General features: G+C 41.8%; 93 protein-coding genes and 7 pseudogenes (2 of these 100 running past the window's edge). 48 read left to right on the forward strand and 52 right to left on the reverse strand.

Translation table 11 applies throughout. The annotated features are described in order from the left end of the window. Together V7K35_RS12300 and V7K35_RS12305 are read right to left on the reverse strand one after the other, a co-directional pair. A protein-coding gene (locus V7K35_RS12300) for a PAS domain-containing hybrid sensor histidine kinase/response regulator (RefSeq protein WP_335079285.1) crosses the window boundary here: on the reverse strand, positions 1-2,583 show its 5' portion. Its footprint begins 93 nt before the window's first position; only the first 2,583 of its 2,676 coding nucleotides appear in the window; it begins with the start codon at positions 2,581-2,583; its stop codon lies beyond the left edge, outside the window. Between the two features lie 195 nt (positions 2,584-2,778). Next, on the reverse strand, positions 2,779-3,477 hold the full coding sequence (locus V7K35_RS12305) for a rhomboid family intramembrane serine protease (protein WP_335079287.1): 699 nt from the start codon (positions 3,475-3,477) through the stop codon (positions 2,779-2,781). Positions 3,478-3,658: 181 nt separating this feature from the next. Between V7K35_RS12305 and V7K35_RS12310 the strand changes: the two genes are divergently transcribed. From V7K35_RS12310 to V7K35_RS12320, 3 genes are all read left to right on the forward strand, one after another. Beyond that, the gene (locus V7K35_RS12310) at positions 3,659-5,788 is read left to right on the forward strand and encodes a tetratricopeptide repeat protein (RefSeq protein ID WP_335079289.1); all 2,130 of its coding nucleotides are present in this window, start codon (positions 3,659-3,661) and stop codon (positions 5,786-5,788) included. Between the two features lie 598 nt (positions 5,789-6,386). Continuing rightward, on the forward strand, positions 6,387-8,822 hold the full coding sequence (locus V7K35_RS12315; RefSeq protein ID WP_335079291.1) for a hybrid sensor histidine kinase/response regulator: 2,436 nt from the start codon (positions 6,387-6,389) through the stop codon (positions 8,820-8,822). After that, the gene (locus V7K35_RS12320) at positions 8,819-10,108 is read left to right on the forward strand and encodes a hybrid sensor histidine kinase/response regulator (RefSeq protein WP_335079293.1); all 1,290 of its coding nucleotides are present in this window, start codon (positions 8,819-8,821) and stop codon (positions 10,106-10,108) included. Before V7K35_RS12315 ends, V7K35_RS12320 begins: the two co-directional genes overlap by 4 nt. Before the next feature lie 212 nt (positions 10,109-10,320). On the opposite strand, the gene V7K35_RS12325 is transcribed toward V7K35_RS12320, so the two are convergent. Continuing rightward, entirely contained in the window at positions 10,321-12,111 is a 1,791-nt protein-coding gene (locus tag V7K35_RS12325) for a serine/threonine-protein kinase (RefSeq protein WP_335079295.1), read from the reverse strand. A 509-nt stretch (positions 12,112-12,620) separates the two neighbouring features. Further along, entirely contained in the window at positions 12,621-14,171 is a 1,551-nt protein-coding gene (locus tag V7K35_RS12330; RefSeq protein WP_335079297.1) for a YcjF family protein, read from the reverse strand. Between the two features lie 174 nt (positions 14,172-14,345). Here V7K35_RS12330 and V7K35_RS12335 point away from each other — a divergent pair, with 174 nt between their 5' ends. The 3 genes from V7K35_RS12335 (at position 14,346) to V7K35_RS12345 (ending at position 16,341) form a co-directional block, all read left to right on the forward strand. Further along, positions 14,346-14,651: a hypothetical protein gene (locus V7K35_RS12335; protein ID WP_335079299.1), complete on the forward strand. Its 306-nt coding sequence runs from the start codon at positions 14,346-14,348 to the stop codon at positions 14,649-14,651. Between the two features lie 469 nt (positions 14,652-15,120). Next, the gene (locus V7K35_RS12340; RefSeq protein WP_335079301.1) at positions 15,121-15,645 is read left to right on the forward strand and encodes a DUF937 domain-containing protein; all 525 of its coding nucleotides are present in this window, start codon (positions 15,121-15,123) and stop codon (positions 15,643-15,645) included. Between the two features lie 111 nt (positions 15,646-15,756). Further along, positions 15,757-16,341, forward strand: a complete 585-nt coding sequence (locus V7K35_RS12345; RefSeq protein ID WP_335079304.1) for a pyridoxamine 5'-phosphate oxidase family protein — start codon at positions 15,757-15,759, stop codon at positions 16,339-16,341. Positions 16,342-16,401: 60 nt separating this feature from the next. Here V7K35_RS12345 and V7K35_RS12350 read toward each other — a convergent pair whose 3' ends face one another. From V7K35_RS12350 to V7K35_RS12365, 4 genes are all read right to left on the reverse strand, one after another. Next, a complete protein-coding gene (locus V7K35_RS12350; RefSeq protein ID WP_335079306.1) occupies positions 16,402-16,578 on the reverse strand; it encodes a hypothetical protein in 177 nt (58 codons plus the stop codon). A 139-nt stretch (positions 16,579-16,717) separates the two neighbouring features. Next, positions 16,718-17,134 (reverse strand): alternative ribosome rescue aminoacyl-tRNA hydrolase ArfB, encoded by a 417-nt coding sequence (gene arfB / locus V7K35_RS12355; RefSeq protein WP_335079308.1) that lies wholly within the window; start codon positions 17,132-17,134, stop codon positions 16,718-16,720. 47 nt (positions 17,135-17,181) lie between these two features. Beyond that, complete coding sequence (locus tag V7K35_RS12360; protein WP_273767590.1) at positions 17,182-17,436, reverse strand: RNA-binding S4 domain-containing protein; 255 nt, start codon at positions 17,434-17,436, stop codon at positions 17,182-17,184. A 230-nt stretch (positions 17,437-17,666) separates the two neighbouring features. Further along, positions 17,667-17,918 carry a hypothetical protein gene (locus tag V7K35_RS12365; protein ID WP_335079310.1) on the reverse strand — a complete coding sequence of 84 codons (252 nt, stop codon included), beginning with the start codon at positions 17,916-17,918 and terminating at the stop codon, positions 17,667-17,669. Between the two features lie 393 nt (positions 17,919-18,311). Here V7K35_RS12365 and dpdE point away from each other — a divergent pair, with 393 nt between their 5' ends. The 7 genes and pseudogenes from dpdE to ribD all read left to right on the forward strand — a co-directional run bounded on the left by dpdE (position 18,312) and on the right by ribD (position 26,559). Beyond that, positions 18,312-21,620 (forward strand): protein DpdE, encoded by a 3,309-nt coding sequence (gene dpdE / locus V7K35_RS12370; RefSeq protein ID WP_335079312.1) that lies wholly within the window; start codon positions 18,312-18,314, stop codon positions 21,618-21,620. Between the two features lie 492 nt (positions 21,621-22,112). Further along, positions 22,113-22,670 (forward strand): Panacea domain-containing protein, encoded by a 558-nt coding sequence (locus V7K35_RS12375; RefSeq protein WP_335079314.1) that lies wholly within the window; start codon positions 22,113-22,115, stop codon positions 22,668-22,670. Beyond that, entirely contained in the window at positions 22,663-23,055 is a 393-nt protein-coding gene (locus V7K35_RS12380; RefSeq protein ID WP_335079316.1) for a hypothetical protein, read from the forward strand. Before V7K35_RS12375 ends, V7K35_RS12380 begins: the two co-directional genes overlap by 8 nt. Positions 23,056-23,198: 143 nt before the next feature. Next, positions 23,199-23,682, forward strand: a pseudogene (locus V7K35_RS12385) (DUF4350 domain-containing protein); the annotation flags it as partial. A 480-nt stretch (positions 23,683-24,162) separates the two neighbouring features. Further along, a complete protein-coding gene (locus V7K35_RS12395) occupies positions 24,163-24,666 on the forward strand; it encodes a hypothetical protein (RefSeq protein ID WP_335079318.1) in 504 nt (167 codons plus the stop codon). 113 nt (positions 24,667-24,779) lie between these two features. After that, on the forward strand, positions 24,780-25,043 hold the full coding sequence (locus tag V7K35_RS29680; RefSeq protein ID WP_442939717.1) for a hypothetical protein: 264 nt from the start codon (positions 24,780-24,782) through the stop codon (positions 25,041-25,043). Positions 25,044-25,332: 289 nt separating this feature from the next. Further along, positions 25,333-26,559, forward strand: coding sequence for a bifunctional diaminohydroxyphosphoribosylaminopyrimidine deaminase/5-amino-6-(5-phosphoribosylamino)uracil reductase RibD (ribD, locus tag V7K35_RS12405; RefSeq protein WP_335079636.1), 1,227 nt, complete (start codon positions 25,333-25,335; stop codon positions 26,557-26,559). A gap of 29 nt (positions 26,560-26,588) precedes the next feature. Here the strand turns inward: ribD and V7K35_RS12410 are convergent, their stop codons facing one another. From V7K35_RS12410 to V7K35_RS12425, 4 genes are all read right to left on the reverse strand, one after another. Continuing rightward, a complete protein-coding gene (locus V7K35_RS12410; protein WP_334797105.1) occupies positions 26,589-26,807 on the reverse strand; it encodes a hypothetical protein in 219 nt (72 codons plus the stop codon). A 363-nt stretch (positions 26,808-27,170) separates the two neighbouring features. Beyond that, positions 27,171-27,344 (reverse strand): hypothetical protein, encoded by a 174-nt coding sequence (locus tag V7K35_RS12415; RefSeq protein WP_334797106.1) that lies wholly within the window; start codon positions 27,342-27,344, stop codon positions 27,171-27,173. Positions 27,345-27,384: 40 nt separating this feature from the next. Next, positions 27,385-29,238 (reverse strand): protein kinase domain-containing protein, encoded by a 1,854-nt coding sequence (locus V7K35_RS12420; protein ID WP_335079320.1) that lies wholly within the window; start codon positions 29,236-29,238, stop codon positions 27,385-27,387. Between the two features lie 844 nt (positions 29,239-30,082). Then, complete coding sequence (locus tag V7K35_RS12425; protein WP_335079322.1) at positions 30,083-31,129, reverse strand: hypothetical protein; 1,047 nt, start codon at positions 31,127-31,129, stop codon at positions 30,083-30,085. A gap of 669 nt (positions 31,130-31,798) precedes the next feature. Between V7K35_RS12425 and V7K35_RS12430 the strand changes: the two genes are divergently transcribed. From V7K35_RS12430 to V7K35_RS12450, 5 genes are all read left to right on the forward strand, one after another. Continuing rightward, the gene (locus V7K35_RS12430) at positions 31,799-33,727 is read left to right on the forward strand and encodes an alpha-amylase family glycosyl hydrolase (protein ID WP_335079324.1); all 1,929 of its coding nucleotides are present in this window, start codon (positions 31,799-31,801) and stop codon (positions 33,725-33,727) included. 361 nt (positions 33,728-34,088) lie between these two features. Continuing rightward, positions 34,089-34,829: a hypothetical protein gene (locus V7K35_RS12435; RefSeq protein ID WP_335079326.1), complete on the forward strand. Its 741-nt coding sequence runs from the start codon at positions 34,089-34,091 to the stop codon at positions 34,827-34,829. Positions 34,830-34,865: 36 nt separating this feature from the next. Beyond that, complete coding sequence (locus V7K35_RS12440) at positions 34,866-35,210, forward strand: hypothetical protein (protein ID WP_335079328.1); 345 nt, start codon at positions 34,866-34,868, stop codon at positions 35,208-35,210. A 40-nt stretch (positions 35,211-35,250) separates the two neighbouring features. Continuing rightward, positions 35,251-35,394 (forward strand): hypothetical protein, encoded by a 144-nt coding sequence (locus V7K35_RS12445; protein WP_335079330.1) that lies wholly within the window; start codon positions 35,251-35,253, stop codon positions 35,392-35,394. A gap of 83 nt (positions 35,395-35,477) precedes the next feature. Further along, positions 35,478-35,915 (forward strand): DUF29 domain-containing protein, encoded by a 438-nt coding sequence (locus V7K35_RS12450; protein ID WP_335079332.1) that lies wholly within the window; start codon positions 35,478-35,480, stop codon positions 35,913-35,915. A 452-nt stretch (positions 35,916-36,367) separates the two neighbouring features. Here V7K35_RS12450 and V7K35_RS12455 read toward each other — a convergent pair whose 3' ends face one another. Beyond that, positions 36,368-36,772 (reverse strand): hypothetical protein, encoded by a 405-nt coding sequence (locus tag V7K35_RS12455; RefSeq protein ID WP_335079638.1) that lies wholly within the window; start codon positions 36,770-36,772, stop codon positions 36,368-36,370. 190 nt (positions 36,773-36,962) lie between these two features. Here V7K35_RS12455 and ppsA point away from each other — a divergent pair, with 190 nt between their 5' ends. The 3 genes and pseudogenes from ppsA (at position 36,963) to V7K35_RS12470 (ending at position 41,640) form a co-directional block, all read left to right on the forward strand. Then, the gene (gene ppsA / locus V7K35_RS12460) at positions 36,963-39,455 is read left to right on the forward strand and encodes a phosphoenolpyruvate synthase (RefSeq protein WP_335079334.1); all 2,493 of its coding nucleotides are present in this window, start codon (positions 36,963-36,965) and stop codon (positions 39,453-39,455) included. A 12-nt stretch (positions 39,456-39,467) separates the two neighbouring features. Continuing rightward, positions 39,468-39,893, forward strand: a pseudogene (locus V7K35_RS12465) (XisH family protein). A gap of 238 nt (positions 39,894-40,131) precedes the next feature. After that, the gene (locus V7K35_RS12470) at positions 40,132-41,640 is read left to right on the forward strand and encodes a dolichyl-phosphate-mannose--protein mannosyltransferase (protein WP_335079336.1); all 1,509 of its coding nucleotides are present in this window, start codon (positions 40,132-40,134) and stop codon (positions 41,638-41,640) included. A gap of 52 nt (positions 41,641-41,692) precedes the next feature. Here the strand turns inward: V7K35_RS12470 and V7K35_RS12475 are convergent, their stop codons facing one another. Then, positions 41,693-41,893 carry a hypothetical protein gene (locus tag V7K35_RS12475; RefSeq protein WP_335079338.1) on the reverse strand — a complete coding sequence of 67 codons (201 nt, stop codon included), beginning with the start codon at positions 41,891-41,893 and terminating at the stop codon, positions 41,693-41,695. Positions 41,894-42,089: 196 nt separating this feature from the next. On the opposite strand from V7K35_RS12475, the gene V7K35_RS12480 reads away from it, so the two are divergent. Continuing rightward, complete coding sequence (locus V7K35_RS12480; protein WP_335079340.1) at positions 42,090-42,353, forward strand: helix-turn-helix domain-containing protein; 264 nt, start codon at positions 42,090-42,092, stop codon at positions 42,351-42,353. Further along, the gene (locus V7K35_RS12485) at positions 42,350-43,267 is read left to right on the forward strand and encodes a hypothetical protein (RefSeq protein ID WP_335079342.1); all 918 of its coding nucleotides are present in this window, start codon (positions 42,350-42,352) and stop codon (positions 43,265-43,267) included. The genes V7K35_RS12480 and V7K35_RS12485 overlap by 4 nt, the downstream gene beginning before the upstream one ends. Here V7K35_RS12485 and V7K35_RS12490 read toward each other — a convergent pair. After that, positions 43,233-44,321, reverse strand: coding sequence for a DNA methyltransferase (locus V7K35_RS12490; protein ID WP_335079344.1), 1,089 nt, complete (start codon positions 44,319-44,321; stop codon positions 43,233-43,235). The genes V7K35_RS12485 and V7K35_RS12490 overlap by 35 nt on opposite strands. Positions 44,322-44,471: 150 nt before the next feature. After that, positions 44,472-45,641, reverse strand: coding sequence for a cysteine desulfurase family protein (locus V7K35_RS12495; RefSeq protein WP_335079640.1), 1,170 nt, complete (start codon positions 45,639-45,641; stop codon positions 44,472-44,474). A 215-nt stretch (positions 45,642-45,856) separates the two neighbouring features. Here V7K35_RS12495 and V7K35_RS12500 point away from each other — a divergent pair. Continuing rightward, positions 45,857-47,533: pseudogene (locus V7K35_RS12500) on the forward strand (phospholipase D-like domain-containing protein). A 19-nt stretch (positions 47,534-47,552) separates the two neighbouring features. Here the strand turns inward: V7K35_RS12500 and V7K35_RS12505 are convergent. Continuing rightward, entirely contained in the window at positions 47,553-48,638 is a 1,086-nt protein-coding gene (locus tag V7K35_RS12505) for a glycosyltransferase family 4 protein (RefSeq protein WP_335079346.1), read from the reverse strand. A 915-nt stretch (positions 48,639-49,553) separates the two neighbouring features. Here V7K35_RS12505 and V7K35_RS12510 point away from each other — a divergent pair. From V7K35_RS12510 to V7K35_RS12525, 4 genes are all read left to right on the forward strand, one after another. Beyond that, entirely contained in the window at positions 49,554-50,363 is an 810-nt protein-coding gene (locus V7K35_RS12510) for an ABC transporter permease (RefSeq protein WP_335079348.1), read from the forward strand. Positions 50,364-50,687: 324 nt separating this feature from the next. After that, positions 50,688-52,526, forward strand: a complete 1,839-nt coding sequence (locus V7K35_RS12515; RefSeq protein WP_335079350.1) for a bifunctional serine/threonine-protein kinase/formylglycine-generating enzyme family protein — start codon at positions 50,688-50,690, stop codon at positions 52,524-52,526. 27 nt (positions 52,527-52,553) lie between these two features. Beyond that, positions 52,554-52,976 (forward strand): hypothetical protein, encoded by a 423-nt coding sequence (locus V7K35_RS12520; RefSeq protein WP_335079352.1) that lies wholly within the window; start codon positions 52,554-52,556, stop codon positions 52,974-52,976. A gap of 604 nt (positions 52,977-53,580) precedes the next feature. Then, positions 53,581-54,255, forward strand: coding sequence for a hypothetical protein (locus V7K35_RS12525; protein ID WP_335079354.1), 675 nt, complete (start codon positions 53,581-53,583; stop codon positions 54,253-54,255). Here the strand turns inward: V7K35_RS12525 and V7K35_RS12530 are convergent. Continuing rightward, positions 54,242-55,783: a phytoene desaturase family protein gene (locus V7K35_RS12530; RefSeq protein WP_335079356.1), complete on the reverse strand. Its 1,542-nt coding sequence runs from the start codon at positions 55,781-55,783 to the stop codon at positions 54,242-54,244. The two genes, V7K35_RS12525 and V7K35_RS12530, sit on opposite strands and share 14 nt — an antisense overlap. Positions 55,784-56,483: 700 nt before the next feature. On the opposite strand from V7K35_RS12530, the gene V7K35_RS12535 reads away from it, so the two are divergent. The 3 genes from V7K35_RS12535 (at position 56,484) to V7K35_RS12545 (ending at position 60,134) form a co-directional block, all read left to right on the forward strand. Next, the gene (locus V7K35_RS12535) at positions 56,484-57,344 is read left to right on the forward strand and encodes a prohibitin family protein (protein WP_335079358.1); all 861 of its coding nucleotides are present in this window, start codon (positions 56,484-56,486) and stop codon (positions 57,342-57,344) included. Positions 57,345-57,413: 69 nt separating this feature from the next. Continuing rightward, positions 57,414-57,830, forward strand: a complete 417-nt coding sequence (locus V7K35_RS12540) for a DUF1824 family protein (RefSeq protein ID WP_335079360.1) — start codon at positions 57,414-57,416, stop codon at positions 57,828-57,830. A 372-nt stretch (positions 57,831-58,202) separates the two neighbouring features. Further along, positions 58,203-60,134, forward strand: coding sequence for an ABC-F family ATP-binding cassette domain-containing protein (locus V7K35_RS12545; protein ID WP_335079362.1), 1,932 nt, complete (start codon positions 58,203-58,205; stop codon positions 60,132-60,134). 373 nt (positions 60,135-60,507) lie between these two features. On the opposite strand, the pseudogene V7K35_RS12550 reads toward V7K35_RS12545, so the two are convergent. The 4 genes and pseudogenes from V7K35_RS12550 to V7K35_RS12565 all read right to left on the reverse strand — a co-directional run. Further along, positions 60,508-60,615: pseudogene (locus V7K35_RS12550) on the reverse strand (type II toxin-antitoxin system RelE family toxin); the annotation flags it as partial. A gap of 21 nt (positions 60,616-60,636) precedes the next feature. Beyond that, positions 60,637-60,771: a type II toxin-antitoxin system RelE family toxin gene (locus V7K35_RS12555; RefSeq protein WP_335079364.1), complete on the reverse strand. Its 135-nt coding sequence runs from the start codon at positions 60,769-60,771 to the stop codon at positions 60,637-60,639. 8 nt (positions 60,772-60,779) lie between these two features. Further along, complete coding sequence (locus V7K35_RS12560; protein ID WP_335079366.1) at positions 60,780-61,016, reverse strand: hypothetical protein; 237 nt, start codon at positions 61,014-61,016, stop codon at positions 60,780-60,782. Between the two features lie 604 nt (positions 61,017-61,620). Beyond that, complete coding sequence (locus V7K35_RS12565; RefSeq protein WP_335079368.1) at positions 61,621-62,361, reverse strand: S-layer homology domain-containing protein; 741 nt, start codon at positions 62,359-62,361, stop codon at positions 61,621-61,623. Positions 62,362-63,423: 1,062 nt separating this feature from the next. Here V7K35_RS12565 and V7K35_RS12570 point away from each other — a divergent pair. The 4 genes from V7K35_RS12570 to V7K35_RS12585 all read left to right on the forward strand — a co-directional run bounded on the left by V7K35_RS12570 (position 63,424) and on the right by V7K35_RS12585 (position 67,089). Then, positions 63,424-63,819, forward strand: coding sequence for a hypothetical protein (locus V7K35_RS12570; RefSeq protein WP_335079370.1), 396 nt, complete (start codon positions 63,424-63,426; stop codon positions 63,817-63,819). Positions 63,820-64,212: 393 nt separating this feature from the next. Further along, positions 64,213-64,971 carry an ATP-binding cassette domain-containing protein gene (locus V7K35_RS12575; RefSeq protein ID WP_334864412.1) on the forward strand — a complete coding sequence of 253 codons (759 nt, stop codon included), beginning with the start codon at positions 64,213-64,215 and terminating at the stop codon, positions 64,969-64,971. Next, complete coding sequence (locus tag V7K35_RS12580) at positions 64,968-65,600, forward strand: ABC transporter permease (protein ID WP_335079372.1); 633 nt, start codon at positions 64,968-64,970, stop codon at positions 65,598-65,600. Before V7K35_RS12575 ends, V7K35_RS12580 begins: the two co-directional genes overlap by 4 nt. A 586-nt stretch (positions 65,601-66,186) precedes the next feature. Further along, positions 66,187-67,089 (forward strand): glycine betaine ABC transporter substrate-binding protein, encoded by a 903-nt coding sequence (locus V7K35_RS12585; RefSeq protein WP_335079374.1) that lies wholly within the window; start codon positions 66,187-66,189, stop codon positions 67,087-67,089. A 129-nt stretch (positions 67,090-67,218) separates the two neighbouring features. Here the strand turns inward: V7K35_RS12585 and V7K35_RS12590 are convergent, their stop codons facing one another. Beyond that, positions 67,219-67,848, reverse strand: a complete 630-nt coding sequence (locus V7K35_RS12590) for a Uma2 family endonuclease (RefSeq protein ID WP_335079376.1) — start codon at positions 67,846-67,848, stop codon at positions 67,219-67,221. Positions 67,849-68,285: 437 nt separating this feature from the next. On the opposite strand from V7K35_RS12590, the gene ggt reads away from it, so the two are divergent. Then, positions 68,286-70,097 (forward strand): gamma-glutamyltransferase, encoded by a 1,812-nt coding sequence (ggt, locus tag V7K35_RS12595; protein WP_335079378.1) that lies wholly within the window; start codon positions 68,286-68,288, stop codon positions 70,095-70,097. Positions 70,098-70,156: 59 nt separating this feature from the next. Here the strand turns inward: ggt and V7K35_RS12600 are convergent, their stop codons facing one another. Together V7K35_RS12600 and V7K35_RS12605 are read right to left on the reverse strand one after the other, a co-directional pair. After that, a complete protein-coding gene (locus V7K35_RS12600) occupies positions 70,157-70,420 on the reverse strand; it encodes a hypothetical protein (RefSeq protein ID WP_335079380.1) in 264 nt (87 codons plus the stop codon). An 817-nt stretch (positions 70,421-71,237) separates the two neighbouring features. Then, the gene (locus V7K35_RS12605) at positions 71,238-71,834 is read right to left on the reverse strand and encodes a DUF1802 family protein (protein WP_335079382.1); all 597 of its coding nucleotides are present in this window, start codon (positions 71,832-71,834) and stop codon (positions 71,238-71,240) included. Positions 71,835-71,913: 79 nt separating this feature from the next. On the opposite strand from V7K35_RS12605, the gene V7K35_RS12610 reads away from it, so the two are divergent. The 5 genes from V7K35_RS12610 (at position 71,914) to V7K35_RS12630 (ending at position 79,545) form a co-directional block, all read left to right on the forward strand. Next, positions 71,914-72,123: a hypothetical protein gene (locus V7K35_RS12610; RefSeq protein WP_442939724.1), complete on the forward strand. Its 210-nt coding sequence runs from the start codon at positions 71,914-71,916 to the stop codon at positions 72,121-72,123. A 137-nt stretch (positions 72,124-72,260) separates the two neighbouring features. Continuing rightward, the gene (locus tag V7K35_RS12615; RefSeq protein ID WP_335079384.1) at positions 72,261-74,984 is read left to right on the forward strand and encodes a CHAT domain-containing protein; all 2,724 of its coding nucleotides are present in this window, start codon (positions 72,261-72,263) and stop codon (positions 74,982-74,984) included. 191 nt (positions 74,985-75,175) lie between these two features. Then, complete coding sequence (locus V7K35_RS12620; RefSeq protein ID WP_335079386.1) at positions 75,176-76,144, forward strand: DUF1822 family protein; 969 nt, start codon at positions 75,176-75,178, stop codon at positions 76,142-76,144. A 183-nt stretch (positions 76,145-76,327) separates the two neighbouring features. Continuing rightward, the gene (locus V7K35_RS12625) at positions 76,328-78,661 is read left to right on the forward strand and encodes a CHASE2 domain-containing protein (protein WP_335079388.1); all 2,334 of its coding nucleotides are present in this window, start codon (positions 76,328-76,330) and stop codon (positions 78,659-78,661) included. Between the two features lie 77 nt (positions 78,662-78,738). Beyond that, positions 78,739-79,545, forward strand: a complete 807-nt coding sequence (locus V7K35_RS12630; RefSeq protein WP_335079390.1) for a DUF928 domain-containing protein — start codon at positions 78,739-78,741, stop codon at positions 79,543-79,545. 242 nt (positions 79,546-79,787) lie between these two features. Here V7K35_RS12630 and V7K35_RS12635 read toward each other — a convergent pair whose 3' ends face one another. From V7K35_RS12635 to V7K35_RS12675, 9 genes and pseudogenes are all read right to left on the reverse strand, one after another. Then, the gene (locus tag V7K35_RS12635) at positions 79,788-80,939 is read right to left on the reverse strand and encodes an AI-2E family transporter (protein ID WP_335079392.1); all 1,152 of its coding nucleotides are present in this window, start codon (positions 80,937-80,939) and stop codon (positions 79,788-79,790) included. A 90-nt stretch (positions 80,940-81,029) separates the two neighbouring features. Beyond that, the gene (locus tag V7K35_RS12640; RefSeq protein WP_334797153.1) at positions 81,030-81,221 is read right to left on the reverse strand and encodes a hypothetical protein; all 192 of its coding nucleotides are present in this window, start codon (positions 81,219-81,221) and stop codon (positions 81,030-81,032) included. 119 nt (positions 81,222-81,340) lie between these two features. Further along, a pseudogene (locus V7K35_RS12645) lies at positions 81,341-81,821 on the reverse strand (Uma2 family endonuclease). Between the two features lie 192 nt (positions 81,822-82,013). Then, a pseudogene (locus tag V7K35_RS12650) lies at positions 82,014-82,109 on the reverse strand (Uma2 family endonuclease); the annotation flags it as partial. A 234-nt stretch (positions 82,110-82,343) separates the two neighbouring features. Next, positions 82,344-84,263 carry a pentapeptide repeat-containing protein gene (locus V7K35_RS29685; protein ID WP_442939722.1) on the reverse strand — a complete coding sequence of 640 codons (1,920 nt, stop codon included), beginning with the start codon at positions 84,261-84,263 and terminating at the stop codon, positions 82,344-82,346. A gap of 120 nt (positions 84,264-84,383) precedes the next feature. After that, positions 84,384-85,757, reverse strand: a pseudogene (locus tag V7K35_RS29690) (NACHT domain-containing protein); the annotation flags it as partial. 366 nt (positions 85,758-86,123) lie between these two features. Next, positions 86,124-86,423: a hypothetical protein gene (locus tag V7K35_RS12665; protein ID WP_335079398.1), complete on the reverse strand. Its 300-nt coding sequence runs from the start codon at positions 86,421-86,423 to the stop codon at positions 86,124-86,126. 38 nt (positions 86,424-86,461) lie between these two features. Then, complete coding sequence (locus tag V7K35_RS12670) at positions 86,462-88,231, reverse strand: WD40 repeat domain-containing protein (RefSeq protein WP_335079400.1); 1,770 nt, start codon at positions 88,229-88,231, stop codon at positions 86,462-86,464. A 406-nt stretch (positions 88,232-88,637) separates the two neighbouring features. Next, a complete protein-coding gene (locus V7K35_RS12675) occupies positions 88,638-89,033 on the reverse strand; it encodes a hypothetical protein (protein ID WP_335079402.1) in 396 nt (131 codons plus the stop codon). Between the two features lie 182 nt (positions 89,034-89,215). On the opposite strand from V7K35_RS12675, the gene V7K35_RS12680 reads away from it, so the two are divergent. Beyond that, positions 89,216-89,893, forward strand: coding sequence for an SDR family oxidoreductase (locus V7K35_RS12680; protein WP_335079404.1), 678 nt, complete (start codon positions 89,216-89,218; stop codon positions 89,891-89,893). A 35-nt stretch (positions 89,894-89,928) separates the two neighbouring features. On the opposite strand, the gene V7K35_RS12685 is transcribed toward V7K35_RS12680, so the two are convergent. Genes V7K35_RS12685 through V7K35_RS12695 form a run of 3 tightly spaced genes read right to left on the reverse strand, consistent with a single transcriptional unit; the run spans position 89,929 to position 93,730 of the window. Then, on the reverse strand, positions 89,929-92,043 hold the full coding sequence (locus V7K35_RS12685) for a xanthine dehydrogenase family protein molybdopterin-binding subunit (RefSeq protein ID WP_335079406.1): 2,115 nt from the start codon (positions 92,041-92,043) through the stop codon (positions 89,929-89,931). Then, positions 92,040-93,035 carry an FAD binding domain-containing protein gene (locus tag V7K35_RS12690; RefSeq protein ID WP_335079408.1) on the reverse strand — a complete coding sequence of 332 codons (996 nt, stop codon included), beginning with the start codon at positions 93,033-93,035 and terminating at the stop codon, positions 92,040-92,042. Before V7K35_RS12690 ends, V7K35_RS12685 begins: the two co-directional genes overlap by 4 nt. Then, on the reverse strand, positions 93,032-93,730 hold the full coding sequence (locus V7K35_RS12695; protein ID WP_335079411.1) for a 2Fe-2S iron-sulfur cluster-binding protein: 699 nt from the start codon (positions 93,728-93,730) through the stop codon (positions 93,032-93,034). The genes V7K35_RS12690 and V7K35_RS12695 overlap by 4 nt, the downstream gene beginning before the upstream one ends. 282 nt (positions 93,731-94,012) lie before the next feature. Between V7K35_RS12695 and V7K35_RS12700 the strand changes: the two genes are divergently transcribed. Continuing rightward, positions 94,013-94,165: a hypothetical protein gene (locus tag V7K35_RS12700; protein WP_335079413.1), complete on the forward strand. Its 153-nt coding sequence runs from the start codon at positions 94,013-94,015 to the stop codon at positions 94,163-94,165. Positions 94,166-94,174: 9 nt separating this feature from the next. Here V7K35_RS12700 and V7K35_RS12705 read toward each other — a convergent pair whose 3' ends face one another. The 4 genes from V7K35_RS12705 to V7K35_RS12720 form a co-directional block, all read right to left on the reverse strand. Beyond that, positions 94,175-95,227: an aromatic ring-hydroxylating dioxygenase subunit alpha gene (locus V7K35_RS12705; RefSeq protein WP_335079415.1), complete on the reverse strand. Its 1,053-nt coding sequence runs from the start codon at positions 95,225-95,227 to the stop codon at positions 94,175-94,177. 183 nt (positions 95,228-95,410) lie between these two features. Further along, the gene (locus V7K35_RS12710; protein ID WP_335079417.1) at positions 95,411-95,848 is read right to left on the reverse strand and encodes a secondary thiamine-phosphate synthase enzyme YjbQ; all 438 of its coding nucleotides are present in this window, start codon (positions 95,846-95,848) and stop codon (positions 95,411-95,413) included. Between the two features lie 107 nt (positions 95,849-95,955). Further along, entirely contained in the window at positions 95,956-97,125 is a 1,170-nt protein-coding gene (locus tag V7K35_RS12715; protein WP_335079419.1) for a pyridoxal phosphate-dependent aminotransferase, read from the reverse strand. Positions 97,126-97,277: 152 nt separating this feature from the next. Then, positions 97,278-97,496, reverse strand: a complete 219-nt coding sequence (locus V7K35_RS12720) for a hypothetical protein (protein ID WP_334797166.1) — start codon at positions 97,494-97,496, stop codon at positions 97,278-97,280. Between the two features lie 621 nt (positions 97,497-98,117). Here V7K35_RS12720 and V7K35_RS12725 point away from each other — a divergent pair. Further along, entirely contained in the window at positions 98,118-99,287 is a 1,170-nt protein-coding gene (locus V7K35_RS12725; protein ID WP_335079421.1) for a hypothetical protein, read from the forward strand. A 179-nt stretch (positions 99,288-99,466) separates the two neighbouring features. Here V7K35_RS12725 and V7K35_RS12730 read toward each other — a convergent pair whose 3' ends face one another. Genes V7K35_RS12730 through V7K35_RS12745 form a run of 4 tightly spaced genes read right to left on the reverse strand, consistent with a single transcriptional unit; the run spans position 99,467 to position 101,761 of the window. Then, positions 99,467-100,087, reverse strand: coding sequence for a hypothetical protein (locus tag V7K35_RS12730; RefSeq protein ID WP_335079424.1), 621 nt, complete (start codon positions 100,085-100,087; stop codon positions 99,467-99,469). Between the two features lie 3 nt (positions 100,088-100,090). Next, positions 100,091-100,438, reverse strand: a complete 348-nt coding sequence (locus tag V7K35_RS12735; protein WP_335079426.1) for an STAS-like domain-containing protein — start codon at positions 100,436-100,438, stop codon at positions 100,091-100,093. Positions 100,439-100,456: 18 nt separating this feature from the next. Beyond that, positions 100,457-101,098: a hypothetical protein gene (locus V7K35_RS12740; protein WP_335079428.1), complete on the reverse strand. Its 642-nt coding sequence runs from the start codon at positions 101,096-101,098 to the stop codon at positions 100,457-100,459. A gap of 42 nt (positions 101,099-101,140) precedes the next feature. Continuing rightward, positions 101,141-101,761: a tetratricopeptide repeat protein gene (locus V7K35_RS12745; RefSeq protein ID WP_335079430.1), complete on the reverse strand. Its 621-nt coding sequence runs from the start codon at positions 101,759-101,761 to the stop codon at positions 101,141-101,143. Between the two features lie 374 nt (positions 101,762-102,135). On the opposite strand from V7K35_RS12745, the gene V7K35_RS12750 reads away from it, so the two are divergent. Together V7K35_RS12750 and V7K35_RS12755 are read left to right on the forward strand one after the other, a co-directional pair. Next, positions 102,136-102,855, forward strand: a complete 720-nt coding sequence (locus V7K35_RS12750; RefSeq protein ID WP_334970782.1) for a rhomboid family intramembrane serine protease — start codon at positions 102,136-102,138, stop codon at positions 102,853-102,855. Between the two features lie 126 nt (positions 102,856-102,981). Next, positions 102,982-103,653 carry a rhomboid family intramembrane serine protease gene (locus V7K35_RS12755; RefSeq protein WP_335079642.1) on the forward strand — a complete coding sequence of 224 codons (672 nt, stop codon included), beginning with the start codon at positions 102,982-102,984 and terminating at the stop codon, positions 103,651-103,653. An 86-nt stretch (positions 103,654-103,739) separates the two neighbouring features. On the opposite strand, the gene V7K35_RS12760 is transcribed toward V7K35_RS12755, so the two are convergent. The 5 genes from V7K35_RS12760 to V7K35_RS12780 all read right to left on the reverse strand — a co-directional run bounded on the left by V7K35_RS12760 (position 103,740) and on the right by V7K35_RS12780 (position 110,962). Next, a complete protein-coding gene (locus V7K35_RS12760; RefSeq protein ID WP_335079432.1) occupies positions 103,740-105,914 on the reverse strand; it encodes a GumC family protein in 2,175 nt (724 codons plus the stop codon). Positions 105,915-106,016: 102 nt separating this feature from the next. Then, a complete protein-coding gene (locus tag V7K35_RS12765) occupies positions 106,017-107,351 on the reverse strand; it encodes a polysaccharide biosynthesis/export family protein (RefSeq protein WP_335079434.1) in 1,335 nt (444 codons plus the stop codon). A 423-nt stretch (positions 107,352-107,774) separates the two neighbouring features. Beyond that, positions 107,775-108,497 (reverse strand): cyanoexosortase B system-associated protein, encoded by a 723-nt coding sequence (locus tag V7K35_RS12770; protein ID WP_335079436.1) that lies wholly within the window; start codon positions 108,495-108,497, stop codon positions 107,775-107,777. Positions 108,498-108,811: 314 nt separating this feature from the next. Continuing rightward, the gene (gene crtB / locus V7K35_RS12775; RefSeq protein WP_334797176.1) at positions 108,812-109,705 is read right to left on the reverse strand and encodes a cyanoexosortase B; all 894 of its coding nucleotides are present in this window, start codon (positions 109,703-109,705) and stop codon (positions 108,812-108,814) included. Between the two features lie 63 nt (positions 109,706-109,768). Beyond that, positions 109,769-110,962: a DegT/DnrJ/EryC1/StrS family aminotransferase gene (locus V7K35_RS12780; RefSeq protein WP_335079438.1), complete on the reverse strand. Its 1,194-nt coding sequence runs from the start codon at positions 110,960-110,962 to the stop codon at positions 109,769-109,771. A gap of 550 nt (positions 110,963-111,512) precedes the next feature. Between V7K35_RS12780 and V7K35_RS12785 the strand changes: the two genes are divergently transcribed. Beyond that, positions 111,513-113,066 (forward strand): GAF domain-containing sensor histidine kinase, encoded by a 1,554-nt coding sequence (locus V7K35_RS12785; protein WP_335079440.1) that lies wholly within the window; start codon positions 111,513-111,515, stop codon positions 113,064-113,066. A 304-nt stretch (positions 113,067-113,370) separates the two neighbouring features. Further along, positions 113,371-114,789, forward strand: coding sequence for an IctB family putative bicarbonate transporter (locus V7K35_RS12790; RefSeq protein WP_335079442.1), 1,419 nt, complete (start codon positions 113,371-113,373; stop codon positions 114,787-114,789). Positions 114,790-114,859: 70 nt separating this feature from the next. Here V7K35_RS12790 and V7K35_RS12795 read toward each other — a convergent pair whose 3' ends face one another. Together V7K35_RS12795 and smpB are read right to left on the reverse strand one after the other, a co-directional pair. After that, positions 114,860-115,138 carry a WGxxGxxG family protein gene (locus V7K35_RS12795; RefSeq protein ID WP_334797180.1) on the reverse strand — a complete coding sequence of 93 codons (279 nt, stop codon included), beginning with the start codon at positions 115,136-115,138 and terminating at the stop codon, positions 114,860-114,862. Positions 115,139-115,318: 180 nt separating this feature from the next. Further along, on the reverse strand, positions 115,319-115,343 hold the final stretch of the coding sequence (gene smpB, locus V7K35_RS12800; RefSeq protein ID WP_094349892.1) for an SsrA-binding protein SmpB. Its footprint extends 443 nt past the window's final position; the window shows 25 of its 468 coding nt (coding positions 444-468); its start codon lies beyond the right edge, outside the window; the stop codon is at positions 115,319-115,321.

Here is a 115,343-nt window from a genome sequence, read left to right on the forward strand (position 1 = left end):
TTGCTGCTGATTCATTTCGCCTGCATAAGCCGTCAGAGCGATCGCTGGTACGCGTCCTCCAAGTTTGGGCGATCGCGCTCTCACTTCCCGCATTAGCATATAACCGTCTGTCTTTGGCATTCCAATATCGCTAATTAAAACATCTGGTATCGACTCAGACAGCGCTTGTAATGCTTCCTGTGCTGAGGATACGGCGGTTACTTGCATACCGTAGTCTTGCAAAATAAAGGTAATTAAGTCACGGATATCGGGTTCATCGTCCACCACCAAAACTTGAGTGTTTGAGAGTAGCGAGGATTCCGGCTCAGAATCTAAAGACTCATTCTCTTCACACCTGACATCTTCACTTCTGACTAAAAGGGGTAACTCAACAGTGAAAGTGGCACCCGATCCTTCTCCAGGACTTTCGGCTTGAACTTTTCCCCCATGCATTTCTACAACCTTACGCACGATCACTAATCCTAAACCTAATCCACCAAATGTTCGAGTAGTTGTGCCATCAGCTTGGCGAAAATAATCGAACACATAAGATAAAAAGTCTGGCGAAATTCCCTTACCTGTATCGCTAACCTGAATTTGAGCTTGGTTAGCAGCTTCCATGAGTCGAATTTCTACCCGTCCTCCTGTTGGTGTAAATTTTACTGCATTGGAGAGCAAGTTCCACACAACTTGCTGAAGCCGATTTGGGTCGCCCATCACTTGTCTTAAAGTGGGATCAAATATGGTCTGAATTTGAATTGATCTAGCTTGTGCCGCTAGTTGTACTGTCTTTAGTGCTGCTTCAACCACCATTACCAAGCTTACCGGACAGATATTTAAGTTTAATTTTCCTTGGAGGATGCGAGACACATCCAACAAATCTTCAATTAGCTGGGTTTGTAACTTGGCGTTGCGTTCAATGGTTTCCAAGGCGTGGTTAGTGGTTTTTTCATCAAACTTGCGACTCCGCAGCATTTTTGACCACCCCAGAAGGGAGTTGAGTGGGGTTCGCAGTTCATGGGAGAGAACCCCCAGAAATTCATTTTTGATTTTGTTGGCGATTTCTGCTTGTTGGCGTGCTGTTTTTTCGCGTTCGAGGAGGCGATCGCATTCTCTCTCTGCTAATTTGCGTAAGCGAAGCTCGTCGGAGACATCGGTAATATCGAGTACAAAAGCAACATAATTATCCTGGGAGTCATTCAGCAAGGCTATCCTCAAAACAATTGGGACTCGTTTCCCGTTGGGGTGGAGGTACTCTTTCTCATAAATTCTGGAAACTCCAGTAGTTTGCACCTCTAAAAGGGCGCGATCGTCTAAATCCTTATACTCGACAGGAGTAAGTTCTCTCCAATTAATTCTATCTAAGGTGGCGAACTGATCACGAGTGTAGCCAGCTAGTTGAAGAAAGGCATCATTGGCATCAATAATAAAGCCATCCACATTCCAGAAAGCGACCCCGATCAGATTAGATTCAAATAAACGCCGAAATCGCGCTTCACTTTCACGTAATGATTTTTCTGCCCGTTTGTGTTCGGTAATATCGCGATAAACACTAATTACGCCTTCAATAGTTTGATTAGAATTCCGTAATGCTGTGAGGATATATTCATAATAATGTACTCCATTAGCGGTAAGATATTCACACTCATCCTTAATCGGCTGCCCAGTTCTCATCACAGCTTGTCGTTGATTATCTACCTGCTCTACAAGGTCTGTAGGTAAATCCAGTTCTGGCAAAGTTTTTCCGATGATATCCTGGGGCTTTAAGCCTAATATAGTAGCTCCATCACGGCTGACATACTGATAGCAACCTCTGCGATTAAAGATATAAATGTGATCGACTGATGCAGTGAGGATAGCATTTAAAATATTTGCCTGTTCTTGGACTTGGGTTGTTAGTTCACGAGTACTTTCTTCTGCCTGCTTGCATACAGTAATTTCCATACAAACTCCGATCATTCGCACCGCTTGTCCCTGATCGTCATAAATAAATTTTCCCTTGGCAGAAATCCAATGTACACTTTGATCTAATCGAACTATACGAAATTCATTGTTATAGTCAGTCTTTTGTCTTAAAGCCTGGGCAATAACTTGCATTACAGATTGCCTGTCTTCACGATAAACGCATTTCAGAAACGCCTCATAAGTGCCCTCAAAACTCCCTGGAAGCAGACCAAAAAGCACTTCATGATTTTCAGACCAGATAACTTGATTGGTAACAATATTCCAATCCCACAAGCCCATCTGGGAAGCATCTAGAGCTAGCCTAAGCCGTTCTTCACTCTCCATCAGGGAGACTTCTACCTGCTGTCGCTGTGCAATTTCTTGTTGGAGTTGCTGTAAACTCACCGCCACATCTGTTGGTAGATTAAAGGCTGTAGATATTCCCTGTTGAAGATGCGATTGAATGCCATACTCAACAACTTTAATTTGGGGATTCTGTATTGCTGTTGCCAGTTCTGTTTCTAGTTTTGTTAGTTGTTCCTCAAGCGCTGCTTGCCTTTGTTGATAAGATATTTCTGATTGCTCTAACTCAGCCACACGCTGCCGCAGAACTGTTAATTCATCAGTGACTTGAAAGTTAGTTTCATCAACATTTGGCATCTTCTACACCGCTCATAACTCAACAATACCGATTTGAAGAGTAGGCATCCTCTAGCTTTAGCAGTATGGATTTTTTCGCTTAAAAATACAATCCATCAAAAGGTACATAGAAATTTTAGCAAAAGACATTCTCTAATATTTAGAGCGATGTCTAGCAACAAGACGCTTGGAATCCAGCAGTGATTTAGTAATCACTCATCTTTTCAATCGCATGAAAGCTGCACCAATCAATAATCCCCCAACCTGCCCCCAGAAAACAACACCCGATTGATTTACACCAGCAGGGGGAATATTTAAACTGCCTATACCATAAAATAATTGTTGCCCAAACCACCAAAATATATAGAAAAAGGCTGGGAGTTCGATGGGGATATACAAGATTATTAGCGGCAAAATTGTGTCAATTTTAGCTTTAGGAAATTTCATAACATATGCTCCTAAAACAGCTGCGATCGCGCCATTTGCCCCAATCAATGGTACTGTCAAACTCGGTTCAGCCAGAATTTGGACTATCCCTGTGATCACGCCAGCAGCCAGATAAAATCCTAGATAGCGTCCATGTCCCAGAATATTTTCTACAGTTTTCCCAAAAACCCACAAAAATAACAGATTTCCCAATATTTGACTAAAACTGCCATGTATAAATATTCCCAAAAGTAGTGATAATGTTTGCCAAATTACAATTATCCAAGCAGCATTGTTGAAGAAGACTGCATTTGTAATTGCGTTACTAATTTGGGCTGGAATCACACCCCAACTATTTACAAAATACCCCAATTCATCACTAAATTCTAGTTTAAGTTCCCATAAAAATATGGCAACATTAATGCCAATCAGCCAGTAATTAATAGTCGGTTTACTCCGACAACGAATATTATCACTAATAGGAATCATACTAATTCGTAATAATGTTTAAAGACTCGCTAACGTAATTTGTAATTAAGAAACACCAAACAAGTCATGATCCAAGCGGTTCCCTATCTTCTCCCTACTCCCTCGTCCCCACTCCCTCACTTCTGCTTAACCTGTGGCAAGATTGAAATCAGATCGCATCGCACTTAACTAGGCAAACGAGATGCTAGGAAACACACTTGTTGGAAGATACCAAATTATTAGTAACTTGGGAGGAGGGGGTTTTGGTGAAACATTTGTGGCTTATGATACTCAATTACCCGGATCACCTCAATGTGTTGTCAAGAAACTTAAGCTTCAGGCAACTGATCCAGTAACTTTGGAGACAGCTAGGCGTTTATTTGATACAGAAGCACAAGTTCTATATAAATTAGGAACTCACGATCGCATTCCCCAACTTTTAGCTTATTTTGAGGAAAATGCCGAATTCTATCTCGTACAGGAATTAATCGAAGGCCACGATTTGAGTCAAGAATTAATACTAGGTAAAACTTTAACTCAAGACCAAGTAATTTCACTTTTGCAAGAAATTTTGACAATCCTAGAATTTGTCCATCAACAGAATGTAATTCACCGTGATGTTAATCCCGGAAATATCCTCAGACGCCACCAGGATGGCAAATTAATCTTAATTGATTTTGGTGCAGTTAAACAAATTACTACCCAGGTGATTACTCCTGAAGGCTCAACTAGAGGTACCGTTGCTATAGGTACGCCTGGATATATTCCTAGTGAACAAGCTCATGGTACACCAAAATTAAGCAGTGATATCTATGCTGCGGGAATAATTGCTATTCAAGCTTTGACTGGATTATCACCAGAGGAAATAGTAAAAGATGCTGATACTAATGAAATCATCTGGCACAATCAAGCCACGGTAACGCCAGAATTCGCTCGATTCTTAGATAAAATGGTGTGCTACGACTTTCGGCAACGCTATCCTTCGGCAACGGTAGCATTACAAGCGTTGAAAGAGTTAACCCAACCACCTGTTCAGACAATAGCGTTAACTCCTATTTCTCCACCAAAGAATATAACCAAACCCCAACCTAAAAAAGGAATATTAGTTAAAATTTTACTAGCAATATTTTTAATTGGGGTTAGTGGAGTAGCATCAATATTTATTTTTAATTACATTAATTCAAATAATGCCATAGAATTATCTAAGCAAGGAAATACATTTTTGGATTTGCAACGCTATCAAGACGCATTAGAAGTATATGAAAAAGCCATTAATATTAGACCAGATTATGCTCAAGGATGGAATGGTCAAGGCAAAACACTGTATAAATTAAAAAATTATAAAAAAGCATTAGCTGCATATGATAAAGCAATTCAAATTCAGCCAGATTATTTTGAAGCTTGGAGCGGACGAGGCTTTGTATTGGTAAGTTTACAGCGATATCAAGAAGCGATCGCCTCTTTTGACAAAGCTTTACAATTAAATGATAAAAACTCAGAAATATGGAATGCTAAGGGTGAAGCTTTAAGTAATTTAAACCAATATGATCAAGCAATTAAATCTTATGAAAAAGCGATTGAATTCAAACCAGATAATTACGAAGCTTGGTATAAAAAAGGATTAGCCTTACAGAATTCTCAACAATATGAGCAAGCGATCGCAGCCTATGAAAAAGTCGTTGATTTCAAACCAGACTACGAGCAAGCTTGGTATAATTGGGGAAACTCCCTAGTCAAGTTGCGACGCTACAGAGATGCGTTCACAGCTTATGATAAAGCAGTGCAATACCAGCCAAATTATTATCAAGCTTGGTTGGCGAGAAGTAATATCCTCATGAATTTACAACGTTATCCAGAAGCGATTGAATCTTTCAATCAAGTAATTAAATACAATGCTAGTAATTATCAAGCATGGTATAATCTGGGCTGGTCGCTGCATCAAACCCAGCGCTATGAAGAAGCAATAAAATCTTATAATAAAGCAGCAACACTTAAGAGAAACGACTATCAACTATGGTATAATTTGGGAAATTCACAATACAGTTTGCAGAAATACGCAGATGCGATCGCATCTTATAATAAGGCAGTTCGTTATAAACCAGACCATTCCGAAAGCTGGTATAACAGAGGTAATGCCCTATTAAATTTGAAACGGTATCAAGATGCGATCGTATCTTACGATCAAGCAATAAAATATAAGCCTAATTACCAACAAGCAATAGACGCCCGCAATCAAGCCCAGATTCAACTGCAAGGCGAGAAACCAAAGCCTATAATTGTGCCGATTATCCCAGTTCCTAATCCTACTAATCCACCGCAGACGACACCTTAGTATACTGTGGTGTCAGTTTGCCGATTTTTAACAAGGGGATTTTACCCCTTGTTTCGAGAAGTGCTATATAAAAGCGGCAGCGTGCAAATGTTGTAAAGTACGAGCTTGTCGAGACTGTAAAATAGGACTTACGCAAAAATTGCCAAAAAGCTTAATTTATCGAACCGCCAAGACGCCAAGAGCGCCGAGAATTCGTAGAGTGTGCGTAAGTCCTATAAAATTACAAAAACAGACCTTTGACACTTATGATATTTACTTTTTCTGCTGATTTTGTTTCTAATTTAGCCTGATTGTTTAAATATTAGGCGATCGCGATTTTATCTCAAAGGCTTGCCTGATTGCACATATCCCATTGATTGGTTTGTTGGTGTGCGATCGCTTATTATCCAAAACTTATGTATTAACAACACTTCTTAGAAGTAAGAATTAGAATTATAGATTTTCAAGAATATTTGTAAATAAAAAATTATAATCCACAGCATTACTATAAATTTCTTGACTATTTTACCAAAAGCTGTGAGCATCGGTAATTTCTTGGGCAATCTAAAGATAACCTAGAATTTTTTCTTACCGAACTATGTGATTAAGGAGCTAACCCTTGATACAACAAAACTCCAGCCTATCATCATCCGACAAAGGAAATCAGCCCTCGCGAAATTTACTGATTCGATTTATTCTTGGCGGCACTACCCTTGTAGTCAGTATTTCTGCTTATTTCAGTTATCAAGCTGCTAGAAATTTGATGCTGAAAGATTTGAGACAAAGCGCTTTTGTAGAGGTACAGAGAGGGGTTACTAAAATTGATCAGTGGTTATACGTTCGCCAAGTGGAGGTAGAAACCCTAGCTAATACTTCAACTGTCCGCTCCTTAAATTGGTCTGTGGCAGACACCTATTTAAAGGCAGAAGTTAAGCGGATCAATGAATTTTTCCTTTTCCAAATAGCTAATCCAGATGGTTCATATTCCAATACACAAGTTGGTCGATCAAATAAAAATATTCAGGATCGAGACTACTTTCAAAAAGCAATTTCAGGAAAGAGAAACATTTCTGACCCCTTCATTAGCCGTTCTACAGGAATTCCTTTAATTGCGATCTCCACCCCGATCTGGTCAAATTCTGCTAGCAGTAGTTCACCGATTGGCGCTTTCCAGGGCAATGTGAGAGTCGATCACATTGCCGAGGTTGTCAACTCCCTGCACTATGAGACGAACAGTTATGCTTTTGCCCTCAATTCCCAAGGACAAGCAATCATCCACCCTAACTCGGCGTTAATGTCAACCTTAGAAAAACCTGCACCCAGCCTGCTGAAAATGGGCGATCGCAATTTAAATGCGATCGCCCGGCGGATGGTAAACAAACAACAGGGAATTGAGTTGATGGAAATTGACGGTACTAAAAAGTATGTAGCTTATCTGCCGTTGCAAGCCGCTAATTGGTCTGTGGCTTTGGTGATTCCCCGCCAAAATATCGAATCTCGATTGCAATTCCTCGATTTGATTGCCTTAATTGTCGGTGGACTGACACTCACCATGATTACTGTCTTGTGGCAGGTGCAAGCATTTGAACAAGCTCAACTGAAAAAGTCTAAAGCTGCATCTGATACAGCCAACCATGCTAAAAGCGAATTTTTAGCCAACATGAGTCATGAACTGCGAACGCCCTTAAATGGCATTCTTGGTTGTGCCCAAATTTTGCTGCGTTCCCCAGCTTTACCTAATCAAGAGCAATATCACGTCAATATTATTGAACAATGCGGCTCTCATCTGCTGACTTTAATTAATGACATTTTGGATCTCTCCAAAATTGAAGCGAAGAAGCTAGAACTGTATCCCCATGATGTGCATTTCCCATCTTTTCTCCAAGGAATTGTCGAAATATGCCACATTCGGACAAAAGAAAAGGGCATTTTGTTTGTCTATGAACCCGCGATCAACTTGCCTACAGGGGTTCATGTTGATGTCAAAAGATTACGTCAGGTGCTATTGAATTTGCTGGGAAATGCCATCAAATTTACAGATGAAGGTCAGGTTACTTTCAATATTGAAGTAATCGATCAACCTCCTAATGATGGGCAGACAGTGAAACATCGCCTTCGCTATACTGTAGAAGATACGGGAATTGGTATAACTCCTACAGAATTGAGCAAAATTTTCTTGCCATTTGAACAAGTAGGTGAGAAAAAGCGCCAAGCTGAAGGCACAGGGCTGGGTTTAGCTATTACTCGGCAGTTAGTGCAGATGATGGGTAGCGATATCCATGTTAAGAGTCAGATCGGTCAAGGCAGTAGCTTCTGGTTTGAGTTGGAGATTCCCAAAGCGAATGACTGGGTACAATCTGCGATCGCTGCATCAGAGAAACAAATCATTGGCTTTGAGGGTAGCCCCTACACGATTCTGATGGTTGATGATCGCTGGGAGAATCGCACAGTGATTACAAACTTACTGCAACCACTGGGTTTTAATGTAGTTGAAGCCAGCAACGGTAAAGATGGTTTAGAAAAAGCGATCGCCCTCAAACCAGACTTAATCATCACAGATTTGCTGATGCCAGAAATGGATGGGTTTGAATTAATTAAACACCTGCGTCACACTCCAGAAATTCAGGATGTCTTGATTATCGTCTCTTCCGCTAGTGTTTTTGAAGCCGACCAACATCGCAGCCTGCAAGCTGGAGGTAACGCCTTCCTCAGCAAACCTATACAGGTAAATGAATTATTGCATCAACTAAAACAATATTTAAATTTGGTATGGATTTACAAGCAATCTCAGCCTGATGGAGAAAAAGCCAAAGAAGCAACGACAGCAAATAGCCAATCCGCTCAATTAACCTCTCCTTCCCCCAAAGTGTTGCAGGAACTAGTCACCTTAGCTAGTAAAGGTAACTTCAATGCCATTCTCAAGTGGACTGATCAACTTGAGGAAACAGACACAACCTTCGCGCCATTTGCTAAGGAACTACGACAACTAGCAAGGCAATTTGATGAAGATTTAATCCTCAGTTTCTTGAGTCAATATGCGGTGGAAACAGTATGAAAACGACTATTGGAGACCAAAATAATTTTATCAATTACGCTCCTTCTAGAGGAGTTGTTTTAATTGTTGATGATAACCCTACCAATTTACAAGTTTTATCCAGCTTTCTGGATCAGTCTAACTTTGAAGTTTGGGCAGCACGCAGCGGTGAAAAAGCCCTTCAGCGATTAGAAAATGATGATTTACCTGATTTAATCTTGCTGGATGTAATGATGCCGGGTATCGATGGTTTTGAAACCTGTAAACAGCTAAAAAGCAATCCTCGTGTCCAAGATATTCCGGTCATTTTCATGACAGCCCTCTCAGAAACTGCTGATAAAGTTAAAGGTTTGCAATTGGGAGCCGTAGACTACATTACCAAACCTTTTCAGCATGAAGAAGTCTTGGTGCGGATCGAAAATCACCTAAGACTGAGGAATTTAACGAAAACCTTAATTGCTAAAAATGTCGAATTACAACAGACTCAAACTCAACTGATTCAAGCAGAAAAGGTAGCAGCTTTAGGTCAACTGACAGCAGGAATTGCTCATGAAGTTAATAATCCTATCAATTTTATAGCTGGCAACTTAAATTTTGTTGAACAGTATGTACATGAGATAGTTAATTTACTGTATCTCTATCAAAAATATCTGCCAGAACCACCAGATGAAATTCAAAATGCAATTCAAAAAAGCGATCTAAACTTTTTGTTAAATGATTTATCTAAAATTATTCAATCCATGCAAGTTGGTACAGATCGCGTTACAGAAATTGTATCATATTTGAACAACTTCTCACGACACAGAGAAGATGGTAAAAAATTAGCTAACTTGCATGAAGGGTTAGAAAGTACATTACTTATTCTCGGACATCGGTTTAAACAAAATGTTAACCAACCAGCTATTCAACTAATCAAAGAATATGGAGATTTGCCACTTGTTGAGTGTTTTGCTGGCGAAATTAATCAGGTTTTTATGAATTTAATTTGTAATGCGATCGATGCAATTGAAGAAAAAAATAAAGACATTAATACAACTTATCAAAATACTGGAATTATTAAAATTAAAACTGAGGCAATTGGAGAGCAAGTTATTTTAAGAATTGCCGACAATGGATCAGGAATAAATAACGCAGATCAAACAAAAATATTTGACGTTTTTTACACAACAAAACCTGTCGGGAAAGGAACAGGGCTTGGTCTATCTATTGCTTATCAAATTGTGGTTAATAATCATCACGGCAAGCTCACATACGATTCCAAACCAGGTGAAGGTATAGAGTTTATCATTGAACTACCCATCCAATAAATGAGAATTTACAAACTAAATAAAATAAAACATCACTTTTTTATGTACTAGAACACCAATTCAGTAATCCTGAAATAACCTCTCCCCCAACCCTGGTAGGGAATAGGTTGGGGGGTTTCTCTCGAAAAGAAGTCCCTGACTGGGAATGCCTAATGGGAGGCTCTGCCTCAAGACTATATGTAACAAGTCCATTCATCTAAAAATTGCTCTAACTACCGAATATTTACCTCTTGCAGGTAATTTACTCCCTGAAGATATTCAATCTTAGTAGCTGAGTTTTTAGAGACAAATGAATTTGTTCTTTTTGCAAAAGCTACCTTTTGATAGTCAGCCAGCAGACGTTGTTTTTGACTATACTCATTGAGTTTTACTTGAGCTTGAGCATAAACTAGAGTATCGTTGGGAATATTTTGGAGAAATTTCAGAGCCAGATCAAAATCACCAATAGATGCTTTTTTGTAAGCGTTCTGCAAAAAGTACGCTGCTCTAATCTGCCGCTTTTTATTGTACTCAGCCAGCTTTTCTTGAACTAAACCACCTGCACGACTTTCTTGAGGAATTTGACGCAGATATTGTAATGCAGTCGAAAAATCTTTTATTTGGGCACTTTCGTAAGCTTTCGCTAATAAATCCTGCGTCTGTGCTTCAATGTTGATGGATGCTTGCTGAACTAATTTATCTGTTTTAGATTGCCAATATAAAATATTTGGAATTTTAGCAACAGCATGAAGAACATCTGACCATCTGCTCTCATGAAAAGCTGTTTGAGCTATTTGGTATTGCTGTGCAGCTACTTGCCATTGTTGTTGCCATTCTTCAACTGTGGCTTGGGCTTCTGGATAAACATTGCTGTGAGAAGGAATTGATTTAACAAGTGCGATCGCCTCTTGCAAATCTCCTGCTTGATATTCTTTTGTGGCTTGAGATAAAGTTTCTGTTTCTGAGTATGCAGGTGCATTATTAATTAAAGAATATACACCAAATCCCATCACTAAAGAATTAGCCGCCAGTCCGACTTTCATTCCTGTTAATAACGGCGATAATTTCCCAGATGTAAGATTTTGAGAATTATTATCTTCAATCGCCACCTCTAGGGGAAATTGTTCATCTACTTCTAATATTTCTGGTGGCTGATCCCATGTTATTTGTTGGAGTACCCGCAGTACCTCACCCGCAGACTGGAAGCGGTTTTGAGAATCGTAGCGGATCATTTGACTGAGAATAGCGGCTAGATAATCGTTAACTGGCGTGTTTTGAGAACGCCAAAAAATTTCATTAGTATAAGGATCAGCCTTTAATTCTAATGGTTCTAGCCCTGTTAAAGCCTGAATGGCAATCATACCCAAAGCATAAATATCACTGTTGGGCTGTGTTTGACCAATAAATTGCTCTGGCGGTATGTATCCCAATGAGGTGACGGGAATCCGAGAAATGGGCAACTCTGCACCTATGCCAAAATTAACAGACTGGATTGAGCCAAAGTCAATCAAAACTAACTTGCGTAGGGCTTCGCCCTTGCCGTAGGCATCGTTAGTACGTCTAATCAAGTTTTCCGGTTTGATGTCACAATGGATCACGCCTTGAGAGTGAACAAATTCCAGAATACCTAAGACATCTATCAGGAATTCTACAACTTCCCTCTCACTCCACAGACAACCCCACTGTTGCTCGATGGGCAATTCCGCAGTCAGCGCATGTCCTTCAATCCACTCTTGCACTAAATAAAATCCCTGGTTTTCTTCAAAGCAGGCGATGAATTCAGGAATTTGGTGATGGCTTCCCAGAAGCTTAAGGGTTTGGGTTTCAGTTAGAAACAGTAACCTCAGCATCTCCAAATAGCCGGATTCGGAACTGCTAACTTTAATCTGTTTAACAACGCATTTGGGATTCTGTGGATAATCTATGTCTACAGCTATGTATGTTTGTCCAAACACCCCTGCACTTAGGCTTTGGACAATTTGGTAACGCCCTTGTAGTAATTTACCGATTATGTGGTTGGTCATGACCTGGTTACTCAGTAAGTCCCTTTATTTAGTTTTTCTGACATTCCCACCTGTTTCCGGAATACTTTGGAAATAAATAACCAGAGTTTCAATACGTTAAATACAAGTTTAATTATTTAAGTATTTTTGCTTAACAAGATAGTATTTTAATTTACTAAAATTTATTATACTTATTAATTTTTAATATGACGATATATGTTTATATGATTATTGAAGAAGAATTCAGGGGTCAGCAATATTTCAGTGGGGGATTCAGACCCCCACTGAAATATTGACCACTAAATCAGAGATTTAGTGGGGGTTTTAAACCAGTTTATTCATCCGCTCTTATCGTACAGAAAACATTGCTGAATTCTGACTCCTGACTCCTGAATTCTGTTTAATAAAAAATTTCAAGTTTCAAAGCTATTTTTTGTCTCTTTGTAAGGGATTAGACATAATTTGAAACCAAAAAAGAAAGAAGCTATAAAAATTGTGTAAATTTTGTAAAAAATTTATAATTAGTGAGATTATTCTCTATTCTCTTGTTCCTCCATCGCCTCACTTTTATCAGTTAACGGCTTCACTACCCGCGCGATCGCTTCTTGAATAAAAGCCTTGATAAATTCATCTCTGCGATTAATCTGAAACTGTCGTTGCACAACTTCCGTCATCCCACCATCACCCCAATCTTGATCATGACGAAAATATTCAATAAAACTTTTACCAGCAATTCGTGTTAAATAAGCTGCTGTCACGCCTTGAATCGCTCTACCAATAATAAAGGTGGCAACATTAAGCTGCAAAGCTGTAGATAATAATTGAATCGCTCCTTTGACAATGCCCAAACTGGCGATGGTTTTCGCTAAAGAAAGGGCTAACTCTCGTCCCCGTTCCATATTCAATTCACAGCCATAGACTCTGCCAATTTCTACCACCATTTGAGCATTAACAGCAGCTGTCGCCAGCAAATCTACAACTGGTATCGGCGTGACTGATACTACACCAGCACCAATCCACTGAAACCGTTCTACGATTTTGTCAGCTTGACGGCGACGCTGGCCATCAATGAGTTTTCGCGCCTCGTCTCCCAATCGCAGAGATTGCAAAAGAATGTTATCTGCTACCAAATCTTCACCCTCAGCCCGTAAAACAGCAGCCGTGCGCCGCAACAAAGGAATAATATCCGGTTCTGGCTGAAAGGTTTCGCCAGTTTCTAGTTGTGCAGGTTGGGGATTAGCAGCGATCGCCACCACATCATTAGTTGCAATAAATCCCAGTACCCGTTGACGCAACCTAGCGAGGATAGCTTCTTTATCTTCATCTGTATAGAGATCAGTTTTGTTAAGTACCAGAAGCGATCGCTTACCAATCTCTGCCAACCCCCGCAACGGCTCATATTCTGAGCGCCGTAAGTCATTATCTACCACAAACAACAATAAATCTGCTTCTGTTGCCAGTTCTCGCGCCATTTGTTCCCGTTCCGTTCCCGCCACCCCTGCTTCTAAAATCCCTGGTGTATCTGTAATTAAAATCTTGCGTTCTAATCCCTTCAACCGTAGACAATAGGTTTCTCCAACCTGGGTTGTACCCATTGGTGCATCCACTTGACCAACCATGCGTCCCATAATCGCATTAACTAGAGAAGTTTTGCCAGCACTCCCCGTACCAAATACCACTACTTGAATTTCACCCCGTGCTAAGTTCGCTTCAATTTCTCGCGATCGACTTAATAAAGCCTGGCGTGCTACTTCATCTTGAATTTGCCCTACCTGTTGTCGCACAGCTTGGAGAGTTGTAGAAGCAGCATCAGATTTAGCAGCAGGAATTTGTGCCGCAGTCACTCGCTTCGGGTTGCGGCGCGATCGCTTTTCCCCAGACTGAATCACCAATACATAATAAACAAAAGCAGCAACCAACGCTCCTATAAGGACAATCAGCAGCAACAGCAGCAAATTGCCTAGCAACGGCGAATAGGACAATTGCCAATAGAGGCGCGATAGGGAATCAATTAGCCATAGGGCTAGCCCCAAAATGACGATCAGACCAACAATCAGCGTTATTATGCGTGACAGAGGCATGGTTGGGAAAGATTAGTGGGTATTCAGTAGGCAGATGCTTCTAATCTTAATAGTTTCAGTATTTTTTACCAGAGTAGTAAGAAGCAGCTTTTGATTAACCAGCAACGCTGACTCCATTTTTTGCGTTTATAAGAGCCAAGTATACAAGTGAGAGTCAAACTTGAGCCTTTGAGGGTGAAACTTGAAGTTCTGAGGGTGAAGCTTGGGGTTCTGAGGGTGGAACTTGAGCCTTTGAGGGTGAAGCTTGAGGTTCTGAGGGTGGAACTTGAGCCTTTGAGGGTGAAGCTTGAGGTTCTGAGGGTGGAACTTGAGCCTTTGAGGGTGAAGCTTGGGGTTCTGAGGGTGAAGCTTGAGCCTTTGAGGGTGGAACTTGAGGTTCTGAGGGTGGAACTTGAGCCTTTGAGAGTGAAGTTTGAGCCTTTGAGAGTGAAGCTTGAGGTTCTGAGGGTGGAACTTGAGCCTTTAGTCGATCATAATTAGACCTCTTGCATAAGTCGAATAGACCCCCCTTAATCCCCCCTTATAAAGGGGGGAAACTTGAAATCTTGCTCCCTCCCCAATACATACGGGGAGGGTTGGGGAGGGGTGATTCAAGGATTTTTGCAAGAGGTCTAAGTAAGGGTTTTCAAGGCTGCCTACATATCTTCAATCAACGTAGCAATAATGATTTAGCATAGTTGATGATAGTTTAGAGACAATAAATAAAATTTTAAAATTTTGAACTTAAACAAGATTTATTATGGTGTAAAATAGCCAGAAGCTATATCTAGCAAATGTTAGGATTTATAAAGATAAAATTTTATATCTTAATCTTTAGGCAATTTAATTTTTGACAGGTATATTATGTTTTGGCGTGTTCTAATCTTTTAGTAGACTTACGATGCGCCTACACAAAAGACTTCAAGCCAGTTTTGACAAACTTTTTGAGAACAAAAGGAAAAACAAACTTATGGGACTTTTCGACCAAATTCTTGGTGCCGTCGCTAATCCTAATCAACAAGGCAGCTTAGGTCAACTGGGAGGTATTATTAACACTGTACAACAGTTGAGCGATCGCACTGGTACAGACCCGTCTACCATCCAATCGGTTTTGTCTATTGTGGGTGGTCAAGTACGTTCTGCTTTACAAGATAAGCAAGCCACAGATGGTAATGAAGCCACACAAACTCTAGTGAATCAATATGCTGGTACTTCACCTAACCCCGAAGCCGTCGATTCGCTGTTTTCTTCTGATATACAGCAGCAGGTAGCTGAAGTTGCTGCCCAGCGCACTGGACTGGATGCTGGTATAGTTCAACAATTGCTACCTTTAGCAGTACCCTTGGTGCTAAAGTTTTTGCAATCAGGTGCCAATGCCACCAATCCCCAAGCTGGCGGCAATCCTGTACTAAATTCTTTCTTGGATGCTGACGGTGATGGTGATGTGGATATCGCTGATGCCATCCAAATGGCTAGTCGGTACATGAGACAATAACACTTTGTAACTCCCCATTTGTTTAGACATCGGCAATTAGGGCTTGCTAGATATTTAGCTAAGACATAGCCTGAGAATATGGGAAATTTGCAAATATAAATCAGACAGTCTATGTCCAAATTTTTTGACTGTATTACTGACGAACTGCAAGACTTTATTGCTGCTCAACACCTTTTCTTTGTTGGCTCTGCACCTTTGAGTCCTACGGGTCATGTTAACCTGTCTCCTAAAGGTTTAGGCTGCTTTTGCATCCTCTCTCCCAACCGAGTAGGTTACGTAGACCTTACAGGCAGTGGGAACGAAACATCAGCCCATTTGCAAGAAAATGGGCGGATAACCTTCATGTTTTGCGCCTTCGAGGAACCTGCGTGTATCCTGCGTCTTTACGGTCAAGGAAAAACGATTTTACCGAGTTCTCCAAATTGGGACTCCCTGTATTCTCTGTTTTTGCCGATACCTGGAGCGCGTCAAATTATCGTCGCTGACATTGAACAAGTACAGACTTCCTGTGGTTTTGGCGTACCACTTTATGAATATCGAGGTGAGCGCCAGACTTTAGTAAACTGGGCCAGTAAAAAAGGCGAAGAGGGAGTTCGAGAATTTCAACAGAAGAGAAATCTTGTCAGCATTGATGGTTTACCGACACCACTGAGTGAAATTACCCCAAATTTGGCAAAGGCGGACTTTGGGGCATGAGTTATGGATTATTCTATTCGCCACTCACACAGGAAGATGAGCCTTTTCTCTGGCAAATTGTCAAGACCCTTTTGGATTGGTATCACCACCAATTATTGCTTGGAACAAGTTTCCTAGTAAAGATAAAAACGCCGAAACTAGCACTACCAGCATCAAACTAGCAAGGGCAGCAAAGGGAGAGATGATGAATAAGAGTAAGAGCGCAAGCATCAAAATCGTTAGTAATGTCTTATTCATCTTTTTTCACCTTTAATAGTTACTATTCTTAAGCTAATCAACTAAGTCATGAACTTGACCACAGTCAATAGAAGGAATTAATCTTAGTTCTCTGGTTAGATTTTGGAACCAAATCGAGTGCGAAAGTTTAATTTATAAATCAAGAATCTGTCACCTGCCCTCTGTTAGACTTCACCTGTCCGCGCTTAGTTTTGTAGTCAAGGCGCTTTCTTTGAGAACTGCGAGTTGGTTTTGTAGGTTTGCGTTTTATCGTCACTACAACTGCGCTTTGAATAAGTTCTTGAAGTCGTCTCAACGCTGACTCCCGATTGTTCTCTTGGCTTCGGTGTTCCTGCGCTTTGATTACGACAACTCCTTCCTCGGTGATGCGTCGATCATTCAGCTTTAAAAGCTGTTGTTTATAATAATCCGGTAATGATGAAGCTGCAATATCGAAGCGCAAGTGAATCGCAGTAGAAACCTTATTCACATTTTGACCTCCCGCTCCTTGCGAACGAATCGCACTAATTTCAATCTCACTCTGTGGGATAATAACTTTGTTGGAAATTTGTAGCATTACTCACAAGACAAAAGAGGAACTTGTAAATTTGAGATAAAAATCCTTTACTCTGTTTGTTCGGCAAAATCTATTACTACGTCTTGGTCTTCATTGTTGTTCAAATTCACTTCTAAAGTCTGCCCTTGTATTGTCACTTTATCACCCGGTACTAGTCGCCGTCCTCGTCGGGTTTCCAGCATACCGTTTACTTGGACATCACCACCTTGAATCATCAGCTTGGCTTGCCCTCCAGTTGGCACTATACCCATCAACTTTAAAAATTGATTTAACTTAATTGTGTTGTCTCTGATTTTCTTCATCGTAAATAAAACTACATCACCTTAATTGTATCGTGGCGTTATCAAGCCAAAGCGTGAATCTCTTGCAGCACATAATCTAGCTAAGTACAGCATTTCATTAATTCTAAGACTTACGCACTAAGAATATAAGAACAAAGTTTGAGATTGCAACTCTTGGAGACGTTACGCGAACGCAATGACATAATTTCGTCACGGTGCGTAAGTTCTAAATTCGTAGTTAATTAAATTCGTCAATACCCTGCAATGCCAATGCGTCCTGTAACAATGCTAATGCGTCCCCTGACAATGCTAATGCATCCTCTGACAATGCCAATGTGTCCCCTGACAATGCCAATGTGTCCCCTGACAATGGCAATGCGTCCCCTGACAATGGCAATGCGTCCCCTGACAATGGCAATGCGTCCCCTGACAATGGCAATGTGTCCTCTGACAATGGCAATGCGTCCTCTGACAATGCCAATGCGTCCTCTAACAATAAACATAGGAGTGAAAACGAATGTAGAGACGTTACATATAACGTCTCTATGCCGCAAGTCAGAGAGGCGGAGCCTCAATGAGGAGCATTCCCAGTCGAAGACTGGGAACGAGATGAGCGAGGTAATGTCTCAAAGCATTTTTGCTTAGTAACTTTCACGTTAAATTGACACCAATGAATATTGCTGTGCCCATAGCGCGTCTTCTATTTACCTGAAAATTGCTGATTTTACTAATTGGCTGTGGTGGAGCGACGCCGAATAGCCCGTCGTAGACATCGCTATGACAACAAAAACAGTAATACCAGTTTATTATCTATAATGTTGATCGACAAAACTACCAGATATAGGTGAACAAACTAGTCTGGAAGGTTCTTTTAGTGCGTTCAGGGGACTGGATCTATGATTAAGCTCGGTTTATTAGTACAGTCCCAGAATAACTCTTTGGGTATAGGAAAAGTTACGGAAATATCTGATGCCAATGCGAACGTTGAGTATTTCTGCTCCATAGGGCAACGTCTCCAAAAAACTTTACCTTTAAATTCGCTCTCTGAAGTCAAGCTTGAACCCCAGGCTCGATGCTATATCAAGTCCCAAAGCCAGGATAAATGGATAGTTGGCAGAGTTTTCATCTGGGATGAAGACACAGAAATGTATCAAATTGATTTACCAGATAAGAAAACTGCGATCGCATCTGTTGAAGACATTTACGTTCGTTGCAATTTACCCAACACAGACCCCATCGAAACTCTGGCGATCAAGGGTCACGAAACGCCTTACTTCCACGACAAAAGATTGGCTTTCGTGAAATCCTTGATTCAGCAACGCGCTGTCAGTCGCGGGATGACGGGACTGATTTCGGCAAATATTAATCTTTATCCTCACCAAGTTGAAGTAGTCAGGCGGGTACTGGAAGACCCAATTCAACGCTACTTGCTAGCAGACGAGGTGGGACTCGGAAAAACCATCGAAGCGGGTGCAATTCTGCGTCAATTCCTTCTGGATGAGCCGAAAAAAGGTGCGGTGGTATTAGTTCCGCAATATTTGCTCAAACAATGGCGCCTGGAGTTAGAAAACAAGTTTTACATCTCCCATTTTGGCAAACGGGTAGCGGTGCTAGCGGTTGAAGATATCCATAAAATCAACCTGAAAGCGAAGATAGGCTGCTTAATTTTAGATGAAGCCCATCATATCGCAGCAATGGCAACCTCTAAGGATGCAACAGTGCGCCAGCGTTTTGAGACTTGCAAAGAACTTGCTCATAAAAGCGATCGCTTACTTTTATTATCTGCCACTCCTGTTCTTAACCATGAGCAGGATTTTCTGGCCATGTTGCACTTGCTCGACCCGACAACCTATAAACTTGGTGATTTAGCAGGTTTTCGTGCCAAAGTTGAAAGTCGTCAGCAAATTGGTAAACTTCTGCTTTCTTTTAATGAAGGTGCAGAGCCTGTTGTTCTCAAAAGCAACTTGCAGCAACTGCGAAATCTCTTTGCTGAGGACAAGTATTTATTGAAGTTGGCGGATGATTTAGAAAACTTACAAACAAATTCTCCTGAGCAAGACCAAATAGTTCAAGCGATTCGCACTCACGTCAGCGATACCTATCGACTACATCGGCGAATGCTTCGCAACCGTCGCGCTGCGGTGGAAGATGTGATATTTGACCGCAATTTTACGCCGAAAGAAGAGTATGATTTAGACGAGCGATCGCTTGATATCCACGAACTGCTCAATCAATGGCGTAGTGTTGCTCCTGGTGAAAAGCAATATCAGCGAATTTTCCTGTTGTTATTTCTAGCTTCTGGTACTTGGTTAGGCATTTTAGGGCAGGTAATTACCGCGCGTTTAACTGGTAAACCTGATTCTAAACTCATCCAGGAGTTTAAAGAAGATGATATTCGCCTATTAACTACAACCCCCAAATTCTCAGGGGAAGAAGAGATTCTGCAATCCTTACTAAAAATTATTCGTCAACCTCAAGAGGACGGAGAACGGACGGAAAATTTGAAAACAGTGCTGCTGAATCAACTAGGTACGTACTTCAAAATTCCCGCAAATGTTCGGAAAAATCAAAAAGAATTCATCACGAGGATACAACAGAGAATCAAGAGACCAATTACTGGCGATATTCTGCCCAAATTTATTGTATTTACCAGTTTTGTACAAACTTGTGGTGAAATTGTCCGGTATTTGTCTGATACCTTTGGTGCGGAGACAATAGCTAAACATCAATTTGGAGAATCACCAGACAAAGTTGAGGAAGACTTAAGTAAGTTCAAGAATAACCTAAACTGCTTCATTTTAGTATGCGATCGCTCTGGAGAAGAAGGACGTAACCTCCAGTTTGCCGATTGGTTAATTCATTTTGACCTTCCTTGGTCGCCTAATCAATTAGAGCAAAGAATTGGCAGACTTGACCGCATTGGCAGCAAAATTGGAGTCCAATCTTGTGCCTTGATTGGCCCCTATTTGCCAGATAGCCCTCACAATGCTTGGTATCAAGTATTGAAAGATGGGTTTGGTATTTTCCAACAGTCAATTGCTAGTCTCCAGTTTTATGTGGATGAGAAACTTGCAGAATTAGAAGCAACTTTGTTTCAATCAAGTGCTGCTGGACTGTTAGAAATGATTTCGCCAATTCAAAAACAAATTGAAGCTGAAATAGCAAAAATTAGTGAACAGAATGCTCTAAATGAAATTGACGCTAACGATGAAATTGCTACCCAGTATTTTCAAGATTTAGATAATTACGATGCTTGTCATCTAGAAATTAAACGAGCAATTGAAGGCTGGATTTGTGATGCGTTGGGATTCAGGGCACTCAATAACCCAGATTCATCAGAGATTCGACGTTATCAACCAACAACGCGGACATTGGTTCCCATAAATGAGTTAAAAAACCGTTTTGCTGATAGTTATCTAGACCAATTTGGTACTTATAATCGCAGGGTAGCAAATCAGAATTCTGGTATTAAACTCTTTCGGGTTGGGGAAGGATTTGTTGAAGCACTCTGGAACTATATAAACTGGGATGACCGAGGTGAAGCCTTTGCGATGTGGCGCACTGATGCATCTTGGGACTCTAAAGAAGGGAAGGAGTGGTTCGGTTTCCAATGCAATTATGTAGTCGAGGCAAATTTAAAAATTGCCAAACAAGTTTTACTAGATAACAAACTAGATAATTCTCAATTCAAAAACTTGCAGCGACGTGTCGATGCTCTATTTCCACCAATTATAGAAACAATCTATGTTGATGGTCGCAAAAAGCCAATACGCGTTGTTGAGGATAAAGCTCTCTTAAGTATTCTGCAACGTCCATATAAAGATAAAAATAATAATCAAGGACGAGATTACAATCTGGCAAAAGAGCGTTTAGAAATTATTGACGATTTTGTTGACCCTAGTAAATGGCAAAATTTTTGCTATCAAGTGCGTAACACGTCTTCTGAATTACTCTCTAATCGTCCCGATTTTATTGACTTGTGCCAAAGTTGTGCCCAGGTTGCTGAAAAGAAATTAGCCAATAGAGTAGAACAATTGCGGCTGCGTCTGAACCAGCAAAGTTGGGATAATGCATTAGCTGAAGAATTGAAGATAGAAACTGCTTTAAATGCAGCCATTTTAGAGGGAATTCGCCAGCCCCAGATTAGACTTGATTCTGTCGGTTTTATTATTGTATCGGGGCGATCGCTTGTGCAATTTGAGTGATATTATCTGCGGTTAAATAGCCATAATATCCCCGTTAAACCTGCCTGCAAAGAGGTTTTTTATTCTCGTTATCGTTCCCATGTTCAGCATGGAAACGACAACGAGTTTAACCTTTTCTGTTACCGAGAAAATAATTTCCTCTGCCCTTGGTAATGTGTCTTACAATTCAGGTTATGTGGAAAAGGCCACGAAAAACCTAAACCCCTAACCCCTTCCCGATGCTCTAAGGAATAAGAATTAAATAACATACAATTTATGTCCCTGACTTACCTCACCCTCAATCCCTCTCCGATATATTGGAGAGGGAAGCAAGATAGAGGATGAAGTTTTGTATTTTATTTAATCCACGTTCCTAAGGGGGAAAATTCAAAGTCTCTCTCCTTATAGGAGAGAGGTTTTCCAGATACCGTGAAAAGTCAGGGAAATGTATCAGCGATCGCCAGGGTTTACAATAGAATTGTACTAGTGTGAAGCAATCGCTTCAGAATGCTTATGCTAATCCAGTTTCGGTTTCATCCTGAGAAAGCCGTTGAAGCCGCAGCGGTATTCTTAAAGTTGCACGGTAAGCCTATGAAGTATTTAGGCTTACTTAAGATGCTTTATATAGCTGACCGTGTTGCATTGAAACGCATGGAACAACCGATTACTGGTGATCATTACGTGTCGATGGATTACGGCCCTGTTCTGAGCGGTGTTTATGACCTAATTAAGGGGAGGCCCGTTGATGATGCCTTACCTCTCTGGTCTAAGTTCATTTCTCCTCGTAATGAAAATCATGTTTCCTTGTTGGATGATCCAGGAGACGAAGACCTTTGTGAAGAGGAAGAGGAAATCATTCAGCAGGTTTATCAAGCTTTTGGGCATCTTGACCCAATTGAAGTTGCTGAGTGGACTCATGACCTTCCAGAATGGAAAAACCCTCATGGCTCTGCCGTCCCGATTTCGGTAGAGGATATTCTCAAAAATTTAGGCAAGAGTGACGAGGAAATCGGGGAAATTCAGCAAGAAGCCATTCGAGAAGCATATCTAGATGGGGTTTTGAATGGCTAGCATCACCATTAATTTGGGAGATGCATTTTTGCTGGATACGCCTCCTAATAGCGAACACCTCTACATCGCAATTGCACAAACATTTGAAAGCAACTATCTGTTCGTCAATGTCACTACCCGCAGACCTAATTCTGAAACTTCCTGTGTTCTCCTACCAGGTTCAGGTATACCAAGCTTTATAGTCCATGAGTCGGTAATAGCTTATCAGTTTGCTCGTGAGATGGATGCTACTCAACTAGCTCTTTTTATTACCATTGGTAGCCCTATTCCGAAAGGGACTTGTTCGATGGCTGTTATTACACAGATTCAGCAAGGTGGTTTAGTCTCCAAGCGGTTGAAGAAGAGGTATAAAACTGCTCTGAAAGCTTTCTTGGGAATACCGTAAGATGTCAGAAATCGCAGTCACATATAGAGAGCGCGTAGTGCTGGGAAACTAAGATAAAATTAATTATATTTTTGACTTTACCTGCAAAATAAGTAAGTATTAACACTAGTGATCCTGAAACGAAGTGATTATAGTGATCGAAAATGAAACGTTCAAATCGCCTTGCTTGGATAGGAGCGATCGCACTAGCTGCGATCGTTTTACTTAGTTTGTTCGCGGCTCCTAATAATACTAAAATCAATAGTGGCTCTACCTATAACCGCGCCTCTGATGGCTATGGTGCTTGGTATGCTTTTATGCAACAGCAGGGAATTTCTATCAAGCGCTGGCAAAAGCCTTTTAGTGACATTCAGCCAGAGAACAGCCCAGTTACCGTACTACAGTTAAGCGGCTATCCAAGGGAGACGATACTGGATAGTCAAGAGCGGGAATGGGTAGAACAAGGGAATACTTTGGTAATTTTGGGTGCGGGTTACAGAAGCGGAGTTTAGCAGTATGCAAAAATCTTCCCAAGGTGATATTAAAATTGATACACGTAGACGATATAAAAAAGTGAACCTCAAGCAAGTTGATTTAGGCGATCGCTTTGGTGCTGTTGTCTGGGAAGAAAATTACAAAAAGGGAAAGTTTTCGTACCAAAGACCAACGCTGTAGAAAGGGCTGGGTGTCGAGACACAAACAATTTCGTTCACCTCAGTTTCTAACTCATGGCAAAGCCAGTTAAGTTGTCTCCCACTTCGCAATGTTTGTTGTTAAATTTATACTGAGTCTTTTTTTTACGAAACCTCAGAAATTACTTAACCAATGGTAGATGTCAAAATCGATGAAAATACAGTGATAATTAAATTGCTAATTCTCCATTTGCTTCCTTTTGCTTGCATTATCTTTTGCTTATATAATTTTGATACAACCTTTACATTAGCCCTTAGTTGTAGGTATGGGATAATACATGTTATACTCCTTCGTTAGACAATGCGTAGTATTATGCTTGGTATTAAACAAAAACCTCATCCAAATTACGGACGTAGCACTTTTGAGTAAAAATTAATAGGGTAGAATAACTGAATCTAGCTCAGATATTTTTAAAATTAAAAGCAGGATTTTTTAATGATCAGCTTAAGTAATTCGGAAAACAGCACAGTTAGCAGCACAGCAGCCACTAATAGGCTGGCAAGGGCGATCATGGTTTCTGGTGGGGAGTTCTCACTGATATTAGCTTGTTGTAACAGTGTCGAAAGGCAGCAGCAAGTGCTGAATGTGTTAATAGAATTTTCATCAGCAGACATCCAAGAAATCCTGCTTTCACCTGCGGCTGACACATTATATACAGCTATTACAACTACAACTGGTGCTACTCAACCCGAAGCTTTGATGGTACGGGGTTTAGAGTCTGTAGTGGAAATTAACCAACTAATCATCAGTACCAACATTATGCGAGATGAGTTTCGGAAACAGTTTCGGTTCCCGTTGGTGTTGTGGGTCAATGACGAAATTCTCTGCAAGCTAGTGTGGCTAGCACCAGATCTCAAAGACTGGGCAGCCAGTACTATTAGATTTGATATACCTCACAATCAGTTAGTTGAATCTGAACAACAAGCCATCAGGGCTTAATATTGCCTGAGATTGCCTTCAAAATCTTGTATCCGCTAGCTTGAGCCGAGCAAAACCTAAGCTATGGTTCTGTCGCATTCTTTTCTAAAATTACTTTTATTGAAGCCTCGCTTGTGAAGCTGCTGACTTTTCGCGTTAAGTCTGTTTTGCAAGCTGCCAACCTTATCTACGAGACGCTACGCGAACACAGAGGTCGTGTAATTTTAACCTACCTCGCCACAGTACCTGGATACCAATTATGGTATTCTACACCCCAGCGATACGTGTATCGGCGTAAAATCATTGAAGCTGTTTGGATATCGGTAACAACTACTGTGGTTAGCAACATCCATTCTACGGGTGTTTCGCTTTCGGGACAATCAACTTCTATCGCATAAACAGCATATACAGGTACAGGATCGCGGAAAATTAGCGATTATTGGCTGTTATTCAGGTGTGGGAAATAATTGGCGCATTTGCCTTTATAGGATACTTGGCTTGGCTGATGTGGCTAGGAGTTCATTTAATATAAGAATTGTAATCTGAATATTACAGGCTGATGCAAGTTAAGACAGCTAATAGTAGCACCTGAATTTGACTCTGTTTAATTATCAGGGGCAAAGGGCGATTCTCCTGTGAAAAGACTGCGCGATCGCGTGCAGAATATTTACAGTGTTGCCTAAAATTATGGATAATTCCCCAGTGGTCGCTCAAGCAGATGCATCCTTAGCAAATTACACTCAGGAAAATATACATTTAGTGGAGTCAGCAGTTGGATCGAATTCACCACCAAAGGAAAAGATCGGAAGTGATTTTGACTCTCGCATGATGCTGCGGTGTTTGGAACTTGCTCGCCGCGCTTTAGGACGGACTTCGCCAAATCCGTTAGTCGGAGCGGTGATTGTCAAGGATGGCGAGATTGTCGGCGAAGGATTTCATCCTCGTGCAGGTGAGCCTCATGCAGAAGTGTTTGCCTTGCAAGCAGCAGGCGATCGCTCTCGTGGTGCAACAATCTATGTGTCACTTGAACCTTGCAATCACTACGGACGGACTCCCCCTTGTTCGGAAGGCTTGATCCAAGCAGGGGTGGCAAAAGTAGTAGTGGGTATGGTTGATCCCAATCCACTGGTAGCTGGAGGTGGGATTGCCCGTTTACGGGCGGCGGGGATCGAAGTGTTGGTAGGAGTAGAAGAAGAAGCTTGTCATCAGCTAAATGAAGCTTTTGTGCATCGCATTCTCTACAAACGACCTTTGGGAATTTTAAAATATGCCATGACTTTAGATGGCAAAATTGCTACTACCTCTGGTCACAGCGCTTGGGTGACAAGCCAAGAGGCCCGTACTGAAGTACATCAATTGCGGGCGGCAAGTGATGCAATAATTGTCGGCGGGAATACAGTCCGACAGGATAATCCTTATTTAACCAGCCATCAGATGGAGGCACATAATCCCCTGCGAGTGGTGATGAGTCGCCATCTCAACTTACCGGAAAGTGCCCATCTCTGGCAAACTGCGGATGCTCCAACTTTGGTGTTGACAGAGGAGGGTGCTAACCCCGATTTTCAAGAACTGTTGCGAAAGCTTGGGGTGGAGGTGGTGGAATTAACATCACTTACACCAGATAAAGCTATGGCGTACTTATATGAGCGAGGTTTTTGTAGCGTGTTGTGGGAATGTGGCGGGACTTTAGCTGCTAGTGCGATCGCTCAAGGAGCAGTGCAAAAAGTTTTAGCATTTATCGCCCCGAAAATCATTGGTGGTAGTATTGCTCCCACACCTGTGGGCGATTTAGGTTTTACTACTATGACTGAGGCGTTGTCTCTAGAACGTGTTCGTTGGCGTGTAGTAGGCTCTGACTGCTTAGTGGAAGGTTATTTCCCTAAAAACCCAATAGTCAATAATAATAACACTTGACTATCAATTAATTCATCGTGATTTTGCTATCATGAACACTGACGTTCATGGGCAATATCACGGATAAGAGCTAGCCGAGATTGAATGTAGTTGCACAGAAAATCAGTTTCGTTAGAATCTAACAACACTTGCGTTTCGGTTTGTTTCACTAACCACTGCACCAAGCTAGCATCATCCAGTTGCAAGAGAAGCTTGGCTTGGGCAGTTTCAACCACTGACCAAAGCTGACGCATAATCGTAGGAGTCATCAGACCTCAATTGAATAATTAGCTTTGTTGTTTTCAGATTACACAATTTTGATTGCACTTGACGACATAAATGTAGAAGCTGAGACAAGTATTATCAAAAACTTAATAATGGTATTTATAACTTTATGAAGATTAAGAATTTAAAACTCAGTTTTAAAAATGGGGATTGAGGCATAGGAAAGACAGATTTTCCTGGATTTAGTCGCAAATCCGAGAAAACAAATCCACTAAATTCTAAAAACTGGTTTTTTGTGTTTGGGAAGACCGAAATTATGTTGATTGTAGCCCAAGAAAGCCAGTTTTTTCACGATTATATTGAATACTAAATCTGTCTTATAGAATACAAGCTCTGCGATCGCCATTTTACTCTGGCTCATCGCCTTGATATTCTGCTCCTGGTAGTCGAATCTGCCAATTGGGGGTGGGGGTCACGAGGGTGAACGAGTCCCAACGCTGATTGCGCCAAGCATAACTCGCTTGAGGTGATTGCTCAAGAACAATATGTTGACAAGCTTCCTGGGTCAATTCTAGTTGCATAAAGTACTTTAAACTTTTGAGAACAATGTTTCTAAAGTAACTAACACCTTTTGGCTGTTGATGGACTCACAAAATCATGTAAATCTGCATCCCAAATGCTGATGTAAATAAAATCACATTTTTGGCGGATAATCTGACCTTTAACTGAGCCATTCTGAAAACTAAAATTATCAGACTGGCGCTGTTGTACCTGTTTAAGTCCCTGCTGAATTTCTTCAGTGGCTTGCCCATCTAACATTCCATTCAAGGTAGCCTCCATTACCTGCGGATCTACCGATTGGGCAAAAGCTACCTCAGTTTGACGCAACACTTTAGAATTACGATCAAATAAGTAGCCAAGGTCAATTTTGTTTGGCACTAGTTTGTAAACAACAGCACGCGTCTTGCCCCATGCGCCTCTTAAATCTTGATTTGGTTTACCGAGGGTAGCTTCTACGATATTTCTTGCTGTACCTGTAGGGAATGCGGGAACGCTTTGTCTGCTGGTAGTGGCAGCTAATTTACTCCGGGGCTTGTTCTGTGGTGTGGAACGCACTTCTGGTGTGGGAACTGCGTTGGCATTGCCCGCCTTCTCTACGAGACGCTTCGCGAATGGTATCGCCTGATTCTCTGGTTCTGGCTGTGGTGTGAATACTGCTACTGGCGCTGGAGTATCTGAAGTTACAGGCTTCTTTTTTGGCAGTGGTATGGATACAACAGGGGGATTAAAAGTTGGCAAAGGATCGGGAATTACTGGCTGTTGTGGTGGTGAGATCGGTACAACTGCAACTGGAGAATGGGAAGAAACAGGTGGTTCGCGAAATGCAGGAGTGGAAGGCAAAGATTCTGGGGATGGGGTGGGACTTGTGGCAATAGTTATTTCTGGTTGTTGTTGACGAGTGATGTTAGCAATTGCGATCGCACTAAGCAAGCCACCTACCAGCAAACTACCAACAATCACAGCAGGTTTTTGCCAGTTTCCACCAGAGTCTGACTCTGCAATCGCAGAATTTTTTTGCGGAGAATATAATGGCTGGGTTTGTCGAGTCGATGTCGCAGTGGGAGAAAAAATGACTGTGGAAGCATTTGCACCAGACTGCAAGGCGTGTAGCATTTTACTAGCAGTGCTGTAGCGATCGCCAGGATGAGGTTTAATTGCCTGATTGAGTACCGCCGCCAATTCGGAAGAGACGTTAGGGGCGTACTGTTGCCAAAGTATTTCCCCAGTTTTGAGATCAGTTAGTAGTTCTTGCGGGTGTTTGCCAGTCAGCAGATAAATCGCCGTTAAACCTAAGCTGTAAATATCAGTGGCGTAAACTGGGCGGCCAACGGCTTGTTCGCTAGGCATATACCCAGGCGTACCAATGACAAGCGATCGCGTCGGGTGTCCTGGAGAATTCACCACGGAACGGATTGTTTCTTTGACTGCACCAAAATCAATCAAAACTGGCTTGCTATCAACAGAACGGAGAATAATATTATCTGGCTTGATATCCCGATGAATAATACCTTTGCTGTGGACATAATCCAAGACTGAAAGCAGACTCAAAAGAATTTGCCGAACAGCAGTTTCACTCTCAAATCCTTTGGCTTCGACAATTTTTGTCAGGGTTTGTCCGTGAATCCATTCTTGGACGAGGTAAAATTGCCCGTTCTCAGAAAAGTAGGCGTAGAGTTTGGGAATTTGGTCACTACTTTCACCCAAATACTCCAAGGTTGCTGCTTCTCGTTCAAAGCGCTGTTGGATAAGTTGGTAGGTTTGCGGATCATTATTGGTTATCGGTTTGAGTTGTTTGATCAGACAGCGACGGCGAGATGGCATGTGGACATCTTCTGCTAGAAAGGTTTCGCCAAAACCACCAGCGCCGATTACTTGGATAACTCGATAGCGATTGTTTAGCAGGGTTAAAGTCATGAAAAATCACAAGCGTAGACACCGGAGACACTTCGCCTCTGGGCTTGTCGTCAGACATCGCCCTTTCCAAATGTACATCACATGAGTTGATGAGTTATGGACACTGAATTGAAAACGCCATCCGTTCCCAATACCAATTTCCCAAAATCTTGATTATAGATTTCTTTTAGGGGCACGGCAATGCCCATTGATGTCAACTTAACGTAAAAGCCTTGTCAAGATACATGATCTTGAATTTACTCATTTACCATGACTCTTCGCGTTACCCCATCCCGGTTTTGTCTAAAGCCAAAACCGCCGTTACCCTTACCAAGGGGAGGCGTTAGGGGTGGGGTAAAACGTATGTTGTGTAAGTGTTTAAGCTTAAGTTAACACCTATGGGTTATGCCGTGCCCCTACCAAGGTATTTGTATCATTATTTAAGTGAAATGGTATGACTTTAAAGTATCTTGTTCTATTTTCGACCCTTTTTTACGGTGACATGTACTAAGTAGAGCATTTGATTAATTTGTAGCGAAATAGATTTGGCAATACTCAGTATTGCCAATGCGTCAACTTGCATTGTTAATGCGTCAGCTTACATTGTTAATGTGTCGGCTTACATTGTTAATGCGTCAGCTTACATTGTTAATGCGTCAGCTTACATTGTTAATGTGTCAGCTTACATTGTTAATGCATCGGCTTACATTGTTAATGTGTCAGCTTACATTGTTAATGTATCGGCTTACATTGTTAATGTATCAGCTTGCATTGTTAATGCGTCGGCTTGCATTGTTAATGCGTCGGCTTGCATTGTTAATGCGTCGGCTTGCATTAAAACGCTACACTTTTACGCAAAGTTGTACTAATTGAACTCTATAGTCTCAATAAACTCTAAAATACTCTCCTTGATGTCTTCCGCCTCTTCTTCAAGGGAATCAGGAGTTTCGCCGTTAATAAAGCTGTGCTGACTACTAACTATATACAAAAATTCACCACTGATAAAGGTGAGCAGCCCCCGGTAAGCGTCTAATCTGATCGCAGTTCCATTATTTTCTTGCTTAGAAATTGTCGAACCTTTGGGCATATCGATTAACACGTAGTAAGCGCCTCGCAAAGTATCTTTAAGATATTCGCTATACTCCACAGAAGCATCTGGTACATTCACAAAAATCGCTTGCGGTACATACTTGTCTACTAAAATTGTTTGTAAATATTCTTCTTGTCCAACAGACTCCAGTTCCTCTAACTGTTCTAGAGGGAAAGGATAATAATCGATTCTCAACAAAGTACCGATGTCATCAGAAAAGCCAACTACTCCTTCCTGGCTTTGAATTCTACCACCCTGCTGCGGATCAACTGGAATCTGCACAGTAAAGTTACCTAAGGGTGATTGATATCTCTGTTGACTAAAATCTTCTATGACTACTGTTTCATCATCGTCGTCTGCATATTCTTCTTCTGTTTCTTTAAAGGCTGCAATTACCTCCTTGATGATTTCCTCTGCTTCTTCATCCTCCAGTTCTAAGGCTGCTTGTAGCTTTTTGAGGTATGCTTGTTTCGGTTTCGGGATGGCAAGTTCATCGTCTAAAAGCACTATCACCCCAGCTGCAAAACCATCCAGCACTAATTCATCAGACAGAGATACTTTGGCGGTATTAAACAGGGGCCCAATTCCCTCTTCTTCGGCAATCCCTATGAGTCTATCAACTATTTCAGCGATTTCATCTTCTGAATATTCCTCGAAGACCTCGAATTCCCAGAGGATACCCGCTAAACTTTCTGCATCTACATCTTCGATGGATGAATCAGCGATCGCAGTCACAGTTGCGATCGCCGCCACCGCTTCCTCTGGACTTAGTGATTCCTCTGATGTCTTTGGTGAGTTAAAAACCAAGTCATATTTTGTCATAATTGCTACCTAAATTAATTCTTTGATAGTAATAGCAGATTGAAAGTGACAATGGTCAGTTTACCAATGCAGCGAATCTTCTAGAGAAAAAGTTGACTAACTAAGTAGGAGGGCGTAGATAAAAAGGTTTGTAGTGTTCCCATAGCGTCTCGTAGAGAGGACTAAAGTCCCGCTACGCCAGCAAAAAAGGGCTGGAGCCGCTGACTACAAAATCAATTACAATAATTTTACATTGCAAAACACATAGTTTGATTTATTCCCACCGACTTAACTTATGTCCTTTACTCGGTATCGCTCAGGGATAACGAAACCTTGTTGAGAGCTAATCTCCAGTGCTAATTAAGCCTTGCTGTAATCAGACTCTGCAAAACGCTGACTTCCTATATCATCAACTCAGTATTTACCGATGGCTACTTTGACTAAATATTGTAAATTTTTATGATCAAGCAATTATTAATAGTAATTGCTATCTATATTAGTTTATTTTTATTCTCTAGCTGATGAATTATATCTATCGATAGAATTAGGAACTAGCTAGCGATAGATACTTACACCCTGGGCCGGATGTCACAATACCGAAATTTGTAGTTACACACAATACTCGAAACGTTGTATTGTTGGTTTTACAAACGTGAAAACGTGAACTTCAGGAAATTTTGAGTTTTTTATATGGTACTAACCCCTCCATCTCAGTTTTCACCAGATCAATACAAAGTTGATTCTGCACACGAAAAAGTACAAGCTATTATAGAAACACCACCATCTGAGACTGAGATTGACCTAGAGTTTCTTTACACCAGAGATATTGAATTTCGTCAAGAAACCATTTACTTTCTTGTGGTCGATCGCTTTTATGATGGCGATCAAGATAACAGCGAAGGTGCAAACTCAGAACTGTACGATCCAAGTAGACAAGAATGGGGTAAGTACTGGGGTGGTGACTTGCAAGGTGTCATCGATAAATTAGATTATCTCAAAAACATGGGAGTGACTGCCCTTTGGCTAACTCCATTGTTTGAGCAGGTTGAAGAATTATTTGTTGGTAATGCAGCGCTACATGGCTATTGGACAAAAGACTTTAAACGGCTCAATCCTCGCTATATTGCTGACGGAGAGAACCCTTCTTTAAATGCCACACAAGAAGAAAAAAATACAACCTTTGATCGGTTAATTGCGGAACTGCACAAGCGCAATATGAAGCTGGTGCTAGATATTGTCTGTAACCATAGCACACCTGATACCAGCGGTAGCAAAGGTGAATTGTATGATGATGGCGTGAAAATTGCTGACTTCAATGATGATGTTGATAATTGGTATCACCACTATGGCGAAGTGCAAAACTGGGAAGACGATTGGCAAGTTCAGAACTGTGAACTATCTGGTTTAGCAACCTTTAATGAAAACAATACTGAATATCGTGAGTATATCAAGTCAGCCATTAAACAATGGCTAGACCGGGGTGTAGATGCACTGCGGGTGGATACTGTCAAGCATATGCCCATTTGGTTTTGGCAAGAATTCACTGGCGATATGAGCAATCACAAACCAGATGTATTTATTTTTGGTGAATGGATTTACAGTAATCCTACTGACGATCTCTCAGTGGAATTTGTTAACCACTCAGGCATGACACTTCTAGACTTTGGGTTGTGTGTGGCAATTCGAGCCGCACTGGGCCAAGGTTCAGAAATGGGATTCCAAACAATTCAATACATTTTTGACCAGGATTATCGCTATAACGGTGCAGCAGAGTTAGTCACTTTCATCGATAACCATGATATGTGCCGCTTCCAATCGCTGAACCCCGATCCAGCGATGCTGAAGGTTGCGATCGCCTTAATTATGACATCTCGCGGCATTCCCTGCATTTACTACGGTACAGAACAGTATCTCTATAACGATACCGACGGTGGTAACGACCCTTATAACCGCCCGATGATGGAAAATTGGGATACTGAGAGTGAGATTTATCGTTGCATCAGGCTGCTGTCTGGTTTACGGCGACTAAATCCCGCAGTGTCAATGGGTAGCCACTGGCAAAAATATCTCACTCCCGACATTTACTGTTATGTGCGTCGTTATCGTGATTCCCTATGTTTTGTCGCTTTAAACCGGGGAGGAGAAGTTACTCTCCCGGAAGTAGAGACAGAATTGCCCGATGGGGAACATACCTGCGTAGTGACTCGCAATAAGTATGAGGTGAAAGATGGTAAAATTTATGACTTAGTACTAGAAGAACGGGGAGTGATTGTTTTCAGCCACGTTGGGGAACGGATAAAAGCACAGACAATTGTGCGCGTCCAACTCAATGGCGTGGATACCCAACCCGGTGAAATCATTGTAGTAACTGGAGATTGCCCAGAGTTGGGTAACTGGGATATCAGCAAAGCATATCCCCTAGAATACATCAACTCCAATACCTGGTCTGCTGAGATTCCCTTTGATGAGAGTACTGGTAAGCTAATTGCTTATAAATATGCCATGTGGCGGGAGGGGCGATCGCCTCTGCGTGAAAATCTTGTAAATCGTCGCTGGGTAATTGCCAAAGAAGGGACTGTAAAATGGCGTGATACCTGGGCATCGGGAAGAGAATCTTAGAAATTTCAGATAAATAATGAAGTGTAAAGGAGCAAAATTTTCATCCTTCGCACTTCATTGGATGTGAATTGATAGCGCTTCTCCTACCCTGTCTTAAGCCGCTACACTCGATGTATGCAATACTCTAATTTCTAAATACTTGTTGAATATATTTTAGTTTACAGTGATCGGGATCACACCATTTTATTAGTAAAAATAGATACTATCAAGCACATAAACACCAAATAACTGTCAAAAGGAGGAGCTAAAAGGCTTTCCTTTTACAGTATAAAGGGATGCATGATACCTTGATAAGCATTAAACTCATCAGTTTTTAATTCTTACCAAGTCATCTAAAAAAATCATAAAAAGGTAAATAGTAATGCTCGACCTCTTACAAAAAAATCAATTAAGTGTTACAAAAACACTAAAAGTTAAAAATGAAATTTTAGCACGAGTTCAAGATCGAAAGCCAGAAACTTTAAATGCCGAAATTAAATTTTACAAAACTGAATTACTTCCCTATTTTATAAAGTTGAGCCAACATAATCCTGTTTTAAGTGTAACTGAGCAATTACGGCTTTTAGTGGGTGTTTGGACACCAATCTGGTCTACCATATCGTTTCATGAAAGTTTACCAAAAAGAATACAAGAGCAGTCCTTCCAAATTTTCCAGCGTGATGGTTACTGTGCTAGTATAGCTCGCTATATACTTGGAAAAGAGTCGTCTTTATCCCATAGTTTTGAATCAAATTTACCAGCTTATGATTTCATGGTGATCCAAAAATATGGAGTTAAAAATGGTAAATGGTGTCTTCAAAACATTGATAGATTTCAGGCTTTTAAAAATAGAGAAATTCCTCTAACTTTAGAATCAGTCTACAGCTGGTTTACTAATGTAGTTAACACTAAAGTAAAACTGAATGCGTCAAAACTGGCTTTGCCTAAAGCTGTAAAATTAGAAAATCTAGAGATAAATCATGCTAATGAATTTCAAAAAACATCCTTAGCAACTTCTCAAGTGTTTGAAAATTTATATATAGATAATGACTGGCGACTTGTGAAAACTCAAACAGATGCCTCACATCTACCTAATTACACAATTGCTGTGAGGAGACGATAAAGATAATAATTTCTGCAAATCCAAAAGTTTTGGGAGATGTCAAGTATAAATGTGCTAAACCGTAGTCTGCGCCATACTAATGTAGTAGTTAGCTGCTTTAGTAATTTTATACTCATGACATTCTTCTCCTACTGCCTACGTTACGATGATGGCTCGGCTCCTAACCCATTCTGGGAAGTTTGCACTCTCGCAATTTGCAAGCCTGTTATCCGACGAGTAGCAAGCATTGGAGATTGGGTTGTAGGACTTGGTTCTACACAGTCACCAATTGGGAATATCGCTGATTACGTTGTGTATGCGATGCAGGTAACGAACAAGATGACATTGCAAGAATACGACGAGTTTTGCCGAGTTCATAGTCCTCACAAAATTCCAAAGTGAGAGAGCGAAAAATTCGAGTATCGTGTTGGCGATTGCATCTATGATTACAGCCAAGGAGAACAATATAGTATTGCGTCCAAGTGTTCATGGCAAGAGTAATCAACAAACAGATTTAGGCGGTGACGGTTGCTGTGCCCGATGCAACTTGCAAGATGACGATGCTGATGAGAGGAGTAATTGCTAGATTACTTTTGTAAGATATCTACTACAGGACTGCATTGGGCGAAAATATGATAAATGTCGTTGAAAGCAGAGGGGTAACTGTTGATGAGTAAAGCAACACTCTACAATCAGGACTTTCTACTGTGGACACAACAACAGGCTGAGTGCCTGAAGAAAGGACGCTGGGCTGAGTTAGACGTTGAACATTTGGTAGAGGAACTAGAGGCTTTGGGTCGGAGTGAACAAAAGGAACTTGGAAGTTATTTGCAGGTGCTTTTAATGCACTTACTCAAATGCCAATATCAACCACAGCGAAAAACCAAAAGTTGGGTTAACACAATCTCTAACAGCCGAAACCAAATTCAAGATTGCTTGGAAGATACTCCCAGTTTGCAGCGCTTTCTTAAGGATTGGGAGTGGATAGAGAAATATTATCGCCGTGCCCGTCGAGACGCAGCGAAGGAGACTCAAATGCCAATAGAAACTTTTCCCCTTGAGTGTCCTTTCACTATGGAACAAGTTCTTAATCCTGACTTACTCTAAGTTAGACTGCTGATCCTAAGCAATATGAATGATATCATGTCCGTTGCTGAATCAGAGTATGAATTGGCATTTTTCGATATGACTAAACAACGGTTCTTTGCGTCTTTGCGTGAGACTAATTCATACTTTCAATCAGCAACGCCATCTCATGTCCGGCTAATCACAAATCAATTAAAATTTCTCCGCGTAAGAGCGTCTCCGTGTCTTTGCGTCAGCCTAAATAATAAGTCTTTTACCGGACATGATATGAGTGGTACAAAGAAGACCTCGCCTCCACGCAAACCAGCATTATAAATACCTGAATCAAATCCTATATCTAATTTTTTTGCTATAGTGATCCCAAAGGAATTATTAAGTACTTACGACGTGTAAATCAAGTAACTAATTAATTAACTTGTATATTAAACTACAAATAGACACAAATATATTCTCTAGAAAGTGGATCTATTTTGTTACTGATTTGGTTTGGCAATACGTATTTCGATATCTTCCAAGGTTTGTAACAATAAACGAGTTGCCTGCAATTTCCAACCCCATTTCTGAATTCTGTAAGCTAATACAGTCCCAACTACAGATGCTAACAAGCCTATGGGTTGATTTAAAGAAATTCCCAATAACAAACCCAATCCAGCAATTCCCCAAAATGGTAAGGCTACCGCTTGTCTTTGTTCTTCGACAATTTGGGTAATTATATTAGATTTTATAGTAGCAAGTAATTCCTCTTTGACTTGCTGCTGTTCTATTGCTGATACTGTTAAACCTATTTTACGGCGCAGTTTTTCAATTTTACGGGCATCAGTGCTGTACTCGGTTAGCTCATCTTCTGCCATTTTCAGCAGTCGTTCTAGTTGCACCATTGTGGATTGCTTCAGGTATTCAGATATAGCCATTATCTCGAATAATTGTTATTTCTAGGCTATAGTTTGCAATTTAATTGCACAATCCAAAATCACCTGGCTGGCTGCAAAATCTAAAATTGAAGATAGGAAAAATATACTAGTGGTTACGCACTGATCGAATTGAGTATAAACTTAAAAGGTAATATTTATGGCTACTGTATCTAAAAGCACTTTATCTGGATCTGCAAAAGAGCGATCGCTGATTCTGTGGTTTGATGAAGTTGGCATTGCTGATATCCCTGTAGTTGGTGGTAAAAATGCCTCACTGGGGGAAATGATTCAACAGCTAGCGCCCAAAGGTATTAACGTTCCCACTGGATTCGCCACCACCGCTTATGCTTATGATCATTTCATTCAATCGGCAGGGTTAGAAGCAAAGTTACGCAAACTTTTTGCTGACTTAGATGTTGAGGATGTCAAAAATTTACGAGAACGGGGAAAAAAAGCGCGATCGCTATTAATCCATACCCCATTTCCTGTAGAATTGCGAGAGGCGATCGCTAAAGCTTATCAGAGTCTCAGTGAACGATACAACGCAGAGACAGATGTTGCAGTCCGTTCCAGCGCCACCGCCGAAGACCTCCCCGATGCTAGTTTTGCTGGACAGCAGGAAACTTACCTCAACGTTGTCGGTGCTGAAGGAGTTTTAGCAGCTTGTCACAAGTGCTTTGCTTCCCTATTTACCGATCGCGCCATATCTTATCGCCACACCAAGGGATTTGACCACTTTAGCATTGCTCTAGCTGTGGGCGTGCAAAAAATGGTGCGCTCTGACTTAGCAACCTCTGGGGTGATGTTCTCCATTGACACAGAAACCGGTTTTAAGGATGCTGCACTGATTACAGCCGCCTACGGTTTAGGGGAAAATGTTGTTCAAGGGTCTGTAAATCCTGATGAATACTATGTTTTTAAACCAACTTTAAAAGCTGGTTTCCGCCCAATTATCGATAAAAAATTGGGCAGTAAAGAACTGAAAATGATTTATGATGACGGCTCTAAATTTACGAAAAATGTGTCTGTTTCGTATAGCGAAAGAGGCAAATTTGCCCTAAGTAATGAAGAGATTTTACAACTAGCAAATTGGGCGTGTTTAATTGAAGACCATTATTCCCAAGTCCACGGTATTTTCACTCCAATGGATATTGAGTGGGCAAAAGATGGAATTACTAACCAACTTTTTATTGTGCAAGCGCGTCCCGAAACCGTCCAGTCGCAGAAGACGGGAAATGTGTTGCAGAGTTATCGGTTGGTATTGGGAAATAGGGAATGGGGAATAGGGAATGGAGAAAAATCTTCCCTCCCTGATTCCCAATCCCCAATCCCTCTTGTTACAGGACGGGCGATTGGGGAAGCTATTAGTCAAGGGAAAGCACGCCTAATTTTAGATGTTCAGAAACTCGAACAGTTCAAACCTGGGGAAGTTTTGGTAACAGAAAGAACTGATCCTGATTGGGAACCGATTATGAAACGCGCCAGTGCAATTGTCACTAATTCTGGTGGCCGCACATGTCATGCAGCGATCATTGCGCGAGAATTGGGTGTACCTGCGATCGTGGGATGCGGCAATGCTACAGAAATTTTGAAACCTGGTCAAGAGGTAACAATTTCTTGCGCTGAAGGAGAAGAAGGAAAAGTTTATGCAGGATTATTACCTTTTGAAGTGAAAGAAGTCCCTTTAGAGAACTTACCCCGTACCCGCACTCAAATTTTAATGAATGTTGGTAATCCTCAAGAAGCATTGAGTTTATCTACAATTCCCAACGATGGAGTCGGTTTAGCGCGGACAGAATTTATCATTGCTAACCAAATCCAAATTCATCCAATGGCGTTAATTCACTATGACTTATTAAAAGATGAATTTGTCAAAGCTAAAATTGCTGAAATTACTGCACTTTACGACAAAAAACCCCAGTATTTTGTTGATAAATTAGCTCAAGGTATAGGTAGGATTGCGGCGGCATTTTATCCCAAACCAGTGATTGTCCGAACCTCAGATTTCAAAAGTAATGAATATGCCAATTTGTTAGGTGGGCGACAGTTTGAACCCCACGAAGAAAACCCAATGCTGGGTTGGCGGGGGGCGGCACGTTATTATGATCAAGGTTACAGGGAAGCTTTTGCCCTAGAATGTCATGCCATCAAGCGGGTAAGGGAAGAAATGGGTTTAACGAATGTTATCCCGATGATTCCCTTTTGTCGTACTCCCGATGAAGGGCGTTTGGTTTTGGCAGAGATGGCAAAAAATGGTTTAAAGCAGGGTGTTAACGACTTGCAGGTTTATGTGATGTGTGAGTTGCCCAGTAATGTTATTCTGGCTGAGGACTTTGCTGAAGTATTTGATGGCTTCTCGATTGGTTCCAATGATTTAACTCAGCTGACACTGGGGATAGACAGGGATTCAGCGTTAGTAGCGAGGTTGTTTGATGAACGCAGTCCTGCTGTCAAGCAAATGGTGAAAATGGCTATAAAAGCTGCAAAAAAATATAACTGCAAAATCGGCATTTGTGGACAAGCACCCAGCGATTACCCAGAATTTGCTCAGTTTTTGGTTGAACAAGGAATTGACTCAATCAGTCTGAATCCAGATTCGGTTTTAAAGACGATGTTGGAAGTGGCAAAAGTCGAGGGTACTAATTCCTAATTCGAGTAATTTATGGCAGTTAAAGACCGTTACCACGAAAACTTGAAGAATGCCTTAATTAAAGATGGCTGGACTGTTACTAACGATCCCTTTCATCTAAAGTGGGGGAAAAAGGATCTTTACGTGGATTTGGCTGCGGAAAAGTTGCTCATAGCAGAAAAAGGAACATAGAAGATTGCTGTAGAAATCAAAACCTTCAGTGGCGACTCAGAAGTAGCAAGCCTAGAACAGGCGATTGGTCAGTACTTTACGTACCTTGATGTCATCAGCCGCAATTATCGAGATCGGGTTTTGTATATCGCTGTTCATGAGGATGTTTTTACTGATATTTTTGAGGAAGAGCCGCTTGGTAAACTTATATTGGAAGACTACAAAATTCCTTTGATCGTTTTTAATCCAAAGCGGGAGATTAGCGATCGCCATATTTTGTTTGTGTAATTGTCTACATAACTTTTGACTGCTCAACCATAAGTATCTTACTATTTTGCAGAATGGCGATTTAGTTTAGTCAAAGGTAAGATGACAATTCTGTTGGAAACCGAACGCCTGATTATTCGCAGTTGGATACCCCGTCGGCGAGTATCAAAAACTCATTCACGAGTATCAAAGACTCGTCGGCGAGTATCAAAGACTCATTCCCTATTCCCAATGCCCAATGACTAATGACTAATGACTAATGAATAAAAAGTGGTTCCGAATTGGCATGGTGAGTATATTTATTCTCTCAGTTGCCTTACGATTTTGGGGACTAGAGAGATTCAACACTCTGGTGTTTGATGAAGTTTACTTTGCGAAATTCGGTAATAATTATCTCACGCATACGCCATTTTTTAATGCCCATCCGCCGCTGAGTCAATATCTGATCGGCATCGGCATTTGGATTGGCAGTCACATTCCTTTTTGGCACGATACTGTCAATGGGCTGACAGGTTCAATGCGATCGCCTTGGACTTATCGTTGGTTAAATGCCCTTACAGGCTCATTTATCCCTTTAGTTGTGGCTGCGATCGCTTATCAATTGAGTTATCGTCGTAGCTTTGCAATCCTAGCAGGTTTGTTCACAGCTTGTGATGGTATCTTTCTAGTTGAGTCTCGCTACGCTTTAAGTAATATTTATATCGTCATCTTTGGTTTGTTAGGGCAATGGTTTTTATTATTGGCATTAGATAACCAAAATCGGCGACGTTCATTTTGGTTAGTTTTTGCTGGTATTACTTTTGGTGCGTCAGTCGGTACTAAGTGGAACGGTTTATGGTTTCTGTCAGGTGCTTATCTCATTTGGATAACAGCTTGGGTAATTCGGGGAATGCATTCTTTTCCTAACTCCAAACTTATTTTTATATCCCCCTCATTGAAAGAGGTAGAAAACAGGAGTCAGGAAGCAGAACTTAGTACTCATTCTCCCTCATCTCAGACACCATTACAAAACTTGACTCAACTAAATATTTTTCAGATGCTATTTTATCTAGGAATTATCCCAGCTTTTATCTACAGCATCATCTGGATTCCCCATCTTCAACTAGATAAAACATATGGATTCATCGCAGTACATCAGCAAATTTTGAAGTTTCACTTACATTTAGGTGGCAATAGTCCTAACGTGCATCCTTACTGTGCTGCCTGGTACAAATGGCCGTTGATGACTCGACCAATGGCATATTATTATCAAACGGCTGAAAGTATCACTGAACCATTACCTGTAATGGGCCCGCCTTTACCTGTCGGTGCTGGGCAAGTTATTTATGATGTCCATGCAATGGGCAATCCATTTTTATGGTGGTTTGGTGTCGCTGCCATATTGTTTTTAGTAGGGATGCTGGTGTCACGATTAGTGATTTTTTGGGTGAAGGAAAAGCGTTTTTCTGCGCCTGCAACTCTTAGTATTGATACTTGGATTGCCTTGTATTTAGTTATAAATTATGCTGCGAACTTATTACCTTGGGTAAAGGTGACGAGGTGTGTTTTTATCTATCACTATATGTGTGCAGTAGTGTTTGTATTTTTAGCGATCGCTTGGTTTGTTGATCAGTGTCTTCGCAGTTATTATCAACAACTCCGGGCGGTAGGTGTCACTATTACTTTTATCATTCTGGTTGCTTTTATTTTCTGGATGCCCGTTTATTTGGGTTTACCTCTCTCCCATAACGGTTATAAGCTGCGAATGTGGTTCAATTCTTGGATTTAATTAAAGGGGCATTGGCCAACTTAACCCAGATTTCTCACAAGTGAGAAAAAAATCATGTACAGAACCTTATTTCACTCTTTCCAACGTGCGAACAATGTTGGAAACATTCGCGATCGCTCAGGTGGTGGGTTGGAACATCTTGCAAGGATTCAATAATCGCACGGACAAGTTCAAGGCGAGTCTCCTTTAAAGAGGCTTCGCCAACGCTCACTGGCAGTTGACGGGCTTGCTCTTTAAGCTTTTGCAGGGACATAGAAAACACTCCGACAAATGCTGTATCTCAATTTTAGTATGAGCGATCAACGCTTAACTAAAGATAAATCCGGTGTCAGCCTTTGCAAAACTTGGTTTAATACCATTACAGCTAAGATCCTAGTATCCTATTTTGGGATTATCCGAAAATAGGTTTATTGTATTCAACGTATACATAGTGCTAAAGCTAAGGCACAATGAAATTTATTTTCAGCCAGGACTATGAAATATTCCGTCGCTGTATGATTGCGGCTCGTAAGGAGGCAAAACTAACTCAACAGACGCTTGCTAAATCCTTGAAAAAGCCACAATCTTTTGTAGCCAAATACGAAAATGGTGAACGGCGGTTAGATGTAATTGAGTTTCTATTAGTTACTCGCGTAATCGGTGTAGATCCTTGCGATATTCTCAGAAAAGTTGAACAAGGAATATTTGAAGCATCTTGTGAGGAAGAAGTATGAATACACAGGATGTAATCAGGCTGGCATCCCAGTATCTAGACAATTTATCGGGTCATATTTTTGACGTTTTAGATATATCTAAGCCTATAACTGTAAATGCGGCACTAAACTTGGCTAGAGTTATTTCAAAGCTTTCACCCTTACTCGGAAATTTAATCGAATTTAACACAGTTGAATTTTTGAATAAACAAAATGAATTTTCTGGCTTTGGAAACTGGCAGAGGCAAGATCCAGGTTTTCCAGATACTATTTTTGTAGGAAAAGTTCAACCGACACCAGGATTAGAAATTAAAGCATGGTTTCCATTAGCCACAGAAATAACAGCACGCTTTAAAGACAGTCAAAATCACTTTAAATACGATCAAACCTATGTTGTTATGCTGGCATGGTTGCCTGATAAAATTATCTATGGCAAGCCTCGTATTCTTGATGTATGTGTTGTCTCTGGTTTGTCGGTAGCTTTAGCTAGAGATACTCATTATCATAATCCGCCAGATTATCTTGTTTTGGAGCCAGAAGATACTACTCAAAGAACAGCAAATTTACAGCAGACAAACACTAGCGGTTATAAATTTCAAGGATCTATCGAAGAGTTTTTAGAAGCTCAAAAAATAGTTGATTCATGGGGTATTGAAGCAAAAATATATAAACCAACTAGAGAATATCAGCATCTTTTACGTGAACTATTGATCCGGTACAAATACAGATTGGATACTAATTTCGCAAAGATGGACAGAATCGTGCATCCAGGTATTGAAAAATTTAAGCAGCGTGTCTATAATATTGAAGTTTCTAGTATTACAGTTGGTCAATGGAATAGGCTTCTATCAAGCCGTAGAGAAGACAGCATTAAGAAATATTTGCAAGATTATCTAGAGATTAGAGAAGAGAGTATTGATGAACTTCTTGATTAAATCTCTGCACTCCATAATAAAAATAATCTGGATCAATTTCGCAAGAGTAAGCTTTTCGTCTCAGTTTACGCGCTGCTAGAGATGCACTGAACAGTCCACCGAAAGGTTCCCATATAACATCGTTTTTATCACTTGACGCTTCAACAATAACGCTCATCAAGTCGAGAGGCTTCTGATTAAGGTGTAATGCTTTTCCAGAAGGAGTCTTAACTCTCTCATCACCCCGGAGAGCTTGGCGATCCCAAACATTTGTAAAACCATAAGGACACTTAAATTTGGAGCGCATCTTACTCCATTCTTGCCCTGTTAAAGATTGGTTGCCATCCAAAGAAAAATAAGGTCTTCCTTCTGGACTACCATGCTCATTTGCATAGTTCACTAACCTCTCAAACATCTCTGGAGGAGGGAAATACCATAAGTGTCCTTGATCGAAATACTTCCTAGTTGCAGCATCAACTACACCACAAGCATCGTTTGCCTGTCGTAGTCGTAATCCAGAACGTTTCCACTCTTTTAGTAACCATTTTTTTAACGTGAGTTCGTTGATTTTAACTTCTCTTACATATTGAACACACACTTCTGTAACTACAGGGAATCTACGAATTTTTTCTGTATTAACATTCCCTGCTATATGACCTTTTCCTTTATTCCAAATATTACAATTTACATAGCGCCAACCGTGCTTTTCTAAAACTGGATGCACAACAGCCCAGCCAATTTCTGAATTCCAAAACCAGAGTGTTGTGCATGGTATAGCTGCTTTTGACCATGCTTTAATATGAGGTTCATACCAATTAGGTAAATCAATATGATCTGAAGTGTCTCCTTCAAAACCAAGAACACCGTAAGCTCCATCTGAAACGATGACTGTAGGCTGCTCCCAATTGTTGTAATGTTCGAGACTATCACCCAGATATAGAGCAACGCTTTCATCATTCCACGCAGAAAAATTTAAATTTGTGTTGAGGTTGACTAATTTTCCACGACCAACTGTACTGGTAGCCTTACGTTTTGAAATTATAGGGGAACTCGGTTCTGGGTTAGATAGACTCATTTATCGGTTTACGTAGCTCTGAAACTTGAGTACCTCTTAAATTTATCCTATTTTGGGATATTCAGACAGTGATAGACACTAAAATTAACCAAAAACACGCTAATACGCAATATTTTCTATCCCGCAGGTACGTAATTTATGAGATTTAATTTAACGCTTAACTAAAGATAAATCCGGTGTCAGCCTTTGCAAAACTTGCTTCAATACCATCGCTGTCCAATCTATATCAGCTTCAGTCGTATCACGCCCCAACGTGATCCGAATTCCGCCCAAGGCAGCTTTTTCAGAATAACCCATCGCTAACAATATTGGGCTAGGGCTAAGTTTACCACTGTGACAGGCAGCACCAGCACTGATGCCGATGCCAGCAAGGTTTAGTTGTCGTACCAAGGCTTTACCGCTGAATTTTTCGCCATCGGCGTGTTCTAGGCACATACTGACATGGTGAGGTAAACGATCGCAGCTATCCCCTGTAGCAATTAAACCAGGAATCTCAGCTAATTGGGCAAAAGCGCGATCGCGTAACTCAATCAACCGTGGTGTTTCTGTAGCCAATTCTTCAGCTGCTAATTCTGCTGCTACACCAAATCCCGCAATTATCGGTACTGCTTGCGTACCAGAACGCAGTCCCATTTCTTGCCCACCACCACCCAGTAGAGGCATCAAATCCACACCAGGATGCACGTACAGCGCCCCTACACCTTGGGGGCCATATATTTTATGACTGGAAAGACTAACTAAGTCTACTGGGAGTTGTTGCACATCTATGGGTAAGCGTCCCGCAGCTTGCACCGCATCTGTATGGAACAAAGCACCATGCGATCGCACAATCTTACCCAGTTCTGCGATCGGTTGCACAGTCCCTACTTCACTTTGACCGTAAATCACGGAAACCAAAACTGTGTTATGTCGTAAGGCTGCCTTTAAATCTAGGGGATTGACTCTACCTTTAACATCTACAGACAAGCGCGTAACTTCCCAACCCCACATCTCTAACAACCGTACTGTCTCAGAAATTGCGGAATGCTCGACGCTGGAAATAATTATATGTTGAGGAACAGCATACAACCGAGCCACACCCATAATTGCTAGATTATTTGCCTCAGTGCCGCCAGAGGTAAAGATTATGGATGCCGGATCGGCGGCGTTAATTAAACCAGCAACTTGGACTCTGGCTTGTTCCACAACCGTTGCAGCCCGTTGTCCCCACTCGTGTAAGCTGGAAGGATTGCCCCACTGTTGGGTGAGGACTGTTTGCATAACTGCGATCGCTTCTTTTCGAGTCGGAGTAGTGGCGCTGTAATCTAGATAAATTTGCATATAACTGAATAATGGTGAGAACACAGGTTGGTAGTAGGCTGCTGCTCTTGTCAGCATATACAGTTTTAGTGGACAAATCCTGAAAAAATCTCTGTAATGCCTCTAGCTGTGGATTTTTCCCTTTACTTGGAAAGCTATTTCTCTACTTAATTTAAAACACAAAATTTTGGGAATGATAAATATGTCCACTCTCAATCCACTTTTAACAGATTACAGTGCAACTTATCTCTAGACAAAGATATTTTTTATATATCTTTTTACTGATATTTCCCCTCGCTGGTTGTCAACGAGTCCAGTCTTACAATCAGCGTCCAGCACCTTTACCACAAGACCCCTTAGTTCAAGTTTACTTTAACCATTCTGAGTCTTCAGAATACAAGGAAGCTTACCGTCAGCAAACTCGCCTGGGGGATGATTTAGAAAAAAAGATTATCGATGCTATTACAAACGCTAAATCTACAGTAGATGTGGCGGTGCAAGAATTACGTTTACCCAAAGTTGCCCAAGCATTGGTTGATAGACAAAAAGCTGGGGTAAAAGTCAGGATAATTTTAGAAAATACCTATAGCCGACCTTGGAGTAGCTTTACATCTGCTGAAATAGGTAAGTTAGATAAAAGAGAACAGGAACGCTATCACGAATTTCGCCAATTTATTGATATTAACCAAGATAATCAACTCAGTCCCACAGAAATAAATCAAAGAGACGCTCTGGTGATTTTGCAGAATGCTAAAATTCCCTGGATAGATGATCAAGCCGATGGTTCAGCAGGTAGCAGTTTGATGCATCACAAATTTGTGATTGTGGACAATCGTCTTGTAATTATCACTTCGGCGAATTTTACTTTGAGTGATACTTCCGGTGATTTTACAAATTCCAGCAGTTTAGGAAATGCCAATAATTTATTGCAGATTGACAGCCCAGAATTAGCATCTTTATTTACACAAGAGTTTAACATCATGTGGGGTGATGGGCCGGGAGGTCAGCCAGATAGTCGATTTGGTTTGCAAAAGCCGACGCGTTTACCAAAACAAATAACTTTAGGTAACACCCAAATTACTGTGCAATTTTCACCTACTTCTCCAACTCAACCTTGGAGTAACAGTGGTAATGGTTTAATTGCTAAAACTTTAGATTCAGCAACCAAATCTATTGATATGGCGTTATTTGTCTTTTCCGAACAGCGTCTTGCGAATATTTTAGAAAAACGCCATCAACAAAGTGTGCAAATTCGCGCTTTAATTGAACCACAATTCGCCTATAGACCTTATAGCGAAGCGTTGGATATGATGGGGGTTGCTCTCAGTAACAAATGTAAATATGAACTTGATAACCATCCTTGGTCAAATCCAATTACTACTGTAGGTGTACCTGTGTTACCCAAAGGCGATTTATTGCATCACAAATTTGGTGTTATTGATAGTAAAACAGTAATTACAGGTTCTCATAATTGGTCAGATGCTGCCAATAAGGGTAATGATGAGACGCTTGTAGTGATTGAAAGTCCTATAGTTGCTGCTCATTATGTGCGAGAATTTGCTCGTCTTTATACCAAAGTTAAACCCGGCTTACCACCAGGAATTCAAGAAAAAATAAAATTAGAACAAACACGCTGTCCCCAGATAAAAACTTCTTTATCAACTGAGGCACAAGCAATTAAAAAAATAAATATCAATACTGCAAGTCTAGAGTAATTAGCAACTCCCCCTGGCGTTGGTAAGAAGTTAACACAGCGGATAATTATTAGCCGTCAACAGCAAAAGTTTATCTTTTTACAAGACTTGGAACGAGTTCCAGGAGTTAGTGCTAATACGTTAGAAAAATGCAGTAATCGGGCGCACAGATATGCGCCCCTACAATGGTTTGTATTCTACTTAGTTAAAAACATGTAAAATTATACAAATGCGGTATTTAAATGCGATCGCTAGCTAAACCAGTCAAACTGCGGGAATGCCCATTCTGAGAAAATCGTTCTGCTATTACTTGTTGATAAACCGCCTCATAGCCATCAGTCATGTGCTTAACGCTGAAAATATTTTCGACATGCTGGCGACAGGCATAGCGATCTAACTCTGTTACTTGGTCAATAGCACTGATGCACTCTTGAATATTATTGCAGAGGAAACCCGTCTTGCCGTGGGAAATTACCTCTTCAGTAGACCCCAATTTGATCGCAATCACTGGCGTACCCGAAGCCATTGATTCAACCATTACTAATCCAAAGGGTTCTCGCCAAGTGATCGGAAATAGAGTTGCGACTGCACCTCCCATCAAAGCATTTTTTTGAGCATGGTTGGCTTCACCCAAATACTCGATTTGCTTCCCGTCAATCTGCGGTTTGATTTCCTTCTCAAAGTATTCCATATCAACGGCATCTATCTTACCTGCCATTTTCAAATGCCAACCAGCAAGTTTCGCAATTTCTATTGCTAAATGCACTCCCTTCTCTGGAGACATCCGACCTAAAAACGCCAGGTAGGGCGGATCTTCTGGTTGGGCGTGAAAATTATAACTGCTGACATTAATCCCGTTGTAGACCGTTGCTATAGAGTTCAACCCTAACCTTGGTTCTCGTTGTGCATCGGAAATATTCACGTAGGGTTGTTTTTTAGCAAAACTAAATATCTTTTCGTTGTCAGGGGTAAAAATACCGTGCAACGTATGAACCGTAGGGGTTGTGACGAGATTCGCGTAAGTCAGTGCCCCATGCCCCACATGGGAGTGAATAATATCAAACTCTTCTGCGCGTTCATATACCGAAGCTAGATTTAGCAATTCGTAAATGCCGTAATCTTTGATAGTAGGATCGAGTCTGAGGGCACGGGGATGAACTGAGGTTAGTGTTCCCAGACTAATAGAATCTCCCGATGCAAATAAAGTTACTTCGTGTCCGCGTCGGACTAATTCATCGGTCAATAACCCCACTACTAACTCTACACCACCATAAGCTGGAGGTGGAACTCTTTCCCACAGTGGAGCTACTTGAGCAATTCGCATCACAAACCTCCTAAAAAATAAAAATTGAATTAGAAGTTTTTTCTTTCTGCTGCTCTAGTGCTTGTAATTGATTTACTCTGCATCAGAAAGTAACTTCAGATACTAAACTTATTAACAATTCCCTTTAAATTTTATGCTCATCTTTCTATATTTTTCATCTATCCTAGTACGGAAATTACCCACTCCTAAAGAGGTAAGTACATTATAAGTTATTAATTATTGGTGATTTGGTGCAATTGAAAATATAGATTTTTTTTTAAATAGGAATTTTATCTAATCGTCAAAATCTAAGTTAAATGATTATAATAGGCGAAAAAGCTGTATTATTGCCTGTTAATTATCTGATTTTCAAATGTTAATTAAAGAATAAAGTGTCTGGACACTCTTTGGGCGGCTTTCCGTACCTAAAGGATAACCCGTAGCCGCCCAAAGGGTAGATTTTTGTGAAGTAGGTAGTTTCAAATCAGAAGCTGCAAAGTTTTATTAAAAATTCTATCCAAGTTCTTAAAGGTAACAATTAACTAATACACAGTGGCAGAAGTTTGCCTACCTTTAACAAGGGATTTTGCCCGTTGTTAGTCTAAGATGCTAGCTGGACTTACACGCCTTCTGTACTAGTTCTGCGGCTTGAAGTTAAGTCTTGCTAACGTTATCTACTAGTTTGGTGGCGGGATCTGTCTTAAAAAATTGCTCCTCTTGGGAAAACCCCTTGGCGCTAGCCTCTCCCAATGTGAGAAGACCACATTTTTCGCTAAATCCCAGTTACAAAACTTAATTACGAATTACATTAGCGAGTATTCCCTCTCCACTAATTGGATTTACCAGGAGGCAAAAGGAAAGAAGAGAGTTAAAATATTGACTTATTACATAAAATATGATGTTTTTTATTGCTATCCACAAAAATCAAATATAAACATGAATATCTCTCCATCTCTCAAAAAACCGCGTGTTTCATGGCAGGCGGTTTTCTCACTGCTAATATTTGTGTTCATGTACCTGCCCATATTGGTACTTGGCTTTTATAGCTTCAATCAGTCGCCATACAGTGCAACTTGGCAAGGATTCACTCTCGATTGGTATGGCAAGTTGTTCAATGACGATCGCATCTTATCAGCTTTGCAAAACAGTATGATAGTTGCTGTTTGTGCAGTGGGAATTTCAGCAGTGCTGGGAACCTTGATGGCGGTTGGGTTGGCGCGTTACCAATTTCCTGGTAAAAAATTGTATCTTGGTATTGCTTACCTACCATTGATTATTCCTGATATTGCGATCGCAGTGGCTACCTTAGTATGCCTAGCGGCGTTTGCAATTCCTTTGAGTTTGTGGACAATAGTTGCAGCCCATGTGGTGTTTTGTCTCGCCTACGTCGGACTTGTAGTTGCTTCACGACTGACTAATTTAGATCCTCACTTAGAAGAAGCAGCACTAGATTTAGGCGCTACACCCACACAAGCTTTCATCAAAGTATTGTTACCTCAATTGATGCCTGGTATTGTAGCTGGTTGTCTCTTGGCTTTTGTTCTCAGCTTAGATGACTTTCTCATTGCCAGTTTTACTGCTGGTAGCGGTTCTAACACCTTACCAATGGAAATTTTTAGCCGCATTAGAACCGGAGTCAAGCCTGATATTAACGCTTTAAGTGTGATGTTGATTTCAGTATCTGCGATCGTTGCTCTTGTAGCTGAATCAATTCGTGCTTCTGGAGAGAATGAAACTTTCAAATAAGAGTCGCAATTGGCAATAAAAATTATAGGTTATTTAGTTCTTTGTGAACTTTTTGGGATAGTGAACAACAGCTATATTAAAATGTCGGGTGCATTAGGCTTGCTATGACTCACCAAATATCATGGTAATATTGCCGGACTTTCTGCTAACATAACGTCCTAGTATAAATAAGTAAATAAATAAAATTTATTCATTCTTCTATCCTCGTGTGAAAGATAGTTTTTAAGCACATATAAAAAATTCCGTGTTCGCTTCTCTACAAAACTGTTTTCAATTAGATAATATTGGGGCTAACTTTGGAGAAGATGCTATTTCCTCCTGATTATGCAAATCTGCCAAAATCCCAATTGCTCAAATCCATTCAACTCTGATGGCAATAGATTTTGCGTGAGTTGCGGACAAAGCAACTTTGGCAAACTTATGAGAAACCGTTACCGCGTATTAAGACTCTTAGGTGAAGGTGGGTTTAGCAGAACCTATGCAACAGAAGATGTAGACAGACTAAATGCGCCTTGTGTCATCAAGCAATTTTTCCCACAATTTCAAGGAACAGGACAACGCACCAAAGCAGCGGAATTTTTCAAAGAAGAAGCTTTTCGGTTGTATGAACTGGGAGAAAATCATACGCAAATTCCCAGATTACTAGCTTATTTTGAACAAGGTACTAGCTTGTATCTCGTACAAGAATTTATTCAAGGAAAAACTCTCTTACAAGAAGTTCAGCAAAAAACCTATGGTGAAAAACAAATTTGGGAACTTTTAACTGATTTATTGCCAGTTCTGGAATTCATTCATACCCATAACGTCATTCATCGGGATATAAAACCAGAAAATATTATCCGCCGTGCAAGTGATGAAAAACCCGTATTAATTGACTTTGGTGGTGCTAAACAGCTAACACAAACCAGTTTAGGAAGACAAGCTACAGTAATTTATACCCTTGGTTATGCCCCAACAGAACAAATGGCTGGATTTGCTTGTCACGCCAGTGATTTGTATGCTTTGGGTGTAACTTGCGTGCGTCTTTTGACTCGATGTTTGCCTTTACAGGATGCTTCTGGACAGATTAATGACCCTATTTATGATGCCATGAATGCTAAGTGGTTGTGGCGTCAACGGTTACAAGAAAAAGGTATTACTATCAGCGACGACTTAGGAAAAATTTTAGATAAACTACTAAAACATCTACCGAGCGAAAGATATCAAACAGCAGTAGAAGTTCTCAACGATTTGAAGTTTACAACATCGAACATTGAACCGATTGCCCTAAAAATTGTTTCGATGTCCCAATCTATATTACCGTTGCTACCACAAAAAGTAATAATACCATTACTCTTTTTAGAAACCTTTGAATTTGATGTAGTGACAGTAGACACAGGTGGTAGAGAAGTAAACCATGTGAACAGCAATGCAAACTTCTTTGCTGAAGAATTGGGTAAGTCTGTCACATTAGAAATGGTGTCAATTCCTGGTGGTACTTACATGATGGGTTCACCAGAGTTTGAAGGGGATGCTGACGAACGTCCTCAACACGAAGTTAGCGTCGAACCATTTTTTATGGGAAAATTTCCTGTAACTCAAGCACAGTGGAGAGTAGTAGCGGCTTTACCCAAAATAAAACAAGCTTTAAATCCCCATCCATCGAAATTCAAAGGTTTAGATAGACCAGTGGAAAATGTATCTTGGTATGAGGCTGTAGAATTCTGTCTCAGACTCTCAGAAAAAACCGGACGCGACTATCGTTTACCGAGTGAAGCTGAATGGGAATATGCTTGTCGGGCTGGAACTACAACATCCTTCCATTTTGGTGAAACGATTACCTCTGAGTTAGTCAGTTGTACTATCGAACCAAAAAGCAAATTCCGTAAAGAAACAACAAACGTTGGTAGTTTTGAAGTAGCTAACGCCTTTGGATTATACGATATGCACGGGCTAGTTTGGGAATGGTGCGCTGATTCTTGGCACAACAATTATAACGATGCACCCTTAGATGGAACAGCTTGGGAAGTTGGCGGTGATATTAATCGCCGAGTCTTACGCGGTGGTTCTTGGAGTTTCAGTGCAGAACTTTGTCGCAGCGCCAGTCGTAGCTGGAATGAGTCAGACGGTGGACTGAGAGTTTGTGGCTTTAGAGTAGTATTTTCTGTAGAGGAGATTATTTAGCAATTTAATTCAGAGGTTGTAGAAATTATGAAGGAAAGAATTGAGAAAGGTGACATAGTACTTATAAATAAAAGTGAAAAATATCATAAACAAGTAGGTGAAGTTAGTGAGGTTGATTACAATATTTTCTTTGTCAAAATAGTAATAGTAAAGTTAGGTGATCAAGAAGAAACATTTGAAGAAAAAGATTTACAATTAAAAGCTAAAAAGCCGAATATTGAAGAAGTAATTGCATCAATAGATAAAATTATAGAACAAGTTGATCAGATTCCCGACTTGCCGACAATAGAGAAAGTAGAGTTACCGAACCGTCTAAAATATCTTAAATTAGATATTCCTAAACTAGATAAGCAGTTGATTCAAAGAAACTTTGACAGTATAGATAAAATACTCACAGCAGCAAGAGAAGCAGACTCATCAGCAAGCTTTTGGCAGCAAATAGCTCCCTAATTTGGAGAAAATAAGCTGGTGGATTAGAACAAGTCTATAAATCAACAAGTAATATCATGTCCGCTTGATTACTCATTAAACCCGAAGAACCCCAAACAGCCAAAGTTACGCTTCGTCTCCCCTAAGGGCAAAATCAGGCTTGGTAAGACAAGGGGCAAAATCCCCTTGTTTTATACAACCTTACAGTTAATTGTTATTAACTTTATTGATACCAAATCTCTATAAATTGTAATACCATTTTTTTGCGGGGCTGCACCAAACATTCTTGGCTTATTATTTCTTTCTTCGTGTCCTTCGCGATCGCAGTCGCTTGGACATAATTAAACGTAACTATATTTTTATCATTTTCTATCCATAATGCCTTATACTTCATGCTCTCCGCTCTATTTTGAGTAGTGATATTTATTTTTACCCACCTACTTAACTTTGCATTTGTAACTGGATGATTTAAATTTTGTTATTAACTTGATGATGACTTAATAGAAAGTTTCAGAAAGTATTATTTTGTCTTTGAATATCAGTTTTTTAGCAAAAATACCTAAATTCTGAGATTAATAAAGAGCGTTTTTTTAGATACAATAAACTACGAAGCTAAGGAGTATCTATGCGTTTTTCTCAATTTGCAGGGGTTCTTGGTTGTACTACAGCAGCTTTTATATCAATTACACCCATACAGGTAGAAGCTGCAACTTTTAAAGTGATATCTGGAGTCACCAGCATTGATCATGATCACGAGGATATTCTTAAAAGTATCGGGCTAACCTTGACAGGCACTAATAATACAGTTGCACCAATTCCTAGCAATTATTTAGTTGGCTTCAACATCGACTCAGCTACTAACTTCACGTTTAGTGACAAGGGCGGTTTTACTCCGCTCTCAGGTACAATCGAGGGTACTGGTACTGTTACCTTCAACGATAATATTACTGTTGGTAACCTATCAATTGGTCTGGCTCCGGGACGTACTGTCACAGGTGGTAGCGGATTTGTTTTAAGAGACACATTTTCTTTAAATACAGTTTTGTTTGATTTGAGTATTACAAAACCTGTGGCATTTGATGGTCAAAATTTAACCATCCCTGATGTTAAATTGCTGGTTTCTCCAGAGTTTGCTAATATATTGCAAAAACCTGAATTGACAGGTTTGTTTGCTGGAACTGCACGAATTGACGCTGAAGTTGCTGCCGTACCTGAAACTGACAGTGTACTAGCAGTTTTGGCAGCAGGTGCGGCTCTGTTGGCAACTAGACTTTATACTCAAAAAATTAAATGCACTTGATATCTTGAAGCATTGCTAAATGTTTACTAACAGGTGCAAGGGTATTGGCAGCAATCAGCCCACTCGCGGCGACTGCTGGTAAACCAATGCCGGGAAATGTCGAGTCGCCACAGCACATCAGTCCTGGTAGAGGTGTGCTGGGGTCAGGAAACATACCAGATCCAGCCGGAATTGCTGGGCCGTAGGAACCTTGGTGACGACGGAGATAACGCTCGTGGGTTAGAGGTGTACCAACAAGTGTGACTTCGCAACGAGAGCGAATATCTGGAATGATTCGCTGTAGCGCTTGCCACATTACTTCTGCACGCGATCGCTTTTGTTCGGTATATTCTTGGTTCCTTCTATCCATTCCCTGCCACAAAGCATACGGCTCATTCCCAGGAGTATACACATGAATTACATGCTTACCTGCTGGCGCTAAGGATGGATCGAGAATTGAAGGGATTGATATCACCACAACATTTTGAGGTGCGCTCACACCCAATTCCCAGTTATTGACTACGATGTAATGACACCGCAAATTTGACTGTAATCCTTGAGCATCAATGCCTAAATGTAAATGCATGAAGCTATCACACTCAGGTGTCGCCTGTCGTTTGCTGCGGTACTGTTTGGGTATTGCCTTTTCTGGTAGCAACTTCAGTGTATCCCAAACCGATGCATTAGAAATCACTGCCCGCCGCGCCCGAATTTCTTGGCGATCGCGCAGACGCACACCCACCGCACGATTACCTTCTACAAGCACTTGCTCCACATGAGCGCCCAACATCAGCTTCCCACCGTGACGCTCCAATCCTTGGACAAGGGTGTCAACTAAAGCACCACTACCACCAATCGGATATTCAAGTACTGCGTCTGGTCGATACCAGTCGGCAAACATAAATGCTACCTCTGCGGCGCTAGTACCATCTGCTGGGAGTCCAGAAAGTAGAAAACACAGCAAATTCAGCCAATTTCGGGTAAACGAGTCTTTAACAACACCATCCATAATCCGGCTGAAGGGACCCGTCAGCTTGATGATATTCGCCACATTTTTTGTCAGAGATGGGACAAACGGGCCTACAGTTCTAGCTGCACCAAAATCAAAGCGTAATGCAGCTGGTGGTATAGAAGTTGCTGCATTAGCGAATGGTTCCATAACACGCTGGAGTTCCTGCCATTCGGCTACAGCATTATCACCACGCAATTTCATCAGCACTTCACAAAATTGCTCGGCACCAACCCCGGTGTCAAAATCACCTTCTGGCAGACAACAACCCCAAGTATCATAGGTTACACATGGTAATTCAGAGCCAATTGCATCTAGTACTTGTCGCAAAGGGTTGGCAGAGGGGCTGTAAGACAGTCCAGAGTAGAGGGACGGGCCCGAGTCAAATTTGAAACCATTGCGCTCAAAAGCATGGGCAGCGCCTCCAGCAATAGAGTGGCTTTCGCAGACTATCACATCAAAGCCATACCGTGCCAAAAGAGCAGCACAACTCAAACCGCCAATACCGCTACCAATGACAACTATATCTGTGTTTTGCATATCCCTTATGTTTGCAACGATGGTTTTCAAGGTGTGCTAACTGAGCCAGAGTTAGCGCGTCTCAAACCCTATTCACAGAGGGATTCTAGCACAAGGGAAGAGTTTGCCAGAGCCGCCATCAACACAGAAACTATGTACTGAATCATTTATTTATAGAATAAATTTTAATATATAGCAATCCTATTTGAGTCATGAAAATTATTTGAACCGCCAAGCCGCCAAGAGCGCCAAGAGGAGAGACAGAAAAGTTCATAAATCATTTAGGACTGCTATAGCAATCCTAAATCATCTGTAAAATCTTTTCTTTCTACACTTTGCGCCCTACCCTTACGGGAAGCCAATTCTCAAGTCTTGGAGAGGCTGCGTCAACGGGACGCTTTGCGAACGTGTCTATGCGTCCTTCGCGGTTCGTTAAACAAAATAATTTTTACAACTCAGATCGGATTGCTATAGAGTAGCCACGGCTTTTTGCGGTTTCGTGCAACTGATATTACCACGGAACAAAGTCCTGAGTCTGAAGATTAAAGACTTGATTCAGACAAACTGATGAGAAACTTAAACTAGTAACTGAGTTTACCCAAGTCAAAGCAAAACTTTTGACTATTTACTACTCTCAGATTTATCCGTACTATTTTACTTAGGACGGGCTAAACCATAGCTATCCGCTAACACGACTCAGCACTCAGATGGAGAGAGGAATTTGAAAAATCAGCAATTGGGAAATTGGCAAACCACAGTTTTAGGAATTGTGTTAGCAATATTAGTGATTCTCGGACTAAATTCCTTTGTGATTATTAACCCTGGACAAGCAGGAGTGATCAGCATCTTGGGTAAAGCTAGAGATGGCGCTTTATTGGAAGGGATTCACGTGAAACCGCCTTTTATCTCCGTGATAGATGTGTATGATTTGACAGTCCAAAAGTTTGAAGTGCCAGCGGAGAGTTCTACTAAGGATTTGCAAAATTTATCTGCGAGATTTGCGATTAACTTTCGCCTCGATCCCATGCAGGTTGTTGAAGTTAGAAGGAAACAAGGAACTTTAGCCAATATTGTATCGAAAATCATTGCACCTCAGACACAAGAAGCATTTAAAATTGCCGCAGCCAGAAGAACTGTAGAAGAGGCAATTACCAAAAGAAGTGAATTGAAGGAAGACTTTGATAATGCCTTAGGCGATCGCTTAGACAAATATGGGATAATTGTGTTAGATACTAGCGTAGTTGACTTAGCGTTCTCACCAGAATTTGCCAAAGCAGTGGAAGAAAAACAAATTGCTGAACAGCGGGCGCAAAGAGCCGTTTATGTAGCACGGGAAGCTGAACAAGAAGCACAAGCGGATGTGAATCGCGCCAAAGGTAAGGCAGAATCTCAAAGACTCTTAGCAGAGACGCTCAAAGCCCAAGGAGGACAGTTGGTTTTACAAAAAGAAGCAATTGAAGCTTGGAAGAGTGGCGGCGCTCAGATGCCAAAAGTCCTCGTTATGGGTAGTGACTCAAAAAGCGGTGTCCCCTTCATGTTTAACCTTGGAAATGTCCAAAATGAATCTGATTTGAGTAAATAATACTTAGTAAGTTAGGCTAGTCCCAACTCAAACACAACAGAAAAACTAACAAGATAATAATCGAAGTTTATGTCAACCCCCAACCCTCAGAATCTCACCGCCGAAGAAGCGAAAAAATTACTGAATAAATTCAACTGTTTAGACATCGCACCTATCCTCAAGCCATCAGAAAAATCAGTAATTCGTAGTGCCTTAATTTTAATCACCAAGCTTGCTGATTATCAAATTTTAGGAATTTGTGCTGATACAGCAGAAGAAGGAATACTGGCAATGAAGACCTATTCTTTGGCTTTGGGTTATGAACCACCAAATAATTTACTTCCACCTGAAGGCCCAGTTTATATCAAATTAAATGGTAAAAATGGCTTGTGTTATCTTGATTCTTATGCGGGTCATCATCGGGGAGTATTAGTATCTTGCCAGTCTTACCATGAAGACGGAATCAACGAAATGTATGGACATCTCCCCTTGGATTTATTCGTATAAAATTCGGACAATGTAAGTAAGGGTATGTGGCTAGCCCGCGTCTTGGTGGTCAAAAGTATGCTGAAACCTTTGTTAGGAAGTTAAATTTGGTTTTGCAAGTCCCCTATGTATCCTTTTCTGACCACCCAAAAACTATTAATCTCTCGTTCCTCTCGTTCTCGTTCCTCTCGTTCCTATGCTCTGCATTCCTCTCATTCCTATGCTCTGCATAGGAATGGATTTGCGGAGGCTCTGCCTCCCTGGACTATAGGCAGCAGCTCCGCTTATAAACATTCCCATGCTATGCATAGGAACGAGATCATCTCACCAAGACGTGGGCTAGGTATGTGCCTTACCTACTAACTAATGACCAATGAAAAATAACTAAATATTATGAGTATTATTACACTCCAGTCAGTAACAAAAGACTTTGGCATCAAGGAAATTTTAAAAGATGCCAGCTTTAGCTTAGATGCTACCGATAAAGTTGGCTTAATTGGTACTAACGGTTCTGGGAAATCAACCTTATTAAAAATGATCGCTGGCTTAGAATCGATAGATAGTGGTCAAGTTTTAGTCAACTCCGGTTCTAAAATCATCTACTTATCCCAGCAGCCAGATTTAGATGAAAATCACACAGTTTTAGAGCAAGTTTTTGCTGATAGCGGCGAACACATGGCTTTGGTGCGTGAGTATGAAGAACTCTCAGATAAATTAGCTCACTATCCAGATGATAACCAACTGATGTCTCGCCTTTCTGTAGTGATGCAACGGATGGATACGAGTGGTGCTTGGGAAATAGAAACTAATGCCAAAATCATCCTCACAAAATTAGGAATTTCTGACTTTGATGCAAAGATAAGCACTTTATCTGGAGGCTATCGCAAGCGCATTGCTTTAGCATCAGCCTTGCTAGCAGAACCAGATATTTTGCTCATGGATGAGCCGACAAACCATCTCGATGCTCTTTCTGTTGAATGGTTACAAAGTTATTTAAATCGCTATCGTGGCGCACTTTTTTTGATCACTCACGATCGCTACTTTTTGGATCGGGTTACCAATCGGATTATCGAAATCGACCGAGGCGACATTTACACCTATACAGGTAACTATTCATATTACCTCGAAAAGAAAGCTTTAGCTGAAGAATCTGCCGTAAGTACTCAACGTAAACATCAAGGCTTGTTGCGCCGCGAGTTGGAATGGCTCAAAAAAGGGCCAAAAGCCAGAAGTACTAAGCAAAAAGCGAGAATTGACCGCGCTCATGCTCTGCGAGATACTGAGTTTAAACAAGTTCAGGGTAAAGTTGATATTTCTACAGTTGGTCGTCGCATCGGCAAAAAAGTTATTGAATTAGATAACATTTCTAAAGCCTATGATGGACGTACCCTGATTAATAATTTTACCTACGAATTTAGTCCAGAAGACCGCATCGGCATCATCGGCGCTAATGGTGCAGGTAAATCCACTTTAATGGATATGATTACTGGGCGGGTTAAACCAGATTCAGGTATTGCAGAAATTGGTACTACAATTCACATCGGTTATTTTGACCAGCATTCTGAAGAATTGCTCACAGCCTTAAACGAAAATCAGCGCGTGATTGACTATATCAAAGAAGAAGGAGAATTTGTCAAAATTACCGATGGTACTCAAATTACTGCTTCGCAAATGTTGGAGCGGTTTTTGTTTCCTGGTAATCAACAGTATGCCCCAATTCATAAACTTTCTGGTGGGGAAAAACGCCGTTTATTTCTGTTGCGCGTTTTGATGAGTGCGCCCAATGTGTTGATTTTAGATGAACCGACAAATGATTTAGATGTGCAGACATTGGCAGTATTAGAGGATTATTTAGAGGATTTTGCCGGGTGTGTAATTGTAGTTTCTCACGATCGCTACTTTCTCGATCGCACCATCGACACAGTATTTTCCTTTGAGGAAGGCGGTAATCTCCGGCAATATCCAGGTAATTACTCGGTTTATCTGGACTTTAAGAAGGCTGAAGAGGCACAGCAACAAGCTGCTAATACTAAAGAGAAGCCTACTAAAAATGTCGAAGCCCAAAATGGTGCGTCTGCACCCAAAGATGTAGAGAATACAAAGCGGCGCAGGTTATCCAATTGGGAAAAAAAAGAATTTGAGCAGTTGGAAGGGAAAATCGCCCAGTTAGAGGTTCAGAAAGCAGAAACCGAGAAAACACTAGCAAATGTCTCACCGGGGAATTATAGCCAGGTGCAGAAACTCTATGAACAGGTGGAATCTCTCAAGCAAGCGATCGATGTGGCGACTGAACGCTGGTTAGAATTAGCAGAGATGGAGTCTTAATTTCTTAACATGACATGAATTCGACGAACCTCTCCCTGGTTTTGTGTAGTAAAACCAGGGAGAGGTCTTTTTATTCAACTGTGTAGGTTGGGTTGAGGAACGTAACCCAATATTAAGCATCAATACGGTTCACTTAAGGCTAAAACTCTTTTTTTAACGAACCGCAGAGGCGCAGAGGACACAGAGAAGAGAGAAAGAGAAGGAAGAAATGCTTAACTCAACTGTATTACTTGATATGTCTAATTCCTCAATATGCCAACTAAAATGTGAGTTAATTCAGTTAATTCTTCAGGAACGCGATATAATTTGAGGTCTAATGAGAACAATAACGTTTGGGTAAAAAGCGATCGCGTTGAAGTTGAGAATCTCAAAACTAATTTTTTCTATAAACATCTTTCCGGTGCTTGCACTGCAAAATTTGTACGAGTTGACTTTGATCATCAATCTCGTAACGAACTCTATAATCACCAATACGGATACGATACTCGTTATCAGAACCTTTTTACTTGACAATTCCATCAGGACGTGGTTCTGAAGCAAGATTTTGGATTTTTTCAATAACACGCTCAACAAGATCATTTGGTAAGTTGTCAATCTGCTTTTGTACCGACTTTGAAATAACGATCGCGTAACTCATTATCCCTGCTATGAGCGGTTAGCAAGATATTTATCTATAGTCACTGACTCACCATCGCTATACTCAGCGCGAACTGCTTGAATTTCTGCTAGTGTTTCTGCATCGTCTTCGTACAATGCTTCTTCCGCTTCAAAAATTTGTTGCTCAATTAGTTCTTGAAGTTGACGTTTTTCTGTTAAATCAAGGGAAGATATTGCTTCTGCTAAAGTTTCTAAGGAGAGTTGTAGTTTAACAATAGCTGGCATTTTTTTCCTATTGGGTGTATTTTTTTGGATTTTGACATCATTATGCTGATTTTAACAGTTATATTTTTGTCAAGCCGAAAGTCTTTGAGTTGTATTTCAGGACAAATGCATCTAAATTTCACGCTTGTGTGGTGCGGCGCAGCAATTGAATTTGCCTAAACTGTGATCGCGATCGCCCACACATCCGATGTTATCGTAAAGAATATAAGGAATTAATTACCAAGGCAGATGATTAGACCTCTTGCAAAAATCCTTGAATCACCCCTCCCCAACCCTCCCCGATATATTGAGGAGGGGGCAAGATTTTAAGTTTCCCCCCAATATATCGGGGAGCCACTGCGTTGCGGTGAGGCAGTCCGATCTTGGGGGTTTCCCCCATGAGGAACTGCTGAACCCGAAGGGAGGTTCCCTCCGTTGTAGCAAGTGGCGTGGGATTAAGGGGGGTCTATTCGACTTATGCAAGAGGTCTATTGAATGAGTAGGTGGCAGAGCCAAGTCTTATATTTTTCTAAAATTACGATTATTCTTAACAGAACTATTGCTTACTCCTGCTTTTAATATATTAAACAACGCAGAGTTGGGCTTACCCTGGCTATAATTTATCTTACCTCTTAAAACAGTTGAGCATCCGTAATGTGGCAGCTGCTGCATAATTGCGCTTTGCCGCAAGATTAGGAGAAAAGGCATTTCCTGTTTCATTCAATGGAGAAGCGACACCGCAGTAAGCAGACATTTCTTTAATCGAATTCTGCGCCCAATGATTAGATATATCATTAAAAGCTACTGCCTGTTGTTTGGCTCCTATAGTTGAACTTCCAGCATTTTGCCCATATTGAGCCGCTTTATGCAATACTGCTATCAACTCAGCACGGGTTACTATTTGGTTAGGACGAAAAGTGCCATCAGAATAGCCGAGTATAATCCCGTTTGATTTTGCCCAGTCAATCATTGCAGCACTCCAACGAGTTACCTTTACATCCCGGTAAGGTTTGCTGGTCACTTTCAATAAGTTTGCTGCTGCTGGTGGTGGGTCGTATGGTACAGTCAAAGGACTGACAGATAGCTTACTGAGCGCGTTTATTACCATCGACACCATCTGTTCTCGTGTTAGTTCTAACGTGGGACGGAATGTATTATTAGAAGTGAAGCCTGCAATAATCCCTGTTTGAACAGCCTCTTGAATCTCTTTGGCATAGACATCATTGCTAACATCAGTAAAGCTTATAGGCACGTTAGCAAGTACTGGTTTAGTGGTAAAAGCGCATAACAATATAATGGCAGTAGTATTTCCAAAAGTTTTGGTAGTTATATTACTCAAAAAAAAGTTAAAAATTGGTTTGAGCATAAGGTCTTATCATAAATTAAATGCTTATTATTCTAGACGTTGCTCTTTTTTAGAAGGTTTCTTAAAGTTATTAGTTATACCTGAAATTGCGATCGCTTTTAGAGGATATTTATAAACTCGCTGAGTGACTAGAAGTCGCGGCTACACAAGACTTCACCCACCGACTTGAGTTTTCAACCCTCAATTTTTCCTTAGAGGTTGTTTGAAAAGTCGTGATTGATGTATTAAATATTTTTTTACCCCTCCCTAACCCTCACCGATATATTGGTGAGGGGACTGGATTTTCTGGTTTCCCCCCAATATATCGGGGGGTGATAAAAATCACAGTCAAACACTTTTCAAACATCCTCTTAGCGCTATTTTATTTTTTAGCCTTCAAATCTCGTTTCCAGCTTTTGGCTGGAAATGCTTTCTCATTGCGACAGAGCCGCAAGTCTTGAGGCGGAGCCTCAAAAATAGGCATTCCCAGTCGGAGACTGGGAACGAGACAACCCTCATGTAGAGACGCGATAAATCGCCTTTTACAACTACTCAGCCCAATTCTCTCTGGTGTTCATGAGTGGGCGATCGCTATTAGTCATAAAATCATCACCAGAAATTGTTTGCCTACACAGCGATATCTAACAAAAAATTGCTTTGCCTCTACTCCCCAACAAACGGGAGCGGTCTGCCTCGTGACGGGAGCGGTCTTCCTCGCGTCGGGAGCGGTCTTCCTCGCGCCGGGAGCGGTTTGCCTCGCGCCGGGAGCGGTCTGCCTCGCGCCGGGAGCGGTCTTCCTCGCGCCGGGAGCGGTCTGCCTCGCGCCGGGAGCGGTCTGCCTCGCGCCGGGAGCGGTCTTCCTCGCGCCGGGAGCGGTCTTCCTCGCGCCGGGAGCAGTCTTCCTTAAAACTTTTATGAAACTTAGACAATTATTTATACAAAAATCAACATCTAATGATTAAATACCGAAAAATTACTGGTATCACCTAAAAATTTTATGAGAAAAATTGCGAGTTATGCTGAACCGGAATGCGGTTTCATTAAGGCAAGCTAGCTATATAAGCATTTGAAAGGAATAAATTTATGTCTCGTCAAAAACGTACATCCCGCGTTTTAGAAAAAGCTCAGTTAAGAGCCGCTGGACTGAAATCGATTGTTCCAAACATCAAATATGATGAAGATTATAGTCTGGAAAAACTGATTGAGTCAATTGACCAGTTACGTAACAAAATTGATGTTTATAATACCGCTCTGTCTATGATTGATTCTTCTATAACTGAAATTGAAGAGATGGAAAAAAACTTGAATCAGCTTTCTGAAAAAATGTTAATGGTGGTTGCTATCAAGTATGGCAAAGACAGCCGTGAATATGAGATGGCGGGTGGTGTTCGCAATAGCGATCGCGCCCGCAAAATCAGGTCGAGCCGCTTGAAAAATGTTGCAGAGCAAGTCTTAGATGAAAATGCTAAAACTGCATAGAAGGTCTTAAAAGTAAGATAGTAGGGTGTGTTATGCCGTTAGGCTAACGCACCGTTTTTATGAGCGATTATGGTGCGTTATAGCGCTAGCCTAACGCACCCTACTACATATAGAAATCCTATCTGAGTTGTAAAAATTATCTTTTTTAACGAACCGCAAAGGAGAGGCAGCGCGTTGCGGGGGTTCCCCCCGTTGTAGCGACTGCCGTCGCAAAGGGCGCAAAGTGTAAGAAGAGAAGATTTCACAAATGATTTAGGATTACTATATACTAAAATCCTAAATCCAAAATGGTATAAACCAATTAAGAAAGACAAATTAGGCGTTAGCACGCTAGCAAGATCATCACATAATACATATAGCCAGTAACAAGCTAGCGTCCACCAAAAGCTACTCATGCCGCAAAATAACCAAACCGCCGTCGAATTCCGTGATGTCACCTTTAGCCGTAATCATCGCCCATTGGTGTCAAATCTCAATTTCACCATTCACCAAGGAGAAGCACTCGTATTACTTGGACGCAGTGGAAGTGGCAAAACCACGACAATGAAGTTAATTAATCGCCTATTTACACCCACACAAGGCGAAGTTTTATTTGATAGTATTCCGACAACTGAATGGGATGAAATTAAACTGCGGCGAAAAATTGGTTACGTAATTCAAGAAATTGGTTTATTTCCCCATTTCACTGTAGAACGCAATGTGGGTTTAGTCCCGGCTTTGGAAGGTTGGCAACCGAAACAAATTAAAACGCGGGTTTATGAATTGTTGCAATTAGTAGGCTTAGAACCAGCACAATTCGCCGGGCGTTACCCGCACGAACTTTCGGGAGGACAAAGGCAAAGAGTCGGTGTAGCGAGGGCTTTAGCAGCAGATCCGCCAGTGTTGTTGATGGATGAACCCTTTGGCGCACTCGATCCAATTACGCGGCTAGAACTTCAACAAGAGTTTCGGCGTTTGCAGCAGGAGTTAGGCAAGACAGTTGTGTTTGTCACCCACGATATTCAAGAAGCCTTGGTTTTGGCATCGAGAATTGGTTTAATGTATGGGGGAGAATTGGTAGTATTGGGGACAACAGATGAATTTATGCGATCGCAACACCCAGAAAGCCTAGCTTTTCTTCAATGTCTGCGTTCCTTCCAAGACAACTTATGAAAAATTTCTTCCTCGTTAAGTATGCCCCAGAAATTCTTCAGCATACTCTAGAACACTTATTTTTAGTAGGAATCGCGATCGGAATTGCCATACTTATAGGCATTCCTTTAGGTATTTTGATTACACGCAAAACCTATCTTCGCCAACCAATTCTCGGCATAGCAAATATCCTGCAAACTATTCCTAGTTTGGCACTGTTTGGCTTACTGATTCCGGTTCCTATAATTGGCGGAATTGGCGCAGTCCCAGCAATTGTTGCCCTGATTGTATATTCCTTGCTGCCGATAATTCGTAACACTTATACAGGGATTACTAGCGTCGATCCGGCTATTCGGGAAGCTGGGAGAGGAATGGGGATGACAGATAAACAATTGTTATTGCAAGTTGAAATTCCCTTAGCAATGGGAGTAATTTTGGCAGGTGTGCGGGTAGCAACGGTAATTGCCATTGGGATTGCAACCATTGCAGCAGCAATTGGTGCTGGTGGTTTAGGAGTGTTTATTTTTCGCGGCATATCAGTAGTGAATGATCAGTTAATTTTAGCTGGTGCAGTTCCGGCGGCGGGAATTGCATTACTGGCTGACTTTGTAATTGGCTGGTTAGAGAATAAATTAAAAATTAAAAATTAAGCAAGTTAGAGGTCATTTATAAAATAAAAATAAAATTACTTTAGGGGAGCCAGCAGGGCCATACGTGTCAACTTAAGATAAAAGCCAGTCTAAAATCAGCTTTTAGAAATTGTCTCTTCATCTCGTTCCCAGTCAGAGACTGGGAATGCCTAATTAGAGGCTCTGCCTCAAAACTAGCGGCACCGCAATGAGAGAGCATTTCCAGCCAGAGGCTCTTAACGAGATTTTAAAGGAGTTTTTGCTTAAGTTGACACCAATGGCAAGATGCCCACCCCATAAGAGATTTATTTTTTGGAGGTCGTTGTTTCATTTTACCTTCATGAAACAGAAGATTTACCATAACTTTTCAGAGCCTTTTTGTCTAAGAATGTTCCTGGTTCAAGATTCACTGACGTAAAAGTATCCAGAATACAAATGATATTATGCGTCTAACGCACCATGTTATATAGCGGTGCATTACAGCTATTTTCAGGTAAATAGACCACGCGGTAGGGGCACAGCAATGCTGTGCCCCTACGATAGATGTGCTTCAAATACATGGAAACTGCTGTAAGCTACTTAAGATTGAATTTATAAATGGTCTCTAATGAAAAGATTTTTAACATTTTGCTTTTTTACTTTTGCTTTTTTACTGCTAATCACTAGCTGCACACCAAATTTAAATAGTAGCAGCAATGGCAATATTATCGTAGCTTCCAAAGATTTTACTGAACAAGATATTTTAGGTGAACTTTTAGCACAGCAAATTGAGACAACAACTAATTTAAAAGTGGATCGTCGTTTCCGTTTGGGTGGTTCTTTTGTTTGTCATAGCGCTATTACTGCTGGCAAAATTGATGCATATATTGAGTATACAGGTACAGCTTTTACTGGAATTTTAAAGCAAAAAGCAGTTAATGATCCTAAAGAAGTTTATGAAAGATTAAAGCAAGCTTATGCCCAACAATTCAATCTGGAAGTAATGCCAAGCTTGGGTTTTGAAAATACTTTTGCGATGATTGTCCGGGGTAATGATGCGAAACGCTACAACATTCAAACTCTCTCTCAAGCTACTCAATATACACCACAGTGGCGTGGCGGTTTCGGCTACGAATTTTTAGAACGGGAAGATGGTTTTCCAGGATTAGCTAAAACTTACAATTTGCGTTTTGCGAAACCACCCCAAATCATGGACTTGGGTTTAATATATCGGGCTTTGATTCAAAAACAGGTGGATATGGTAGCAGGTAATTCCACTGACGGACAAATTTCTCGCTTGGGTTTAGTTGTACTAAAGGACGATAAAAAATATTTTCCACCTTACGAAGCTACACCAATTGTCCGACAAGAAACTTTAAAAAAATATCCTGAATTAAGAAAAGCGATCGCTCAACTTGCCGGAAAGATTTCGGCAGATGAAATGCGGCAATTAAACTATTTAGTTGAGGGTGAATTGCAAGATATTAAAGATGTTGTGCGCGAGTTTCGCAAATCTAAGGGATTAGGTTAATCTCAAGGATAAGTAAGTAGGCGCAAATAGTTAGAAGATAGTGTAGGGTGTGTTACCGCGTTAGCGTAACGCACCGAAAACTTGAAATGGTGCGTTACCGAAGCCATAACACTACAGCTTAACGCCTGTCTACTGTTGTCCACGCAAAAAGTTCTTTAACCACCTAATGACCTCACTTGTTGTTTGCTCGTTTGCTATTTGGAGACATTGCTGCACAATTTCTCTAACGTTAGGAAAGTAGCTGCTTTCTGTAAGCACATAAGTTTCTAAGAGCAATCTATAAATTAATAACTGATTACTCTTTAATATCCAGACCTCTGGCACTCGATAAGGTAAGAAATCATTAATGTCGGTGTAGCTTGTCACATCTATTTCAATTGCTAAATCTGGTGGTGGATCTGATTGCCAATCAATTCTTTTTTTGCCTATTACTGCTTTCCAATTTTCAATGTAAAAGCAATAGTCTGGTTCAATACCACTAATTTCTGGCAAGCTCATGGTAATGGGCGTAAATGAGTCGTATATGCGGTTTAAGTGGTCAAGTATAGCTATTACTATCAATGCCAGCAAGCTCGCATCTCTTCCATGCTCAGGTAACGGTGCCATCAGCAAAATCTCTCCAGGTCGATATTTTATCCGAGGCGAGGAGCGATCGCCTAGTTGCTGACTCAATACTTGATAGTCTTGCCAGTCTCCCAACAGTTTCAACACCGCGCCAGGTGGTAACTCAATTCTTTCTGGGGTAATTACGGTATCCATATTCGGCTGTTTCACCCATTTCAGTTAGCCAGTTGATTACAAGATACTAGGACTTACGCAAAAATTGCCAACTTCGCTTAATTTATCGAACCGCCAAGACGAGGCAGTGCGTTGGGCGGCTCTGCCGACTTGAAGCAACTGCCGTGCCAAGAGCGCCGAGAATTCGTAGAGTGTGCGTAAGTCCTAGATACATTAAAAAGTTATTTGGAATTACTTATGCAAACATTTTTCCGATTGCTTCCATCATCAGAAACAGCCGATAAGGAAAATTAGGAAATTGAATAAAATTATAATGCTCTTACGAATTAATGGTAACAAACATAGAACAAATTTCGACAGAATTTAGCGATCGCTCTGCAACTGCGTAACTAACAAGCAGCGGATAAAATGCCTACCTTAACGCTAGGCTAATAAATATCAAACAAAATGCCATAAAAATGCTTACTGTTGCTAAATCAAAACGGGTTGCCTACGCAATCTTTTCTTTGGGCGTCTTACTTTACAGCCAAGTCGCATCAGCCGCCTTAACTATACCCCTACACAGCAAAAAGGGAATGGTAGTTTCAGCCCATCCCCTAGCAAGTGAAGCGGGAATTTCGATGTTACGCAAAGGTGGTAATGCAGTGGATGCAGCCGTAGCCACAACCTTTGCAATCTCGGTAGTTGAGCCTTTTTCAGCCGGAATCGGCGGCGGCGGATTTTTGCTGATGCATTCTGAGAAAACTGGGGAGATGAAAGCTTTAGATTTTCGGGAACGCGCCCCCCTGAAAGCCACAAAAAATATGTATCTGGATGCAGAAGGAAAGGTGCGTCCGAATGCAAGTATCAATGGTTATTTAGCAGTAGGCACACCAGGAACGGTGGCGGGACTTTATGAAGTGCATCGTCGCTATGGTAAGCTACCTTGGCAAGAGGTAGTGAAGCCTGCGATCGCACTCGCTGCATCTGGCTTTGTTATTGGCGATGTAGCAACTTGGCGTTCTCTGCAAACAAACCAATCCTACAAGCAAGCGCTTCTCAAGAATCCAGCACTGCGGGAAATTTTCACTCACAACGGCGAATTTTACAAATCTGGTGAGAAGCTAGTACAGAGTGATTTGGCACGCACCTTAACAGCAATTGCCCAAAATCCCCAAAGTTTTTACACCGGAAGTATTGCTCAGGCGATCGCCTCTGATATGGTAAAAAATGGCGGTTTAATTACTCTAGAAGACCTGAAAGCCTATAAACCAATCTGGCGCACTCCCGTTTGTGGCAATTTTCGTAAAGCTAAAATTTGCTCAATGCCACCACCTTCATCGGGAGGTGTTCATCTATTGCAGATTTTAAATATTATCGGTGACACCGATTTAAAATCTTTAGGATGGCATCATCCCGATGCTATCCACTTAATGGTAGAAGCAATGAAGATTGCTTACGCCGATCGCTCAGAATATTTAGGCGATCCAGATTTTGTCAAAGTCCCTGTACAAGAACTGCTCAGTCCAGCTTACGCCAAAAAACGCCGTCAAGAAATTAATATGCAAGTGGCTCGACCCTCAACCGAGGTCAAGCCAGTAGATATAAAGATATTACAACGTTTTAGTCAAGCTAATAATCAGAGTTTAGGAGAAAATATCATTCCGTTATCTGCTCAATCTCTGAAAATGCACGCGACTCGGTATGAATCTCCCCAAACCACTCATCTTACTGTTGTGGATGAAGAACGCAACGCCGTAAGTCTGACTTTCACGGTTAACCTGATTTTTGGTGCTGGTGTGGTGACACCGGGAACTGGAATTGTCCTCAACAATGAGATGGATGATTTTGCTTCTGCGCCAGGAGTGCCTAATGCCTTTGGTTTGGTTGGTAACGATGCCAACAGCATTGCCCCCCGTAAAACTCCCCTATCCAGCATGACTCCCACAATTGTCACAGAAAATGGTCATTTCCGTATGGCAGCAGGTGCGCCTGGTGGTAGCACCATTATCACCCAGGTTTTGCAAGTGATCCTGAATGTGCTGGAATACAATATGGATGTTGGTGCGGCTGTTTCTGTTCCACGCATACATCATCAATGGCTTCCCGATGAGTTGCGCGTCGAATCTTGGGGCTTGGATGCTCTAACTGTGCAAGACTTACGCCGTCGGGGGCATAAAATTAAGGAAACTGCTCCTTGGGGTAATGGTAACGCGATCGCGGTTACAGCAGATGGAACTTTAGAAGGGGCGGCTGATCCTCGCGGTGAAGGTTCCCCAAAAGGCTTGTGAGCCAGACGAGGAGAATAATAACTTCTAACTCCTGTACAGACGCGATTAATCGCGTCTCTCTATTGATTTTGAACTGTTGACTCTGCGTAGCTACTGCCGCCAAACTCGTTTGCCCGTGTGCTAGGTACTAGTGTCCAACCTGCTTTGAGAAGTTTTTGATAAGTTGCCCAACCTTTAGAACCACCTGGTATTTGATAATCTGGGACTGAAAAATGTCCAAAAGCTGTGTAGGGACGCCAAGGCTGATTGGGTTCTGCCTGCAAATACAAAATTTTCTCTCCGTCGCCACCAGACTTAGGTAACCAGCACATTTGTCGATGCATTGCAAACTCCTTTGCTTTTAGCTAATAACTAATGCAGAATGGCAGAATTTTGTTAAGCCATATCTCACCTTTGTGGAGTACTTTTTTGCCTAATACTTTAGACAAAATGTAATTAAGTTTTATCCACTACAGGATAATTACTTAACAAGTCATACCCTGATAAAGCTGCTGTAAGACACAAAGATCAACAGCTTTCCTTCACCTTCCTTTTAGGGGAGATTTTTCTAATGTTATCCGCGCTTTTGATGAGTGTGTGTAACAATAACTACTATTTTAGCTAGAGTTTACAATCAGACTATTTGTATTTCTGCTTATACCAATTCTCCGTGAGCTTGCACTTAATGATTACTCCTTCTGCCTTGGCGTACTTGGCGCACTTGGCGGTTCGTTTAATAATTAAGTGCATCTTCATAGAGAATTGGTATTACATAAGCGCAGATTTGAGAAATTACTTATAAAGTTATGCTGATTAAACACTACGAGCAAACAATTTGAAGAAGAATTCAGAAGTCCGAATTCAGGGGTCAGCAATATTTCAGTGGGGGTTTTAAACCCGTTTATTCATCCGCTCTTATCGTACAGAAAACATTGCTGAATTATGACGACTGACGGCTCTATTCTGTTTGATAAAATCTAACAGTAATGCTTGTTGTTTGAATCGTCCGTTTGATGACCAGACATAATCCCGTATTTATCTAAAAGCAAGATTATTTATAAAGTAAAAATAAAATTAACTGTAGGGTAGAATGGCGTTACTTAACCTAGATTTAGATCCCCGACTTCAAGAAGTCGGGGATCTGGGCAGCAAGTTGGGTTATTAGAAAGATGGAGCATACAACTTATCGCCGACAATGCCGCGAATTGTCTCTACTAATTGAGTGTATGCAAAGTCAGACAAAACTGGTTTTGCTCCTTGCAAGTTAATTGGTTGATCTAAATCAATCCATGACTTGCAACCGCCGTATTTAGGATGGTAGGGAATTTCTTGTTGAGGTAGTTGATATGTCCGCAAGAGGAGAATATAAAGCGGCTGGCGTGGTTTCCATTTGAGGCGATCGCTAATACAATGCTCGTTCCAAATATGGAAGGGAAGCAAGGCGTTGACAATAAATTCGTCACTAACTGGCAAAATATCCGTAATTTCGGCCCAACTGCCGATGCGAACTGTTTCTGGATGCCAACATGATGTTACTGGATAAACATGATTGGCATACTCTGCTTTCAGCATGAAAGCTTGTTGATGTTCACAAGTAGGGTAAAGCAAAATTTGTTTGTGGGCAACTTGGAAACGTCCATTTCGTTCATGGATACCGCCTTTGCGGAGCAACATAATTGTTTTGCCATTTTCCAAAGCATTTATGGCGACTGCCCATTCTTTGAGAGCATGAAAAGTTGTGGTCGATTCCATCAGCATCTACTGTAACTCTAATTTAATTTCAACCTAAGACCGATAAAGTGTGAAACTATCCAAGGGAATGAATTAGGAAGCAGTTATGGAAAAGCGATGTCTCCGACGGGCTATGCCTACGCTAGGTACAACTGAAGTCCAAATTACACCTATCTTTACGGGAACTTGGCAAGCTGGTAAAAGAATGTGGGTAGAAATTGAGGATGCTGACTCGATTAAAACGATCCGAGCCGGATTTGAAGCTGGGATCACCAGAATAATTCGTAGAGTCTGCCTAAAGAGATTTAGCCAGTAAAATCTCATCCAACCCACGAAAAATAAGATTGTGGAAGGCTCAGAGATAAGTAATGGATGTCAATGGTAACATTACCCTGATAGCTCAAACACCTACAGTTAATCCTGTGCGTTCTTGGTTATCACTTACCTTTTGTCATGCTTGTGACTAAACCAACTACGATTTTTGGCGCGAATTTTGTAAAAGTTAAAAGGCAAAAGCAGCCAGGGTGTTGGCAGAAAACCACGCTAGCTCGCTTTTTGCGTTTGCCTTTGTACTTCCTAATAGCTTTGCTATGCATCCTTAGTTCACCCGTACTGGCAAAAGTTCCTGGCTCAATTAATTTATCATCCCAACTACCAATTAATAGTCTTATGTCGTTGGCTGTGGCCGCTGACCCCGCCTTACTATTAGAGCAGGGCCAAATTTTATATAAGGCTGGGAACTTTGCCAAGGCGATAGAAGTGTTACAACAGGCTGTCCAAGCATCTAAGCAGCAAAAGAACAGCCTCAGTCTGGCAGTAACACTAAGTAATCTTTCCCTAGCTTACCAGCAACTGGGTGTATGGAGTCAGGCACAGCAGGCAATTACAGAGAGCTTAAATTTGCTCAAACAACAGGATCAAAACCAAAATCTGCAAAAAATATTTGCCCAATCACTGGATATTCAAGGTCGTCTCCAACTAACAATGGGACAGGCTGAGGAGGCTTTAGAAACTTGGCGGCAGACGGAAAAAATTTACAGGCAAGCAGATGATCAAAGCGGTGTGGTGCGATCGCTAATCAATCAAGCACAGGCGTTGCGAAGCCAAGGACTTTACCCTCGGGCTGTGAAAACACTCGAAGAGATAAGTCAGACGTTAAAATCTCAACCAGACTCTAGAGAAAAGACAGTGAGTTTGCGATCGCTCGGTGATGCCCTTTTGGTAGTGGGGAATTTGAAAGACTCATACCAGGCGCTAGAAGAAAGTCTGATGATTGCTCAACGTTTGAAATCAAACACTGATATTGCGGCAAGTCTGTTCAGTCTGGGGAATTATGCTCGTAAAAAACAAGATAACATACAGGCGATCGCTTATTATCAACGAACAGTCACAGCATCTCCTTCACCCCTGACAAAAGTCCAAGCGCAACTCAATCAACTGAGTCTACTCATTGAAGATCAACGATGGGCAGAGGTTCATACTCTCTCACCATTGATTGAGTCCCAACTCGATCAACTCCCCCTCAGCCGTGCTACTATTTACGCTCAAATTAACTACTCACAAAGTATTTTAAAAATCAATAGTGGTGTGTTACCAACATCTAGTCAGAATTACTACTCTGGATTCAGCATAAAAGACTCGACAGTATTACTCACTAGGGCCATCCAGCAATCCCGTAGTTTAGAGGACAAGCGGGCAGAAGCCTATGCTCTGAAAAGTTTAGGCGGTTTGTACGAAGAAACCGGACAGTGGTCAAAAGCGCAAGACCTGACCCTGCAAGGATTAGCTTTGGCACAGAGCAGCAATGCACCAGAAATTATCTATACTTTGGAATGGCAGTTAGGTAGATTGCTCCGGGCACAAACAGATATTAATGGTGCAATTAGGGCATACGATCTTGCTGTGGAAACTCTTGAGTCTGTCCGCAGAGATTTAATAGTCAGTAATGTAGTGAATCAGGATGTGCAATTCACCTTCCGGGACAGCGTAGAACCCGTCTACCGAGAGTCAGTAGAGTTACTACTGAAATCCCAAAAAGAAAAATCAGATGAAAAAATATTGGAGAAAGCACGAGAGCGGATTGAAGCACTCCGACTAGCAGAATTGGACAACTTCTTCCAGGAAGCTTGCCTGCAAGGTCAGAGAGTAGCCCTCGATCAAGTGGTAGAAAAAGAAAATGCCACGGCTGCCATCCTCTATCCGATTATTCTTCAAAAAGAACTCCAGGTAATTGTCAAAATTCCCAAACAACCCCTGCAAAGCTACACTACTCAGATTTCCCGCCCAGAAGTAGAGAAACTCTTAGTAGAACTGCAAAAAAATCTTGTTGATCCCACCGCTACCAAAGCCGTCCAAACCCACTCGCACCAAGTTTATAACTGGCTACTAAAACCGATTGAGTCAGAATTGCAAAAAAGTCGGGTAGATACCTTAGTGTTCGTCTTAGATGGGCCGTTACGCAATTTACCAATGGCAGTTCTCTATGATGGCAAGAAATACTTGGTAGAGAAATATGCAATTGCTCTGAGCGTCGGTCTGCAACTCCTCAGCCCTAAACCACTGGTAAAACAGCAACTAAGAGCGTTAACCGCAGGACTGACTAAGCCGCCACCAGGTTTTTCCAACTTTGCACCGTTGCTTGCGATCGAATCTGAATTCAATGGGATTAGCAAAGCCGGAATCTCGACAACTAGCCTACTAGATAAAGATTTTAAGAAAAAGAATTTAGAGAGTAAAATTGGTGATGCTCCATTCAACATAGTGCATTTAGCAACCCACGGTCAGTTTAGTTCCCGCCTTGAAGAGACTTTTATTTTGGATTTTGATGGTGAGATCAATGTCAAGGATTTTGATACTCTCTTCAGCAGTCAGGGTAAAACCATAGTAGAACTATTAGTTTTGAGTGCTTGCCAAACAGCAACAGGAGACAAGCGTGCAGCGCTGGGGCTTGCAGGAGCAGCTGTCCGAGCTGGGGCACGCAGTACCATAGCCTCGCTGTGGCAGATTGATGATGAATCGACAGCAATGTTTGTTAGCGCCTTCTATCAAAAACTCAACAGTGGCAAAATCACCAAAGCCAAAGCTGTCCAACTTGCCCAGTTACAACTGGTGAAACATCCCAACTACAGAGCGCCAAGCTTTTGGTCTGCCTATGTGTTGATTGGCAATTGGCTGTGATTTGGGGATTGGAAACTGGGAACAAAGAAAATTAGAGACTCATTCATCTCTTTAAGAACTCCCTTCATCCACCTCAGAACCTCAAACCTCTCAATCCCCAATTTTCCAATAATCATTCTCTATTTTGTGGCATAAATTTAGTGAATGCGGGTGATATGTATATAGCAGCATTGGTCACTAGGGATTGACTTATGAATAACTCCACTTATCAGCTAGACGATTTCGCTTTAACATTACCGATTTCCCAATCAGCTAGCATAACTGCCCAGCAATTTGCTAACCAGCAGCCAAATCCTGAAAAAGCAGAACAAGTTCGGCTGAATACGCTGGCTGTGTGGGTGGTGAATGACTACTTGGAAATGATGGATATTCCTACTGACCTGCAAGCTAGTGACAGCTGGAACTGTGTCATGCGCCTCTGTGGGAATATAGCTGACTTAGAGGTGCCCTCAGTTGGTCGCCTGGAGTGTCGCCCTGTGCAGGAACACCAGCAGATATGTTCCATTCCTCCAGAAACCTGGGAAGAACGGGTAGGTTATTTAGTAGTTCAATTTGATGAATCGCTCCAAGAAGCGAGGCTGCTTGGTTTTATGCCTAGTGTCGCAACTGAAACACTGCCTTTAGAACAACTGCAACCATTGGAAGCGTTTATCGACCACCTGAGTCAACTGCGCCAATCCCCAGTTAGTTCACTAGTGAATTTAAATCAGTGGTTTGCTGGTATATTTGAGGCAGGTTGGCAGACTATTGAATCTCTGTGGAACTTGCCGGAACTCAGACCAGCTTATGCCTTTCGCAGTATTGAAACTTTGGAACTAAATACCCTTAACGAACCAGAATCAATTACTAAACGGGCAAAACTGATTGATTTAGGTATCCAAATTCTCAACCAACCCGTCATGTTGATTGTGGAAATCAGCATAGAAGAAGATCAACAAACTAGTGTTCGTCTTCAATTGCACGCCACTGGGAATCAAATCTACTTACCCCCAGGAGTTAATCTCACTGTTCTAGATAGTTCGGGAGCAGTATTTCTAAATGCTCAATCGAGAAAATTAGACAATTATATTCAGTTGCAGTTTCGCGGGGAACCTACAGAGCAATTTAGCGTTAAGGTAGCTATTAATGATATTAGCATTACCGAATATTTTCGGATTTGAAACATATAGCTATCTTCCTTCTTCGTTGGTAATTTATTAAGTAGTAATTGGTTAATTAAAAATTAAAGGTGAAAAATTCAAGCCGACTTTTGGAGATTTTTAAAAAGGTCTGTAAAAGATTGTGGAGCTTGTTATGAGACTTAGAACAGGGCATGATTTTGCACAGGGAGATTAGTCACAGTCATGGGTAAGTTAGTGGTTCTGAAATTCGGAGAGGGTAGTTTTGAGCAGGGGTTTGCTGTTACTCTCCAAATTGGTGAAGAACACGAGCGTGCTGCAACAGAAATCACGGGGAGGCTACCTTCATTCCCTGAAATGCCCCTCTATTACAGTCATTGGCAGTTTAGTTATCGGCAGATAGGCAATCGTTATCGCCTCCATGCTGACCAAATGCAGGTGACGAATGTATCGATGATTCAAGACTGCGAAAACACTTCCCATATTTTGCGGGCACGTTTTAATACCTGGCTGCGAGCAGAGGAGTTTCGCCCTTTGAGGGAAAAATGGTTAGAAAGATTGTCGTCCACCGAAGAAGTGCGGGTGATTCTGCAAACAGAAAATAGCCAATTGCAACTATTACCCTGGCATTTGTGGGATTTGTTAGAACGCTATCCCAAGGCTGAAATCGCCCTTTCTTCACCATCCTACGATCGCATTCACAAGCCACGCACTCCAAATAAATTAGTCAACATTTTAGCAATTGTCGGCAATAGTCAGGGGATTGACACCCAGGCTGATCTAGCTTTACTACAACAGTGTGCTAATGCAGACGTCAGCTTTCTGGTAGAACCACAACGTAAGGAATTGACTGACCATCTCTGGGGAAAAAACTGGGATATTCTCTTCTTCGCTGGGCACAGTTCCAGTAATAAAGATGGAGAAAGCGGACGAATTTACCTGAATAAAACTGATAGCCTTACCATTGGCGAGTTAAAGTACGCTCTTAGGAAAGCCATTGAAAACGGTTTGCAACTAGCTATATTCAACTCCTGTGATGGATTGGGATTGGCGCGAGAATTAGCTGATTTGCAAATTCCTCAAATGATCGTCATGCGCGAACCGGTTCCAGACCAGGTTGCTAAGGAGTTTTTACAGTATTTTCTCAAAGGCTTTGCTAATGGGAAGTCTTTATATCAAGCAGTACGCCAAGGGCGGGAACGATTGCAAGGACTTGAGGATCGATTTCCCTGTGCAACTTGGCTACCAATGATTTGCCAAAATCCAGCCCAGATACCACCCACTTGGCATGAATTAAGGTCTACAAAAACTGAAGATATACCGAATTTAGCTTTATCTCACAAACGCAGATTTACGATAACCTTGTTATCGAGTTTGGCGATTACAGCCTTGGTTTGTGGAGTGAGATGGCTAGGATTGGTGGAAAGTAGCGAGATGCAAGCCTTTGACCAGATGATGCGATCGCGCCCCGCAGAAGAACCAGATTCGCGTCTGCTGGTAATTACAATTGATGATGATGATTTGGCGACTCAAAAACAAAATGGCGATTCCTTGATCGGAGTTTCCATTTCCGAAAAATCACTCAATAAACTACTGGCAAAACTGAATCAATACCAACCTCGCGCGATCGGCTTGGATCTCTATCGTGATTTTAAAGCCACACAACCAGATTTAATTACTCGTCTGCAAAAAACTCAGAACTTGATTGGCGTATGTAAGGGGAGCGATGGCACAGTAAATATCCGAGGTAAAAGGCCACCACCAGAAATCCCCACAACAAATCTAGGATTCAGCGACTTTATTGAAGATCGTGATGGAGTTATGCGTCGGCATCTCCTGTTCATGAACCCAGAGCCTACATCGTTGTGTCTTGCTCCCTATGCATTCAGTGTAGAACTGGCCTTTCGCTATCTGAGACCTTTAGGAATTCAACCAAAGTTGACCCCTCAAGGGAATTTGCAGCTGGGTAAGACTATTTTTTCAAATCTGAAGTTTGGCACTGGCGGCTATCAAAATATTGATACCAATGGTGGTCAAATCTTACTCAACTACCGTTCTTCAAAACAGATAGCCGAGCAGATAAAGCTAACACAATTTTTATCTAACCCGGTTAACCCTACTGCTATCAAAGATCGAATTATTTTGATTGGTGTTACGGCAAAAGAGGATTCTCTAGACACCTGGCGTACACCTTACGGAGTAAACTCGTATGAGCAAATGCCAGGAGTGTTGGTACAAGCGCATATGGTGAGCCAGATCCTCAGTGCTGTCCAGAATGGGCGGCCGTTGCTGCGGGTTTGGTCACTATGGGTTGAGGTGGTCTGGATTTGGGGCTGGTCTTTGGTAGGGGGAGTCCTAGCTTGGCCAAAGCTTTCATTTCGTTGGTTGGCATTGGCAATCAGTATTACCTTTAGTGTTCTGTATATAATTTGCTTTAATCTATTAATTTCGGGTGCTTGGGTGCCGTTTATACCTTCAGCTTTGTCGTTGGTAGCTACGGTTGCCTTGATGTCAATTTATAATTCAAAAACAAAAGTTCGGGTGGCGAATAGGGAATAAAGAAAGATTTTTTTATGAAATTTTTGGATAACCAGCAGCTAAATCTACAAGGTTTACATACTTAAGGGAAGGTTTTTATGAAGTCAAATTCACAACCGATAAAACTATTTGTAGTAGTAGCTTTTAGCTGCACCAGTTTACTAGTTAGCCTGACTCCAGTTTTTGCAAAACCAACTCTTAGTTCTTCACTTAGCGATCGTAATGCTAAAACGACCCTTGAAGCCACAACCTTTAATCTACCTCCACTTCCACCTGGCCCTCCTCCTGGAGGTCGGGTTCGTGGTGGAGCGAAGCGTGGTGAGCCGGCATGTCCACTTACTAAACCCAAGCTGACTGCTTTAGTACCCTTTACTGAGTCAGATGAAGTGATCAATGTCTGGGGACAGACAACCCTAGAACGCCCAAATTGGTTTTTCTATATGCCGTATACCAAAAATTCGCCCTATGAAGTTGAATTTGTGCTGCAAGATCAGGACTCTAACGATATTTACCGCCCACTGATCGCTCTACCTGATAAACCAGGAGTCATCAGCGTTTCTCTACCTTCCACAGTTCCTGCTTTGGCACTAAACAAACAATATCGCTGGTTTTTCACAATTAACTGTAATAAGCAAACGATTTCGCCCCCGACTTTCGTCGAAGGGGTGATTGTCCGCGTCGAACTAAATCCAACCGTAGTCAAAAAGCTACAAACACCAGAACTTCTAAAGCGTTATGCTATCTATGCTGAAAACGGGATATGGTACGACGCACTGACGATACTGGCTCAACTGCGTCAGAAAAATCCTGAAGATGCAACACTGCAAGCAGAGTGGAGGCATTTGTTAGGTCAGATCCATTTAGATGATATTGCACCAGAACCGATTCTCTCAAAGCAACCTTAGAGTAAGAAATACAAAAAATACTACGGTGTACACACAAGTCCTAAAAACCTAGTTTTTTCAAGTGTGTTATTCCTGAGGGTACGGCACTATCCCAGATTTTCGGTTTCCCCCAAGAGTAGGAAAGCGATCGCTAATTAGTGTTATTCCCGAAGGTGGTTAGAACATTAACAGATGATAAAACTTAGACACAAAAAGGCTTTTCACCCAGTCCCCAGTCCCTAGTCTCCAGTCCCTTGCTATAACTAATCTTCTTTTTGCAAGATATCATGATCAATCGGTCGCTCCTTTTTAATATCAGGACTTTCTGATGTCCAATAGTCATCTACTTCAGGAGATTCAGAAACCATCACAAACTCAGTCTCTTTTCTATGGTTATTTCCCCATTGATCCAAAACATCTTTAATTAATACCTCTTGCACCCAAATTTTAGCGACAACAGTTAGAGGTAGTGCTAGAAATAATCCTAAAAAGCCAAAGAAAGTTACGAAAAATAACTGGGAAATTAAGGTTACAGCAGGTAGCAATGAAACTTGATGCGCCATGACAATCGGCGTGATGAAATTACTTTCAATCTGTTGAATAAAAAAGTAGATAATCAAGACAGCAACTGCTTTCCAGGGTTCATCCAACAGAGCGATCGCCATTGCTGGTACTACACTCAGCGTTGGCCCGAGGTTGGGAATTAAGTTCAAAAATCCTGCCAAAACCCCTAAAGCAAGTGCTGCTTTTACACCCAAAACAGATAAGCCAATTACACTCATCAACCCGACTACACCCATAGCAATGAGAGCGCCTATTACCCATCCCCCCAAAGAGACTTCGCATTGATCTAAAATCCCTTCGACTCGTCGCCGATAAAATGAGGGGAAAAGCCGCACAAAGACTTTGCGGTAAGCCACAGGATTGGCTAATGTCATTCCTGTTAAAACTAGCACTAGTAAAACCTTGAGGACAATTTCCAAGGAGCCAGACACAAAGGCGAAGGAGTTTCCTAATACCCGATTGGCGATGGGCTGTGCTTGTTGGATCAGGCTGTTTAAATCTGGGATGTAAGGAACCAATTCAGTAGGAATGCGGCTTCTCAGACCGTCAAGCCAACTATTAAAGCGTCCAAAACCTTGGGGAACCCGATAGGTTAGTTCTTGAAACTGCTGGGCAAAAGGTGGCACAATTAGCCAGAAAAAACCCACGATTCCGGCAAAAAAGATAGCTACTGAGAGAAGGACAGCGAATCCACGCTTCATACCTGAGCGTTGGAAGCGTTTCGCTAGCCGATTTAAGGTGGTGGCTAATACAACTGCGGCAAACACGAGCAAAAGTACTTCCCGAATTTGCCACAGGATGTATAAAGAAAGAACTATGGCGATTAAGCCGATCCATTGACCGAGTTTCACAGGCTGACTCCCAACGGTTGGCGAGATGCAATTTTGTTGTAATTCAGCTAGGTTAGCTGATTTTAGTCACTTGTGTGTAAATGGTTTAAGTTAATTTTGTTTCTGTGCTTGGAATCGCCACAGTAGCGCGATCGCTATAATTACAATCGGCAAGAATATTATAATCAGCGCATTGGTTGCTGTCGGCGGAATTGATAAACTTGGCCCTGCATACTTAATCAATGCTGATAACAAAGCCGAGAGTAAAAGCAGTTTCAGAACCAATCCTAGTTGATTTTCCATAAAAGTACGGCATACAAATTTTTATGGTACATACGAATTTGCGCTGTACCGCCCAGTTTCTACAATAAACCTACAGATACAATCCTTTCTAACTTTCTTTGGGAAATGCGATCGCTTTTTTATGTCAAACTCAACCAGCCAAAAACTTGTTCTACAGTCAGTTCCAACTCGATACCTTCCAGGATAGGTAATTTCTCAGCACCTTCGGATAATTCCAATCGCTGTCCATGAAAAATCCCTAGCACACTTTCGTCTTCTGGGTTGATTAACCAGCCTAGTTCACTACCATTGCGCGAACAATGCAATAATTTACTCAACACTTTTTTTAACCTTTGCTCTGGGGAAAGAATCTCAATACACATCAGGGACGATCGCAGCGCCGCTAAAAGTACAGCGTAGTTCTGGGAAAGCGTAAGCAATTTTTTGGCTTTTAGCTATGCCGTTAATTGTTTGGCAAAGAGTAGTTTGGAGTAAGCTATGTTCACCTTGGGGCATGGGTTTTTGAATGATTTCCCCGTTGATAAAGTCTGATGCTGGTTCAGTTTCTGGCAGTTTGAGGAATTCGTCTAAAGTTAGTTGGGGTTGAATTGCGATCGCCATAGTGAGTGGAATAGATGGGATGATTTAATTATGTGGGTTAGCGATCGCCCAATACGGTTTGGTTAAGGCAAGAGACGCGATAAATCGCCGTCTTTACAATCTAGGACGTGTCATCAAAAAACCTTATCCGAACCGGATTGAGCCATCGCCTACTCTTAAAGCTTGCTACGCCTAGCGTCCTTCGTTTATGACACCGCGCAATAGTTCAATGGGTTGGTCATCAAAGATCCCTGCTTCTATTGCTCGGTGATAACGTTCAATTGTCCATTTATAGGTAGTTACCGTCATAGCCTTTTCTACCGCTTCGACAATAGCTTTAGTTTGATTTTAGTTGATTGCTAACTTACAAAGATTTTGGCAGAGGGTGCGATCGTCAAGTTATAAACACAAGACTTACGTAAAGGTAACGTATATTTTCGTCATTGCGAACGAAGTGAAGCAATCTCGTTAAGACTGGGATTGCTTCGCTTGGCTCGCAATGACCAATCATCGCTGCATAAGTCCTGGGAATTACTAATTAGCCTAGTCTTCAACCTGCCGCAATTTCTCCAATTCCTCTGGCGTGAGGGGATTATTTCCTGACTTCAGTACTTCTATCCAGCGTAGCCGTCGCTGCTTGACATCATTTGAGTAATCATCAAGTGCGCCACTGTCTACAGCAGCTTGAAAGTCTTCTAATGCCCCTGGCAAGTCGCCAGTCAAAACTCTAGCCAGCCCTCGACTGTCTTGATAGCCTTTATTGTCCGGGTCTAAGGTAACGGCTTTTTCACAGATTTTGAAAACACCTTGAGCATAACCGTGTAAACAGCCAACCCAGCAAATGCTATTTTGAAATTCAGCAGAGTTTCTCAAACTAGGGTCAAATATTTGGGCTTGCTTGAAAGCTTCCTGTGCTTCTTTAATTTTGCCTTTTCTCACCCAACTGATGCCCTGACTGAAGGAAAAGGTAGCCCCAAAAGCTGAGTCTTGCGCTAACTCTGGAGATACGTTTACTGCTTCATGCAGCCTTATTGCATTGAGCCATTTTGTGTCACTGTTCCATACAACTTTTTGGAGGTTGACACGGCTGAGGTCGGCACGGCTGAGGTCGGCACGGATGAGGTCGGTACCACTGAGGTCGGCACGGCTGAGGTGGGCATCGCTGAGGTGGGCATCGCTGAGGTCGGCACCGCTGAGGTCAGCACCAGTGAGGTCGGCACCAGTGAGGTTGGCACCAGCGAGGTCGGCACGGCTGAGGTCGGCATCGCTAAGGTTGACACGACTGAGGTTGGCACGACTTAGGTTGGCACAACTGAGGTAGGCATCGCTGAGGTTTGCACCGCTGAGGTTGGCATCGCTGAGGTTAACACGACTGAGGTAGGCATCGCTGAGGTTGGCATTGCTGAGGTTGGCACGACTGAGGTCAGCACCGCTGAGGTTGGCACGACTGAGGTTAGCATGACTGAGAAATAATCTTAAGTTCTGGTAAAAAGCAGAGATACTCAGGCAGTGACTATAGCCGATAATACGGAGCAAGCGTTGTGAGCCAAATTCATTACTATCAAGTTCACCGCAGGGGTGAAAGCTGATTTTGTCTTTGAGGTCGTCTTTTCTTTGGGCATAGCGATGCAAATCTAGAAGCAAAATCATCACATTCAGCCCTGTATACACATCCACCTGACGCAATCCCAAGTGATTTTCTCGCTCTGGTAATTGCTCCCGCAATTGTTTTTTCTTCATCTGGGGCAGGTTTACATCTTCTGCATCAATAAATTCCCCATCGCACCAACGAAAGTAGAAATTCTCTAATCTTTGGAACAGTCTACACAAGGGTTCCACATCGTGAAATTCTGAACTCTCAGCCAACAACCCCATCAAATATTCGACAATCTCAAACGTTAAATTCCCATACCCCAATAAATCGTAAATATGCTCATCCATTGTGCTTGTGCTAACTAAGTCTTCTTCGCGCTGACGCTTGCTTACCTTGGTTATCCAATCCACAAAGCTTTCTAGTAACCGTTCCGCGAATAAAAACTCGCTAAAACTCTTGTGAACAAACTCTACAGAGCCGCCTTTATCACCTGAAGCTGGTTTAATATAAAATGCCGTCAACAGGTTATTGAGTAGCTTATCTTGTTGATTTTTTTCTGAGGCATTCTCCTGTCTGGCATCCTGAATTAACTTTGCAGCTGGGTTGTTGCTGTCTTTGAGCCGTGCTTCTAACATCGTCACTCTCGTAGATTCATTCCCAGACTGCACTACACACAACGCGGCTTCCGTAAGAAATTGTCGCAAATCTTCGCTCTCAAATCCAGTCAAGCGGGAGTTATCATTTTGATTTTCACTATCACGCTGTTTTTCTAGTACCCACTTTACCGATTCATCATAGATGCGGATTTTTGCCTTAATAGCGTCTGCGCCTGCAAACATTTCGACGTTGAGACGGTTATCTCGGTGCATCCGTGCCAGTAAATAGAGCAGTAAAGGTTCTCGTGCTAGTTTATCTTTGACTTCATCAGGGCAAGCCTGCAAAAATTCTTCAAACTCACTCTTGTTAACTTGAGCCGCAATTGCCCATTTTTCCAGCCATGTTTGCCGAAGCGAGTTATTCATTGGCTGAAGTTCGACGCGCTTCAAGCTTTTAGTTTGTGAGAGGAAGCGTTCATTTCCTTGCAGCGCTAGGGGACGACCGGTAACTAAAAACTGATGATGACAAAGGCGGTCTTTTTGATACTGCTCCACCTGTTCTAAAAATTCCTTCAAGCCGCCAGTTGCTCGTCCTTCCAGCAACAACTCATCAAACCCATCCAGTAAAAATAAAAAGCGAGTATTTTTATCTGTCAGCCAGCCGGAATCACTGGTGACAAAATCAAGGTGTTGTAAATAGTTCTCTAAAGTATCAGTTAAGTTATCTTTTAGTACGCGCAAATCTCGCAACCGAATCAAAATTGGGGTAAAGCTGGGATGCAATTCGCGCTGTACCCAATCGGCAAACATCCGACAAAAGACACTTTTCCCCCGTCCGGCTTCACCCTGAATAAACAAAACTTTTTTCTGTTTCGCCTCTGCATGATTCAGTATTGCCTTAACCCACGCTTCCAAGTCAATATTTGCATCGTCTTTGACATCTAGCTCTTTGACTTGCAAAGGTACATATAAATCCCGAAAGGTAATATCGGTTTCATCAAAAATCTTTTCTTCTGGCTTTGGTTTAATTACCTGTTCCAAATAATCTTCAATATCCAGATTTTTCTCTAGCTTTTCTTTTCCTCCGGCGCTATACCACTTCCAAAGTTTGTCCGCTTTCTTTCCGACTTCTACCAATGCGTCTTGCATCTTGTCATCGGTGTGACGCGCTACCCTTTCAGTGAAGGTTTTTGCTTCTGCCTCGGATAATCCGGCTTCTTGCAAGCGTTGCTGTAAAATCTGATTAAATGATTCTGCTAGTTGAGATTCGTGAAAATAGAGGATGGCTTTTTTTACTTCCCGCTCATTAAATTCTTGCTCACCTAATTTCTGAATCTGCAAAGCTAAAGTCTTAGACGCTTCACGGTTTTGATCAATTTTTTGAAGTAATTCCGAATCTTATTTGAGAATATCCTGAAAGCTATCTATGTAGGCAGCCTAACTAACTAGTAGCACACAGTTTTCTAAACTTGGCTCTTTGTGGGTTGCATCAATAATGAACTTTAAGATGGTAATGGCGACTGGTGCAAAGGGAATTACTTCCTTGGTAATTTGACCGAGAGGAGAATTAAATACATCTAATAGTGACGAAATCTGCTCTACGTAGGGTTGGAGGTTTTTAACATTGGGTTTTTGCTCTTTAATTGCTTTTGCCAAATCAAGCACGGCTTTAGCTGCTTCGGCTCCAGTCTTTGTTACCTCTACGCCTTGTGTCCAGTTTAAATCTTGAATGTTTCGCAAAAACTTCCAGAGTTTCGTCATCGCCATAGACTATTCTCCAACATCATTAATTTGGTAAAAATGCACCTGTATAAGGCTTTTCATTTGTATGCAATCGATTTTGACCTCTCTCCAAACCTCTCTCCTAAAAGGAGAGAGGCTTTGAATCTTACTCCCCAATGCTAGTAGGGAAGGGGTTGGGGTTAGGTCTATATTAATAAACTCAATTAAGAACCGCTATATTACTTAACTCATAGTCAACCAGCTAAAAACTTGTTTAACTGTCAGTTCTAACTCGGTATCATTGAGTATAGGCAACTGATAAGCTATTGTATATAATTTCACTGACTACTTGTGAAACGCTGTAAGCACAGTTTTAAGTTTCACGCAAAGGCAAAGAGGCGCAAAGAGTTTTTAGGGTTTGTTGTCCACGAGTATAAAAGACTCTCTGGCGAGTATAAAAGACTCTCTGGCGAGTATCAAAGACTCTCTGGCGAGTATCAAAGACTCTCGCACGAGTATCAAAGACTCTCGCACGAGTATCAAAGACTCTCGCACGAGTATCAAAGACTCTCGCACGAGTATAAAAGACTCTCGCACGAGTATCAAAGACTCTCGCACGAGTATCAAAGACTCTCGCACGAGTATCAAAGACTCTCGCACGAGTATCAAAGACTCTCTCGCGAGTATTAAAGACTCATCAACAGAATTCAAAGACTGGATAATTACGAATTACGAATTACGAATTACCATTAACTGCGTTGCCAAATTTTAATTGTCTTATCCAAACTCCCGCTAACCAACATCTCGCCGGAAGCAGTGAAGGCTAATGCTGTAACTATATTGCCATGACCTGTAAACGTACCCAACAATTCCCCAGTTTGTAGATGCCACAATTTGATAGTTTTATCTGCACTACCGCTAGCGATAATTTGTGCATCGGGACTTAATGCGATCGCATATACTCTATCTCTATGTCCTTTCAGAGTATGCAGTAATTCCCCAGTCTCCAATTGCCAAATTTTAATCGTTTGATCCCAGCTACCACTCACCAGCATTTTACCATCTGCACTAATCGCTAAGGAACGAACGATGTGAGAATGACCCATAAGGGTATGCAGTGGTTCTGCGTCCTTTAAACTTTTTATCCCCGTCTGGGGTAAGGTGCGCCAGACTTTAATTTTGCGGTAGCTACCTGTAACCAGAGTTTCCCCGTCTCGACTCAAAACCAGGGAATGAGCAGCTGTATCATCTAAAGAGAGTGCGATCGCAACCTGACGTTGCATCAAATCCCAAAATAGAATTTTTCTGTCATCTCCACCTGTAGCCAACATTCTGCCATCTGGGGTGAAGGCAGCACACCGCACTACCCCATTATGTTTGTGCAAAATATCAATCAAGTCTAAAGCGCCTACGTGCCAAAGCTTAATTGTCGAATCTGCACCACAACTCACTAAAGTCTGCCCATCTGAACTAAAAGCCAGAGAATTCACTTCATCCACTAGCCCAGATATCACCCAAGGATACTCTGATAATGTCTCTATTAATTCACCCTTGCTTAAATCCCAGAGTTTCGTTTCTCCCCGACTACCACTGGCCAATATGGGTAAGGCTTTACCATTCTTACACCCGGAACTGAAAGCTAGACAATTAATGCCCCTGTTGTGACCTTGCAAAGTCTGCCAGCATTCCCAATCACCGACTATACCTTTAAGGCAATGCTCTGATGGTAGAGTCTGTATTGTATGTGCGATCGCTTTCTCATTAATGACTGGTGACGTGTCTTTTTTGCCAATAAGTGATTCTAAATACCAACTCAACCCCCCCGCATACAACAAGTTACTCGGACTTATATACAGTTTTGGTTCAGTAAGTTCAATTTGATTAGCAGGTAAAAAGCCAGTAATTATACTTTGTCTTTCGTATCCTAACTGACCTGTAGATGGATAAAACAAACATAGAAAAATTAATACTTGGTGATTTTTTAAATCTTCTTGAGTAATCGACCACTTAATTTTGTCTTTCTTAATACCATTAAAACTTTCTCCATCAGCAACATAAACTTGAACACTTAGCTGAGGATTATCTTTTAGTACATAAGAAAATTTGCTTTCGCTACACAAATTTCCCTCATCATCTAAAATCATGTTTTGCAAAGTATCACAAGACACTTTTTTTACCAACTTCCCCAAACGTTCAGCTATCACCAAATCAACGATTTTTTCCCGCAGGAGATAATCTTGGGCTTGTTGCTGGAAGTATTTGGGGAAAGGTATCGTCCAGTCAGGAGGCTCAGGATATTCAGGCGGTATCGGCGGCGGATTTTTGGCGAGAACTTCTGCTTGTTGGCGAGAAAGTTCTTGGAGTCTAGCCAATGGCTCGCCCCAAAAAGCCATAATTTCAGTGTGACAACCTTTGACTTGACTTTCCAGTAAAGATAAATCATAAGTTTTAGGTTTCTTCACACGTTGAAGGAAGTCAGTTTGTTGAGCTTTAAGTAAGCTAATCCAATCCATCTGCATTCCTGCGGCAAACTATTGCATACCTACGGTAAACTATACCAATGCAATTACTCAAGTTTATAACCTTAGTTAATTAAAAATTCAGTAATCTTAGTAGTCTAATAAAACACAGCCATTGGCAGATGTTTCCGGGAAAGATAAAGATGGATAGCACTTAGACATTTCATGAACTGATGCAGTTGAAGTATATAGAATTAAATGATGTCAGTCAATTCTAACGGAGATGGATAAGAAGATACTGTTTCTAAGGAAACACTTCTAGCTGCAAAAGAAAGTTTAATCAGAGAGGCATTTTAAAGGTTGCGACAACGTTAAGTCAATAAATACCTCCATTAGACTGACTTAGTAACAGTGATTTTCGGTGAAATTATCTTAAATTGGCGTAAATGGTAAAGTTCGGCTAATTTTAACCTTTGCGTTTTGGTTGTCTGGGGATAGTACTTAGATCAGAGGAGTCGCCAAAAGTATCTCTTGCCTCAATCTCTTTAATTTTCATTTGCAAATTCAAGTCATCACTGCTAACAATTGTTTCTAAATTCGCTAATCTTCGCTCTAACAGTTCTATTTGCTGCTGTTGCAAATAGTTAGTTTTTGATTTTTGCCCATCAGAACGCCAAACAGCAACTGTACCAACAGCTGCACCGCCAATAGCAACTAAAGGGAGAATAGCACCGCTTCTAGTAACGGCTGACAGTGGAACGCAAACTCCGAGAATGGCGACTGTAAGTACCCAAATTCTGGTGGTAGCAGATAATCTGACATCTTCGTATTGTTCTAGATTATTTTGAGATTTTTTAGCCATAAGTTTATCCAAAGAAAAGTTATTTGCTAGATTGACACAATTACTTGTTAAAATACTTCCTACAATTGGGTTAAGTATAATTGCTTGACGAAAGATGACAGTTCGTGCTTTTTTCCAAGCCGCTAAATAAATACTGCCAAGCCTCTGATAGAATCCTTTGAGCGTAAGTAGTTAACTTTATTATGACAAGTGCATCTTATATTTTTCTGGCTGGAGCAAGTCGCGGTGTTGGTCGAGAAATTGCCAAATACCTAACAACGCAACAGCTAAAGGTCAAAGCACTCCTGAGAACAGCAGCAACTGCTGCTGAACTAGAAAAAATTGGTATTGAGGTAGTTCAGGGAGATGCCTTGAATGTTGGCGATGTAGAACGGGCAATGCTGACAGATGCACCTATTCACACTGTTATCAGTACAATTGGCGGTTTACCATCAGATGTAGAAAGGCCGGATTACCCTGGTAATAGAAATCTGATCGATGCAGCAGTTAAAGCTGGGGTGCAAAAGTTTATTCTTGTATCTTCCATAGGTGCTGGCAATAGTGTTGTTGCTGCGTCCCCCCAAGTTTTAGAGGTACTGGGAAAAGTTTTAGCTGAGAAAGACAAAGCTGAACAACACTTAATTGCCAGTAAACTCACCTATACAATCATCCGTCCTGGTGGACTCAAGTCAGAACCAGCAACAGGTAATGGCGTTTTAACCGAAGATCCGCAGATTATTGGTAGCATCAATCGTGCAGATGTCGCGCAATTAGTTGTTCGCTGTTTAAATAGCCAACACGCCAATAATAAAATTTTGTCCGCAGTAGACCGAAACATGCTGTTTGGGCAAAGAGAATTTGCAGAATTTAGTTTGGGTTAGTGCCCCTAAAGCTTCTTCTCAATGCCCAATGCCTTTTAGATCAACTTCTCAGGTGTAATGGGTAAATCACGGATGCGCTTACCTGTGGCATGGTAAACTGCATTGGCGATCGCAGCTGAAACACCTGTGATCGCAATTTCGCCTACACCTCGTACACCTGCTGGATTGAAGTTGAAATCAGGTTCGCCGACGAAAGCCACCTGAATGCGAGGAATATCTGCATGGGCTGGGAAGTGATAGGTAGCAAGGTCATAAACCACGGGATAGCCGATGTTTGGATCAACCTGGCACTCTTCCATTAAGGCTTGCCCAATACCCATGATCACGCCACCACGGACTTGACTGGCGACTGTCTTAGAGTTGATAATTCGCCCGATATTCATCACTGACACCCAGCGCGTCACCCGCAAACGTCCGATTTCTTCATCCACGCTGACTTCGCAAAAATGTGCGCCCCAAGACTGGAACGCCCATTCCTTGGTTTCATCGCCAGGAGCAGAGGATGCTGTGGCCTCAATTGCTGCCTGGCCGGACTGACTCAGAGTTGCAAACGCCTCTTGTGCAGTCTTAGCATTAGCAGTTTTCAGAACTTGCTCACAAGCTGACATTACCGCCGGCAAAAGAGATGCTGTCATCATGGAACCACCCGCCATGCCTCCATCTGGTAGCAAGGAGTCGCCCAACTCTACGTGTATCTGTTCGACGGCTAGCCCCAATGCGTCTGCTGCTGTGGCTGCAACAACCGTATATGTGCCAGTGCCCATGTCATTCCCAGCGGTAAGAACATGGGCAGTACCATCTGCTAGCAGCCGTACCTTGACTGATGCTTTCCCCCGCCTGCCAGGGTAGGTTGCTGCCGCCATCCCCCAACCAACGAGTTTACCATCGGATGTCAAAGAACGGGGCTGTTTTGGTCTGTCTTTCCAGCCAAATTGCTCCGCACCCAAGAGCAAACAGTCAGCAAAATGTTTGGCTGAAAATGGCTGACCTTCGCGTTGGTGTTCTTTAGTTTGGTTTTTCAGGCGTAGTTCTACCGGGTCAATCTTTAGCATCCAGGCCAACTCGTCCATCGCTGACTCCATCGCCCACATCCCAGGATTCTCTCCTGGCCCGCGCATGAATGTTGGTGTCCCGATGTTCAGCACCGCTAGTTCCTGCTTCAGTTGCAAATTCGGCGCTGTGTACATAACTGGCGTGACCGAAGTACAGGGTTCTGTAAACACATCCACTGGTGAGGTACAGGATTTAACCTCATGGGCGATCGCAGTTAAACTACCATCAGCAGTTGCTCCCAAGCGCATAGTTTGCTCGGTTTCGGAGCGGTGTCCGGCGTTCGCTGTCATTTGCCGTCGGCTGAGGACGACTCTGAGAGGACGCTGAAGTTCACGAGCAGCCGCAGCACAGAGAATTCCGTGGGGCCAGGGAAAGGCTTTGGAGCCGAAACCTCCACCCAGGAATGGTGTGACGATATGAACCTGTTCAGTTGAGAGTTCAAAGAGTTGTGCATAGGTGCGCTGGCTTCCCGACACCCACTGAGACGGCTCGTAAACAGTGAGTGAGTTTGCATCTTGCCAGTGGGCAATGATCGCATGGGGTTCCATCGCCGCGTGCAGTTCGATGGCTGTCTTGTAGGTAGCTGTAAGTTTCGTTGTTGCACTTGCCACCCCTGCCGCAAAATTCCCCTTTTCAAACTTTAGCTCTTGACCCATCTGCGGTGGTGCCTCCTTGAAGGTGGCTTTCGCAGCTTCCACGACTGGCTTTTGGCTTGTGTATTCCACCTTGAGCAAATGCGCCGCATCACGCGCCCGCTCGAAGGTGTCTGCTACTACCAAACCGATAATTTGCCCTGCATAGTGAATTTTGTCATCCGACAACGGCAGACGAGCCTCGTAGATTTTCGAGGTCATAAAGTCGTTGGCTGGCATAAACATTTTCGGCGAGTTTTTATGCGTGAAAACATCTATCACACCTATTGCCTTTTCTGCCACAGTGGTGTCGATGTTTTTAATTTGCCCATTGGCAATGCTGGCGGTGACAAGATAACCGTGAACCAGACCTGGAATTTGATGTTCTGCGGCGTAGGTTGCCGTGCCCGTTACCTTTGCCCGTCCATCCTTGCGGTCGATGGCAGTCCCAATTACTTTGTTCATACTACGCCTCCTCCTTTAGCTGATACCGCAAGTGCGCGACGAATTGCCCGCTTTGCCAAGTCAACTTTGAAACTGTTATAAGTTAATGGTTTCGCTTCTTGAAGTGCAATTTCTGCCGCCTGTTGAAACGTTGCAGTATTGGCACTCTTGCCGATCAAAAACTTTTCTGCTTCCTTTGAGCGCCAAGGTTTATGGGCTACGCCACCCATTGCCAAGCGCACATTCTGAACCTGCTCACCCGCTAAATCAATCGCAGCTGCCACAGAGACTAATGCAAAGGCATAGGAAGTGCGATCGCGTAACTTTAAGTAAACCCCTGATTTGGCAAACGGCACTGGGGGCAAAACCACAGAGCTAATCAATTCACCTGGCTCTAAGTTTGTATCTCGCTGGGGTGTATTCCCTGGTAGTCGGTGAAAGTCTGTCAATGGTATTTCTCGCTTACCGTTGGGGCCTTCCACAACAACAACAGCATCCAGAGCCGCAAGAGGGACACACATATCCGAGGGTTGAACTGCCACGCATTGGTCACTGGCCCCAAGGATGGCGTGCATCCGGTTAATGCCCGTTGCGGCCGGACAGCCGCTTCCCGGTTGCCGTTTGTTGCAAGGGAAGGCGGTATCGTAATAGTAGGGACAGCGAGTGCGTTGCAGTAGGTTGCCCCCTACGGTTGCCATATTGCGGATTTGTTGAGACGCACCAGAAAGAATCGCCCGGGACAGGATTGGATAATCGCGGCGAACATCAGGATGGTCTGCCACTGCTGTGTTAGTTACCAGCGCTCCAAGACTTAGACCACCCTCACTTGTGCGTTCAATGCGCTTCATCTCTAATCGAGAGATGTCGATTAGTTGCGATGGCTCATCTAGAAAGACTTTGAGACGGTCAACCAAATTCGTACCGCCTGCAATCAATATCGCATTTTGGTCATCCGTTGCCCGTTCAACCGCATCTTTCACAGAGGTAGCACGGGTGTAAGTGAAGTTGTTCATCTGAGCATCTCCTGGGGTTCATTGACCATCACATCTGCGGCAGGAGAGGGCGGTTTTTGTCCCATTACCTGCTGAACTGCTGCCACAATGCCGTTGTAAGCGCTACATCGACAAAGATTACCACTCAGTCGCTCCTTGATTTCAGCTTCAGAGAGTTCAGTCAACTGTGGGGGACTAGCCAAATCTGAGGTGATAACGCTAGCACAGCCGCGTTTTACTTCATCAAGTAAGGCAACAGAAGCACAAATCTGTCCTGGGGTACAATAGCCGCACTGGAAACCATCGTTATCAATGAATGCTGCTTGCACTGGATGGAGAGTATCGCCCATCGCTAGCCCTTCAATGGTGACGATCGCCTTGTCTTCCTGCATCACTGCCAAACTCAGGCAGGAATAAACTCGCTCACCATCGATCAGAACAGTACAGGCCCCACACTGTCCGTGATCGCATCCCTTTTTGCTGCCCACTAGCCCCAGGCGATCGCGCAGGGCATCTAAGAGTGTGACACGCGGCTCAAGGTCGAGGGTTTGCTGCTCACCGTTAACAGTAAGTTTCACGTTTATCTCACCTGGATTACTTTGGCTAGCTTCCTTTACTATAGTTGCCTGATTGAGTAATGAGGGAGCGGTTATAGCTGTTCCGGCAGCAGTCAGTACCTGTCCCAAAAAACCGGGTTGGGATGTTTTGTTTTCCATAATTCGTACTTCTAAATTGAATAATGCGGTAATTCTGAGAACTTAGGGACATGCATAGCTATTTAGTATTGTGTACATAAATTAAGGTCGAGTGCAGGTAAAAGTCTGGGTAAATAACGAAAAAATTAGACAAAGTACGCTTTCCGAAATAGCCGGATCGTATTCTCAGCCATTGATTTAGCATAGGGCTTGCTGTTTGTCCCACCTCTGTTAACTAGAGCGATAGTTCACTCAGTATTTCTTAACAAAACGAAATATTTTGTCCTGGGTTCAAATGTCTATTTGAGGCTAAATTCTCAGTTTTGGTTTTTAGGCGATGTCTACGGCGTGGTAAGAGAAGTAAATCTGGCGTTGCAGAACAGTGGGATGAATTTGGGCAAGCAGGAGAGATCAGCCTTAGTTGTTAAATCATCCCGCAAATATGCAACGCCGTAAATCTTAATTTTAAGCACGCCACCGGAGTATTTGACCCTTGACAGGATTGACAAATTCTCGTCTTTCAGTGACAGACCGAGCGTACTCCCGCTTTAACTGGTAATACCACTGCGCCTGCATATCTGAGTCCTTAATCAGTCGCAGCACAGGATTATATTGCAAACCAATCTGCTGCTTTTCCACAACAGTTCGGTCTTGACCAAGGAAAGTCCGTGTCAGCACATGCATCAATGGCTTGAAAAATCCTGCCCAAGGCAGTGTCCAGTAAAGAGCAAAAGTTACCTCGGTTTCTGTGTCTGAAATGGGTGTGACTGCCGTTAAATTAACGACTCGATGGTTGCCAATCGTGGTTTCTTCAATTCTGACTCCAGGTAAACGAAAAGAAATTTCCGTTTCCGGTACACCACCGCCAATCAGCCAGTATAATCGACCCCCATTCGCTGGTAATCGGTGTCGTCGCATCGTGAAGCCGTAGGGCGAAGCGTCGAATTGCTTCACTTCCTCGTGCAGTTGCTCATTTCGCCACCACCAAGCGCGATGAACATAGGGTGAATGAGCAGGATCCATCAGACCTACCACTGCATGATCTACAAAACAGGGGAATTTCATGACCTCTACAAACTGCGGCGAACGCTCATCAAATCCTGGAATGACCGGAATCTCCATGTCAGAAGCAGGCTGAGGGTTATCGGGATCAGTTATATATATCCAGATATTCCCTTGGGCTTCCCGAATTGCATAGGATTGAACGTCGAAGCGACTCAAATCCATCTGCTGTTCTTCTAAAAGAGACGGGATCGCAGTACAGCGCCCACCGGAGTTAAAGCGCCAACCGTGGTAGCAGCATTCCACTTCCTGCCCATCAAATCTACCACAACTTAAGGGCACAGCCCGATGAGGACAAATGTCCCGCATCGCAGAGACTTTGCCATCGCGATCGCGGACTAGCAGCACCGATTCTCCCAAGAAAATCCGGCTGATCATCATACCTGGCTTGATCTGATTACTAGGCAGAGCATAGTACCAAGTATTACGTAATACAAAGTTATCGTTATTTTTCATAGCTAATTGCGTCTGCCTTTGACACAACGAAAGTCCTGGTTTGTGGAAAGGAAGGTTATGCTTGAAAACATTCTTTCAGATTTTTAATTGCTGTAAGTAAATTCAACTGATACACTTGTTGGTCGTGTTCGTAATTCTCTCAGATTTTGGATAATCTGCGATCGCTCCAGGTGTGAAGTTGCATTATTCGCCAGAAATTTGCACAAATACCGTTCTTTTGCGCGGTCCATCCAACTCAAAAAACAACACAGATTGCCAGGTTCCTAAAGCTAATTTACCATCCACAATGGGAATTATCTCACTAGTAGTCAGCATCATTGCCATTAAGTGAGAGTGAGCATTAATCGGCTCATCTTCCGGGACATCTCTTAAATGCAAGTCATTATGCAAATAACTGTCTGATTCTGGTGCTAATTTTTGCAAGAACATTTTTATATCTTCTAACAACCTGACTTCATTTTCATTGATAGCTAAAGCTGTTGTTGTGTGTCGAGAAAATACTAAAATTTGTCCATTTTTAATTGATGTTGAAGCCAGAAAATCTTGAATTCGTGGTGTGATATTATAAATATTAATTTTTGGCTCAGTTTCAATTTCAATTAACTTATTAATAATTGGCATCTGTTCAATAGTATATTTGTAATTGCAAAGAAGGTACGCCAACACAGTTTAACGCCCTCATAAATTAAATATCAACTCCTATACAGACGCGATTAATCGCGTCTTTCCTAACTCCTAACTATAGTTTCCAAACCTTGCACTAATCTTTCTATACCTTCTTTTGCCGTCTCTTTTTGTAGCGCCCCATAGGCAACGCGTAGGTAGCATCCATCACCCATACCAAAGGTTGTACCTGGAATGACTGCTACTTTATGTTCCTGGATTAGTCTTTTAACTAACTCAAAAGCATCCATCTGAGCATTAACCTTGAGGAAAAAATAGAAAGCGCCGTTAGCGGGTGTAATGCTACATAAACCTTGTAAGCGGTTAAGGGAGTCTAATACTAATTGCCGTACTTGAGCGATCGCACCTATATTACTCTTTAAATACTCCTCTTTTGCTTGTAAAGCCCCTAAAGCTGCATATTGAGAAATTACTGGCGGACAAATCAAAATCGTATCCTGGACTTTTTTGATCGCAACAAATAAGTGTTTGGGAATCACCATGTAGCCAATGCGCCAACTGGCAAAACCGTATGCTTTAGAAAGGCTAAAGAGAGAAATGGTGTACTTGCTACTATTCCCAAATGCACCAGGGGAAACGTGTTTTACCCCGTTATAGGTAAAATATTCATAGGCTTCATCGCTAATGTGGTAAATGCCGCGATCGCTACAAATTTGATTTACTTGGCGCAATGCCGCTTGTGAATAGACAACTCCAGTCGGGTTATTTGGCGAAATTGTGACTACAGCCCGTGTTTTAGGAGTAATTGCTTGAGCGATCGCTTCTTTTCGCAATTGATAATTTTCATCCGTCGCCACTAACACTGCACGACAACCACCCATTGCGATCGCCATTTCGTGGTTGAAATAGTAGGGCGTATTCAGAATAATTTCATCGCCTGGGTTAGTGATCGCAAGAATGGCATTCATAAATCCCATATTGCTCCCCGCTGTCACGACGATGCAGTTTTCTTCATTGATTTCAATGTTGTTGAAAGCTTGCAATTTTCCTGCAAGTGCTGTCAACAATGGCGGAATTCCTTCAACTGATTTGTATAAATTATTAGTGGGTTCGGCGAAGAATTTGGGTAAAAATTCTTTGGCTTCCGGTGGCGGGTTGTAATAAACAACACCCTGTCCTAGAGAGATTGTTCCAGGGGAGTTTTTAATCAGTTCCCCAACCACAGGAATAATTGGCGACTGTACCGCCTGCATACGAGAGGTTAGGGATTCCATATTTCCTTGCCTATGTACTTACCTAGCTTTAGTATCTCTTAATATGGAAGACATGGAAAGTTCCTCTGTAACAGACTCCCACACTGTATGCTTGCATCAATGTGAGAGTCTGTCACTAAAATGATTAACCAGATTTGCGACTACCCAAAAATTTAGTCAATCGAAATCTGTTGAGGTCCACTTGCTTTGCCGTTATGTGCGTCTATTGTGATGCTGGTGTAACTATTTGAGCGGATCTGTTTATCCAGCCAGCTTTTAACGGGATCGTCTGCAAGATTCAGCCGAAGCACACCAGAGAATAACCCACCCACAAATGAGACTGGATGCTGGATAAATTCTCTGAATATAGGTGACAATTCATTAATGAACATTAGAAGACTCCTGGCGGTGCCGTAAAAAATTATTACTTCTTAATTGATCGTAACCTGTTGAGCAATATATGGTTAACGGTAATGAAAGATACAAATTTTGTCTGCCATAGGGTCAGATTTTGAAAAAATTGTAGAATTGCGGACAGAAGACTGGTCAACAACATAAATAAATAAATGAAAACGCCAGTAGCCTAATTCACTTGTGACTTTATTACTTTAGGTATAGGCAAATACCCGTGTTTAGCTGATTCATCCCGCATCTATGTAACACCAAAATTCGATGCTTATTCTGTTCAAAGAATGTGGCAATAGTGTTCCAGGAATTCAGCTACATCGTAGTGAATACAGCGATCGCCCATTTGTACCGCCAAGTGCAGTTTGAAACCGAAGCCATCGAAATTTGAATAGATGCTCGATGAGGATTCATAGACGCGCCGAGTAATATACTGAAAAGCCTGTACTTAGGTACAAAATTAAGTGAAAATACGGTACATTTTCGTCTATTGTGCGAAAAAGGATAATATCTAGAAAATTTCTAGATATCCACCCTAAACTAAATATTTACTTAAAACAAGTTTGTATAATATTAGTATAGTATTAGCATCAATAAAAATTCTGAATATGCAGATCAACTTAGTTCCGGTATGTGAATCTGGTGTTTCCTACGGTGGCGAAATGATGAGAGATGCAATCACTCGGTTCAGGAAGCGGCTGCTTGCTGTTATTGTTGTTTGCCCCGAAGAAGGTTTTGAATACACAGGTGAAGAAGCCAGACCTGATAACATCACTCGTGTCCATATTAATGCTGCGATCGCTTTGTTTCGTGAGCCAGGAACTATCGGTCAAGTCACAGGGTTCATTCATGAAAACGGAATGAACATTAATATATCTGGCACAGGTGGTAGATATGGGCAAGAGTTTATGAAATGCTTAACCCAAAATGATATCCAGCCCTGGTTTTATCCAGTGAAACCAGTTTATGAGAGATTCAAAGAATGGTCAGGAAAATCTGAGAATTTTTATGAAGTAGGTTTAGATTTATCAAATCACGAGCGTCTGAAATATTGGGAACAGTTTTTAATAGATGAGATTGTTCCGCATCTCTATACAGAGATGTTAAGCATTTTCGGTGGAAGGCGAACAGGAACTTGGCAAAAATCTTGGCAGACAGATGAGACAGAAGAGGACTATACAGACAAAGATCAATTAGAAGCAATTCTCTCTAATACTGCTTTTTCTCGTACTTTCTTGGATGAGATTGCAAGTTTGCGAGTATTGAATAAACTCAGTGTGCCAGACCTGAAAGCGAAGAGAACTCTGAGAAGACATATTTATGTTGGTGTAATAGCGTGTCTCGAAACTTACCTATCTGATGCGTTTATAAATACGGTTTTGTCGAACAAAGATTATTTAAGCTCCTTTTTTACCTCATTCAAAGACTTCAGAGAACAAAAACTTGGCATGAATGAACTTCTTGACGTTGCTAGCAAAGCAGAAGAAATAGCAAATAAAGCAATGTTAGAAGTCCTTTACCATAACTTACCTAAAGTTAGTAAGATGTACGATACAACACTTAATATTGTATTTCCAAATTTCTCTGAAATTCAAAAAGCTGTATCAATAAGGCACGATTTAGTACATAGGAATGGAAAGACAAAAGAGGGCAAAGAGATTATTATTGATGACATGATGGTTGATGATATTATCTCTAAAGTTGAAAGCTTCATTAGTGAAATTGACCAAAGATTGAAAGAAAAAGATAACCCTTCTGAGTCTTCCAGTGCAAACTAACAAGTCCATGAAGCGGACGGACGAGAGATTTTGATTGTGCTGCCGAGGTTATTTGCCGCTGCTGAAGGGGAACGTTAGCTGGCTTAGGTTATCTGTTGAGGCACGACCGGAAAGTTTTCTGTGAGAAGCGCGATCGCATTCAACATTTGCCAGATAAAATGCTGGGACACTAAACCTAATTAGCGCACCACTAACTTATTCTGTGAAGCAGCTTCCTGAATTACATACTTGTTGCTTGTAAAGACCTGAATACCCGGAACAACACTATAATCAATGTCATCTGTGATAATTTGAATTTGTCCTGCTCCTGCTCTACTAATCGCTTCTAAAAGCAGTAGGTCATAGCCATCAACAGCTTGAGTTTTGAATCGGTTGATGGCTGCATCAGTTGTTGCATCATCTACTGTTAGATCAATAGGAATAGCGATCGCTTTAACCCGACGCCAAGTAAACTGAACTTCAGCAACGACATTCGCCCGTTCTATTGAGTCATTATGCCGATACTCTTTGATTGGTAGCCACCCATGAGATTGGATATAAATCTCATATTCGGTTTTCTCAATGATATGAGCAAGCTCTGCTAAAATAAGCCCAGAGTAGGTTAGAGTAGCTCCGTTTGAAAGTGCTTGATTGAGATAGTTGGGATAATTGTTAAGTTGGTAAGATTTAGCGCTAAACCCAGCATTTGCATAAGCGTACCAAAACCAGACGTTTGTATCTACGAAGAAAATATCACCTTGCTGTGAAGTATCAGTTTTGATGTTGATGACATCAGCTTGGATCTTGAGCTTAATCGCCATACCTCAAGGAGTTACAGCTATATTTTTGATCACTGTATCCACAGCAGTCCGATATTTCTCATCAGAGTAATATCGTTTGGCTTTAGCCATTACATGTTTCAGAACATCATACCCATCAGCGTTGAGAGAAGTGAATTCAACTAGCTGGTTTAGTTTGTCTGCTGGAATGTCCTTCAACAATTGACCAAGGGCGAAGTTCACGAATGGAGACGCAAAAACTTTCACGCCTGTAAAATCCAACTCTACAGGTTCGCCAGCTAGCAAAAGTGGATAAATCTGGTCATATAGTTTCTGTCCACCATCAGGAGTGATGGCATATTCTCCAACAATATCGTAAATTTTGTATACCATTTCTTTATCTCCCGCTCTCTAGAATATTCGCTTCCTGAGTTGAGGAACTTCAGAAGCTAGACAGTAATAGGACTCATCACATCGAAGGGCAATATTAACTAGCGTCCCCGAAAAACTAGTACATTTGTTTTCATATATAATTTCATTATCCCTTATAGTGACGTACCCGTCATTACTGAAAATCATCAGGTTTCCATGATTTTTTTTGACAAATTCTTGTAGTAAATGTAAACCTTCACCCTGTCGAACACCATTCTGCTTTGTACTATTTCCCGGCTGGAATGCCCACTCTAGGGCCTCAGTAGCAGTCATGGCTGAGTTTTCAGGTAAAGTGCGAACTCTACTAGGGATACCAATACCAAAGTCGATAACCGTTAACTGGAGCATACCTGCTTCGGGATAGTTTTGACCGCAGCTAAATACGCCTATTGCAGACTGGCTATGCTCAAAGGCATTGAGATATATTTCTACGACTTTTCCTGTAATTGCTTCCTGTAATCCAGGACTGATATTGACCCAACCTTTGCCTAGCCACTTGTATCGTAGGTAGTCAGCTATAGCTATAGGGTCATGCTGGCGATCGCTCCTAAAGGGGATAGAGTTACCATCCCAAGGTTCCCAATTATAGCCAAAATCGCATAAAAAACCATTCTGAGCCAAGTTAGTACGAATTTTTTCATCGGTTAGGACATTAATACTCGACTATATCCAACCTCGCAATTTTTTATGTACCTGGGCTAGATACCACATATAATCATCAATTTTGTAGTTGTCAGCAGCTTGAACTATATATTCCTGAGCTAAATCAAGATTATTTTGAGCTTCGTAATATAATCCCAAGTAAAGATGACTGTAAAAATTCCCCTTTATCCCTTCTGATTTACCAACATTTAAAACTTCATCTGGTGTACAATCTTCCGCATACAAATCATATACGCACTGCATAACACGTCGAGGGTCATTTTTCACAGTTAGTAAAGAATTACGCGCCTCTTCAATATCTAACGAACGAGCTATGCAGAGATATCGCCATACTGTTTCTTCTACATCTTGAGCATTCACTGTCAAATCTATTTCAAATTGTTGAGCGCCCTCAGCAAATCTTTCTGCATAATAGTACGATAATCCCCGTTGCCAGAGGTAGGGTTTGATACGGATATCTAATTGCTCTGCCATGTCAAAATCTTGAATAGATTCATCAATCTTGGCTAGCTGAAAGTTAACCATGCCTCGGCGAATGTAAGCATTATGATTTTTCGGCTGATTACGAATGGTTTCGTTCCAGCGCTGGAGTTGATTTTCCAGAGAATTTGAGAAAAACATGAGTTGCCAAGCCTATATGGAGGATTAACTAGCATATTTTCAGCTTTCGGGAGAGTACGTCAATCCCTTTATCAATCTTCAAAATATTAGGTGTTGCTGATTTCTTAAAGCGTTAACTTTAAAAAACTGTTTCATGTCATACGCTTTCTTCTCTACGTGGAAATTTATCACATGACTATTGCTTCACAGATTTTCTGGATCAATTCCGCTAGCTTGCAATTTTGCCAACAAATCTTGATAACGCTGTCATTCTTGTTCTAACTTAAGAAGTGCAGTTTCCTTTGTGAAAGTGAGATCCATCCACGAGGTAGAAGAAACTACTTCCATAATTCAGTATTGTAGAGTTGGTGTCTTAAAATCAGGAAAAAACGCTCGTGGTTCCCATTAGAGATAATAATCCGACAAAAATCACGCCTTATGTGACTTATGGACTGATTGCTGCCAATGTCCTTGCTTTTCTTTATGAAGCAAATCTTCCCCCACAAGCATTAAATGGATTTTTACACCTTGCGGCTGTAGTTCCACGAGAACTCACTTTAAGCTTTGCTGGTACTTCTCTACATCAACCAGTGCCAGAGTGGGCAACTTTGATTACCTCACAATTTTTGCACGGTGGTTTCTTGCACTTAGCTGGCAATATGCTGTTTCTCTGGATTTTTGGTAACAACGTTGAAGATAAGTTGGGCCATGCCAAATATTTGCTGTTTTATTTATCTTGTGGAGTTTTGGCATCCTTAACTCAGTGGTTCTTCGCTCAAGATTCTAGCATTCCTTCTTTGGGTGCTAGTGGTGCGATCGCAGGTATTCTGGGAGCGTACATTCTCCGCTTTCCCAACGCCGAAGTTCTCGGTATAGTGCCTTTAGGGTTTTTCTTCCCAACTTTCCGTGTCCCGGCATATTTCTTTTTGGGATTCTGGTTTCTCGAACAAGCCTTCTACGGATTTGCTAGCCTCGAAACACCTACCAACATCGGTATGGAAAGCGGCGGTATTGCCTACTGGGCCCATGCAGGCGGGTTTATCTTTGGGGCAATTCTCGGCCCACTGTTGGGTTTATTTAACGATAAATCCCAGGAAGAATCTTGGTACAACTAATTCTTCATAGTATCGTAGCAACCCTCAATTCTCCTGATTGATTTAATAGGTGAAATTGCTTAACCTTCGCAACTGCTAGCCTTACAAGGTATATTGCAGTTAATCAATAATTTAGGAAAAACACCTGTGTTTCCCCTCTACGACGAAAATCCGACGCGAATCACCCCGTATTTCACCTACGGGTTAATTGGCATGAATATTTTAGTTTTTATTCATGAGGCGAGCCTATCACATGGACAACTGAATCAGTTTTTAAGTCAGTATGCAGTAATACCTCAAGAGTTAACCACCAATTTGAGTGGAGAGTGGATAACGTTATTTACGTCGCAATTCTTACACGGCGGTTGGTGGCACTTAATCTCTAATATGTTGTTTCTCTGGATTTTTGGCAACAATATTGAAGATCGATTAGGTCATGCCAAATATCTGATTTTCTATTTGGCGTGTGGTGCTTTAGCTGCCTTGTGCCAATGGTTCATTGGCATGAATTCTGAGATTCCTTCCTTGGGGGCAAGTGGTGCAATTTCTGGGGTTTTGGGTGCATACATTATCCGCTTCCCCCAGGCTAAAGTCATGACCTTAATATTTTTGGGGATTTTCATCACCACAATCAGAGTTCCAGCAATAGTGATAATTGGACTGTTTATTGTCCAAAATGTGATATCCGGTCTTGCTACCCTGCAAACAGCCGCTAACATGACTGTGCAAACTGGTGGAGTTGCCTACTGGGCCCATATTGGTGGTTTTGTTTTTGGGATAATTCTTGCTCCTTTATTTGGGTTGTTTAGGCGCGACTAAGCAATTCAAAATTCAAATTTTCACTGTGCAACTCCGGAAAAACAATTACTAATTCGCCATCTACCTTTGCATTATTTGGGAAACTATTAGTTTTTGCTGGCACCCGCTGAAACTTCTTCTGATTCTTGTACCTCAGATGCAAATCTTGATGATTGCACGACTTGTTCAGGTACAGAAACGATGATATCAGTACCATTGATAATTACTCCCAATAACCCCAGTTCCGATTCAACCAATTGATCAATAGCTTCACCTAGCATGTTCTCTTGTGTATAGTGTGGTCGCGCCACAAGTACAATACCATCGCTGTAGGGTTGAATTAACAAAGGGTCATTGGATATGCTGAGTGCGCTTGTATCTAAAATAACCAAATCAAACCGCTCACGGACATCTTCTATCAGCCGCCGCATTTCGCTGGATTCAAGAATAGCAGCGGATTGCCGCACAGGTCCAGGGCTAGGAAGAATGTATAAATTTTGTACATCAGGAACTAAACGAATACATTCACTTAAGTTAGCGTAATAACGCAGGGGTTCAATACTAGCGTCGGGGTCAGGAACTACTTTTAGGGATGTACAACGGGAAGGCGATCGCAAATCTGTTTCGATAATCAAGGTTCTTTTACCAGCACGGGCAGAAGCTATACCCAAGTTATAAGCACTTGCCGTCTTACCCTCTAGGCTACTGGTGCTAGTAATTAACACTACCTTTAAGGTTTTACCACCAATCCGGCGCAGATTACTGCGAAATTTCTCATAAAATTCTAAATAAGGAGAATCCGCAGAAAGTACCACTGGCACTGCTGCTTTATCCAAATCATCAACTGGCATTAAAGGCAATTCTCCCAACAGTGCCACTTCCCGTTGCTTGAGGCTCTCGCGGATATCCTCCCTGGTTTTGAAAGTTCCTTCCAGCGCTCCCAGTAAAAATATCACCCCGCCACCAACCAACACACCTAAGAAACCACCCACAGCAAGGGTAATAGGTACACTCTTGGGTGGTTTGGCATCGACAACGACTGTGGGGCGTCTGGCAATGCTAAGGCTGCTGGTAGTTTCTACCTCTGCGGTTTTAGCATCAGTTAGTTTCGCCTGCATTTGGTCATAGATGGCTTTTTTGAGTCCAACCTCTTGTTCTAAACGCGATCGCTCTAATTGTTTATTGGGTATGAGAGAATACTCTCGCCGTAGTAGTGCTTCTTGTTGAATTTCTTGGGCTAGTTGTTGTTGAAGCGTCTCCCCCTGCGTTTGCAACGCCACCATCTGGTTTGCCAATTGCTGCCGGGCTGGATCTAAGCTACTTTGAGTGCGAATACCTGCAACGCTACCCTGAAGTGGAGCCGCCGTCCCATCACCACCTAACACCTCCGCGGCACGTTGTTGCAGCAATTCCTCAGCAGCTTGTTTCTGACGCAGCAATTGAATCATCGTTGGGTGTTCTGGTCGCAAATCTTTTCTGAGTAGAGCGATTTGCGATTCACTTTGATAAATTTGCGTTCGTAAATTACCAATAATTGGATCGGCACTCAAAGCAGAAGAAATATAAGCTTGTCCAACTGTTAAGCCTAACTTACTTTGTATACTGCGAACTTGACCATCAACCCCAGAAATAGTTAATTGAATTTGCCGTTGAAGATTTTGGCTAGCAGTAATGGCGCTTAACAAGCTACCATTCTCTGCTGCCAATATTGCCGTTCGCTCTATGCGATCGTATTGTTCTAACTTCTTTTCAGCAATTTGCAATTCCCGTTTAGTTTGTGGTGTGCGATCGTTAATCTTTTGAATAATTGCTTGTAATCGCCCAGTATTGATATCACTGCTCAACTTGATCATTGCTTGCATCAATTCCGCCAAGACTTGTATACCTCGTTTGGCGTCAGTATCTACATATTTCAATTGCAAGATACTAGATTCCAATTCTCCAGTCTTGGGATTTTTTTTAGGTATAGAAAGAACGACACTAGTACCAAGCTTATTCGGTTTGACATCGACTTTCTCTGCCACTGTTGCAATTATCTGGTTTGATAGTAAAACTTCCTCATTTAGTTCTTTTCCTTGCTGTTGGATTTGAGTACCAGTTGCCGAGAAAGAAACTGGTGGACCACTATAGGTAAGTGCAGCAGATGCTATGTAACTAGTAGGTGGCTCTGGCTGCATAGCCACCACAGTTGACCCTGCTACAATTAGAGCAAAACTAGCTAGTCCAATCCACTTATACTTATCAAAAGCAATAAGATAGCGCTTAACAATTGGTGGGGTCATGGCAGGAGAATATAGAATCAGTTATCAGTTTTTATTTGTCACCCTCATCTCCTCCTCTCTCACACCTGGCAACAATCGGTGAAAAGGTGAGAGTCACTAATTTTATCGATTGCCACCGAAGTCGTCAAAAAACCGGAGAAAGGATTGAACATTGAAGAAAGGTTGGGTAATGGTAGTCAGGAAATTAGTAATTTTACCGATAAGGTTCCGACCAACAACAATAACATCATTATCTTGAAGCGCCACATTTTGAGACGCATCACCTCCTAGAGCTTTTTTGGCATCAAGTTTCTGGGTAACAGCTTTACCTCGTTCCGGATCAAAGCGAACTAAAGCGATATCCCGGAGGTTAGCAGTGTCGAGATTTACTCCTCCCAAAGCATCTACAAATGTACTGCCGTTAGGCAGTGCTTGAATGGAAAGACCTCCTGCTGCGTAATTTAAAACCCGGACTCTAATCTGTGGTACTGCTAAGGATGAACGTGCTACCAAATTGCGATCATAACCGTCATCATTACCAACTTCACGACGGGGGATAAGTATCGCATCTCCGTCTTGTAAGCGTAAATTAGGAATTGAACCGCCATTTTGCAGTGCTGCATATAAGTCAATAGTTTGTGAAATCACAGAACCATCGATTAACTTGCGGCGGACTTGTATTTGTCGCAGGTCTGCATTCAACGTTGAACCACCAGATATTAGCAAGGCATCAGCAACGCGGGGTGTTGATGAATTAATCGGATAAATTCCTGGTCGAAATATTTCCCCGCTAATGGTAACTTGAACTGGTCGCGTTCCTGCCAAGGATACAACTACAATTGGATCTGGTACAATGCGACTTAAACCTAAGCGAATTTTTTCTTGAGCTTCTTCCAAGGTTAAACCTTGTAATGATACCGTTCCCACTTGCGGCACTACGATGTTACCTTCTGGACTAATTACAGCTTGAAAACTTAAGTCTTGACGCTGCGTTGCTAAAGCTAAAACTATTACTGGATCAACTACATAACGATTTAAATCCAAGCGAATTTTTTCTTGAGCTTCTTCCAAAGTTAAACCTTGTAAGGAAACTTTTCCCAGTAGCGGCACTACAATGTTACCTTCTGGATTAATTAAAGCTTGAAAGCTCAAATCTGGAAAGCGCTGAACCGAAACGCTAATTCCATCTCCTATTCCTAAGCGGTATAGGCCAGGAGGACGCTGAAGCACAACACTAATTGTATCTCCTGGTCCCAAGAGGTAGCGGCTGAGTTGGGGCGAAATTTCGTCATTTGTTGCGCCTGGAGGTACAACCTCAGTACCCGGCACAGGCGGGGGGGGTTGTCTTGGTGATTGTCCTTGAGATGGAAAAGGCTGGGCAACAACAAGTTGGATAGGTGTTGTTAAGAAAACTCCTACTTGAAGACTGACAAAACACAGGGCGCTGAATGCACGCATATAAGAATTAGGATCTATGAACGTTAGTGCAGGAAATACTGATATAGGAATTAACCGCGCCGAGTGGTTATTTTACTCTATTAATGTTCTAAATGTCTTTTGTGTCTGCAAGAATTTACCAATCAATAAGAGGAGAATTTTGCAGATTTTAATGTTTTCTTCATATTTTAGCCGAGTTTTAGGCTGAAGGCAATTATAGAGATAGTCATGACAATACCTTCGCCAAAAAAAGAGTATGAAGAGATAGGGCTGATGTAGTAGAGTTATTGTCTTCCAAAACGACAACTCAAAAACCACAAACAGCTGATGTTTGACATCGTAATTTACATTTAATCTCCAAGTTGCGTTGTGCTCCAGCATCATATCTGCTTTATCAAAACCTGGAAGCGCAGCGTCGTCACCGCAAATATGGTGTAACATACTTTACAAAAAACCTGCCATTAATACAGCTTGCACTGTTTCTCCAATAGACTGGGCTAAAGACCAAGATGTTTCTACTTGCCCCAAAGGTTCTATTGGAATCAGAATGCTCACGCCCACCCAAGGAGTGCGTTGCTTACGCCACTGTGCCAATTGATCCGCTAAGAACCAGTGTAAAGGTGATGGATTTCCGCCGTCTGGCATAGCGTACCATTGCAAGACAGCGAAGGTTTGCTGTGGTGTGGAGGCGCGAAAGAACCTAGCTTCTACTTGAGTTTCCACATTAGAAGCCAACTTTGTAGGCGATTTCACAGTAAATTTAGCAGAACGAGATTGAGCTACATCCCACTTTCCCCAGCGTGACCTTCCCCAGCCGTTAACGTCTGTCCACTCTACCTCTGGTTGATCCATAGGCCCATTTTGCGGCAGCAAAAGCAGGATTGCCTGAGATTGGGAACCTTCTTTTTTAACTACCTGCAAAGACCATTTATGTTCGCCAATTTGCTGTTCTGCTTGTTCAATAGTTTGCCAACCAGGAAGGGCTAACCCAGTCTTGCGGATCTGTTTTAACTGGTTGAGGGTACTAACAGGTGGCGGTTGTTTCCATTGCCAGTGTCCTGTCAGGTATCCGGGAACCCCTCCTATTGCCAACAGCACTAGCAATAACAAAAGTGCTGCTACCTGACTCAATTGGTTTTCTTTGAAAAACTTGGAGAAGGAAATCATCAGTAAAATTTATAATACTTAGGCAAAATTTTACTTCATAAAATCACACCGTGAGTTCAGTAATATTTATGAGCACAGAAGAGGCAGGGGAGCAGGGAGCAGGGAGTGGAGAGGAAAGAGGGGAAATAAGTAATTTTAACTCTCCCCCTTGCTGGGGGCAAGAACTGCCCCTCTGCCTTTTATGCCCAATACAACTTTTGGAGAGGCTGGCGCTTAGGGCGTAGCTATGCCGCAGGCTTTACGACGCCGCTCAGGCTAAACTCGGCACAAGTCGGCTACGCTCAGGACAAGCTCAGTAAAAGTGCCCAATGTTTCTAACTTTCTCCTTCTTGCTGAGTTTCTAGAGATGTTGAAAAATAGCTATTAATACCATTCAGTAAGGGCACTAGTGACACCAGCATACAAGCAGAGTAGAGGTCACCACCCCAACCCTCATGCAGCCATTTAAAAGCCGCTTCTTGACCTGTGCCGTGAAAGAAAGTCAGCAAAGTATTACGAATGATATTGGCAGTAGTACTAACGATCGCAGCAATAGATAAAAACGATATAGTTGTGCGGCGTGAAGACAAAGCGTCTGTCCAATAAAGCAGCATCAAGCCTACGTAGAGAGTAGTAAACAACATTTTCAGCCCTGCACAATAGGGGGCAACTTCCACAATCCGTCCTCCCACGTAGAGATTTATCTCATCTACGGTTACTTGCATACCAAATTGATTCAGTATGAAGCCTGCCGTACCAGCGATGAAGCTTTGGAGAGGCATACTATAGGGAGCAATGAGATAGGGCACTGCTGTTGGAGTTGCCAAAAATACTAGTAGCAAGGGGAATCCTTGCGATCGCAAACCTGGTATTCCCTTAAACCACAAGCATAATCCTGCCAGTATAACGGGCAAGGAAAGGTTAACCCACTCTGTAACACCGCTCAGATAAAAGACTGCCCCTAATAACAATAAAACAGCGCCCAAAGGATGGATGGTATCTGGTAAACGTGTCCACTTTTTCCGGTTCATCCAGCCCAGATAAGCAGCAAATGGTAAACCAATGATCCCGTGGCTGAAATATTCGTGTTCTGTACTGATATTTTTGTGCAGCCAACCATCCAACCAGTGGAGCAATATAGGAGCATAAAGCAGCAGCAAAACGCCTAAAATAGCTAGATTTAACAACCCTGACGCGTTTCTGTTTTTAATCTGTTGCTGGAGTGCCATGATTTTCAGTAATTCAAAAACTGTCAGTAGTCAATGGTCAGATTTTTTGCCATTGAATTAACTTTAGGCTACCACGCTGCCAAGGTCAGCAGGGCATGAATTATCTGCCTTAGAACTTGTTGATACTGCATTGGCGATCGCTGCAACAACTTCTTTGACTTGGCTACTGCTCAAACCAGGATACATCGGTAATGATAATATTTGCTTTGACAGTTTTTCTGAAGAAGGAAAATCTCCAGGCTGATAGCCTAAGTTGGTGAATGCTGGCTGGAGATGACAAGGAATTGGGTAGTGAATGCCAGTTTGAATTCCTACTGCTGTTAGTTTTTCCTGGAGTAGCTGGCGTTCTATTGGGCAAGAATCATCAATTTTAATCACATAAAGATGATAAACGTGCCCTGTAGCACTTTGGTTTTCCATAGGGATAATGCCAGCAGTTGCTAAGGGTGCTAGTTCCTGATCATACTGCTGGGCAATAGTCAGGCGATCGCGATTCCACTGTGGCAAATATGGTAGTTTCTCGTGCAATACCGCTGCTTGTAAAGTATCCAGGCGGCTATTTGTACCTGCTTCAGTATGAAAATACTTTTGCGATGCACCATAATTTCGCAAGCGCCTCATCTTTTCGGCTACATCTGAATCTCGTGTCAGCAGCATTCCCCCATCCCCAAATGCTCCCAAATTTTTGCTGGGATAGAAACTAAAAGCTGCTGCTATTCCTAGTGAACCAGCCTGATATCCGTCTCTTTCGGCGAGGTGTGCTTGTGCTGCATCTTCAAAAATTAGTAGTTTGTAGGTATCGGCAAAGTTTAATAGTTCGCGTGGTGATACCATCTGACCATAAAGATGCACAGGGATAATTGCTTTGGTATGAGGCGTAATTGCCTTTGCTGCTTTTCTTAAGTCAATTAAAGCTGTTTGGCGATCGCAATCTACCAAAATTGGCTTCGCACCAGCCCGTTGTACCCCAATCAAAGTTGCTATAAAAGTGTTTGCTGGTAAAATCACTTCATCGCCAGCACCAATATTACACGCTTGCAATCCGAGAGCGATCGCATCTGTTCCTGATGCAACACCAACTCCATATTCTGCCCCAGACACTGCCGCAAATGCTGCTTCAAAATCTGAGAGGGCTTGCCCTAAAATAAAATCTCCCTGTTCCAATACAGATTGGATTGCATATTGCAATTGCGTTTGAATTGGTTCGTGTTGTAACTTCAGGTTTACAAAAGGAACTCTAATAGTCATTTTATTCATTACCAGTTGTCCTTAAAAAAATATTCCTTACATGGAAAAAATAGAAAACCCTGCACAGTTTTCAGGATGAAATTGTAATAGGTTTAATCTATCGGATAGAGACTTATATTAACTATCTAAGATTGTCAGCCATCAATGCTAGCTGTAATCAGTATAAATGGCTATAAAAATTACATAAATATATTCTTTATAAGTAAATTTACTTTTAATGTGCCGGGCAGAATTTTTCCTTATGTACATAAAAAATGACAACCTTTGTATTCTATCCCTAGCATTAGCTTACCCTAGCTGAATCCAAATCTAACGCAGTCTGATTGCAAAATCTCAAGTACTAAAGACTACACTAGTGCTAAAAAAAGAACATTTAGCATCAGTAGCTAGGAAGTTGTAGATACCACGTCGCCGACTTAATGGAAGGGATAAAAAATTTTTGCCCCAAATTTGTTTGTCAGAGGCAAAATTAGGGAATGCTTAAAAATAGCAATTGATAACCCAGAAATAGGGCTTATATCAATTACAGTATCGAGAAATTATTAAGGTAGCAGTGGCAATGATAGAGCCTGAAAACAAATTATTTGCCCTAAAGGATGGTTGGGATTCTCATGAATCAAGAGAACAACAACGCCTCAAAGCTTTGTCAGATTTAGGTTTGCGACAACCAGAAACGATTCCGGTTTTTGAAGAAGCCACACAGACTGCTGCCCACTTTTTGGAAGCACCAATTTCCATATTGGGATTTATAGATCAAGAACGCCACTGGTTCAAGTCGGCAGTGGGCTTATCTAGGCTGGGACTAATGAACCATTTGGCACAAAGCCGCCAACTGTCACCTCGGGAATCCTTTTGTACTCAGGTAGTAGAAAGTTTACAAACGTTTGTAACTAATGATACACATAACCTTGTAGATCCAGCACTTGCTAGCAGTAAGTTGGTGCAGGATTATGGTATTCGTGCTTACTTAGGAGTGCCACTGATTGATGCTGAGGGACATTGTTTGGGTGCACTAGAGGTGATGGATTTAGTGCCGCGCAATTTTACAAACCGAGACATTGAGTTTTTACAAATTATAGCTCGTTGGAGCATGAGTGAATTTGAACGTAACCGACTCCTGCAAAGGAAACTCGAATCAAGCACTTCCAAGAGCGCTCCGATATTTTCACTCAATGACGAACGTAACGCTGAGATTAAAATCACCCCACGCACTAAAGATAGCGACTCTATTTCTACCAAGCAGCTGAAACTGGAACTTTTGGCTCAACTAACTCAGGAGTTACGTACACCCTTAACATCTGTACTTGGTATGGCTAGTGTTTTAGGACGTGAGATTTATGGCCCTTTAATGCCTAAACAGAGAGAATATTTAGAAATTATCCAACACAGTGGTCGCTACTTACTTTCTTTAGTAAACGAAATTACCGAACTAGGAGCTATGGATGAAAACTCAACTGTGCTGAATTTGGCTCCTGTGGATATCGAAATGCTGTGTCAACAAGCTATCAATACCCTAGAAGAAGCGGCTAATCGCCGTGAACAAGATATTCGCCTCTCTATAGAACCGGGACGCAATCGCATTTTGCCTTTAGATAAAGACAAGGTGCGGCAAATCCTTTACCACCTGGTTTTCAGTGTGATTCAACTTTCGGCTACAGGTAGCATTGTTCGCATTCATGTCTCTTACAAGGAAGATACGCTCAACATTACTATTTGGGTTTCCCATCCCTGGCTAGGGGACGGGATAACTGAGGTTGATCCCTATTTCCGTCTCAATTCTTTGTCGTTGCTGGAATTGACAGGTGAAGTAGCAAGTTACAATACTCATGCACAAAGCCAGGAGCAACCAGATATTTCATCAGTAGCAGTGGACAATTCAAAAAACTTGAGTGATTCCCATGCAAATTTATTTGCTGGTAGTTCAGGTATAAATTTAGCTAAATCACATGGAAGTCTTTCTCGTGAAAGCTTGGGTCTATTGCTAAGTTGTCAACTGGCAGAATTGCATAGTGGACATATTTTAATTCAAGGTTCACCAGAATCAGGATATCGTTATGTGCTTTGTTTGCCATTGCAACTGGCGACTTCCTCACAAGCAATTAGCGATGTCTGATTACAGCCAGTAGGGAACATCTTACAGGTGATAGGGGATAGGAAAAGATAAATTCATACTTTAGTTGTGTACTAAGTACGTGAAGGGTTAATTAACAGTAGTTAAAAAGCTAACAATTACTGACATTTATTCACTTTCGCATTAGAGAAAAGCAGGGAGCTTTAGATTATAGGTGGTAGCTGATGGCCATAAGTAAAAAGATCATCACTAAATTGCAATCTACATTATTACCTTTTTATAGCCATACGCATTATGATCAATTCCAAGTTCTGCGTCAGCAGGCTAATTGATCGCAATGTTTTTTATGAATTTAGTCTGGCAACGATTTACTCTATCATCTTTACCGCTCAAAGAATATTTTGCTACCAGTTACGTACACCGTTTTCTGGTGGGACTGTTAAGTTCTTGGCGGCAAACCAGCGTCTTAATTCAGTGGGGAGATGCGATCGCAGCGGCTTTACTGAGTTTAGTATATGCGCTTGCACCTTTTGCTTCGAGTACATTGGTCGGCTTGTTGCTGGTGGCATGTGTGGTATTTTGGCTGTTGTTGACTTTATCTGATGAAGCAACACCAGCAAATGTCTCGTCAGTCACTCCCATTCACCTGCTGGTATTGTTCTACTGGGGAATTGCCGCAGTCGCAACAGCATTATCACCAGTGAAAAAGGCGGCACTTAACGATTTGGCAACGTTGACCTTGTATTTGCTACTATTTGCCCTTTGTGCCAGGGTACTAAGGTCACCTCGCCTCCGGTCTTGGATTATCATCCTTTACCTACACGTATCGTTAATTGTCAGTGTATATGGATTGCGGCAATGGTTTTTTGGAGCCACTGCACTGGCAACTTGGGTTGATCCAGAATCTCCTCTGTCTAAGACTACAAGAGTCTACAGTTATTTAGAGAATCCCAACTTATTGGCTGGATACCTCCTACCAGCAGTAATTTTTAGCTTAGTGGCAATTTTTGCATGGCAAAGCTGGCTTAAAAAAGCTTTAGCATTAACAATGTTGATTGTCAATACTGCCTGCCTGATCCTGACTTTTAGTCGTGGCGGTTGGATTGGACTTGTGGTGGCAGTTTTGGCTGTGATGGCATTGCTAGTTTATTGGAAAAGCGACCAAATGCCTCTTTTTTGGCGTACTTGGTCACTACCGATTGCCTTGGGAGGTTTGATTGGGGTATTAATACTAGCAGTGATATTTGTAGAGCCAGTCCGCCTGCGAGTATTCAGTATTTTTGCCGACCGTCGAGATAGCAGTAATAATTTTCGCCGAAATGTGTGGGATGCTGTCTTTGAGATGATTCGCGATCGCCCGATTTTCGGCATTGGTCCTGGTCACAACTCTTTTAATCAAGTTTATCCCCTCTACCAACGCCCTCGTTACACTGCTTTAAGTGCTTATTCAATTTTGTTTGAAGTGACTGTAGAAACTGGCTTTGTTGGTTTAGCTTGCTTTCTCTGGCTAATAATTGTCACATTTAATACGGCATTACTACAAGTGCGACGATTGCGACGATTGAGAAGTGGAGAGGGATTTTGGTTAATTGGGGCGATCGCTATTTTGTTGGGTATGCTAGCTCACGGCACTGTAGATACTGTTTGGTATCGTCCTGAAGTCAATACTCTCTGGTGGCTCATCGTTGCCTTAATTGCCAGCTATTGGACACCTTTGGCTCAAAAGCAGACAAATTTATCTAATTCAGAACCAGCAATAAACTAACATCAATAAGTTGTCAGTTGTTGTCTTACTGAACAACTGACAACTTTTAAATTTTGAATTATCTAATTGTCTAATCTCTGTATGTAGTGGCACTTGGGGCATTAGGGTCGCGATAAGCAGTCGGTTGAGGATCGCGCTTTTTGCCAGCCAACCCAGCTAGACCAAATAAACCAATCAATCCTAGCCAACCCCAATTAGAATCGTTGCGCTCATTAGTGGTCGTTGTGGGAGCAGTAGTGGCCCCGGAGTCATTAGTTGTCTGAGCTTGTGCAGATAGAGTTAAGGGTAAAATTCCCATACTCAAGCTGAGAACGCCAGCCCCAACAAATGTAATGAAATTACTTTTCATAAATCTGAAAATTCCTGATGCCATCCAAAGTTACTCACCACTGTATCGAGTCTCAACCTTAACAAAATCAATCTGCGGCTATAAACTAGGCATTTTCAGAACTCACGCTGTAGACATACAACATAATTTTCACAGCAATCAGTTTCTCACTCTTACTGTGGTAGTTTAGCAAACCGATCCTCAATAGCTTTTCATAGCCCGTTGA

It is taken from the genome of Nostoc sp., assembly GCF_036917275.1.
Taxonomy (GTDB): Bacteria; Cyanobacteriota; Cyanobacteriia; order Cyanobacteriales; family Nostocaceae; genus Nostoc.

Excerpts from the sequence above, each read along its gene's own strand:
- V7K35_RS12305 (WP_335079287.1), bottom strand. The coding sequence starts at position 3,477 with ATGATTCCTATTAGTGATAATATTCGTTGTCGGAGTAAACCGACTATT.
- V7K35_RS12310 (WP_335079289.1), top strand. The coding sequence starts at position 3,659 with ATGCTAGGAAACACACTTGTTGGAAGATACCAAATTATTAGTAACTTG.
- V7K35_RS12320 (WP_335079293.1), top strand. The coding sequence starts at position 8,819 with ATGAAAACGACTATTGGAGACCAAAATAATTTTATCAATTACGCTCCT.
- V7K35_RS12325 (WP_335079295.1), bottom strand. The coding sequence starts at position 12,111 with ATGACCAACCACATAATCGGTAAATTACTACAAGGGCGTTACCAAATT.
- V7K35_RS12330 (WP_335079297.1), bottom strand. The coding sequence starts at position 14,171 with ATGCCTCTGTCACGCATAATAACGCTGATTGTTGGTCTGATCGTCATT.
- V7K35_RS12340 (WP_335079301.1), top strand. The coding sequence starts at position 15,121 with ATGGGACTTTTCGACCAAATTCTTGGTGCCGTCGCTAATCCTAATCAA.
- V7K35_RS12345 (WP_335079304.1), top strand. The coding sequence starts at position 15,757 with ATGTCCAAATTTTTTGACTGTATTACTGACGAACTGCAAGACTTTATT.
- V7K35_RS12350 (WP_335079306.1), bottom strand. The coding sequence starts at position 16,578 with ATGAATAAGACATTACTAACGATTTTGATGCTTGCGCTCTTACTCTTA.
- arfB (WP_335079308.1), bottom strand. The coding sequence starts at position 17,134 with ATGCTACAAATTTCCAACAAAGTTATTATCCCACAGAGTGAGATTGAA.
- V7K35_RS12360 (WP_273767590.1), bottom strand. The coding sequence starts at position 17,436 with ATGAAGAAAATCAGAGACAACACAATTAAGTTAAATCAATTTTTAAAG.
- V7K35_RS12365 (WP_335079310.1), bottom strand. The coding sequence starts at position 17,918 with ATGTTTATTGTTAGAGGACGCATTGGCATTGTCAGAGGACGCATTGCC.
- dpdE (WP_335079312.1), top strand. The coding sequence starts at position 18,312 with ATGATTAAGCTCGGTTTATTAGTACAGTCCCAGAATAACTCTTTGGGT.
- V7K35_RS12375 (WP_335079314.1), top strand. The coding sequence starts at position 22,113 with ATGCTAATCCAGTTTCGGTTTCATCCTGAGAAAGCCGTTGAAGCCGCA.
- V7K35_RS12380 (WP_335079316.1), top strand. The coding sequence starts at position 22,663 with ATGGCTAGCATCACCATTAATTTGGGAGATGCATTTTTGCTGGATACG.
- V7K35_RS12395 (WP_335079318.1), top strand. The coding sequence starts at position 24,163 with ATGATCAGCTTAAGTAATTCGGAAAACAGCACAGTTAGCAGCACAGCA.
- ribD (WP_335079636.1), top strand. The coding sequence starts at position 25,333 with ATGGATAATTCCCCAGTGGTCGCTCAAGCAGATGCATCCTTAGCAAAT.
- V7K35_RS12410 (WP_334797105.1), bottom strand. The coding sequence starts at position 26,807 with ATGACTCCTACGATTATGCGTCAGCTTTGGTCAGTGGTTGAAACTGCC.
- V7K35_RS12415 (WP_334797106.1), bottom strand. The coding sequence starts at position 27,344 with ATGCAACTAGAATTGACCCAGGAAGCTTGTCAACATATTGTTCTTGAG.
- V7K35_RS12420 (WP_335079320.1), bottom strand. The coding sequence starts at position 29,238 with ATGACTTTAACCCTGCTAAACAATCGCTATCGAGTTATCCAAGTAATC.
- V7K35_RS12425 (WP_335079322.1), bottom strand. The coding sequence starts at position 31,129 with ATGACAAAATATGACTTGGTTTTTAACTCACCAAAGACATCAGAGGAA.
- V7K35_RS12430 (WP_335079324.1), top strand. The coding sequence starts at position 31,799 with ATGGTACTAACCCCTCCATCTCAGTTTTCACCAGATCAATACAAAGTT.
- V7K35_RS12435 (WP_335079326.1), top strand. The coding sequence starts at position 34,089 with ATGCTCGACCTCTTACAAAAAAATCAATTAAGTGTTACAAAAACACTA.
- V7K35_RS12440 (WP_335079328.1), top strand. The coding sequence starts at position 34,866 with ATGTCAAGTATAAATGTGCTAAACCGTAGTCTGCGCCATACTAATGTA.
- V7K35_RS12445 (WP_335079330.1), top strand. The coding sequence starts at position 35,251 with ATGATTACAGCCAAGGAGAACAATATAGTATTGCGTCCAAGTGTTCAT.
- V7K35_RS12450 (WP_335079332.1), top strand. The coding sequence starts at position 35,478 with ATGAGTAAAGCAACACTCTACAATCAGGACTTTCTACTGTGGACACAA.
- V7K35_RS12455 (WP_335079638.1), bottom strand. The coding sequence starts at position 36,772 with ATGGTGCAACTAGAACGACTGCTGAAAATGGCAGAAGATGAGCTAACC.
- ppsA (WP_335079334.1), top strand. The coding sequence starts at position 36,963 with ATGGCTACTGTATCTAAAAGCACTTTATCTGGATCTGCAAAAGAGCGA.
- V7K35_RS12470 (WP_335079336.1), top strand. The coding sequence starts at position 40,132 with ATGAATAAAAAGTGGTTCCGAATTGGCATGGTGAGTATATTTATTCTC.
- V7K35_RS12475 (WP_335079338.1), bottom strand. The coding sequence starts at position 41,893 with ATGTCCCTGCAAAAGCTTAAAGAGCAAGCCCGTCAACTGCCAGTGAGC.
- V7K35_RS12480 (WP_335079340.1), top strand. The coding sequence starts at position 42,090 with ATGAAATTTATTTTCAGCCAGGACTATGAAATATTCCGTCGCTGTATG.
- V7K35_RS12485 (WP_335079342.1), top strand. The coding sequence starts at position 42,350 with ATGAATACACAGGATGTAATCAGGCTGGCATCCCAGTATCTAGACAAT.
- V7K35_RS12490 (WP_335079344.1), bottom strand. The coding sequence starts at position 44,321 with ATGAGTCTATCTAACCCAGAACCGAGTTCCCCTATAATTTCAAAACGT.
- V7K35_RS12495 (WP_335079640.1), bottom strand. The coding sequence starts at position 45,641 with ATGCAAATTTATCTAGATTACAGCGCCACTACTCCGACTCGAAAAGAA.
- V7K35_RS12505 (WP_335079346.1), bottom strand. The coding sequence starts at position 48,638 with ATGCGAATTGCTCAAGTAGCTCCACTGTGGGAAAGAGTTCCACCTCCA.
- V7K35_RS12510 (WP_335079348.1), top strand. The coding sequence starts at position 49,554 with ATGAATATCTCTCCATCTCTCAAAAAACCGCGTGTTTCATGGCAGGCG.
- V7K35_RS12515 (WP_335079350.1), top strand. The coding sequence starts at position 50,688 with ATGCAAATCTGCCAAAATCCCAATTGCTCAAATCCATTCAACTCTGAT.
- V7K35_RS12520 (WP_335079352.1), top strand. The coding sequence starts at position 52,554 with ATGAAGGAAAGAATTGAGAAAGGTGACATAGTACTTATAAATAAAAGT.
- V7K35_RS12525 (WP_335079354.1), top strand. The coding sequence starts at position 53,581 with ATGCGTTTTTCTCAATTTGCAGGGGTTCTTGGTTGTACTACAGCAGCT.
- V7K35_RS12530 (WP_335079356.1), bottom strand. The coding sequence starts at position 55,783 with ATGCAAAACACAGATATAGTTGTCATTGGTAGCGGTATTGGCGGTTTG.
- V7K35_RS12540 (WP_335079360.1), top strand. The coding sequence starts at position 57,414 with ATGTCAACCCCCAACCCTCAGAATCTCACCGCCGAAGAAGCGAAAAAA.
- V7K35_RS12545 (WP_335079362.1), top strand. The coding sequence starts at position 58,203 with ATGAGTATTATTACACTCCAGTCAGTAACAAAAGACTTTGGCATCAAG.
- V7K35_RS12555 (WP_335079364.1), bottom strand. The coding sequence starts at position 60,771 with ATGAGTTACGCGATCGTTATTTCAAAGTCGGTACAAAAGCAGATTGAC.
- V7K35_RS12560 (WP_335079366.1), bottom strand. The coding sequence starts at position 61,016 with ATGCCAGCTATTGTTAAACTACAACTCTCCTTAGAAACTTTAGCAGAA.
- V7K35_RS12565 (WP_335079368.1), bottom strand. The coding sequence starts at position 62,361 with ATGCTCAAACCAATTTTTAACTTTTTTTTGAGTAATATAACTACCAAA.
- V7K35_RS12570 (WP_335079370.1), top strand. The coding sequence starts at position 63,424 with ATGTCTCGTCAAAAACGTACATCCCGCGTTTTAGAAAAAGCTCAGTTA.
- V7K35_RS12575 (WP_334864412.1), top strand. The coding sequence starts at position 64,213 with ATGCCGCAAAATAACCAAACCGCCGTCGAATTCCGTGATGTCACCTTT.
- V7K35_RS12580 (WP_335079372.1), top strand. The coding sequence starts at position 64,968 with ATGAAAAATTTCTTCCTCGTTAAGTATGCCCCAGAAATTCTTCAGCAT.
- V7K35_RS12585 (WP_335079374.1), top strand. The coding sequence starts at position 66,187 with ATGAAAAGATTTTTAACATTTTGCTTTTTTACTTTTGCTTTTTTACTG.
- V7K35_RS12590 (WP_335079376.1), bottom strand. The coding sequence starts at position 67,848 with ATGGATACCGTAATTACCCCAGAAAGAATTGAGTTACCACCTGGCGCG.
- ggt (WP_335079378.1), top strand. The coding sequence starts at position 68,286 with ATGCTTACTGTTGCTAAATCAAAACGGGTTGCCTACGCAATCTTTTCT.
- V7K35_RS12600 (WP_335079380.1), bottom strand. The coding sequence starts at position 70,420 with ATGCATCGACAAATGTGCTGGTTACCTAAGTCTGGTGGCGACGGAGAG.
- V7K35_RS12605 (WP_335079382.1), bottom strand. The coding sequence starts at position 71,834 with ATGCTGATGGAATCGACCACAACTTTTCATGCTCTCAAAGAATGGGCA.
- V7K35_RS12610 (WP_442939724.1), top strand. The coding sequence starts at position 71,914 with ATGGAAAAGCGATGTCTCCGACGGGCTATGCCTACGCTAGGTACAACT.
- V7K35_RS12615 (WP_335079384.1), top strand. The coding sequence starts at position 72,261 with ATGCTTGTGACTAAACCAACTACGATTTTTGGCGCGAATTTTGTAAAA.
- V7K35_RS12620 (WP_335079386.1), top strand. The coding sequence starts at position 75,176 with ATGAATAACTCCACTTATCAGCTAGACGATTTCGCTTTAACATTACCG.
- V7K35_RS12625 (WP_335079388.1), top strand. The coding sequence starts at position 76,328 with ATGGGTAAGTTAGTGGTTCTGAAATTCGGAGAGGGTAGTTTTGAGCAG.
- V7K35_RS12630 (WP_335079390.1), top strand. The coding sequence starts at position 78,739 with ATGAAGTCAAATTCACAACCGATAAAACTATTTGTAGTAGTAGCTTTT.
- V7K35_RS12640 (WP_334797153.1), bottom strand. The coding sequence starts at position 81,221 with ATGGAAAATCAACTAGGATTGGTTCTGAAACTGCTTTTACTCTCGGCT.
- V7K35_RS29685 (WP_442939722.1), bottom strand. The coding sequence starts at position 84,263 with ATGCACCGAGATAACCGTCTCAACGTCGAAATGTTTGCAGGCGCAGAC.
- V7K35_RS12670 (WP_335079400.1), bottom strand. The coding sequence starts at position 88,231 with ATGCAGATGGATTGGATTAGCTTACTTAAAGCTCAACAAACTGACTTC.
- V7K35_RS12675 (WP_335079402.1), bottom strand. The coding sequence starts at position 89,033 with ATGGCTAAAAAATCTCAAAATAATCTAGAACAATACGAAGATGTCAGA.
- V7K35_RS12680 (WP_335079404.1), top strand. The coding sequence starts at position 89,216 with ATGACAAGTGCATCTTATATTTTTCTGGCTGGAGCAAGTCGCGGTGTT.
- V7K35_RS12685 (WP_335079406.1), bottom strand. The coding sequence starts at position 92,043 with ATGAACAAAGTAATTGGGACTGCCATCGACCGCAAGGATGGACGGGCA.
- V7K35_RS12690 (WP_335079408.1), bottom strand. The coding sequence starts at position 93,035 with ATGAACAACTTCACTTACACCCGTGCTACCTCTGTGAAAGATGCGGTT.
- V7K35_RS12695 (WP_335079411.1), bottom strand. The coding sequence starts at position 93,730 with ATGGAAAACAAAACATCCCAACCCGGTTTTTTGGGACAGGTACTGACT.
- V7K35_RS12705 (WP_335079415.1), bottom strand. The coding sequence starts at position 95,227 with ATGAAAAATAACGATAACTTTGTATTACGTAATACTTGGTACTATGCT.
- V7K35_RS12710 (WP_335079417.1), bottom strand. The coding sequence starts at position 95,848 with ATGCCAATTATTAATAAGTTAATTGAAATTGAAACTGAGCCAAAAATT.
- V7K35_RS12715 (WP_335079419.1), bottom strand. The coding sequence starts at position 97,125 with ATGGAATCCCTAACCTCTCGTATGCAGGCGGTACAGTCGCCAATTATT.
- V7K35_RS12720 (WP_334797166.1), bottom strand. The coding sequence starts at position 97,496 with ATGTTCATTAATGAATTGTCACCTATATTCAGAGAATTTATCCAGCAT.
- V7K35_RS12725 (WP_335079421.1), top strand. The coding sequence starts at position 98,118 with ATGCAGATCAACTTAGTTCCGGTATGTGAATCTGGTGTTTCCTACGGT.
- V7K35_RS12730 (WP_335079424.1), bottom strand. The coding sequence starts at position 100,087 with ATGGCGATTAAGCTCAAGATCCAAGCTGATGTCATCAACATCAAAACT.
- V7K35_RS12735 (WP_335079426.1), bottom strand. The coding sequence starts at position 100,438 with ATGGTATACAAAATTTACGATATTGTTGGAGAATATGCCATCACTCCT.
- V7K35_RS12745 (WP_335079430.1), bottom strand. The coding sequence starts at position 101,761 with ATGTTTTTCTCAAATTCTCTGGAAAATCAACTCCAGCGCTGGAACGAA.
- V7K35_RS12760 (WP_335079432.1), bottom strand. The coding sequence starts at position 105,914 with ATGACCCCACCAATTGTTAAGCGCTATCTTATTGCTTTTGATAAGTAT.
- V7K35_RS12765 (WP_335079434.1), bottom strand. The coding sequence starts at position 107,351 with ATGCGTGCATTCAGCGCCCTGTGTTTTGTCAGTCTTCAAGTAGGAGTT.
- V7K35_RS12770 (WP_335079436.1), bottom strand. The coding sequence starts at position 108,497 with ATGATTTCCTTCTCCAAGTTTTTCAAAGAAAACCAATTGAGTCAGGTA.
- crtB (WP_334797176.1), bottom strand. The coding sequence starts at position 109,705 with ATGGCACTCCAGCAACAGATTAAAAACAGAAACGCGTCAGGGTTGTTA.
- V7K35_RS12780 (WP_335079438.1), bottom strand. The coding sequence starts at position 110,962 with ATGAATAAAATGACTATTAGAGTTCCTTTTGTAAACCTGAAGTTACAA.
- V7K35_RS12785 (WP_335079440.1), top strand. The coding sequence starts at position 111,513 with ATGATAGAGCCTGAAAACAAATTATTTGCCCTAAAGGATGGTTGGGAT.
- V7K35_RS12790 (WP_335079442.1), top strand. The coding sequence starts at position 113,371 with ATGAATTTAGTCTGGCAACGATTTACTCTATCATCTTTACCGCTCAAA.
- V7K35_RS12795 (WP_334797180.1), bottom strand. The coding sequence starts at position 115,138 with ATGAAAAGTAATTTCATTACATTTGTTGGGGCTGGCGTTCTCAGCTTG.